The 109,336-nt window shown below is 66.8% G+C and carries 103 protein-coding genes; 59 read left to right on the top strand and 44 right to left on the bottom strand.

Annotated elements, in window-relative coordinates; translation table 11 throughout:
* The first annotated feature begins 152 nt into the window (after window positions 1–152).
* The gene (locus ACSQ3M_RS26240) at window positions 153–605 is read left to right on the top strand and encodes a hypothetical protein (RefSeq protein ID WP_436153021.1); all 453 of its coding nucleotides are present in this window, start codon (window positions 153–155) and stop codon (window positions 603–605) included.
* A gap of 11 nt (window positions 606–616) precedes the next feature.
* Window positions 617–1,849 (top strand): HlyD family secretion protein, encoded by a 1,233-nt coding sequence (locus ACSQ3M_RS26235; RefSeq protein ID WP_436153020.1) that lies wholly within the window; start codon window positions 617–619, stop codon window positions 1,847–1,849.
* 31 nt (window positions 1,850–1,880) lie between these two features.
* On the opposite strand, the gene ACSQ3M_RS26230 is transcribed toward ACSQ3M_RS26235, so the two are convergent.
* On the bottom strand, window positions 1,881–2,567 hold the full coding sequence (locus tag ACSQ3M_RS26230) for a GntR family transcriptional regulator (protein ID WP_436153019.1): 687 nt from the start codon (window positions 2,565–2,567) through the stop codon (window positions 1,881–1,883).
* Window positions 2,568–2,808: 241 nt separating this feature from the next.
* Here ACSQ3M_RS26230 and ACSQ3M_RS26225 point away from each other — a divergent pair, with 241 nt between their 5' ends.
* The 8 genes from ACSQ3M_RS26225 to ACSQ3M_RS26190 all read left to right on the top strand — a co-directional run bounded on the left by ACSQ3M_RS26225 (window position 2,809) and on the right by ACSQ3M_RS26190 (window position 9,359).
* On the top strand, window positions 2,809–3,843 hold the full coding sequence (locus ACSQ3M_RS26225) for a 4-hydroxythreonine-4-phosphate dehydrogenase PdxA (RefSeq protein WP_436153018.1): 1,035 nt from the start codon (window positions 2,809–2,811) through the stop codon (window positions 3,841–3,843).
* 68 nt (window positions 3,844–3,911) lie between these two features.
* On the top strand, window positions 3,912–4,907 hold the full coding sequence (locus tag ACSQ3M_RS26220) for a Bug family tripartite tricarboxylate transporter substrate binding protein (RefSeq protein ID WP_436153017.1): 996 nt from the start codon (window positions 3,912–3,914) through the stop codon (window positions 4,905–4,907).
* Between the two features lie 90 nt (window positions 4,908–4,997).
* The gene (locus tag ACSQ3M_RS26215; protein ID WP_436153016.1) at window positions 4,998–5,486 is read left to right on the top strand and encodes a tripartite tricarboxylate transporter TctB family protein; all 489 of its coding nucleotides are present in this window, start codon (window positions 4,998–5,000) and stop codon (window positions 5,484–5,486) included.
* 136 nt (window positions 5,487–5,622) lie between these two features.
* Window positions 5,623–7,140, top strand: coding sequence for a tripartite tricarboxylate transporter permease (locus ACSQ3M_RS26210; protein WP_436153015.1), 1,518 nt, complete (start codon window positions 5,623–5,625; stop codon window positions 7,138–7,140).
* A 99-nt stretch (window positions 7,141–7,239) separates the two neighbouring features.
* Window positions 7,240–7,434 carry an antitoxin MazE-like protein gene (locus tag ACSQ3M_RS26205; protein WP_436153051.1) on the top strand — a complete coding sequence of 65 codons (195 nt, stop codon included), beginning with the start codon at window positions 7,240–7,242 and terminating at the stop codon, window positions 7,432–7,434.
* The gene (locus ACSQ3M_RS26200) at window positions 7,431–7,766 is read left to right on the top strand and encodes a type II toxin-antitoxin system PemK/MazF family toxin (RefSeq protein ID WP_436153014.1); all 336 of its coding nucleotides are present in this window, start codon (window positions 7,431–7,433) and stop codon (window positions 7,764–7,766) included. Before ACSQ3M_RS26205 ends, ACSQ3M_RS26200 begins: the two co-directional genes overlap by 4 nt.
* A 98-nt stretch (window positions 7,767–7,864) precedes the next feature.
* A complete protein-coding gene (locus ACSQ3M_RS26195; RefSeq protein WP_436153013.1) occupies window positions 7,865–8,401 on the top strand; it encodes an O-acetyl-ADP-ribose deacetylase in 537 nt (178 codons plus the stop codon).
* Between the two features lie 40 nt (window positions 8,402–8,441).
* Entirely contained in the window at window positions 8,442–9,359 is a 918-nt protein-coding gene (locus ACSQ3M_RS26190) for a dihydrodipicolinate synthase family protein (protein WP_436153012.1), read from the top strand.
* 45 nt (window positions 9,360–9,404) lie between these two features.
* On the opposite strand, the gene ACSQ3M_RS26185 is transcribed toward ACSQ3M_RS26190, so the two are convergent.
* Entirely contained in the window at window positions 9,405–9,539 is a 135-nt protein-coding gene (locus tag ACSQ3M_RS26185) for a hypothetical protein (protein WP_436153011.1), read from the bottom strand.
* Window positions 9,540–9,610: 71 nt separating this feature from the next.
* Entirely contained in the window at window positions 9,611–9,964 is a 354-nt protein-coding gene (locus ACSQ3M_RS26180; RefSeq protein ID WP_436153010.1) for a VOC family protein, read from the bottom strand.
* 241 nt (window positions 9,965–10,205) lie between these two features.
* Between ACSQ3M_RS26180 and ACSQ3M_RS26175 the strand changes: the two genes are divergently transcribed.
* Window positions 10,206–11,441 (top strand): MFS transporter, encoded by a 1,236-nt coding sequence (locus ACSQ3M_RS26175; RefSeq protein WP_436153009.1) that lies wholly within the window; start codon window positions 10,206–10,208, stop codon window positions 11,439–11,441.
* A gap of 88 nt (window positions 11,442–11,529) precedes the next feature.
* Window positions 11,530–12,516, top strand: coding sequence for an acrylyl-CoA reductase (NADPH) (gene acuI / locus ACSQ3M_RS26170; RefSeq protein WP_436153008.1), 987 nt, complete (start codon window positions 11,530–11,532; stop codon window positions 12,514–12,516).
* A gap of 3 nt (window positions 12,517–12,519) precedes the next feature.
* Here the strand turns inward: acuI and ACSQ3M_RS26165 are convergent, their stop codons facing one another.
* From ACSQ3M_RS26165 to ACSQ3M_RS26145, 5 genes are all read right to left on the bottom strand, one after another.
* Entirely contained in the window at window positions 12,520–13,494 is a 975-nt protein-coding gene (locus tag ACSQ3M_RS26165; RefSeq protein WP_436153007.1) for a Bug family tripartite tricarboxylate transporter substrate binding protein, read from the bottom strand.
* Window positions 13,495–13,543: 49 nt separating this feature from the next.
* Entirely contained in the window at window positions 13,544–14,935 is a 1,392-nt protein-coding gene (locus ACSQ3M_RS26160) for a hypothetical protein (protein ID WP_436153006.1), read from the bottom strand.
* Window positions 14,932–15,651 (bottom strand): GntR family transcriptional regulator, encoded by a 720-nt coding sequence (locus tag ACSQ3M_RS26155; protein ID WP_436153005.1) that lies wholly within the window; start codon window positions 15,649–15,651, stop codon window positions 14,932–14,934. Before ACSQ3M_RS26155 ends, ACSQ3M_RS26160 begins: the two co-directional genes overlap by 4 nt.
* A 120-nt stretch (window positions 15,652–15,771) precedes the next feature.
* Window positions 15,772–16,680 (bottom strand): LysR family transcriptional regulator, encoded by a 909-nt coding sequence (locus ACSQ3M_RS26150; protein ID WP_436153004.1) that lies wholly within the window; start codon window positions 16,678–16,680, stop codon window positions 15,772–15,774.
* Window positions 16,681–16,761: 81 nt separating this feature from the next.
* The gene (locus ACSQ3M_RS26145; RefSeq protein WP_436153003.1) at window positions 16,762–17,736 is read right to left on the bottom strand and encodes an L-threonylcarbamoyladenylate synthase; all 975 of its coding nucleotides are present in this window, start codon (window positions 17,734–17,736) and stop codon (window positions 16,762–16,764) included.
* A gap of 167 nt (window positions 17,737–17,903) precedes the next feature.
* Here ACSQ3M_RS26145 and ACSQ3M_RS26140 point away from each other — a divergent pair, with 167 nt between their 5' ends.
* Window positions 17,904–19,679, top strand: a complete 1,776-nt coding sequence (locus tag ACSQ3M_RS26140; RefSeq protein ID WP_436153002.1) for an acyl-CoA dehydrogenase — start codon at window positions 17,904–17,906, stop codon at window positions 19,677–19,679.
* Between the two features lie 206 nt (window positions 19,680–19,885).
* On the opposite strand, the gene ACSQ3M_RS26135 is transcribed toward ACSQ3M_RS26140, so the two are convergent.
* Window positions 19,886–20,608: a class I SAM-dependent methyltransferase gene (locus ACSQ3M_RS26135; RefSeq protein WP_436153001.1), complete on the bottom strand. Its 723-nt coding sequence runs from the start codon at window positions 20,606–20,608 to the stop codon at window positions 19,886–19,888.
* A gap of 221 nt (window positions 20,609–20,829) precedes the next feature.
* On the opposite strand from ACSQ3M_RS26135, the gene ACSQ3M_RS26130 reads away from it, so the two are divergent.
* Window positions 20,830–21,678, top strand: a complete 849-nt coding sequence (locus ACSQ3M_RS26130) for an SDR family NAD(P)-dependent oxidoreductase (protein ID WP_436153000.1) — start codon at window positions 20,830–20,832, stop codon at window positions 21,676–21,678.
* 14 nt (window positions 21,679–21,692) lie between these two features.
* Entirely contained in the window at window positions 21,693–22,553 is an 861-nt protein-coding gene (locus ACSQ3M_RS26125; RefSeq protein WP_436152999.1) for an SDR family oxidoreductase, read from the top strand.
* A 128-nt stretch (window positions 22,554–22,681) separates the two neighbouring features.
* On the opposite strand, the gene ACSQ3M_RS26120 is transcribed toward ACSQ3M_RS26125, so the two are convergent.
* Entirely contained in the window at window positions 22,682–25,183 is a 2,502-nt protein-coding gene (locus tag ACSQ3M_RS26120; protein ID WP_436152998.1) for a methyl-accepting chemotaxis protein, read from the bottom strand.
* A gap of 219 nt (window positions 25,184–25,402) precedes the next feature.
* Here ACSQ3M_RS26120 and ACSQ3M_RS26115 point away from each other — a divergent pair, with 219 nt between their 5' ends.
* The 3 genes from ACSQ3M_RS26115 to ACSQ3M_RS26105 all read left to right on the top strand — a co-directional run bounded on the left by ACSQ3M_RS26115 (window position 25,403) and on the right by ACSQ3M_RS26105 (window position 29,768).
* Window positions 25,403–26,392, top strand: a complete 990-nt coding sequence (locus ACSQ3M_RS26115; RefSeq protein ID WP_436152997.1) for a magnesium transporter CorA family protein — start codon at window positions 25,403–25,405, stop codon at window positions 26,390–26,392.
* Window positions 26,393–26,430: 38 nt separating this feature from the next.
* Window positions 26,431–28,209, top strand: coding sequence for an SLC13 family permease (locus ACSQ3M_RS26110; RefSeq protein ID WP_436152996.1), 1,779 nt, complete (start codon window positions 26,431–26,433; stop codon window positions 28,207–28,209).
* A gap of 191 nt (window positions 28,210–28,400) precedes the next feature.
* A complete protein-coding gene (locus ACSQ3M_RS26105; protein WP_436152995.1) occupies window positions 28,401–29,768 on the top strand; it encodes a dicarboxylate/amino acid:cation symporter in 1,368 nt (455 codons plus the stop codon).
* A 10-nt stretch (window positions 29,769–29,778) separates the two neighbouring features.
* On the opposite strand, the gene ACSQ3M_RS26100 is transcribed toward ACSQ3M_RS26105, so the two are convergent.
* Together ACSQ3M_RS26100 and ACSQ3M_RS26095 are read right to left on the bottom strand one after the other, a co-directional pair.
* Window positions 29,779–30,351: a hypothetical protein gene (locus ACSQ3M_RS26100; protein WP_436152994.1), complete on the bottom strand. Its 573-nt coding sequence runs from the start codon at window positions 30,349–30,351 to the stop codon at window positions 29,779–29,781.
* 5 nt (window positions 30,352–30,356) lie between these two features.
* Entirely contained in the window at window positions 30,357–31,400 is a 1,044-nt protein-coding gene (locus tag ACSQ3M_RS26095) for a cysteine synthase A (protein ID WP_436152993.1), read from the bottom strand.
* Window positions 31,401–31,479: 79 nt separating this feature from the next.
* On the opposite strand from ACSQ3M_RS26095, the gene ACSQ3M_RS26090 reads away from it, so the two are divergent.
* Genes ACSQ3M_RS26090 through ACSQ3M_RS26080 form a run of 3 tightly spaced genes read left to right on the top strand, consistent with a single transcriptional unit; the run spans window position 31,480 to window position 34,779 of the window.
* A complete protein-coding gene (locus tag ACSQ3M_RS26090) occupies window positions 31,480–32,739 on the top strand; it encodes a class I SAM-dependent RNA methyltransferase (protein ID WP_436152992.1) in 1,260 nt (419 codons plus the stop codon).
* Window positions 32,740–32,757: 18 nt separating this feature from the next.
* A complete protein-coding gene (locus ACSQ3M_RS26085; protein ID WP_436152991.1) occupies window positions 32,758–34,164 on the top strand; it encodes an FAD-binding oxidoreductase in 1,407 nt (468 codons plus the stop codon).
* A gap of 3 nt (window positions 34,165–34,167) precedes the next feature.
* Window positions 34,168–34,779: a DUF4166 domain-containing protein gene (locus tag ACSQ3M_RS26080; protein WP_436152990.1), complete on the top strand. Its 612-nt coding sequence runs from the start codon at window positions 34,168–34,170 to the stop codon at window positions 34,777–34,779.
* 30 nt (window positions 34,780–34,809) lie between these two features.
* On the opposite strand, the gene ACSQ3M_RS26075 is transcribed toward ACSQ3M_RS26080, so the two are convergent.
* The 3 genes from ACSQ3M_RS26075 to ACSQ3M_RS26065 form a co-directional block, all read right to left on the bottom strand.
* Window positions 34,810–35,955, bottom strand: coding sequence for an AGE family epimerase/isomerase (locus ACSQ3M_RS26075; protein WP_436152989.1), 1,146 nt, complete (start codon window positions 35,953–35,955; stop codon window positions 34,810–34,812).
* 128 nt (window positions 35,956–36,083) lie between these two features.
* Complete coding sequence (locus ACSQ3M_RS26070) at window positions 36,084–37,691, bottom strand: gamma-glutamyltransferase family protein (RefSeq protein WP_436152988.1); 1,608 nt, start codon at window positions 37,689–37,691, stop codon at window positions 36,084–36,086.
* Between the two features lie 62 nt (window positions 37,692–37,753).
* Window positions 37,754–38,512, bottom strand: a complete 759-nt coding sequence (locus ACSQ3M_RS26065; RefSeq protein WP_436152987.1) for an SOS response-associated peptidase — start codon at window positions 38,510–38,512, stop codon at window positions 37,754–37,756.
* A gap of 88 nt (window positions 38,513–38,600) precedes the next feature.
* Between ACSQ3M_RS26065 and ACSQ3M_RS26060 the strand changes: the two genes are divergently transcribed.
* The gene (locus ACSQ3M_RS26060; RefSeq protein ID WP_436152986.1) at window positions 38,601–39,086 is read left to right on the top strand and encodes a hypothetical protein; all 486 of its coding nucleotides are present in this window, start codon (window positions 38,601–38,603) and stop codon (window positions 39,084–39,086) included.
* Here the strand turns inward: ACSQ3M_RS26060 and ACSQ3M_RS26055 are convergent.
* Together ACSQ3M_RS26055 and dxs are read right to left on the bottom strand one after the other, a co-directional pair.
* Window positions 39,083–39,829 carry a TlyA family RNA methyltransferase gene (locus ACSQ3M_RS26055; RefSeq protein WP_436152985.1) on the bottom strand — a complete coding sequence of 249 codons (747 nt, stop codon included), beginning with the start codon at window positions 39,827–39,829 and terminating at the stop codon, window positions 39,083–39,085. The genes ACSQ3M_RS26060 and ACSQ3M_RS26055 overlap by 4 nt on opposite strands.
* 4 nt (window positions 39,830–39,833) lie before the next feature.
* Window positions 39,834–41,744 carry a 1-deoxy-D-xylulose-5-phosphate synthase gene (dxs, locus tag ACSQ3M_RS26050; RefSeq protein WP_436152984.1) on the bottom strand — a complete coding sequence of 637 codons (1,911 nt, stop codon included), beginning with the start codon at window positions 41,742–41,744 and terminating at the stop codon, window positions 39,834–39,836.
* Window positions 41,745–41,897: 153 nt separating this feature from the next.
* Here dxs and ACSQ3M_RS26045 point away from each other — a divergent pair, with 153 nt between their 5' ends.
* The gene (locus tag ACSQ3M_RS26045) at window positions 41,898–43,112 is read left to right on the top strand and encodes an MFS transporter (RefSeq protein WP_436152983.1); all 1,215 of its coding nucleotides are present in this window, start codon (window positions 41,898–41,900) and stop codon (window positions 43,110–43,112) included.
* Window positions 43,113–43,136: 24 nt separating this feature from the next.
* Here the strand turns inward: ACSQ3M_RS26045 and ACSQ3M_RS26040 are convergent, their stop codons facing one another.
* Together ACSQ3M_RS26040 and ACSQ3M_RS26035 are read right to left on the bottom strand one after the other, a co-directional pair.
* Window positions 43,137–44,069: a DMT family transporter gene (locus ACSQ3M_RS26040; protein ID WP_436152982.1), complete on the bottom strand. Its 933-nt coding sequence runs from the start codon at window positions 44,067–44,069 to the stop codon at window positions 43,137–43,139.
* Between the two features lie 10 nt (window positions 44,070–44,079).
* A complete protein-coding gene (locus tag ACSQ3M_RS26035; RefSeq protein WP_436152981.1) occupies window positions 44,080–45,000 on the bottom strand; it encodes a pirin family protein in 921 nt (306 codons plus the stop codon).
* Window positions 45,001–45,115: 115 nt separating this feature from the next.
* Here ACSQ3M_RS26035 and ACSQ3M_RS26030 point away from each other — a divergent pair, with 115 nt between their 5' ends.
* Both ACSQ3M_RS26030 and ACSQ3M_RS26025 read left to right on the top strand, forming a co-directional pair.
* Window positions 45,116–45,784, top strand: coding sequence for a GntR family transcriptional regulator (locus ACSQ3M_RS26030; protein WP_436152980.1), 669 nt, complete (start codon window positions 45,116–45,118; stop codon window positions 45,782–45,784).
* A 165-nt stretch (window positions 45,785–45,949) separates the two neighbouring features.
* A complete protein-coding gene (locus tag ACSQ3M_RS26025) occupies window positions 45,950–46,540 on the top strand; it encodes a biotin transporter BioY (protein WP_436152979.1) in 591 nt (196 codons plus the stop codon).
* A 46-nt stretch (window positions 46,541–46,586) separates the two neighbouring features.
* On the opposite strand, the gene ACSQ3M_RS26020 is transcribed toward ACSQ3M_RS26025, so the two are convergent.
* Window positions 46,587–47,135, bottom strand: coding sequence for an NAD(P)H-dependent oxidoreductase (locus ACSQ3M_RS26020; RefSeq protein WP_436152978.1), 549 nt, complete (start codon window positions 47,133–47,135; stop codon window positions 46,587–46,589).
* A gap of 85 nt (window positions 47,136–47,220) precedes the next feature.
* Here ACSQ3M_RS26020 and ACSQ3M_RS26015 point away from each other — a divergent pair, with 85 nt between their 5' ends.
* A complete protein-coding gene (locus tag ACSQ3M_RS26015) occupies window positions 47,221–48,141 on the top strand; it encodes a LysR family transcriptional regulator (RefSeq protein ID WP_436152977.1) in 921 nt (306 codons plus the stop codon).
* 18 nt (window positions 48,142–48,159) lie between these two features.
* Here ACSQ3M_RS26015 and ACSQ3M_RS26010 read toward each other — a convergent pair whose 3' ends face one another.
* Window positions 48,160–48,417: an exodeoxyribonuclease VII small subunit gene (locus ACSQ3M_RS26010; protein WP_436152976.1), complete on the bottom strand. Its 258-nt coding sequence runs from the start codon at window positions 48,415–48,417 to the stop codon at window positions 48,160–48,162.
* 62 nt (window positions 48,418–48,479) lie between these two features.
* Window positions 48,480–48,944, bottom strand: coding sequence for an Lrp/AsnC family transcriptional regulator (locus ACSQ3M_RS26005; RefSeq protein ID WP_193219601.1), 465 nt, complete (start codon window positions 48,942–48,944; stop codon window positions 48,480–48,482).
* 291 nt (window positions 48,945–49,235) lie between these two features.
* Between ACSQ3M_RS26005 and ACSQ3M_RS26000 the strand changes: the two genes are divergently transcribed.
* Window positions 49,236–49,799, top strand: coding sequence for an acyl-CoA thioesterase (locus tag ACSQ3M_RS26000; protein ID WP_436152975.1), 564 nt, complete (start codon window positions 49,236–49,238; stop codon window positions 49,797–49,799).
* 135 nt (window positions 49,800–49,934) lie between these two features.
* Here ACSQ3M_RS26000 and ACSQ3M_RS25995 read toward each other — a convergent pair whose 3' ends face one another.
* Together ACSQ3M_RS25995 and ACSQ3M_RS25990 are read right to left on the bottom strand one after the other, a co-directional pair.
* Window positions 49,935–53,516 carry a PAS domain-containing hybrid sensor histidine kinase/response regulator gene (locus ACSQ3M_RS25995; RefSeq protein ID WP_436152974.1) on the bottom strand — a complete coding sequence of 1,194 codons (3,582 nt, stop codon included), beginning with the start codon at window positions 53,514–53,516 and terminating at the stop codon, window positions 49,935–49,937.
* A gap of 77 nt (window positions 53,517–53,593) precedes the next feature.
* A complete protein-coding gene (locus ACSQ3M_RS25990) occupies window positions 53,594–53,950 on the bottom strand; it encodes a winged helix-turn-helix transcriptional regulator (protein ID WP_436152973.1) in 357 nt (118 codons plus the stop codon).
* Window positions 53,951–54,046: 96 nt separating this feature from the next.
* Here ACSQ3M_RS25990 and ACSQ3M_RS25985 point away from each other — a divergent pair, with 96 nt between their 5' ends.
* The 5 genes from ACSQ3M_RS25985 (at window position 54,047) to ACSQ3M_RS25965 (ending at window position 59,378) form a co-directional block, all read left to right on the top strand.
* Window positions 54,047–55,060: a zinc-binding alcohol dehydrogenase family protein gene (locus ACSQ3M_RS25985; RefSeq protein WP_436152972.1), complete on the top strand. Its 1,014-nt coding sequence runs from the start codon at window positions 54,047–54,049 to the stop codon at window positions 55,058–55,060.
* A 15-nt stretch (window positions 55,061–55,075) separates the two neighbouring features.
* Complete coding sequence (locus tag ACSQ3M_RS25980; protein WP_436152971.1) at window positions 55,076–56,209, top strand: L-dopachrome tautomerase-related protein; 1,134 nt, start codon at window positions 55,076–55,078, stop codon at window positions 56,207–56,209.
* A gap of 231 nt (window positions 56,210–56,440) precedes the next feature.
* Window positions 56,441–56,863 carry a large conductance mechanosensitive channel protein MscL gene (gene mscL, locus ACSQ3M_RS25975; protein ID WP_436152970.1) on the top strand — a complete coding sequence of 141 codons (423 nt, stop codon included), beginning with the start codon at window positions 56,441–56,443 and terminating at the stop codon, window positions 56,861–56,863.
* Window positions 56,864–57,013: 150 nt separating this feature from the next.
* Window positions 57,014–58,204 carry a pyridoxal phosphate-dependent aminotransferase gene (locus ACSQ3M_RS25970; protein ID WP_436152969.1) on the top strand — a complete coding sequence of 397 codons (1,191 nt, stop codon included), beginning with the start codon at window positions 57,014–57,016 and terminating at the stop codon, window positions 58,202–58,204.
* Between the two features lie 103 nt (window positions 58,205–58,307).
* On the top strand, window positions 58,308–59,378 hold the full coding sequence (locus ACSQ3M_RS25965; RefSeq protein WP_436152968.1) for an AbrB family transcriptional regulator: 1,071 nt from the start codon (window positions 58,308–58,310) through the stop codon (window positions 59,376–59,378).
* Window positions 59,379–59,417: 39 nt separating this feature from the next.
* Here ACSQ3M_RS25965 and ACSQ3M_RS25960 read toward each other — a convergent pair whose 3' ends face one another.
* The 3 genes from ACSQ3M_RS25960 to ACSQ3M_RS25950 form a co-directional block, all read right to left on the bottom strand.
* Complete coding sequence (locus ACSQ3M_RS25960; protein WP_436152967.1) at window positions 59,418–61,007, bottom strand: ABC transporter substrate-binding protein; 1,590 nt, start codon at window positions 61,005–61,007, stop codon at window positions 59,418–59,420.
* A gap of 93 nt (window positions 61,008–61,100) precedes the next feature.
* Entirely contained in the window at window positions 61,101–62,030 is a 930-nt protein-coding gene (locus ACSQ3M_RS25955) for an SMP-30/gluconolactonase/LRE family protein (RefSeq protein ID WP_436152966.1), read from the bottom strand.
* Window positions 62,031–62,235: 205 nt separating this feature from the next.
* A complete protein-coding gene (locus ACSQ3M_RS25950; protein ID WP_436152965.1) occupies window positions 62,236–63,141 on the bottom strand; it encodes a LysR family transcriptional regulator in 906 nt (301 codons plus the stop codon).
* A gap of 161 nt (window positions 63,142–63,302) precedes the next feature.
* On the opposite strand from ACSQ3M_RS25950, the gene ACSQ3M_RS25945 reads away from it, so the two are divergent.
* Genes ACSQ3M_RS25945 through glcF form a run of 4 tightly spaced genes read left to right on the top strand, consistent with a single transcriptional unit; the run spans window position 63,303 to window position 67,929 of the window.
* Window positions 63,303–64,739, top strand: coding sequence for an FAD-binding oxidoreductase (locus tag ACSQ3M_RS25945; protein ID WP_436152964.1), 1,437 nt, complete (start codon window positions 63,303–63,305; stop codon window positions 64,737–64,739).
* Window positions 64,736–65,923 (top strand): FAD-binding protein, encoded by a 1,188-nt coding sequence (locus ACSQ3M_RS25940; protein WP_436152963.1) that lies wholly within the window; start codon window positions 64,736–64,738, stop codon window positions 65,921–65,923. Before ACSQ3M_RS25945 ends, ACSQ3M_RS25940 begins: the two co-directional genes overlap by 4 nt.
* On the top strand, window positions 65,923–66,558 hold the full coding sequence (locus ACSQ3M_RS25935) for a DUF2585 domain-containing protein (RefSeq protein WP_436152962.1): 636 nt from the start codon (window positions 65,923–65,925) through the stop codon (window positions 66,556–66,558). The genes ACSQ3M_RS25940 and ACSQ3M_RS25935 overlap by 1 nt, the downstream gene beginning before the upstream one ends.
* A 3-nt stretch (window positions 66,559–66,561) precedes the next feature.
* On the top strand, window positions 66,562–67,929 hold the full coding sequence (glcF, locus tag ACSQ3M_RS25930) for a glycolate oxidase subunit GlcF (RefSeq protein WP_436152961.1): 1,368 nt from the start codon (window positions 66,562–66,564) through the stop codon (window positions 67,927–67,929).
* Window positions 67,930–68,050: 121 nt separating this feature from the next.
* Here the strand turns inward: glcF and ACSQ3M_RS25925 are convergent, their stop codons facing one another.
* Window positions 68,051–68,752 carry a DUF3053 family protein gene (locus ACSQ3M_RS25925; RefSeq protein ID WP_436152960.1) on the bottom strand — a complete coding sequence of 234 codons (702 nt, stop codon included), beginning with the start codon at window positions 68,750–68,752 and terminating at the stop codon, window positions 68,051–68,053.
* 147 nt (window positions 68,753–68,899) lie between these two features.
* Here ACSQ3M_RS25925 and hisS point away from each other — a divergent pair, with 147 nt between their 5' ends.
* The 4 genes from hisS (at window position 68,900) to ACSQ3M_RS25905 (ending at window position 73,550) form a co-directional block, all read left to right on the top strand.
* A complete protein-coding gene (gene hisS, locus ACSQ3M_RS25920; RefSeq protein ID WP_436152959.1) occupies window positions 68,900–70,441 on the top strand; it encodes a histidine--tRNA ligase in 1,542 nt (513 codons plus the stop codon).
* Between the two features lie 245 nt (window positions 70,442–70,686).
* Entirely contained in the window at window positions 70,687–71,790 is a 1,104-nt protein-coding gene (locus ACSQ3M_RS25915; protein WP_436152958.1) for an ATP phosphoribosyltransferase regulatory subunit, read from the top strand.
* Window positions 71,787–72,776, top strand: coding sequence for an ATP phosphoribosyltransferase (gene hisG / locus ACSQ3M_RS25910; RefSeq protein WP_436152957.1), 990 nt, complete (start codon window positions 71,787–71,789; stop codon window positions 72,774–72,776). Before ACSQ3M_RS25915 ends, hisG begins: the two co-directional genes overlap by 4 nt.
* A gap of 297 nt (window positions 72,777–73,073) precedes the next feature.
* Entirely contained in the window at window positions 73,074–73,550 is a 477-nt protein-coding gene (locus tag ACSQ3M_RS25905) for an META domain-containing protein (RefSeq protein ID WP_436152956.1), read from the top strand.
* A 307-nt stretch (window positions 73,551–73,857) separates the two neighbouring features.
* On the opposite strand, the gene ACSQ3M_RS25900 is transcribed toward ACSQ3M_RS25905, so the two are convergent.
* The 5 genes from ACSQ3M_RS25900 to groES all read right to left on the bottom strand — a co-directional run bounded on the left by ACSQ3M_RS25900 (window position 73,858) and on the right by groES (window position 79,629).
* On the bottom strand, window positions 73,858–75,951 hold the full coding sequence (locus ACSQ3M_RS25900) for an ABC transporter ATP-binding protein/permease (protein WP_436152955.1): 2,094 nt from the start codon (window positions 75,949–75,951) through the stop codon (window positions 73,858–73,860).
* 132 nt (window positions 75,952–76,083) lie between these two features.
* Window positions 76,084–76,467, bottom strand: coding sequence for a DoxX family protein (locus ACSQ3M_RS25895; protein WP_436152954.1), 384 nt, complete (start codon window positions 76,465–76,467; stop codon window positions 76,084–76,086).
* 128 nt (window positions 76,468–76,595) lie between these two features.
* Window positions 76,596–77,513, bottom strand: coding sequence for a phosphate/phosphite/phosphonate ABC transporter substrate-binding protein (gene phnD, locus ACSQ3M_RS25890; RefSeq protein WP_436152953.1), 918 nt, complete (start codon window positions 77,511–77,513; stop codon window positions 76,596–76,598).
* Window positions 77,514–77,661: 148 nt separating this feature from the next.
* Window positions 77,662–79,299: a chaperonin GroEL gene (gene groL / locus ACSQ3M_RS25885; RefSeq protein WP_436152952.1), complete on the bottom strand. Its 1,638-nt coding sequence runs from the start codon at window positions 79,297–79,299 to the stop codon at window positions 77,662–77,664.
* A gap of 42 nt (window positions 79,300–79,341) precedes the next feature.
* Entirely contained in the window at window positions 79,342–79,629 is a 288-nt protein-coding gene (groES, locus tag ACSQ3M_RS25880; RefSeq protein ID WP_436152951.1) for a co-chaperone GroES, read from the bottom strand.
* A 217-nt stretch (window positions 79,630–79,846) separates the two neighbouring features.
* Here groES and ACSQ3M_RS25875 point away from each other — a divergent pair, with 217 nt between their 5' ends.
* From ACSQ3M_RS25875 to ACSQ3M_RS25865, 3 genes are all read left to right on the top strand, one after another.
* Complete coding sequence (locus ACSQ3M_RS25875) at window positions 79,847–80,302, top strand: MarR family winged helix-turn-helix transcriptional regulator (protein ID WP_436152950.1); 456 nt, start codon at window positions 79,847–79,849, stop codon at window positions 80,300–80,302.
* A 74-nt stretch (window positions 80,303–80,376) separates the two neighbouring features.
* A complete protein-coding gene (locus ACSQ3M_RS25870; RefSeq protein ID WP_436152949.1) occupies window positions 80,377–80,862 on the top strand; it encodes a PaaI family thioesterase in 486 nt (161 codons plus the stop codon).
* A gap of 37 nt (window positions 80,863–80,899) precedes the next feature.
* Window positions 80,900–81,319 carry a DUF1801 domain-containing protein gene (locus ACSQ3M_RS25865; RefSeq protein ID WP_436152948.1) on the top strand — a complete coding sequence of 140 codons (420 nt, stop codon included), beginning with the start codon at window positions 80,900–80,902 and terminating at the stop codon, window positions 81,317–81,319.
* A 7-nt stretch (window positions 81,320–81,326) separates the two neighbouring features.
* Here the strand turns inward: ACSQ3M_RS25865 and ACSQ3M_RS25860 are convergent, their stop codons facing one another.
* Window positions 81,327–82,136 (bottom strand): helix-turn-helix domain-containing protein, encoded by an 810-nt coding sequence (locus ACSQ3M_RS25860; RefSeq protein WP_436152947.1) that lies wholly within the window; start codon window positions 82,134–82,136, stop codon window positions 81,327–81,329.
* An 85-nt stretch (window positions 82,137–82,221) separates the two neighbouring features.
* Here ACSQ3M_RS25860 and ACSQ3M_RS25855 point away from each other — a divergent pair, with 85 nt between their 5' ends.
* The gene (locus ACSQ3M_RS25855) at window positions 82,222–82,722 is read left to right on the top strand and encodes a hypothetical protein (RefSeq protein ID WP_436152946.1); all 501 of its coding nucleotides are present in this window, start codon (window positions 82,222–82,224) and stop codon (window positions 82,720–82,722) included.
* A 16-nt stretch (window positions 82,723–82,738) separates the two neighbouring features.
* Window positions 82,739–83,116 carry a VOC family protein gene (locus ACSQ3M_RS25850; RefSeq protein WP_436152945.1) on the top strand — a complete coding sequence of 126 codons (378 nt, stop codon included), beginning with the start codon at window positions 82,739–82,741 and terminating at the stop codon, window positions 83,114–83,116.
* A gap of 15 nt (window positions 83,117–83,131) precedes the next feature.
* On the opposite strand, the gene ACSQ3M_RS25845 is transcribed toward ACSQ3M_RS25850, so the two are convergent.
* From ACSQ3M_RS25845 to ACSQ3M_RS25830, 4 genes are all read right to left on the bottom strand, one after another.
* Entirely contained in the window at window positions 83,132–83,833 is a 702-nt protein-coding gene (locus ACSQ3M_RS25845; protein ID WP_436152944.1) for a DUF930 domain-containing protein, read from the bottom strand.
* A gap of 108 nt (window positions 83,834–83,941) precedes the next feature.
* Complete coding sequence (locus ACSQ3M_RS25840; RefSeq protein ID WP_436152943.1) at window positions 83,942–84,784, bottom strand: DMT family transporter; 843 nt, start codon at window positions 84,782–84,784, stop codon at window positions 83,942–83,944.
* Window positions 84,781–85,281 (bottom strand): N-acetyltransferase family protein, encoded by a 501-nt coding sequence (locus tag ACSQ3M_RS25835; protein WP_436152942.1) that lies wholly within the window; start codon window positions 85,279–85,281, stop codon window positions 84,781–84,783. The genes ACSQ3M_RS25840 and ACSQ3M_RS25835 overlap by 4 nt, the downstream gene beginning before the upstream one ends.
* A gap of 65 nt (window positions 85,282–85,346) precedes the next feature.
* Window positions 85,347–86,111 carry a sulfite exporter TauE/SafE family protein gene (locus ACSQ3M_RS25830; RefSeq protein ID WP_436152941.1) on the bottom strand — a complete coding sequence of 255 codons (765 nt, stop codon included), beginning with the start codon at window positions 86,109–86,111 and terminating at the stop codon, window positions 85,347–85,349.
* 137 nt (window positions 86,112–86,248) lie between these two features.
* Between ACSQ3M_RS25830 and ACSQ3M_RS25825 the strand changes: the two genes are divergently transcribed.
* Window positions 86,249–87,682: a lipopolysaccharide biosynthesis protein gene (locus ACSQ3M_RS25825; protein ID WP_436152940.1), complete on the top strand. Its 1,434-nt coding sequence runs from the start codon at window positions 86,249–86,251 to the stop codon at window positions 87,680–87,682.
* A 203-nt stretch (window positions 87,683–87,885) separates the two neighbouring features.
* A complete protein-coding gene (locus tag ACSQ3M_RS25820; protein ID WP_436152939.1) occupies window positions 87,886–88,698 on the top strand; it encodes a L,D-transpeptidase in 813 nt (270 codons plus the stop codon).
* Between the two features lie 536 nt (window positions 88,699–89,234).
* On the opposite strand, the gene ACSQ3M_RS25815 is transcribed toward ACSQ3M_RS25820, so the two are convergent.
* From ACSQ3M_RS25815 to ACSQ3M_RS25805, 3 genes are all read right to left on the bottom strand, one after another.
* Window positions 89,235–90,029 (bottom strand): DUF2076 domain-containing protein, encoded by a 795-nt coding sequence (locus ACSQ3M_RS25815; RefSeq protein WP_436152938.1) that lies wholly within the window; start codon window positions 90,027–90,029, stop codon window positions 89,235–89,237.
* Between the two features lie 120 nt (window positions 90,030–90,149).
* Window positions 90,150–91,454, bottom strand: coding sequence for a UDP-glucose dehydrogenase family protein (locus tag ACSQ3M_RS25810; RefSeq protein WP_436152937.1), 1,305 nt, complete (start codon window positions 91,452–91,454; stop codon window positions 90,150–90,152).
* Window positions 91,455–91,648: 194 nt separating this feature from the next.
* Window positions 91,649–92,347: a L,D-transpeptidase gene (locus ACSQ3M_RS25805; protein ID WP_436153050.1), complete on the bottom strand. Its 699-nt coding sequence runs from the start codon at window positions 92,345–92,347 to the stop codon at window positions 91,649–91,651.
* A 463-nt stretch (window positions 92,348–92,810) separates the two neighbouring features.
* Here ACSQ3M_RS25805 and ACSQ3M_RS25800 point away from each other — a divergent pair, with 463 nt between their 5' ends.
* Window positions 92,811–94,985: a methyl-accepting chemotaxis protein gene (locus ACSQ3M_RS25800; RefSeq protein WP_436152936.1), complete on the top strand. Its 2,175-nt coding sequence runs from the start codon at window positions 92,811–92,813 to the stop codon at window positions 94,983–94,985.
* A 6-nt stretch (window positions 94,986–94,991) separates the two neighbouring features.
* Here the strand turns inward: ACSQ3M_RS25800 and ACSQ3M_RS25795 are convergent, their stop codons facing one another.
* Both ACSQ3M_RS25795 and ACSQ3M_RS25790 read right to left on the bottom strand, forming a co-directional pair.
* A complete protein-coding gene (locus ACSQ3M_RS25795) occupies window positions 94,992–95,417 on the bottom strand; it encodes a globin domain-containing protein (protein ID WP_436152935.1) in 426 nt (141 codons plus the stop codon).
* Window positions 95,418–95,532: 115 nt separating this feature from the next.
* Complete coding sequence (locus ACSQ3M_RS25790) at window positions 95,533–96,942, bottom strand: MATE family efflux transporter (protein WP_436152934.1); 1,410 nt, start codon at window positions 96,940–96,942, stop codon at window positions 95,533–95,535.
* A gap of 185 nt (window positions 96,943–97,127) precedes the next feature.
* Here ACSQ3M_RS25790 and ACSQ3M_RS25785 point away from each other — a divergent pair, with 185 nt between their 5' ends.
* The 5 genes from ACSQ3M_RS25785 to ACSQ3M_RS25765 all read left to right on the top strand — a co-directional run bounded on the left by ACSQ3M_RS25785 (window position 97,128) and on the right by ACSQ3M_RS25765 (window position 103,554).
* Window positions 97,128–98,357, top strand: coding sequence for a M20 family metallo-hydrolase (locus tag ACSQ3M_RS25785; protein ID WP_436152933.1), 1,230 nt, complete (start codon window positions 97,128–97,130; stop codon window positions 98,355–98,357).
* 14 nt (window positions 98,358–98,371) lie between these two features.
* Window positions 98,372–99,784: an amidase gene (locus tag ACSQ3M_RS25780; RefSeq protein ID WP_436152932.1), complete on the top strand. Its 1,413-nt coding sequence runs from the start codon at window positions 98,372–98,374 to the stop codon at window positions 99,782–99,784.
* Between the two features lie 223 nt (window positions 99,785–100,007).
* A complete protein-coding gene (locus ACSQ3M_RS25775) occupies window positions 100,008–101,606 on the top strand; it encodes an ABC transporter substrate-binding protein (RefSeq protein WP_436152931.1) in 1,599 nt (532 codons plus the stop codon).
* 122 nt (window positions 101,607–101,728) lie between these two features.
* Window positions 101,729–102,670, top strand: a complete 942-nt coding sequence (locus tag ACSQ3M_RS25770) for an ABC transporter permease (protein WP_436152930.1) — start codon at window positions 101,729–101,731, stop codon at window positions 102,668–102,670.
* A 17-nt stretch (window positions 102,671–102,687) separates the two neighbouring features.
* Window positions 102,688–103,554, top strand: a complete 867-nt coding sequence (locus ACSQ3M_RS25765) for an ABC transporter permease (RefSeq protein ID WP_436153049.1) — start codon at window positions 102,688–102,690, stop codon at window positions 103,552–103,554.
* 246 nt (window positions 103,555–103,800) lie between these two features.
* Here ACSQ3M_RS25765 and ACSQ3M_RS25760 read toward each other — a convergent pair whose 3' ends face one another.
* Window positions 103,801–104,100, bottom strand: a complete 300-nt coding sequence (locus ACSQ3M_RS25760; RefSeq protein ID WP_436152929.1) for a DUF718 domain-containing protein — start codon at window positions 104,098–104,100, stop codon at window positions 103,801–103,803.
* A gap of 179 nt (window positions 104,101–104,279) precedes the next feature.
* Between ACSQ3M_RS25760 and ACSQ3M_RS25755 the strand changes: the two genes are divergently transcribed.
* From ACSQ3M_RS25755 to ACSQ3M_RS25730, 6 genes are all read left to right on the top strand, one after another.
* Entirely contained in the window at window positions 104,280–105,212 is a 933-nt protein-coding gene (locus tag ACSQ3M_RS25755) for an N-carbamoyl-D-amino-acid hydrolase (protein ID WP_436152928.1), read from the top strand.
* Between the two features lie 128 nt (window positions 105,213–105,340).
* The gene (locus ACSQ3M_RS25750) at window positions 105,341–105,916 is read left to right on the top strand and encodes a hypothetical protein (RefSeq protein ID WP_436152927.1); all 576 of its coding nucleotides are present in this window, start codon (window positions 105,341–105,343) and stop codon (window positions 105,914–105,916) included.
* A 41-nt stretch (window positions 105,917–105,957) separates the two neighbouring features.
* Window positions 105,958–107,124: an amidohydrolase/deacetylase family metallohydrolase gene (locus tag ACSQ3M_RS25745; protein WP_436152926.1), complete on the top strand. Its 1,167-nt coding sequence runs from the start codon at window positions 105,958–105,960 to the stop codon at window positions 107,122–107,124.
* A gap of 130 nt (window positions 107,125–107,254) precedes the next feature.
* Window positions 107,255–107,779 carry a GNAT family N-acetyltransferase gene (locus ACSQ3M_RS25740; RefSeq protein ID WP_436152925.1) on the top strand — a complete coding sequence of 175 codons (525 nt, stop codon included), beginning with the start codon at window positions 107,255–107,257 and terminating at the stop codon, window positions 107,777–107,779.
* The gene (locus tag ACSQ3M_RS25735) at window positions 107,776–108,234 is read left to right on the top strand and encodes a RidA family protein (RefSeq protein WP_284168871.1); all 459 of its coding nucleotides are present in this window, start codon (window positions 107,776–107,778) and stop codon (window positions 108,232–108,234) included. The genes ACSQ3M_RS25740 and ACSQ3M_RS25735 overlap by 4 nt, the downstream gene beginning before the upstream one ends.
* On the top strand, window positions 108,231–109,310 hold the full coding sequence (locus ACSQ3M_RS25730) for an alanine racemase (RefSeq protein ID WP_436152924.1): 1,080 nt from the start codon (window positions 108,231–108,233) through the stop codon (window positions 109,308–109,310). The genes ACSQ3M_RS25735 and ACSQ3M_RS25730 overlap by 4 nt, the downstream gene beginning before the upstream one ends.
* The last annotated feature ends 26 nt before the right edge of the window (window positions 109,311–109,336 follow it).

Raw genomic sequence — 109,336 nt, 5'->3', positions numbered from 1 at the left:
CGTTTCCCCTCTGTCCGTTTCTTGCCGGCAGCGGAAGCGAGGGGCGCTTGCCTGTCAAGACGGGGTGGTGCCAGCCCGGTTGGACCGAGTTGACTCCCGCATGATTTGCCAGTCACCTCCCGTTAGGTCGTCGATCGATCCGGGGGGATGGCATGGCGGAACAACTTCATCCCGCGGCGCCGCATCACCTGCCGGCGTTCATCACCAGTCCGGGCGGGACGGATTATCTGATGGTCGCCGCGGCGGTCATCCTGGTCGGCGCCGTACTCGGCATCGGCCTGCTCTTCCTGCGCCTGCACACCTTGCCGGAACGCATCGCACACAAGACCCACAAGTTGCAGTTCGAGATCGTTGCCGTGCTCGGTCTGCTCGCACTGTTCACCCATGTGCATCTCTTCTGGGTGATCGGCCTGTTCCTCGCCTTGATCGACATCCCCGATATTCCCGGGATGTTCGGCCGGATGGCGGGCGCGCTCGAGAAGATCGCGGGCATCGCGCCCGGTCATGGCGGGGAGGCCGCTTCGGACGTGGAGCATGGAACCGCTCCGCCCGACGACAAGCCGGTGCAGGTATCGGCCGCGGCCGCGCCGACCGGCCAGCATTGAGGAGGTAGGCGATGCTTGAGCTTCTCGTCTGCGCGCTCTTCACCCTCGTCCCGGACTATCTCTACCGCCGCTACGGCCAGGGCAAACGGCTGGGCAAGGAGATCACGCTCTATTCGGTCTGGTTCGAATTGCGCTGGGGCATCGTCACTTGCGTCATGCTGACGGTCGGCCTGATCACGGTGATCTTCTACAACCATCCTTCGACGAGCAGTGCCACGGTGTTCTTCCGGAGCGTGCCGATCGTGCCGGAGATCAATGGCCGCGTCGCGCAGGTCCATGTCGGTTACAGCGCCAAGGTCGAAAAGGGTGCGCCGATCTTCACGCTCGACAGCAAGAGCCAGGAGGCGGCCGTCGAGGCTGCGCGGCGCAAGATCGCCGAGGTCGATGCGACGCTGGTGGTCGCCAAGGCAGATATCCTGGCCTATGACGGCAAGATTCAGGAGGCGAAGAGCGCGCTGCAGCAGGGGCTCGACGAACTGCAGACCAAGCGCGAGCTGAGGCAGCGCAATGAAAATGTCGTCGCGACCCGCGAGATCGAGCGGCTCGAGAACATCGTGGCCGGCCGCGAGGCCGCGGTTGCGTCTGCGACCGCCTCGCAGGCGGCCGCCCAGACGAAGATCGTGACGCTGCTGCCGGCCGAGCGCGCCAGCGCCGAGGCGGCGTTGGCGCAGGCCGAGGTGGAATTGGGCAAGACCGTGGTGCGGGCCGGCTTCACCGGGCATGTCGAGCAATTCACGTTGCGGGCCGGCGATATCGTCAACCCGTTCATGCGTCCGGCCGGGACCATTATTCCGGCAGAGGCGGGCCGGGTCGGATTGCAGGCCGGCTTCGGCCAGATCGAGGCGCAGGTGATCAAGGTCGGCATGGTCGCCGAGGCCACGTGCGTCTCGAAGCCGTGGACGGTGATCCCGATGGTGGTGACCGGCGTGCAGGACTTCATCGCCGCCGGCCAGCTCCGCAGCGGCGAGCAGTTGATCGACGCGCAGCAGGTGGTGCGCCCGGGAACGCTTCTGGCCTATCTCGAGCCGCTCTACCCGGACGGGATGGACGGCGTGACGCCGGGCTCGAGCTGCATCGCCAATGCCTATACCAGCAACCACGACGTGATCGCGGCGAAGGACACCGGCACCTTCCGGCGCATCGTCCTGCATGCGGTGGACGCGGTCGGACTGGTGCATGCCTTGCTCCTGCGCATCCAGGCACAGGTGCTGCCGATCAAGACCCTCGTCCTCAGCGGGCATTGAGCCGACGAGGCCCGCCGGCCGCTGCTTTAGTTCACAGCACGTCGCGCACGCGCACCAATGTCGAGTCCATGTGCTTGCCGATGATCACGGCGAGCGCGTCGCCGTCGCGCTTCAGCAGGGCCTCGATCATCTCCTCGTGCTCGGCCACGGCGCCGGCCCATTTCTCCGGGCCTTCATTGCCGATGAAGCGCAGGCGCTTGATCCGGGCCTGGAGCGTGCCGTGCATCTCGACCAGCACGGCGTTGCCTGAAGCGGCGACGATGGCGCTGTGGATCGCCTGGTTGAGCTTGAAATAGTCGAGTCGGTTACGGACCCGGTAGAGTTCCATCATCTCGTCGTGCAGCGCCTTGATCGCGGCGATGGTCTCGTCGCTCGCCTGGGCACAGGTCATTCGGCCGCCGAGCTGTTCCAGCGTCTTCAGCACTTCGAGGATCTGCAGCAGATCGTGCGCCGAGAACTTGCGGACGACCGCGCCCTTCGCCGGCTGGATCTCGACGAGGCCTTCGCTCGCCAGGGTCTTGATCGCCTCGCGCAGCGGCGTGCGCGAGACGCCGAGCTGCGCGCCGACCGCGCCTTCATTGATACGCTGTCCGGGCGCGAGCCTGCCCTCGATGATCATGTCGCGCAGCCGCTCGAGCACCTCTTCGTGCAAGGTGCGCCGCGTGATGCGCGGATAGGCGTCCTGCGCGTCGCTCGACATGCGGGCCTCGTTCGTCATCGCGGCTCTCCCTTGTACCTGTACGGCATGGCGCTTTCGCGCTGTCAACGCGACCGGCCCGGCCGAGGTGCGGCCTTGCGTACTGGGCGTGGCCTCGCCTGTGGACAGGTGAAGCCATTGCCGGACTCGCGGCAGAGTAGTGCAGTTAAGTTATGCTGCATACAGCATACTTGCTTTCACGGCGGCCCCCATGATAGGCCGGAGCCAAGCAACCGGCTGCGGCCGGCCTCGGGAGGACGAGATGGATATCAAGGCGCAGGCTTCCTTGCCGGTGATCGCGGTCGCCATGGGCGACCCCTCCGGCATCAGCCCCGAACTCACCGCCCGCATCCTGGCGGAGTCCGATCTGAGCAATGCTGCCCGCTACATCGTCTTCGGTGATCTGCGCCTGTTCCAGCTCGGTGCCGACGACGCCGAGCTGAAGCCTGATCTGCACGTCGTGGGCGAGGGCGATGCCCTGCCGACCGATACCGGCAAGCCGGTCTTCGTCGACCTCAAGAACCATGATCCGGCCGACCTCCAGCGCGGCAAGGCGACGCTCGCCGGCGGCAAGGCTGCGACCGACAATTTCCGCCGCGCTCTGCGTCTTGCTGCGTCCGGCAAGGCCGATGCGGTGTTCTTCACGCCGTTCAACAAGGCGGCGATGCGCTTCGCCTATCCCGGCTATGACGACGAGATTCGTTTCGTGCGCGACGCGATTGCGTTCGAAGGGCCGGCCAGCGAGTTCAACGTGCTCGATAAGCTCTGGAACGCCCGCGTCACCTCGCACATTCCGCTTTCCGAGGTCGCGCAGAACATCACCCAGGAGCGCATCCTGCGCGCCCTCGATCTGGCCGATCGGAACCTGCGGGCCGCCGGCTTCAACCCGCCGCGGATCGCGGTGGCCGGCATCAACCCTCATGCCGGCGACGGTGGCAATTTCGGCCGCGACGAGATCGAGACGATCGAGCCGGCCGTGAAGGCGGCGAAGGCCAAGGGCTATACGGTCGAGGGACCGTTCCCGTCGGATACGGTGTTCCTGCGTGCCAAGAACGGCGATTTCGACGCCGTGCTGACCATGTATCACGACCAGGGCCAGATCGCGATGAAGCTGATGGGCTTCGACCGCGGCGTCACCCTGATCGGCGGCTTCCCGTTCCCGATCTGCACGCCGGCCCACGGCACCGCCTACGAGATCGCCGGCAAGGGCATCGCCAATCTCGGCGCGACCCGCGCGGCGCTTTCGCTCGCGATCAAGATGGCGAGCGAGGGCAAGGCGGCGCGCAAGGCCGCCTGAGTCATACCCCGGTATAGCGGCCGCGAAGAGCCGCACCTCATTTCAACGATTATCCAGGGAGAAACAGCATGAAACGTTTCTGTATTGCAGCGGGCGCTGCCCTTGCCTCCGTCATTGCCGCGGTGGTTCCGGCCGCAGCCTGGCAGCCGACCAAGTCGGTCGAGTTCGTCGTGACCTCGGGCCCCGGCGGCGGCACCGATAACTTCGCCCGCATCGTCCAGTCGATCATCGCCAAGCACAAGCTGATCGAACAGCCGGTCGTCGTGCTCAACAAGGGCGGCGGCAGCGGCGCCGAGGGCTACATCTATGGCAAGGGTGCCAAGGGCGATCCCCACAAGGTCGTCTTCGGCACCAACAACGCCTACCTGCTGCCCTATGTCGCCAAGCTCGGCTACAAGTTGTCGGACCTGACGCCGGTCTCGGCGCTAGCGCTCGACGAGTTCCTGATCTGGGTGAAGGGCGACGCGCCCTTCAACGACGCCAAGGCCTATATCGAGGCGGCCAAGGCCAAGCCCGGCAGCTTCAAGATGGCCGGCAGCCAGTCGAAGGACACCGATCAGACGCTGACCGCGATGATCCAGGAGGCGACCGGCGCCAAGTGGATCTACGTGCCCTTCCAGGGCGGTGGCGCGGCCGCGACCCAGCTCGCCGGCGGCCATGTCGACTCCAACACCAACAACCCGAACGAGAACATCGGCCAGTGGAAGGCCGGCCAGGTGAAGCCGCTCTGCGTCTTCTCGCCGGTGCGCCTCGCCAAGAGCGATCCGATCCATGACGGCAAGGGCTGGGGCGACATCCCGACCTGCAAGGAAGCGGGCCTGCCGCTCGAAGCCTTCCAGATGCCGCGCACCGTCTGGCTGCCGGCCGAGGTTCCCGCCGACGCCGTCGCCTTCTATGCCGACGTGATGGAGAAGGTCAGCAAGACGCCGGAATGGGCCGAGTTCATCGCCCGCACCGCGCAGACCGCCCGCTTCATGAAGGGCAAGGAACTCACCGACTTCGTCGCCAAGGACGAGGCGGCCAACGCCAAGGTCTTCAAGAACGAAGGCTGGGTCATAAACTGACCTCGGCACTTCACGCATGGATCATCCCGGGCGGGCGCAGCTCGACCCGGGATGATCGTTCGGAACACCGTTAGCATTCGGGAGGCGCCGATGATCAGCCGTTTCCAGGCCGAGATCGCGACAGCGCTGGCGACGCTCGCCTTCGGCCTCGTGATCGTCAACGGCGCCCGCGAATTCGGCCTTGGCTGGGATTCCTCTGGCCCGCAGCCCGGCGCTTTCCCGTTCTATTGCGGCCTGCTGATCGCGCTCGCCAGCCTCGGCACGATCGCAACCACGATCGGCCGGCGGATGGGCGGTTCAGCCGCGCTCGCCGGCATCATCCTCGACAAGGAGCAGGGCAAGCGCGTCCTCTCCTTCTTCGTGCCGATGCTCGCCTTCGTCGTGCTCAGCGTGACGCTCGGCATGTATGTCGCGATGCTGCTCTACCTTGTCTTCGCGATGCGCTTCCAGGGCCGCTATGGCTGGCTGCCGTCGCTGGTGACGGCGGTAGGCACTGCTGCCTTCTTCTATCTAGGCCTCGAGAAATTCGCCCAGGTCGGCCTGCTCAAGGGGCCGGTCGAAGCGATGCTCGGCCTCTAGAGCAGGATGCGAAAAAGTGGGAACCGGTTTTTCGCAGAGATCCTGCTCTAAACTCTTAGAATCGATCACGTTTTATGATTTTGGATCGATCCGATCCAAAATCATCGTGATCTAGACCAGCGAGCCGGAGCCCTCCATGGAAAACTTCGCTTCGCTTCTCCACGGCTTCGAGGTCGCGCTGACGGCCCATCACATCGCGCTGATGTTCGCTGGCGTGCTGCTCGGTATCCTGGTCGGCGTGCTGCCGGGCCTGGGCGCTCCGAACGGCGTCTCGCTGATGCTGCCGTTGACTTTCAGCATGGACCCGGTCTCGGCGATCATCCTTTTGACCTCGCTCTATTGGGGCGCGCTGTTCGGCGGCTCGACCACCTCGATCCTGTTCAACATCCCGGGCGAGCCCTCCTCGGTCGCCACCACCTTCGACGGCCATCCGATGGCCAAGCAGGGCAGGGCGACGGAAGCGCTTTCCTTCGCCTTCCTCTCGGCCGGCATCGGCGCTATGGCCGGCGTCATCCTGATCACGCTGCTCTCGGGCTGGGTTGCGCGCTTTGCGCTGAAATTCTCCTCGCCGGAGTACTTCGCGGTCTATTTCATGACCTTCGCCAGCTTCGTCGGGCTCGGCGGCGCCTCGCCGCTGAAGACGATCGTCTCGATGGCGATGGGTTTCGCCTTCGCTACGATCGGCATGGATTCTGTCTCGGGCAATGTCCGCCTGACCTATGAGTTCGACGTGCTGCTCGCCGGCGTCAGCTTCCTGATCGCGGTGATCGGCCTGTTCGGCCTCGGCGAACTCCTGCAGACGATGGAGGAGGGGCTGCGCTTCGACGGGGTGAAGGCGAAGGTCCGTCCGCGCGACGTGCTCGCCACCGCGCTGAAGCTGCCGCGCTACTGGCTCGCTTTGCTGCGCTCCAGCATCATCGGCATCTGGATGGGCATCACGCCGGGTGGGCCGACGGCCGCTTCCTTCATGAGCTACGCCATGGCCAAGCGCTCCTCGCGCAATCCGGAGAAGTTCGGCAAGGGCGAGCCGGAAGGCGTGATCTCGCCCGAGACCGCCGACCACGCCGCCGGCTCCGCCGCCATGCTGCCGATGCTTGCACTCGGCATTCCGGGCTCCGCCACCGCCGCCGTGATGATGGGCGGACTGATGATCTGGGGGCTCAACCCCGGCCCGATGCTGTTCGTCGAGCGGCCCGATTTCGTCTGGGGCCTGATCGCATCGATGTATCTCGGCAATGTCGTCGCCGTCATCGTCGTGCTCGCGACCGTGCCGCTCTTCGCCTCGATCCTGCGCATCCCGTTCTCGATCATCGGTCCGGTGATCGTCGTGGTCTGCTTCATCGGCGCCTATACCGTCGGCAACAAGCAGTTCGACATCTGGCTGGCGCTCGCCTTCGGCATCGTCGGCTATCTCTTCAAGAAGCTCGACTACCCGATCGCACCGCTGGTGCTGGCCATGGTCATCGGCGACAAGGCCGAGGACGCCTTCCGCCAGTCGATGATCTTCAGCCAGGGCTCGCTCTCGATCTTCTGGTCGAACCCGCTGGTGGCGAGCCTCATGGCGATCGGCCTCGCGCTGCTGCTCTTCCCGCTGATCGGCTCGACCCGGCGCGGCATCCGCAAGCTCGTGACCGCGCGCGCGGCGAAGGCGTGACGGCGGCGGCATGGCTGGCGATCTTGCCGTCAAGCTCGTAACGCGTTACGCTTTCGGATCGTCACCGGAGGTATCGCCGTGGCAGCGGTCGCAGAGCGGATGCGCGACATGCGTCGTAGACGACGAGAACGAGGCTTGCGCGAGGTGCGTCTGCTTGTTTCGGACGCGCGGTCGCCAACGGTCCGCGCGCGGATCGCTCGACAGGTCGCGAGGCTCGACCCTTCCGTGGAGGAAGAGGCCCTGCGCTGGATCGAATCTGTATCCGAGTTCGATAACACGGCGAGCGACGATTGAGTCTGAGCCGCGGCGATGTCGTGATCGTTGCGGCTGCCGGCGATTACGGCAAGCCGCGTCCGGCGGTCGTGATCCAGACGGATGCAATCCCGGCCGCGCATCCTTCCGTGGTGGTCTGTCAGATGACGTCGACCTTGGTCGATGCTTCGGACCTTCGCGTCACGATCGAGCCATCGGCGGACAATGGCTTGCGCGAGCGCTCGCAGGTGATGATCGACAAGCCGGTCACGCTTATGCGCAGCCGAATATCCGGCTCCATCGGACGTTTGAGTGTCGCCGAGATGGCGCGCGTGACGGCAGGGCTAGCCTTCGTGATCGGTGTCGCCGACTAGTGGGTCATGCGAAGCAAGGCCGATGGCCATCAATCGCCGCTGCGCTCGTATCGTCGGCATGGCGGAGCGATCCGACACCAGCAGAAGGACAGCCAGCCATGACCACTGCCGGCAGACTTCAGGCCATCCAGGCCGACATCACGACGCTGGCGGTCGATGCCATCGTCAATGCGGCCAACAACTCGCTCCTGGGCGGGGGCGCCGTCGACGGCGCGATCCATCGCGCCGCGGGTCCCGAGCTCCTGCAGGAATGCCGCAAGCTCGGCGGCTGCCAGACCGGCGACGCCAAGCTGACCCAGGGCTATCGCCTTCCGGCGCGCTTCGTCATCCACACGGTCGGGCCGGTCTGGCAGGGCGGCGGGCAGAGCGAGGCGGAACTGCTGGCGTCCTGCTATCGCCGCTCCCTGGCGGTCGCGGCTGGAGCGGGCGTTCGCAGTATCGCTTTCCCGAGCATCAGCACCGGTGTCTATGGCTACCCGATCGCGGCTGCGGCGAAGATCGCCGTGGCGACGGTCGCTGCCACCCTGAAGAACGGGGCCGCTTTCGACGCGATCACTCTCTGCTGCTTCTCGCCCGAGGACCTCGCCATCTACCAGCGCGAGCTCGCCGAGGCCGGCGATCCGCAGGCGCAGTAGCTCCCACTCTCTTCCAGCCACGAACAACCGAGGCCTTGCCATGACCGAACCCTACAAGGGCATCATCCCGATCGCGCCGACGATCTTCCACGAGAATGGCGACGTCGACCATGACGGCAATCGTCGGGTCATGGACCTGATGGTCGACCAGGGTGTCGACGGCATCTGCATCCTCGCCAATTTCTCCGAGCAGTTCCTGCTGACCGACGCCGAGCGCGACGAGGTCATGCGGCTCTCGATCGAGCAGGTTGCGGGCCGGGTGCCGGTCTGCGTCACCACCTCGCATTTCTCGACGCGCATCGCGGCGCAGCGCGCCAAGGCCGCGGCTGACGCCGGCGCCAAGATGCTGATGATGATGCCGCCCTATCACGGCGCACTGCTCAAGGCCGACGAGCAGGGCATGATCGAGCACTTCAAGATCGTCGCCGACGCCTGCGGCATCCCGATCATCCTGCAGGACGCGCCACTCTCGGGCGTGACCATGACCGTGCCCTTCATGATCAGGCTCAACAAGGAGGTGCCGCTCGTCCGCTACTTCAAGATCGAGGTGCCGGGCACGGCGGGCAAGCTGCGCTCCCTGATCGAGGCGGGCGGCGACGCCATCGTCGGCCCGTTCGACGGCGAGGAGGCGATCACGCTGATGGCCGATCTCGACGCCGGCGCCACCGGCACGATGACATCAGCGATGATTCCGGACCTGATCAAGCCGATCCTCGCCGCCCATGCTGCCGGCGATCGCAGAGAGGCGGCGGCGCTCTATGCCCGCGTCCTGCCGATCATCAACTACGAGAACCGGCAATGCGGCCTGCGCTCTGCCAAGGCGGTGATGAAGGCGGGCGGGGTGATCAAATCGGACGCCGTCCGCCATCCGCTGACGCCGCTGCATCCGAAGACGCGCGAAGGCCTGCTCGAGCTCGCGCGCGAACTCGACCCGTTGGCCTTGCGCTGGGGGAAATAGCGCAGGCTCTTGCGCTGCCCGCCCTGAGGGGCGGCCGGCGCTGGCTCAGTAGGCTCCGATGCCGCCGGATGGCGGCGGCATGTTGCCCCGTCGATCTTTGGTGATGAACTCCGGCGATACCAGGAGCACCCGGGACAGCCATGAGGAATAGGCCGATAGCAACTGCATGACGGCACGCATAGGTAGCCTCCACATTTGCAGAGACAACCTTAGCAGAAAAATCGGTCCGTTGCCGGCAAATTCCGATGCGTTCAGACCTTCGACCAGACTGCCAGCTCGTAGCCGTCGGGATCGACGAAATGGAAGCGTCGGCCGCCGGGGAAGTCGAAGATGGGCTTGACGATCCGGCCGCCTGCCGCCTCGATGCTCTTCTGCATGGCTCCGAGATCGTCGGCATAGAGAATGACCAATGGCCCGCCGGGGCTCACCGTGCCGATCGTGGTGAAGCCGCCCTCCAGCCGGCCATCGGCGAAGGCGCAGTATTCCGGGCCGTAATCGGTCATCGTCCAGCCGAAGGCTTTTTCGTAGAAATCGCGGGCGCGCGGGATGTCGGTGACGACGAACTCGACATAGTCGATGCGGCTGTCATTGCTCGATGTAGGCATGATGTCGTTCCCTGCGATCTCTTGGTTTGTGCGAGCTCGTATGACACAGGCGCGGTCGGCGCGTGGCGGCAGGGATCGTCAGCTCGCGCTCCAGATTCACCTGGTTGAGGCGTAGCCGCGCCCTCATGTGGACGGAAAGCTTCATGCAATCCCGTGATGCGCAACGTAACGAAATCGCGTTGGTATGCTTGGCTTGCACGCCCTATCGTGCAGACACACGATTCCTGCTCCGGAGCCCGTCATGTCCGCCACCGCCAAGCGCGGCTACGCGCCGGAGATCATTGTCGCCGCCGGCTGCCTGATCGCGTTGATCAGCTTCGGACCGCGCGCGAGTGCCGGCCTGTTCCAGATCCCGATGACATCCGAGTTCGGCTGGGGCCGCGACACGTTCAGCCTGGCGCTGGCGATCCAGAACCTGCTCTGGGGCCTCGGGGCGCCCTTCGCCGGCGCGATCGCCGATCGCTTCGGCATGGTGCGGGTGCTCTGCGTCGGCGCACTGCTCTATGCCGCCGGCCTGGTGACGATGTCCTATGCCTCGACTCCGCTGCAGCTTCATCTCGGCGCCGGCGTGCTGATCGGCTTCGGCCTCTCGGCCTGCTCCTTCAATCTGGTCCTTGCCGCTTTCGGCAAGCTCCTGCCGGAGCAATGGCGCCCGCTCGCCTTCGGTGCCGGCACCGCGGCCGGCTCCTTCGGCCAGTTCCTCTTCCCGCCGATCGGCAGCATCCTGATCGAGACGCTGGGCTGGCAGCAAGCGCTGATCGTCTTCGCCTTCACCTTGCTGCCCGTGCTGCCGCTCTCGGTGATGCTGGCGATGCGCGGCACGAAGCAGCCTGCGGCTGCGCCGGGTGCGGTCGCCGTGCCCGGCCAGAGTATCGCGCAGGCGCTGGCCGAGGCCTTCAAGCATCGCTCCTACGTCCTGCTCGTGCTGGGGTTCTTCACCTGCGGCTTCCAACTCGCCTTCATCACCGTGCACATGCCGGCCTATCTCAAGGACACCGGCCTGCCGGCCTGGGTCGGCGGCTGGACGCTGGCTGCGATCGGCCTCGCCAACGCGGTCGGCTCGCTCGGCTCCGGCTGGCTGACGTCGCGCATGCCCAAGCGCCATCTGCTCGCCTGGATCTATCTCGGCCGGGCGGTCGCCATCGCCATCTTCATCCTCTTGCCGCCGAGCCCGATGACCGCGATCGCCTTCGGCATCGTCATCGGCGTGTTCTGGCTCTCGACGGTGCCGCCGACTTCGGCGCTGGTGATGCTGATGTTCGGCACCAAATACATGGCGATGCTCTACGGCTTCGCCTTCTTCTCGCACCAGGTCGGCGGTTTCCTGGGCGTGCTGCTTGGCGGCATCCTCTACGAGCAGTTCGGCTCCTATAATATCGTCTGGTGGCTCTCGGTCGCGCTCGGCGTCGCCTCGGCTCTGATCAACCTGCCGATCGTCGAGAAACCGGTCGCGCGCGCCGTGCCGCAGCCAGCCTGACCAAAGACGCACGGCCGCGGCGCTTGCGGGCGGCGGCCGGGCGCGCCACTCCTAGAGGCCTGTTCGATGGCTTTTCGGGAGTGAGTTCATGTCGACCTTCAAGGCCCTGATCGCCAGCAAGGGCGAAGCCGGCACCAGCGTCGCCTTCAGCGAGTTCGCCGAGGCGGACCTGATGGAAGGCGACGTCACCGTCCGCGTCACCCATTCGACGCTGAACTACAAGGACGGGCTCGCCATCACCGGCCGCGCCCCGGTGGTGCGCCGCTGGCCGATGATCCCCGGCATCGATTTCGCCGGCCGCGTCGAGACGTCCGAGCATCCCGGTTTCAAGCCCGGCGACCTCGTCATCCTCAATGGCTGGGGCACCGGCGAGACCCATCTCGGCGCCTATGCCCAGAAGAGCCGGGTCAAGGGCGACTGGCTGGTACCGCTGCCGGATGGGATGACGCCAGCCGAGGCGATGGCGATCGGCACCGCCGGCTATACCGCCATGCTGAGCCTGCTTGCGCTGGAGCGTTACGACGTGAAGCCCGCCGACGGACCGGTCGTCGTCACCGGCGCGGCCGGCGGCGTCGGCTCGGTCGCGACCGCGCTGCTCGCCAAGGCGGGCTGGCACGTGATCGCCTCGACCGGAAGGCCGGAGGAGGCGGACTATCTGAAGGGCCTGGGCGCGGCCGAGATCATCGACCGGAACGAACTCTCCGCTCCCGGCCGCCCACTCGGCAAGGAGCGCTGGATCGCCGGCGTCGACGCCGTCGGCTCGCACACGCTCGCCAATGTGCTGTCGATGACGAAATATGGCGGGGCAGTCGCCGCCTGCGGCCTGGCGCAGGGCATGGACCTGCCGGCCTCGGTCGCGCCCTTTATCCTGCGCAGCGTCGCATTGCTCGGCATTGATTCAGTGATGTGCCCGAAGCCGCGCCGGCTCGAAGCGTGGCAGCGCCTCGCCAGCGATCTCGACCGCGACAAACTCGCGGCGATGACAACGACGATCCCGCTGGAGGATGTCGTCGAGACCGGCCGCGCGCTGCTCGACGGCAAGGTCCGCGGCCGGGTCGTGGTCGAGATCGGCTGACCTCTACTCGATCCTGATCTGCGCCTTCTCCACGACCGGCTCCCACTTCTTGATCTCGGCCTCGATAAAGGCGCGGAAGGCATCTGGTGTCATGCCGAGTCCGATGATCTTCTGCGCCGCCAGCCGGTCGCGGATCTCCGGGGTTTCGAGAATGCCGCGGACATCGCGCGAGACCTTCTCGACGATCTCCTTCGGCGTGCCGGCCGGCGCCGCCAGGCCATGCCAGGCGGTGACGTCGAAGCCGGGCAGGAACTCGCTCAGTGCCGGCAGGTCGGGCATGAAGCTCGCCCGCTCTGGAATCGAGGTCGCGAGCGCCCGGAGCTTGCCGGCCTCGACATAGGGCCAGGCCACGGCGGCGCCGTCGAGTGCGACGTCGAGCTGTCCGCTGAGCAGGTCGACCATCATCGGCCCGGAACCGCGATAGGGGACATGGGTCAGCTTGGTTCCGGTTGTCTGCTGGAACAGTTCCATGCCGACATGCAGCGAGGTGCCGACTCCGGAGGAACCGAAGTTCAGAGCGTTCGGCTTCTGCTTCAGCAGTGCGATGAACTCCGGCACGGTCTTGGCCGGCACTTTGTCGGGATTGACGACGAGGACGTTGGGCGTGATCGCCAGCTGGCTGACCGGAGCAAAATCCCGCAGCGGATCATAGGCGAGCCGCTCCTTGTAGAGCCACTTGTTCATGCCGTGGCTGCTGGCGTTGATCAGGCCGAGCGTGTAGCCGTCGGGCCTGGCGCGGGCGAGCGCGGCGACACCGATATTGCTGCCGCCGCCGCCGATGTTCTCGATGACGACGCCTTGCTTCCACAGCACCTGGAGACGTTCGGCGACGGCGCGCGCGACGAGGTCGGAGGCGCCGCCGGCGGCGAAGGGCACGATGATCTTGACCGGGCCGGTCGGATAGGGCGCCTGCGCGGCGGCCGCGGCGCAGGATGCGAGAAGAGCGATGGCGGTGATGACCGCCTTGAACGGCTTCATGATTGTCCTCCCTCTGTTCCGCCGCTCTCCCGAAGCCGGCGGCTGATCGTCAGTCACCCTCCCGCCAGATCGCGCCGAGCCGCGCGATCTTCTCGTCGGAGAGGTAGCCGTAGCGGTTGAGATGTAAGTTGCGGCAGGGCGTCCCGAGCACGGCACGGAACCGGCGCTCGACATCATCAGGCGGGCCATAGCCATGCGCGATCACCGAGAGGCGCGAACGTTGGATCTGGCCGCCCCCGATCTCGACGGTCCGGCGCAACGCGGCGTCATCGGCCGGATGCGGCTCGTGCGGCTCTGGGTAGCGCAACGCGTCGAGGCAAGTGGCCCCGCCATTGAGACCGAGCCAGCGATGAAACTCGGTGAAGATTGCATCTGCATCTACACCGGTGACAGCAGCCAGCCGCTCGACATAGCCACGTTCGATCATCGGCCAATGCATCGTGTAGTGCTTGATCGCGATCTCGTCGGCGACGCCGTCGACCGCCGCAAAGTCGAAGCCGGAGAGCCGGTTGAGCGGAGGCGGGAAGGCCTGCATCACCACGCCGACCCGGCCGTAGGAGACTTCCCTCACGATAGCGGTCAGTGCGCCGACATAGTCGGTGACGATGGCGCTGCGAAAGGCGAGTAGATCGGCCGCCCAACCGGCCGGCCGCAGCATGGCGTCGATCGCAGCGGCCTTTGTGGCCATCTGCTTTCGCGCCTTGCGGAGCCCTTCCAGCGCCCGCGCCCGGATCGCCTCGACATCATGGCCGAGTTCCTGTCCGCGCTTCACCGCCGGCGGACTGAAGTCGAAGAGCAGGCTGTCGAGCGCATAGGGCGGATATTCCGGCCAGTCGAAGCGCAGCGCATCGCAATCCGGATAGTTCGCCAGCAGGTCGGCGACGAGGGCGCGCATATAGGCCCGCAGGCCCTCGCTGGCGAGGCTGACATTGGCGTCGACGCGATTGCGGACCGGCGTTCCGAACACGGTCAGCGGTTCGTCTGTGCCGGCGTCGGGGCGCTGTTGCACGCGCAGCGCCGGCGGCGCTGCAGCCATGACCTGGAGCTGGGTCGTCATGCCGGCGCGCTTGGCCCTGCTCAGCATCTGCGCGACGATGTGGCCTTCGCGATGCGTCAGCGCGTCCGGCTCCGGCGGGGCATAGGGCGTATCGCGGTAGAAGCGCGGATTCGGGATGAAACTCGGTGCCGTTCGCATCCACAGGGCGGTATCGCCCCAGAGCGGCCGATCGAGCGTGCGGGCAAGGCCCGCGCCGGCGTCGGCCGGTGGCTCGCGCATGCCCAGCCGCTCGGCGCAGCGCTCGGCGACGGACGGCATCGTGCAGAACACGTCGCAACCGAGGCGCTCGACGATGTTCTCAAGGACGGAGTCGACACCTTCGGACTGGGCGTAGTCGGGCATCACCGTGATACCCAGCGAGCGCTTCGGGGCAGGCGTCATCATGGCGTGCGCACGAAGGGGTGGGCGTGGCCGGCGAGCCGTTCGAGGAAGATGCCGTTGGCCTCGATATGGACGTGCATCGCGGCGTGGGCCGCATAGGGATCGCCCCGCTCGATCGCGCCGAGAATGGCGCGGTGCTTGGCGAGCGCGTCGCCGAGCGCGCCACGCTGGGCGACCATCAGATGATGGACGCGCTCGAGCTGCGCCCGCGCCCGATCGACACTCATCCACATCTGATCAAGGCCCTGATGGGCGAACAAGGCACGATGGAAGCGCTCATCGCACTGATAGGCGTAGGCAGCATCGCCGGCCGCGACCGCTTCGGCATGGTCGGCGAGGGCCCGGCTCATCTCCGCGATCAGCGCCGGGGCGCGATTGGCGGCAGCCTGCGAGACGGCTTCGCCTTCGAGCAGCCGGCGGATCAGAATGGCCTCGCCGATCAGCTTTGGCTCGATCAGCGAGACGAAGGTGCCGAGATTGGGGAAGACGTCGAGCAGCCTCTCCTCGGCCAGCCGGGCGAAGGCCTCGCGCACCGGCGTGCGGCTGACGGCATAGGCCGTGCCGACGTCTCCCTCTGAGAGGGCGCTGCCGGGTGCAATGGCCAGCGTGACGATCGCGGCGCGCAGGGCGCGATAGACCTGCTCCGGCGCGCGCATCGTCCGGTCGATGGCAGCGGCTGGAAGGGCAGTAGGCTGATGATTGCGGGCGAGGCGGGGCATGGCGCTTTCTCTAACCAGAGTACCGGTATACAGGCTTTTGAAGCGACGCAAGAATTGACGACATCCGTCGCCTGCGATGGGAAAGGGTATCTGGGAGGTGCGGGTTTGGCGCGGGGCGCGCTACTCCGTGCCTTCGAGCAACGCCTTGCGCTTGGCCAGCTCGCCACCGACGAAGTCCATGAAGGCGCGGACCCGCGGCGCGTGCCTGATGTCGGGATGGGTCAGGATCCACAGGCCGGTCGAGAAGTCCGGGTCCGGCGGCAGCAATCGCACCAGCCCCGGCCGCTGGTCGGCGATGAAGCAGGGCAAGGGGCCGATCCCCATTCCCAGCTCCACTGCTTCCGTCAACCCAAGGACGGCCGAGGAGCGCAGTGCAATCCGGTCCGCCGGGACATGGTCGCGGACATAACGGGCCGCCTTGACGTAACCGAGAGGGTCACCGAGCGCGACCCAATCGCGCCGGAAGAACAGTTTCGGATCGGCGATCTCGGCATCCGTCGCCGGCGCGTCGGCGCGGGCGTAGACGGCCCAGTTGAGGTTGCCGAGGCGCCGGCCGACCAGCGTCTCGCCCGGTGAATCGCTGGCCCGGATGGCAACGTCGGCGTCACGGCGCGACAGGTTGAGCGTCTGGCTCGCCATGACGACATCGAGCCGGATCAGCGGGTGTGCCGCCCGGAACGCTGCGAAGATCGGCAGCAGCGTATGCAGATAGAGCGTGTCCGTGGTGGTGACGCGCAACTCGCCGGAGGGAGCAAGGTCGCGCCCCGCGAGCCGGCGCCCGAAGGCGGTGACGTCGTCATCGATGCGCGAGGCGAGCGTGGTCATCTCCTCGCCGGCCGAGGTCGCGACATAGCCGGTCTTGCGTCGCTCGAAGAGGGCGTGGCCGACCTGCTCCTCGATCTGCCCGAGCCGGCGGAACACGGTCGAATGATTGACGCCGAGCGCGGCGGCCGCACCCGTCAGCCCGCCGGCGTCGGCGATCGCTTTGATCAGGCGGAAATCATCCCAGGCGAGCTTGGACGTCGACAACGGGCACTCTCCGGCCATTTCGCGCGCCAGCATTGCCAGATCTTGCGGAATTGCAAGCGGATGCAGGCGATCCCGCTGGCTTCAGCGCGGGGCGGCGGCGCGCTTCAGCCGGTCGTTGATCGCCTCGCCGAGCCCATGCACCGGGATTGGCGCGACCGCGATCGTCTTCGGGCCGCGATCGTCGAGCTGGCGCAGGGCGGCGAAGAGATGGGCGGCCGCTTCGGTCAGGTCGCCTGCCGGGCTGAGGTTGAAGGCAAGCGCGGGCAGGCTGCCGTTCGGCTCCGGCCCGAAGCCGAGCCAAGCTTCGCCCGGTCGCGGTGCTTCCGCATCAAGCCTCACGGCGGCCTGCGGCGCGTAGTGCGAGGCGAGCAGGCCGGGCGCGAGCGGAGCCGAGCCGCCTTCCTCGACGATGACGAGGGTTTGCCCGATCGCCGCCTCAAGCGCCGCGCGCGGCACACCGCCGGGCCGCAGCAGGCGCGGAGCGCCGCCGAGGCAGGCGACGATGCTGGACTCGACCCCGACCTCCGTCGGCCCGGCATCGAGCACGGCGTCGATGCGGCCGTCGAGGTCGGCGAGCACGTGGTCGGCTTGCGTTGGGCTGACCCGTCCCGAGCGATTGGCCGAGGGCGCCGCGATCGGCCGGCCGGCGGCTTGCAGCACGGCGCGTGCGACCGGATGCGACGGCACCCTGAGCGCGACGCTGTCGAGGCCGGCGCGGGCGAGGCTGCAGACCGTGCAGGCGCTCGACGCTGGCACGACCAAAGTGAGGGGCCCCGGCCAGAACGCCTTGGCCAGCGCCAGAGCCGGAGCATCGAACAGACCCTGACGCCGCGCTGCGTCCACGTCCGGCAGATGCGAGATCAGCGGATTGAAGCTCGGGCGTTCCTTGGCGGCGTAGATCGAGGCGACGGCCCGGTCGTCGCTGGCGTCGGCGGCGAGCCCGTAGACTGTCTCGGTCGGCAGCGCGACCAGCTTGCCGGCTCGCAGCAACTCCGCGGCCACGGCGATGCCGGCCGCGTCGGCGGAAAGGCGCTGGGTCTGGCGAGGTCCGGTCACGGCTGCTCTTGAAAGTTCATATGTAAACTATAACAATGCCGACGCGGCATGCGCGAAGACGCGCCGGCTGGCGCGTGGCGGCGGGCATAGTTCGTCGCTAACATCGCCGTCAAACGCAACGAGCAGAATGCCCGACGGAAATGCACGGGCGCCGAGGGAGGTAAGCGATGTCGTACCGTGCTCCGGTCGAGGATATCCTGGCGACGATGCGCCATGTCGCCGGGCTCGACGCCCTGATCGCCGAGGGCCTTGCGCCGGAACTCGCTGATGGCGTCACCGAGGCGGTGCTTGAGGAAGCCGCGAGGTTCGCCGGCGACGTGCTCGCTCCCCTGAATATCGTCGGCGACCGGCACGGCTCCAAGCTCAAGGACGGCGTCGTCGTCACGCCACCGGGCTGGAAGGAAGCCTATCACGCCTGGGCTAAAGGCGGTTGGAATGCGCTTCCGGGGCCGGAAGCCTATGGCGGCCAGGCCCTGCCGGTTTTGGTGCAATCGGCCTGCACCGAAATGTGGAATTCGGCCGCCTTCGCCTTCGCGCTCGGCCCGCTGCTGACGGTTGGCGCGATCGAGGCGCTGCACGCCCATGGCTCCGACTATCTCAAGGAAACCTATCTCGCCAAGCTCGTCTCTGGCGAGTGGATGGGCACGATGAACCTGACCGAGCCGCAGGCCGGCTCGGACCTCAACGCCCTGCGCTCCAAGGCGGAGCGCGCCGGCGATGGCACCTATCGCATCAGCGGCCAGAAGATCTTCATCACCTATGGCGATCACGAGATGACGGACAACATCGTCCATCTCGTCCTCGCCCGCCTGCCCGATGCCCCTTCCGGCACGCGCGGCATCTCGCTCTTCCTCGTGCCGAAATACCTCGTCAACGCCGACGGCTCGCTCGGCGCGCGCAATGATGTCCGCTGCACCGGCGTCGAGCATAAGCTCGGCATCCACGCCTCGCCGACCTGCGCGATGAGCTATGGCGACGAGGGCGGCGCGATCGGCTGGCTGATCGGCGAGGAGAATCGCGGCCTCGCCTGCATGTTCACGATGATGAACAATGCCCGCCTCAACGTTGCGGTGCAGGGTGTCGCCATCGCCGAGCGCGCCTACCAGCAGGCGCTTTCCTTCGCGCAGGAGCGCAAGCAGGGCACCGCGCTCGATGCGCCGAAGGGTGCGCCGATGAGCCCGATCATCGTCCACCCCGACATTCGCCGCATGCTGATGGAGATGCGCGCCAAGACGCAGGCCGCGCGCACACTCTCGCTGCTGCTTGCCGCCTTGCTCGACCGTTCGCAGCGCGAGACCGACGAGACCAAGCGCAAGGCCGCAGCCGAACGGGCGGCGATCATCACGCCCGTCGCCAAGGCCTATGCCACCGATATCGGTGTCGAGGTCGCCTCCACCGGTGTCCAGGTCCATGGCGGCATGGGCTATGTCGAGGAGACCGGGGCGGCCCAGCATCTGCGCGACGCCCGCATCGCCACGATCTATGAGGGTACCAACGGCATCCAGGCGATCGACCTCGTGCTGCGCAAGCTGCCGCTTTCCAATGGCGACGCGGTCAAGGCGCTGATCGGCGAGATGCGCGGCGTCGTTGCCGAGGTGCGCGAGGCCAACACGCCCGGCTTCGGCCACAGTGCGGCGCGGCTCGGTGCGGCGGTCGACTCGCTCGAGCGCGCCACCGAATGGATGCTGGCGACCATGGGCATCGATCAGGCGAGCGTGCTCGCCGGCGCGACGCCCTATCTCAAGCTCTTCGCGCTCGCCCAGGGCGGTACCGGCCTCGCGAAGAAAGCGCTGGCGATGCGGGGCGAGGATCAGGGCGCCGCGGCGCTCGCCACCGCCCGCTTCTATGCCGAGCACCATGTCGGTGAAGCCACCGCGCTGGAGCTCGCCGTGACGGAGGGCGCCGGCGCCGTCGAGGATTCGGCTGCGGTCTTCGCGGCGTGAATGCGCTCCAGCCAGCGATGGCAGAGGGGGCAACCGCGAGGAACCCTTCTCCCGAGTGGGAGAAGGGCAGGGATGAGGGCCTGCCCTTACCTAAGAAGGCGCAGCGGCGCCGCATCGTTCCAACAATCAACGGCGGTCCCTCACCCCTACCCCTCTCCCATCCGGGAGAGGGGATCCCGCGCTCCGCCGTCACGGACAGCGCCTCGTCAGGCAGTCGCTGCCTTTCTGACTCGCATGTGCAGGAACAGCGGCGCGACATAGGTGTCGGCGAGATAGGGCACGGCCTTGGCCGTCTCAGCATCGACGCCCGGCTCGTGCATGTGCTCGATCCGGAAGCCGGTGGCGACCAGCAGGTTGACCCAGTCGCTGAGCGTGCGGTGGAAGCGCGGCACCCGGAACGGCTCGACCTTGGCCTTCTCCTCGGTCGGCGCCGCGCCGAAGCGCCAGCTCTCGATCTCGCCATTGGTGACGCGGAAATACTCGCGCACCTCGATGCCGAGCACGGTGCCAGCCTCGTCGCGCATCACCTTGCGGCCCGGCGTCGCGAAGCAGGGATGCAGGATCGAGAACTGCAGGAAGCCGCCGGGCTTCAGTACGCGGCTGGCCTCGGCGAAGGGCAGGGCCATGCCGTCGGCGAGGCGATAGGCGATGCCGAGCGGGTTTACAGCCTCGGCTTCCTGCGCGTGGCGGATGAAGGTCGGGGCGATGTCGATCGCGGTGATGTGCGCGCCTGCCTCGGCGAGCTTGCGCGTATTCGAGCCTTCGCCGCAGCCGATGTCGAGACCGGCCAAGCCGGTGACGTCAGGCAGGTTGGCCAGGAAGGCCGGGGTGTTCTGGGCGTCCCGGTAAAGGTCGTAGCCGGCCCGCGCGTGCCGGGTCCAGGTTTCGGCATTGGCCTCCCAGCAGGCCGCGACGTCGCTCGCTTCCATGATCGTCCTCGCCGTTCGGGGGAGGGGGCTTCTAGCTCAGCTTGTCTTCGCGGGAAACCTCATCGTCATTCCGGGGCTTCGCGAAGCGAAGAGCCCGGAACCCAGAACCGATGCGGCTTCGGACAGTGGCGATCGGCAGTCACGCTTTCACGACAATCCTCATCGGTTCTGGGTTCCGGGCTCAGGCCTGCGGCCTGCCCCGGAAAGACGGGGTGGTTCCGATGACCCCCGGTCCGATCGCCGGCAAGGTCTGCCTCGTCGCGGGCGCCTCGCGTGGGCTTGGACGCGGCATCGCCCGGGCGCTCGGCCAGGGCGGCGCGAGCGTGATCGTCACCGGTCGCTCCAGCGAGGCCGGGCCGCGCACCGACCAGCGCTCGGAAACCTTCGAGGACACGGCTCGCGAGGTCGAGGCGGCGGGTGGCCGTGGCGAGCCTTATCGCTGCGACCACACCAATGAGCGCGAGGTCGACCAGCTCGTCGCCTGGTCGCTGCGCCGTTTCGGCCGGCTCGATTGCGTCGTCGACGCGGTCTGGGGCGGCAATGAGGGCTATGATGGCGAGCGCTATCCGGACGGCTCAGCCTTCGGCGCCCCGTTCTGGCGCCGACCCGTCGCGCGGCTCGGCCAGAGCTTCGAGAGCGGCGTCTATGCGCAGTTGCTGCTGGCCCGCGCTGTCGCTCCTGCGATGGTGCAGATGCGCCAGGGCCTGATCGTCACGGTCAGCTTCGACACCGCCGGCGGCTATCTTGGCGATGTCTTCTACGACCTCGCTAAGGCGGCGATGAACCGGCTGACGCTGGCGATGGCGCAGGAGCTTTCGCCCTATGGTGTCACGGCGCTCGGCCTGTCGCCCGGCCATGTCCTGACCGAACGGGTGCGCGACGCCGGCATGGCTGCCGAGACCACCGAGACGCCGCTCTATGCCGGCCGGGCGGTCGCTGCGCTCGCTGCAGACCCGGATGTCGCCCGCCACGCCGGACAGATGCTGCATGCCGCCGATCTGGCGCGCACCTACGGTTTCACCGATGCGGACGGCACGCAGCCGGACCGGTTCAGCTTGCAGAATTCATGAGGAAGGAGACCAGCATGTCGCTCAAGGGCAAGACGCTCTTCATCACCGGCGGATCGCGCGGCATCGGGCTCGCCATCGCGATCAAGGCAGCGCGCGACGGCGCCAATGTCACCATCGCCGCCAAGACGGCCGAGCCGCATCCCAAGCTCGAAGGCACGATCTACACCGCCGCCGCCGAGATCGAGGCGGCCGGCGGCAAGTGCCTGCCACTGATGGTCGACGTCCGTGACGAGGCGAGCGTCGCGGAGGCGATCGCGAAGACGGCGCAGACCTTCGGCGGTATCGACATCGTCGTGAACAATGCGAGCGCGATCTCGCTGAGCAACACGCAGATGACCGATATGAAGCGCTACGATCTGATGCACCAGATCAACACGCGCGGCACCTTCATGGTCTCGAAATACGCCATTCCCCATCTGGAGAAGGCTGAGAACCCGCACATCCTGATGCTGTCGCCGCCGCTCGATATGAAGATGCGCTGGTTCGCGCCGCATTTGGCCTACACCATGGCGAAATACGGCATGAGCATGTGCGTGCTCGGCCTTGCCGGCGAGCTTGCGCCGAAAGGTATCGCCGTCAACGCGCTCTGGCCGCGGACGACGATCGCGACAGCTGCCGTCCAGAACCTTCTCGGCGGCGACAAGATGGTGCAGGCGAGCCGCACTCCGGAGATGATCGCCGACGCGGCCTGGATGGTCTTCAACAAGCCGTCGCGCAGTTTCTCGGGCAACTTCCTGATCGACGACAGCTTCATGGCTGGCGAGGGCGTGACCGACTTCACGCCCTACCGCGTCGACCCGTCAGTGCCGCTGATGCCCGACTTCTTCGTACCCGAGGAGATGACGCCGCCGCAGGGGGTAAAGGGCGGCGTCTGAGCCTCGATCACGTTATCTGCATTTGGACGGAACCGTCCAAATGCAGATAACGTGATCGATTCTAATAGTTTAGAGCATGCTTTACGCGAAAAACCGTTGCCACTTTTTCGCAGCATGCTCTAGCGAGCTCAGAACTCCTCCCACTCGCGCTCCCGCGCCGCGCCGCCCGCGACCTTGCGGGCGGGCATAGGAGCGCTGTGGGCGGCGGAAGGCTGCGCCTTCCGCGCCGGCGCGCGCGGAGCAGAGCGCGTTTCCGACATCGCGGCTGCGGCGAGGTTGCGCAGGCGTTCCGGCTCGCTGCTGGCCCCGGCATCGCTGCCCGCGATGCGGAAGGCCGCGACGAGCCGATCCAGGCTGTGGATCTGATCGGCGAGAGAGGCTGCGGACGCCGCGCTTTCCTCGGCGAGGGCGGCATTCTGCTGGGTCATCTCGTCCATGTGGGCGACGGTCTGACTCATCTCGTCGATGCCGTTGGCCTGCTCGCCGGCTGCCGCCGAAATCTCGACGACGGTCGCAGCGACCTGCCTGGAGGCCGAGACGATCTTGTCGAGAACTGTGCCGGCGGAGCGGACCAGCTTGACCCCTTCCTCGATCTCGATGGTCGAGGACTGGATCAAGGTCGTGATGTCCTTCGACGCCTCGGCAGAGCGCTGCGCCAACGTCCGGACCTCCGAGGCCACCACGGCGAAGCCCTTGCCGGCATCGCCGGCGCGGGCTGCTTCGACGGCGGCGTTCAGTGCCAGCAGATTGGTCTGGAAGGCGATGCCGTCGATGACGGAGGTAATGTCGGTGATCTTGCGCGAGGCGGCCTCGATCCGCTCCATCGCCTCGACGGCGTTCTGCACGATCGTGCCGCCTTGCTGGGCCACATTGGTGGCCTCATCGGAGGCCGATGCCGCAACCTTCGAGGAGCCAGCGCTCGCCTTGACGGAGGCTGCGAGCTCCTCGGTGGTGGCCGCGGTCTCCTCGAGCGAAGCTGCCTGCTCCTCGGTCCGCTTGGCGAGATCGTCGGCGCCCGCCTTGATTTCGCGGGCCGAGGCCGAGACCTGTGAGGTCGTCGCCTGGATGCCGCCGATCGTCTCCGAGAGCCGCTCGACCGTCTCGTTGACCGAGTGCTTCAGCTCGGCGAAGCGGCCCTGATAATCGGTCGCGATCCTGCGGGTCAGATCGCCCTGCGAGACTGATGCCAGGATGTCGGCGAACTCCGTGGTCGCGCCATCGACGACGGCGTTGATCTGGTTGATGCCGTTGACCAGCTGTTGCATCTGCGCGTCGGCGTTCTCCAGTTGCAACCGCGCGCTGAAATCGCCAGCCGCTGCTGCGGCGACGACCGTCCCGACATCGTTGACGACGGCGATCATGGACTCCGTCCGTGCAGCCCGCTCGGCTGCAGCGGCGCGCTCCTGCGCCTCGAGGGCCTGGACGCGCAGCCCGTTCTCCTTGAACACAAGGACGGCGGCAGCCATCCCGCCGATCTCGTCATTGCGGCCGCTGTCGATGATCTCGGTCGAGAAATCACCTTGCGCCAATTGCTTCATCGAGGCGGTCAGCGAGGTGATCGGGCGCGTCACGCGGCTCTGGACCAGCCAGAGCCCGACGAGAGCCAGCACGAGCGCGGCCGAGAGGACGAGGCCGTACATGACGAGCGAGCGCATCGCTGCCGCCGCCTTCGCGTCGGCGGCATCCGACACGACATCGATGGCGCGGCTTGCCACGGCGCCGACGGTTTCGGAGGCGGCGACGATCTGGTCGCGCCATTGGTCGGGGTTGATCGAAGGCTTGCGCCCGCCGGTCGCATTGGCGACCAGATCGGCCCGCGTCGCCTTGAAGGTGCCGCCGAAATAGGTGTTCTCAGCGGTCGCGAGCGCGTCCTTCAGCGCCTGGGGCGCAGTCGCCTGGGCGATGAGCTGTTTCACCACGCCCCATGCGAACTCCATGCGCGCGTCGTTGACGATGACCGCGTTGCTTTCCTTGGCGTCCAGCGGCCGGTCCTGGGCGACGGCGTTGTTGAGGATGATCGTCGATGATCCGCTGAGCGAGCGCGCTGCCCAGGCCATCGAGCGGATGGATGTGAGGCTGGCGAAGTTGGCGTCGAGAACGAGGATGCGTTCTTCGAGCGTCGTCGATGCACTCTCGAGCGCCGTCAGGAACTTGCCGGTCTGGGCCATGCTGGTCCCGACCAGCTCCTTCTCCCGCGACTCCACCGGGAGTTTCCAGTTGGCGTCGATCTTCGCCCGCAACGGTTTGAGCGCCGCGACATGGCTGTCGATCTCGTTCGATACGGTTGCTGCAGTGCTGTAGCCGTTCTTTTGCACGATCGCCTGCGCCGTGGCGATCGCATCGTCGAGCCGCTTGCGCCGCGTCAGCACGTCCTCGATCATCCCGCCATTCTTGTCGGTGGGCATCGTCATCGCGCTGGCGCCGTTGCCGCGTTCGTAACGGAGATTCTGGAGCGCGGCGAAATAGGCCTTGTTCAGATCGGCGAGAACCGAGACCTCGACGGCCGTGTTGTAGCGCGTCCAGGCCTGCCAGAGCGATTGCGTCGAGAGCGTTACGATCGCCGCGCTGGCAAGACCGAGGACGGTCAGGAGCATGGTCTTGATGCTGAGGTTTTTCGCGGCGTTGAGCATGGCAAACTCGGAAGAGAAACTGATCTGATCGGTGTCTCATCCTGCGATTTATTTTATGCTAACCAAGCTGCCGTGCCGGGGACGTCCTTGCCAGGGCAAGTGAATACCGCGTCGGGATCAAGCATCACCCGGGGCGTGTCATCGGTTTGACACTGCAGGGCGTTTGGAGTTGGTGCAGTGCAAATCGCGCCTCGGGCGCCTGATTCCGGATGACCGGCCATGCTCCTGATCCACGGCATTTGCCAGACGCACGGCGACAAGCTCGCCCATCGAACCCTGGCCGTCGATGAGGAGATTCCACCGGGCTCGATCTGGATCGACCTCTTCAATCCGACATCGGCCGAGGACGCCAAGGTCGAGCAGCATCTCGGCATCTCGATCCCGACCCGTGAGGAGATGCACGATCTCGAGCCCTCGGAGACGATCTATGCCGAGGATGGCGCGCATTACATGACGCTGCGCGTCATCTGCCAGTCGGACACGAATGTCCCCCGCCTCGCCGACGTCACCTTCATCCTGACCGAGAAGGCGCTGGTCACGGTGCGCTATGACGAGCCCGGTGCCTTCAACATCTTCATGAGCCGCGTCACCAAGCCCGGCGGCTGCGAGCTCGAGCCGGCCGGCGTCATCGAGGGGTTGATCGAGGCGATTGTCGATCGCGCCGCCGAGGTGCTGCGCGGGGTCGGCGACCGCATCGACCTGCGCTCGCGCCAGATCTTCGACGGCAACAGCGCCAGCGTCGAGCAGGGCCGCGTCTATCAGGCCGTGGTGCGCAAGATCGGCCAGTACGAGCACATCATCTCGAATGTGCGCGAGAGCATGGTCTCGGTCGAGCGGGTGCTGCTCTACCTTTCGGCCAACTTCAAGCGCACCAAGAAGGCGGCGAGCGGTTTCACGCCGGAATGGCGGGCCGCGATCCGCGACGTCCAGGCGATCGAGGAGCACGCCACCTTCCTGTCGAACAAGCTGCAGTTCATGCTGAACGCGACGCTCGGCCTGGTCAGCATCGAGCAGAACAAGATCATCAAGCTGTTCTCGGTCGTCGCCGTGGTCTTCATGCCACCGACGCTCGTCGCCTCGATCTACGGCATGAACTTCGAGAAGATGCCCGAGTTGAAGTGGGAACTCGGCTATCCGATGTCGCTCGTGATCATGGTGGTCGCGGCGATCCTGCCCTACCTCTTCTTTCGCTGGAAGAAGTGGCTCTGACCTCGCCGGGGCGACCCGGCTTCCGCTAGCCTGCCCGGATGACGCTGCCACAGATTCTGTCCTGCTCCCTGGTCGCCGCGATGATGGTGGCCTTCGTCTGGGGCAAGCTGCGCTATGACGTGGTCGCCCTGTTGGCACTGCTCGCCGGCGTCATGCTTGGCGTCGTCCCGGCCAAGGAGGCCTTCAAGGGCTTTTCCGACGACATCGTCATCATTGTCGCCAGCGCCCTGATCGTCAGCGCCGCAGTGGCGCGCTCCGGCCTGGTCGAGACCGCGCTCGCCCGCATCGCGCCGGCGCTACGCTCGACGCAGGCGCAGGTCGCTGTCCTCGTCTTCGTCGTCGCCGCCATGTCGGCGATCATCAAGAACATCGGCGCGCTCGCGATGATGCTGCCGATCGCCTACCAACTCGCCCGCAAGGACGGGAAGTCGCCCTCGGTCTTCCTGATGCCGATGGCCTTCGCCTCGCTGCTCGGCGGCATCGTCACGCTGGTCGGCACCTCGCCGAATGTCATCGTCGCCCGCGTCAGGCAGGAGCTCGGTGGCGAGCCCTTCGCCATGTTCGACTTCACGCCGGTCGGCATCGGCATTGCGGTCATCGGCTGCGCTTTCCTCAGCGTCGCCTACCGGCTGCTGCCGAAGGATCGCCAGGGCTCGCGCTCGCTCGACCAGGCTGTCGACATCAAGGACTACGTCACCGAGGCGCGCCTGCCCGAGAAGGGGCCGCTCACCGGCAAGACGGTCGCCGATCTCAGGAGACCGGGCGATGGCGAGGTCGAGGTCGTCGCGATCCTGCGCGATGGCGAGCGCCGCCGTGCCCCGCTCCCCGATGCCAGCCTGCGCGCCGGCGATATCCTGCTGCTACGCGGCGAGCCAAAGGCGCTGGAGCGGGTCATCGCGGCGGGCGAGCTCGAGCTTGCCGGCCAGCATCGCTCGACGCAGCGCGAGGGCTCGCTCGATCCGGCCCGCACCGGCGAGGCGATCGTCACGCAGGGCTCGCTGCTCGAAGGCATCAGCGCCGCCGAGATCGATCTGCACGCGCGCTTCCACATCAACCTGCTCGGCATCAGCCGCGCCGGCGAGCGCTTCACCGAGCGGCTGCGCGATATCCGCCTGCGCCCCGGCGACGTCGTCTTGCTGCAAGGCGACGAGGACCTGCTGCCGGAGCGCCTGCGCGAGCTCGGCCTGCTGCCGCTGGCGGCGCGCAGCCTTCAGCTCGGCAGCACCCGCCGCCGCCTCGTCACCGGGACGATCGTCGCCGCGACGGTGATCGTTGTCGCGCTCGGGCTGTTGCCGGTGGCGATCGCCTTCTTTGCCGCTGCGGTGCTCCTGCTGGTGACGCGTGCGCTGACGCTGCGCGATGCCTATGATTCGGTCGAGGCGCCGATCCTGATCATGCTGGCGGCACTGATCCCGGTCAGCGACAGCCTGCGGGTCACAGGCGCGACCGATGTCTTCGCCGGCTTGCTGGCGCAGGTCGGCGCTGGCCTGCCGGGCTGGGGTGCGGTCGGGCTGATGCTCGTCGCCGCCATGGCGGTGACACCCTTCCTCAACAACGCCGCGACCGTGCTGGTGATGGCGCCGATCGGCGCCGGCTTCGCCAAGACGCTGGGCTATAATCCCGACGCCTTCCTGATGGCGGTCGCGATCGGCGCGGCCTGCGACTTCCTCACCCCGATCGGCCACCAGTGCAACACGCTGGTGATGGGCCCGGGCGGCTATCGCTTCGGCGACTATGCCAGGCTCGGCGCGCCATTGTCGCTGCTGGTGATCCTGCTCGCGGTGCCGTTGATCCTCTGGGTCTGGCCGCTACGCTGAACACGAAGCGTTCGTCAGTGGCTGATCCAGCCCGAGAGAAAAGAATTCATGCCGGGCCATTCCGACGGAGAATGTTTCCACTGGCAGGATGGCTCAGAATGGAAGTATTCGGCTTCCCGCCAACTGCCGAGATGCCTATATATGCGGCAGATATTTTCGAGCCGCGCTGCGGTGATTGACGAGACCTTGCCATGACCACGACGACCTCCCGAGCCGGCGCGGCGACTGCCGGCGCCAAGCCGTTCTATGCGAGCTTCGGTTTCCAGGTTCTGGCCGCCATGGTGATCGGGCTCGTGCTCGGCTGGGTCGCGCGCAATATCGGGCCGGATGCGGCCGGGCAGCCGAATGGGCTGACGACCACGCTCGCGACGGTCGGCTCGATCTTCGTGCAATTGCTGCAGGCCCTGGTGCCGCCCCTGATCTTCACGGCGATCGTCGCCTCGATCAGCAATCTCAGGCAGCTCTCCAACGCGGCGGCACTGGTCTGGCAGACGCTGCTCTGGTTCGCGCTGACCGCCTTCATCGCCGTGCTGATCGGCATCGCACTCGGCCTCATCATCCAGCCCGGCATCAATTCGGGCGTGCTCGCCGCCAGCGCCAAGGCGCCCGGATCGGTCGGCTCCTGGCTCGACTTCCTGAAGGGGCTCGTGCCCGCCAACGTCTTCGGCCTGCAGGCCTCGACCCGGATCGATGGCGGGGCGGCGACCACCCGGCTCGGCTTCAACGTGCTCCAGCTGCTCGTCATCTCGATCGTTATCGGCGTCGCGGCGCTGAAGGTCGGCGAGCGCGCCAACAGCTTCCTCGCCTTCAACGAATCTTTGCTGGCGATCGTCCGCAAGATCCTGTGGTGGGTGATCCGGCTGACGCCGATCGGCACCATCGGCCTGCTCGGCAATGCCGTGGCGCAATATGGCTGGCAGACCCTGCAGCAGCTCTCCTGGTATGCGTTCGCGATCTATCTCGGCCTCGCCATCGTGCTGCTGATCGTCTACCCGGCCCTGCTCGTCCTGCACGGGCTCTCGCCGCTGCGCTTCTTCGCCGGCGCCTGGCCGGCGATCCAGCTCGCCTTCGTCTCGCGCTCCTCGGTCGGCACCTTGCCGGTGACCGAGGCCGTGACCGAGAAGAGCCTGGGCGTGCCCAGGGAATATGCCGCCTTCGCCGTGCCGCTCGGCGCGACCACCAAGATGGATGGCTGCGCGGCGATCTACCCGGCGATCTCGGCGATCTTCGTGGCGCAGTTCTACGGCGTCCCGCTCGGCCTGCAGGAATATGTGCTGATCGCCTTCGTCTCGGTCATCGGCTCGGCTGCGACCGCCGGGCTCACCGGCGCGACGGTGATGCTGACGCTGACGCTGTCGACGCTCGGCCTGCCGCTCGCCGGCGTCGGCCTGCTGCTCGCCATCGATCCGATCCTCGACATGGGCCGCACGGCCGTGAATGTCGCCGGCCAGGCGCTGGTGCCGACCATCGTCGCCAAGCGGCAAGGCATGCTCGATCAGGCGCAGTACGACCGCGCCGGCGACATCGAGGCGATTGACGCCGGCGCCCAAACCGCCTGAGGCGGACTCATCAGCGCGGCGGAAGCTTCGAGAGCAGGGCCTCGCCGCGCGGTGACAACCGGTAGCCGACTTCAAGGCTTTCGGTCAGGCCGAGAGCCTTGAGCTTGCGCACATCCTGCTTGAACGGGAGCATCTCGCGCCCGAGCAGCTCGGCGAGTTCGGCGGCGCGTCGCTCGGGATAAGCCGCGATCAGTGCGAGCGTGGCGTGCGTCCAAGGCTGGCGCGCATCGAGCCGGGTGAGGCGCTGGACCAGCTGCTCCGCTTCGGCGTCCGTCAGGTCATCAGCTTCGCGCAAGGCTGCGCGCGGATCGGGGCCGGCCAAACGAACGCGGACGCGATAGAGCTCGCCGTCGCGGCCAGCCAACGCAGCGAGCGCATCGTCGAGTGAGCCAAAGCCGGCGGCTTTTGCTACGGCGTCATCGATGTCAGCTTCGGAGATCAGCTCGACCGCGTCGATGGCGAGCTGACCGATCGCTGTCAGCAGCGTGCCGCCGCTCTTGACGCTCGGCCGACGCCAGCGCCGCAGGACAATGGTGATGTTGCCCCCGGCGATGCCCTCAAGCGTGCGCCGGTCGAGCAGCACGGCGTTTAGGCCATCACCTTGGCCAGCACATCCTTCAGCCCGCCATCGCGCTCCAGCCAGCCGGGCACCGGCAGGTTCTTCGAGCGCAGGAATTCCGGATTGAACAGCTTCGACTGATAGCGCGTGCCGTAGTCGCAGAGGATGGTCACGATGGTGTGGCCGGGCCCCATCTCCTTCGCCAGCCGGATCGCGCCGGCGACATTGATGCCGGAGGAGCCGCCGAGGCAGAGGCCCTCTTCCTCCAGCAGCTGGAAGCAGAGCGGGATCGCCTCTTCGTCCGGAATCTGGAAGGCGACGTCGATCGGCGCGCCTTCGATGTTTTTGGTGATCCGGCCCTGACCGATGCCCTCGGTGATCGAGGACCCCTCGGCCTTGAGCTCGCCGGTGGTGTAATAGGCGTAGAGCGCCGCGCCCATCGGGTCGGCGAGGGCGATGCGGATCTTCGGATTGAAGCCCTTGAGCGCGATCGCGACGCCGGCGAGCGTGCCGCCGGTGCCGACGGCGCTGACGAAGCCGTCGACCTTGCCGTCGGTCTGCTGCCAGATCTCCGGGCCGGTCGTCTCGATATGGCCCTGGCGATTGGCGACATTATCGAACTGGTTGGCCCAGATCGCGCCGTTGGTCTCCGTCTTTGCCAGCTCCTCGGCGAGGCGGCCGGAGACCTTCACATAGTTGTTCGGGTTGACGTAGCCGACGGCCGGGACCTCGACCAGGGTCGCGCCGGCGAGCCGCAGCATGTCCTTCTTTTCCTGGCTCTGCGTCTCCGGGATGACGATCACGCTGCGATAGCCGAGCGCATTGCCGACCAGCGCGAGGCCAATGCCGGTATTGCCGGCCGTGCCCTCGACGATGACGCCGCCTGGCTTGAGCGCGCCGCTCTTTTCGGCGTCGCGGATGATGGCGAGCGCGGCTCGGTCCTTGACCGATTGGCCGGGGTTCATGAACTCGGCCTTGCCGAGGATCTCGCAGCCGGTTTCCTGCGATGCTCGCTTCAACTTGATCAGGGGGGTGTTGCCGATCGCTTCGACGACGCCGTTGCGGATAGTCATATTAGACAGCTCCAGCCATTTCCCTGCTTGCCGTCACCTGATAGGCCAAACCTTCCTGCAGGTCATCAGTATCGAAACCATGTCCGCCCTCGCCATGAATGAAACGCTCACGATCGCGCGGCTCGGCCAGCGCGGCGACGGCGTCGCCGATACGGCGGAGGGCCAGGTCTTCGTGCCCTTCGCCCTTCCGGGCGAAAGCGTGCGGGCCGTGCGCGACGGCGATCGGGCGCAAGTCGTCGAGATTCTCGCGCCATCGGCATCGCGCATCGCTGCGATCTGCCCGCTCTTCACCCGCTGTGGCGGCTGTGCCGCGCAGCATATGGGCGAAGGCCTCTATGCCGAATGGAAGCGCCAGCAGGTGGTGACGGCGCTGTCCCGTGCCGGGCTGGAAACGCAGGTCGCGGCACTGGTCGATGCCCATGGCGCCGGCCGCAGGCGCGTCACCTTCCATGCGAGGCGCGACGCTGACGGCATGCGCGTCGGCTTCATGGCGGCGAAGAGCCATGACCTGATCGAGGTCGAGGCCTGCCCGGTGCTGGCCCTTGGCTTGGCGCGGGCGCCCGCCGTGGCGCAACTCCTTGCCAACCGCCTGCGCTCCTCGAACAAGCCGCTCGATATCCAGCTCACCGCCTCGCAGGCCGGGCTCGATGTCGACATCCGTGGCCACGGACCGGCCGGCGATTCCTTACGCCGGCAACTCACCGAAGCAGCCGAGCGGCTCGACCTGGCGCGACTAGCCATGCATGGCGAGGTCATCGTCGAGCGGCGCGCGCCCTTCCAGCTGATGGGCAAGGCCTCGGTGACACCGGCGCCCGGCGGCTTCCTGCAGGCGACGGCAGAGGGCGAAGCAACCCTGTCGCGCCTTGTGCTCGATGCGATCCCGAAGGCGAAGCGCGTCGCCGATCTGTTCGCCGGCTGCGGCCCGTTCAGCGTCCGGCTTGCCGAGAAAGCGCAGGTTTCGGCCTTCGAGAGCGACAAGGCGGCAATCCAGGCGCTAAGCCGGGCCGCCAATCATACGCAGGGCTTGAAGCAGGTCGCAGTCGAAGCGCGCGACCTCTTCCGTCGCCCGCTGCTCGAGCATGAGCTCAACGCGTTCGACGCCGTCGTGCTCGACCCGCCGCGGGCGGGCGCCGAGGCACAAGCCAAGCGGCTCGCGGCCTCGAAGGTGCCAGTGGTGGCCTATGTCTCCTGCGATGTCGGCAGCTTTGCCCGCGACGCGGCGCTTTTGGTCGCAGGCGGCTATGCGCTGGAGCGCGTGACGCCGGTCGACCAGTTCCGCTATTCCGCCCACATCGAACTCGTCGGCGTCTTCCGCAAGGCTGCCGGCAGCCGCAGATAAGATCGCCTTGGAGGCAGGATGAGCGCGCCCGTTATCGAAGCTCTGGCCGGCATCGTCGGCGCGAAGAATGTGATCACCGACGCCGATGCGATGGTGCCCTATCTCAAGGAGCCGCGCGGTCTCTTCCACGGCAAGGCGCAGGCCGTAGTCCGGCCGGGCTCCGTCGCCGAGGTTTCTGCCCTGATGAAGTGGGCGAGCGAGACCGGCGCGACGGTCGTGCCGCAAGGCGGCAATACCGGCATGGTCGGTGGCCAGGTCCCGGTCGCTGAGGGCCGGGAGATCATCCTGTCGCTGCAGCGGCTCGACAAGATCCGCTCGGTCGATGTCGACGGCGACACCATGACCGTCGAGGCCGGTGTCATCTTGCAGAAGGCGCAGGAGGCGGCCGAGGCGGCCGGGCGGCTCTTCCCGCTCTCGCTTGCCTCGGAAGGCTCCTGCACGGTCGGCGGCAATCTCTCGAGCAATGCCGGCGGCACCGCCGTGATCGCCTATGGCAATGCCCGCGAGCTTTGCCTCGGCCTCGAGGTCGTCCTCGCCGACGGGCGCGTCTGGAACGGCCTGCGCCAATTGCGCAAGGACAACACAGGCTACGACCTCAAGAACCTCTTCATCGGCTCGGAAGGCACGCTCGGCATCATCACTGCCGCCGTGCTGAAGCTCTTCCCATTGCCGATGGCGCGCGCCACCGCCTTCCTCGCCGTGCCTGATCCGGAAGCCGCGCTGTCCCTGCTCAACAAGGCCAAGGCCAGCGCCGGCGGCACGCTCACCACCTTCGAGATCATGCCGCGCATCGGCCTCGACTTCGTCGTCCGGCACGCCAGCGGCGCCCGCGACCCGCTCTCGGAGCCCTCACCCTGGTATGTGCTGATGGAGGTCTCGGCGCAGGCCGAGGCCGGACTGAGCGAGGCGGTTGAGGCCTTCCTCGGCGAAGCCTTGGAAGAGGGGCTCGTCACCGACGCCGTGCTCGCCGGCTCGCTCGGCCAGCGCGCCGATCTCTGGAAGCTGCGCGAGATGCTCTCCGAGGTGCAGACCCATGAGGGCGGCTCGATCAAGCACGACATCTCCGTGCCGCTCCATGCCATGCCCGAATTCCTGAAGCGGGCCACCGCCAGGGTCGAGGCGATGGTGTCGGGTTGCCGGCCGGTGCCGTTCGGCCATCTCGGCGACGGCAACATCCATTTCAACGTCAGCCAGCCGGTCGGCGCCGACAAGGCCGCCTATCTTGCCGGCTGGAGCGCGATGAACGAGGCGGTGCACGCCATCGTCACCGAACTCAAGGGCTCGATCTCGGCCGAGCACGGCATCGGCCGCCTCAAGCGCTCGCTCCTGCCTGGCGTCAAGGACCCGGTCGAACTCGACCTGATGCGCACGGTGAAGGCGGCGCTCGATCCCAAGGGCGTGCTCAATCCCGGATCGGTGCTGTAGCGCATGAGCGAGCGCCGGCCGGTCTTCCAGGAGGTGCTCGGCGAGGACTGGGCGAAGCTCGGCGAGGTCATCCGGCGCCATTACTTCCTGCGCTCGTTCAGCGACGACTACATCTGCGTCAAGGGCGTGATGCACGAGGTCGAGCACAGCGCCTTTGCCAGATTGCTGCTGCCCTTCGCCCGGATCGTCGGAGCGCTGGTGCCCTATCGCGGCCGCGACGTGCCGATCGAGGTGCACTACACCGCCCGACCAGAAGACGGGACGCTGCACTGGGACCGGGTGTTCCATTTCGCCGGGCGCAAGCCGTTCCATTTCCGCTCGCGCATGCAGCAGACGGGCCCGAACCAGGTCATCGAGTTCGTCCGCTTCGGCGTCGGCATGCGCCTCAGGGTCACGGCGGAGGAGGGCGCGCTGGTGTTCCGCGACGAAGGCTATGTCTGGCGGCTCTTCGGCTACGACTTGCCGTTGCCCGTCGGGCTTCTCCTCGGCACGGGCTATATCGAGGAGCGGCCGATCGATGATCGCAGCTTCAGCATGCGGATGACGCTGAAGCATCCGCTCTTCGGCGAGCTCTTCCGCTACAGCGGCGTGTTTGCGGTTCCGGAGGAGGCGTGACCACGGGCGAGGCCGCTGGTCGCTGAGCCGCTACAGGGCCATATCGCCCTTGGTGACGCGGCAGACCTCGGCGAGCGCCAGCACCAGATGGTAGAGCACCCGGACCGGGACCCGATCGCTCATCGGCCGCCCCTGGTTATCGAGCTGGTTGACCCATAGCGCGTTCCTGGCGTCGATAAAGTGCCGGAAGAGCAGTTCCAGATGCTGTTCGAGCCGTGCCGCGGCATCGTCATCGCCCTCGAATTCGATCCTTGCGACGAGCGCCTTCAGATACTCGGTCTGCGGCCAGAGCAGGGCGGCGCCGTTCAGCACGCGGCCTGTCGGATCGACTTCGTTCACGACGAGCCGCGATGGATTGACCGAGGCGTCGACCTGAGCCTCCCCGAATGCATGGAGCTTTCGCGCCGTCTCGCGAGCGTCGCCCGAACCGGTCAGCCGCTCGTGGTGATAGAGCAGCCAGGTCCATTCGAAATGGTGGCCGGGTTCCCTGATCAGCCCGCGTGGGCCGGGGAACGTTGCCCAATCCTCGCCGAAGAACTCGCCGAGCGTGCCATTGGCATCCAGCATCCGCTCCCGCATCAGGCGTACGAGCCGGCCGGCCGTCGCCAGCCAGCGCGGGTCGGGCGATGCCGCTGCGAGCGCGTGGCAGGCCTCGAGCAGGTGCATATGCGGGTTCTGGCGCCGCGGCTGCGTGCCCAGCGTATCCTCACGGAAGCCGCCGGCCGGATGCGCCAGCTCGCCGTCGAGGAAGTCCATCACCTCGCCAGCGATCGCCAGCGCGTCCGTCTCGCCGGTCGCCTTGGCGAACCAGCCGAGCGCGAACAGGACGAAGGCGAGATCGTAGAAGTCGGACCTCCCGTCCACCGCCTCTCCGCGCGTTGTACAGGAATGGCTGAAGCGTCCGTCGGCGCGCTGGCAGGCGCCGGTCAGGAAGGCGAAGCCGTGCCGCGCCGCCGCCAATGCCTCGGGCACGCCGAGCAAATGCGCGTGGCTGAAGACATAGGTCAGCCGGGCCGTGACCAGGGTCGTGCGCAGATCGCTGGTCTCGGGCGTTCCGTCCGGGCCGAGATACTCGACGAAGCCGGGCCGCGCCGGGTCGAAGGCGCGGTCGATCCAGCCCGGCAGCAATGTGTTCGTCAGCCAGAACTGTAGATCGTCTGGTGCGGGGCTCGACATGCTTTAGATCCTCGGAGCCGCGTGCGAGGCGTGCTCGATCAAGCGCGGCGCCGGGCAGATTCCAACAGTTTGTCGCGATTTCAGGTCGTGCTTGAAGTCGAAATCACGCTGGTCAGGGCGGTGGGCTCTCAGGGTGTCGCCACATAGCCGTCCCGGCGCGGGTCGCAGGCGCCCGTCAGCCGGCCTGTGGCCGGATCGCGCGCAACCGCCTGCATGCCGCCGACACGCATCGTCCAGCCGGTATCGAAGGGCACGATCGCATGGCCGCGCCCGGCCAGCGCCGCAATCGTCGCTGGTGCAAGCCGATCCTCGACCTCGATCGCGCGGCCATCCCAGAGCCGGGCGCGCGGCGCCTCGATCGCGTCCTGCAGCGGAAGGCCGAAATCGACGTGCTGGACCATGGCCTGCACCTGGGTCTGCAGGATGCCGTAGCTGCCGGGCGTGCCGAGTGCGAGCACCGGCGCACCATCTTTGGTCGAGAGGGTGGGGGACATGCACATCGGCAGTTCCGAACCGGGCAGCGAGCGGTTCGGGCTGCCGGGCTGCACGTCGGCCCAGTACAGGAAGTTGTTGAGGCAAAGTCCCGTGCCGGGCACCACGACGCCGCTGCCGAAGGGGCTGCCGATGCTCTGCGTCACGCAGATCAGGTTGCCGTCGCGGTCGGCGATCGAGAAGGAGGTGGTGTGGCCGGGGTCCTCGCCTGCTGGCGCCTGCGGCATCCATTGCTCGGTCGGGCCGTCGATCGGCTTGCCGTCGCGGACCTGTGCCCGCAGCCGCTCGACGAAAGGCTCGGACAGGATCTCGGCGAGCTTCTCGGGCCCCGGATTATTGTGGGCGATCCGGATGCCGGCGGCGAGGCGGATGGCACGGTAGACGATGTCGAGATGCTCGATGCCGTTGCGCTCCAGCTTGCTGAGGTCGAAGCCGTCGAGGATGCGCAGGGTCAGCAGGAACTGGAAGCCTTCGCAGGCCGGCGGCGGCAGATGCACCTGCCGGTCGCGATAGGCGATGGCGAGCGGCTCGCGCCAATTGGGTGAGACCTTGGCGAGGTCGGCCATGGTCAGCGTGCCGCCCTGCGCCTTGAGATGGGCCGTGATCGTCTCGCCGAGTGGCCCCTGATAGAGATGGCCCGGCCCTTTGACGGCGATATCGCGCAGGGTCGCCGCCAGCTCCGGCTGGTGCAGGATCTGGCCGAGCGCGACGCTTGTCCCTCCCTCGCGCAGGTAATTCCGCGCCCAATGTTCGTAGAGCTCGGGCCGCTCGCGCAGCAGCGGCGCCTGCTCGTTGAACTCCACCACGCCGAACTCGGCGATCGGGAAGCCGTCCTCGGCGAGCGCGATCGCCGGCGCGAAGATCTCTCCGAGCGAGAGGCGGCCATAGGCACGGTTGAGCTCGCACCAGCCGGCGAGATTGCCGGGCGGGGCCACCGCGAGCGCGCCGCGCTCGAGATCGGAACGCTGGCTGAAGCGCTCGATCGGGAAGCTCTCGGGCACGCGGGGCACGAAATCGAGCACCCGTACGCGCTTCTCGGCCGCGACCCACATCGTCGCCGAGCCCATGCCGGCGAGGCTCGACATGAACGGCTCGACCACATTGAGCGCCGCCGCGACCGCGCCGACTGCGTCGAAGACGTTGCCGCCCTGGGCGAGGATGCGGGCACCGGCCTGCGCCGCCAGCGGATGCGCGGCGGTGACCATGCCGTGCAGGGAGCTCATCGTCGGGCGGCGGCCATCCATATCGGGCGTTTCCTCTGTTGGTCTCGTTCGAGACGAGAGTACGCACGCTGTCGGGGGCTGCGCTAGAACAGGCTGCCCTGTGCATCGTCCGGGCTGCCCCGACGGGAACGCATGACGGGCTTGGCGGGAGGCGCTGGCGCCAAGGCCGGATCGAAGGCTTCCTGCACCTCCGGCCCGTCATTGGCGACCTTGTTCACTGCCGGTCCGAGCCGGAGCATCTCCAGGAGATCGTCGGGTGGCGGCTGCAGCAGCGCTTGCAGATCGGCCGGCCCGGCCGCCGGATCGAGCCAGGTGTCGAAAGCTTCGGGCGGCACGATGACGGGTGAGCGGTGGTGGATCGCCGCCATCTGCCCGTTCGCCGAACCGGTGACCATCGCGACCGTGTCGATCTCGGAACCATCCGGGCTGTGCCAGGTCTCCCACAAGGCCGCGAAGGCGAAGAAGCCCTGATCGGGCTTCCGGAAGAGGTAGGGCCGGTTCTCCTGCTGCCGGCCCTCGCCGAGGCGATGCCATTCGTAGAAGCCATCAGCCGGCATCAGGCAGCGCCGGCGGATGAAGGCGGCGCGGAAGGACGGTTTCTCGCGGGCGCTCTCGCCGCGGACATTGATGACCAAAGGAAAGGTTTTGGGATCCTTGACCCAGCCCGGGATGAAACCCCAGCGCATCAGGATGAACTGGCGCCGGCCCTCGTCGAGGCGCACCACCGGCACCGGTTGCGTCGGCGCGATGTTGTAGCGCGGCGGGAAATTCGGCTGCTCGCGATAGGCGAAGGCCTCGCGCATCGCCTCTGGCGGTAAGGTAATGGCATAGCGACCACACATCGCCCGATCAGTTCCGTCTTATCGTGACCGGATCAAGACTTTGTTTGCTGTTGGCACAGCATAGTCGCGCCGCTTCCGGGGCCTCTTCATGTCTGCTACCGCGACCGAGACATCACCGACCGCGGCGGGCGGCATCACACCGCAACTCTCGACCGACTATCTCAACCGCCACAGCGAAGCGCTGATGCTGCTGGAGATGGTGCCGCTCGACCGCGAGATCGTCGGCGATCTCAAGGCCTGGCGCGCGCTTGGCTATGTCGAGCATTTCGCGATCTCCCCGTTGCGCTGTGCTGGCGAGGCCATGGCCGCCTATCGCGCGCTGGATCGGCGCGAGGCGGAAGGTTTCGAGCAGCTCTGCGCCGCTATGGACCGCCTGGTCTATACCGCTACGGCGTTGCTTGATGAGATGCCGACCGAGGAGGATCCGGCACTGATCGTCGATGTCGCCAGCCTGTCGTTGCGCCGCCTGATCGCGCGCGCCACCGCCTTCATCAACGCCAATGGTCGAGGCCAAGCCGCCTATATCGATGCCGGTGCCGTGCAGGCCGACATCGATACGCTGATGGCGAGCTAGACGCTCCGCACGCCTCCGAGCAGGAATTCGCGGTTGCCGTCGCCGCCCTCGATCGGCGAGGGGATGAGCCCGCTGATGGCGAAGCCGAGGCCGCTGACCACGTCCGCGATCTCCGCGCAGATCTGCTGCTGAAGCGCCTCGTCGCGCAGCACGCCTTTCTTCAGCGCCGAGCGCTTGGTCTCGAATTGCGGCTTCACCAGTGCGATCAGCCGGGCTTGCGGCGCCAGCAGCTTAGCCACCGCCGGCAGCACCAGCTTCAGCGAGATGAAGCTGACGTCGATCACGGCGAGCGCCGGCGCCTGCGTGAACAGGCCGGGATCGAGCGTGCGGATGTCCTGGCTCTCCAGGCTGGTCAGACGGGGGTGCCCGTGCAGGCTCTCATGCAATTGCGCTTGGCCGACATCGATGCCGTAGACATGCGCTGCCCCGCGCCGGAGCAGCACATCGCTGAAGCCGCCGGTCGAGGCGCCGACATCGAGACAAATTAGCCCTGCCGCATCGAAGCCGAAGGCGTCGAGCGCGGCGGCGAGCTTCACCCCGCCGCGCGAAACGTAAGGGTGCGCCGCCTGCGCCTCGATCGTCGCCTTCGCGAGCACCGTCTCCGAGGCCTTGCGCAGCACGACGCCATCGGCGCTGACGAGGCCGGCGGCGATGGCAGCCTGCGCCCGCGCACGGCTCTCGAACAGGCCGCGCTCAAGCAGCAGCAGGTCGGCGCGGACCCGGCGCGGCAGGCCCGCGGTCATGGGCTCAAGCGCGCCGCGCGGCGCTGGCCGGGCCGAGCGCGGTCTCGACGGTGCGCACGATCCCGGCGGCGTCGAGACCGGCCTGCGCATACATCGCCTCGGGCTTGTTGTGCTCCTGGAAGATGTCGGGCAGCGTCAGGCTGCGGATCTTCAGGCCGCGGTCGAGTGCGCCTTCACGCGCCAGCAATTGCAGCACATGGCTGCCGAAGCCGCCGACCGAGCCTTCCTCGACGGTGACCAGCACCTCATGCTCGCGGGCGAGGCGCAGGATCAGCTCCTCGTCGAGCGGCTTGGCGAAGCGGGCATCGGCGACGGTGGTCGAGAGTCCGCGCTGGCCGAGCTGCTCGGCGGCCGTGAGGCACTCTGCCAGCCGCGTGCCGAGCGAGAGCAGTGCGACCTGCGTGCCCTGCTTGACGATGCGCCCCTTGCCGATTTCGAGCGGCACGCCGTGCTGGGGCATCTCGACGCCGACGCCCTCGCCACGCGGATAGCGGAAGGCGATCGGCCCGTCGTCATAGGCGGCCGCAGTTGCGACCATATGGGTCAGCTCGGCCTCGTCGGCCGCCGCCATCACCACCATGTCGGGCAGGCAGGCGAGATAAGCTATGTCGAAGGCGCCGGCATGGGTCGCCCCGTCGGCTCCGACAAGGCCGGCCCGGTCGAGCGCGAAGCGGACCGGCAGTTTCTGGATCGCGACGTCGTGCACGATCTGGTCGTAGGCGCGCTGCAGGAAGGTCGAGTAGATCGCGCAGAACGGCTTGAAGCCTTCGGTCGCCAGGCCCGCCGCAAAGGTCACCGCGTGCTGCTCGGCGATGCCGACATCGAAGGTCCGGCCCGGGAATTCCTTGCCGAAGGCATCGAGCCCGGTGCCGGACGGCATGGCGGCGGTGACCGCCACGATCTTCTCGTCCTCGCGCGCCGCCTTGATCAGGGCGTTGGCGAAGACATTGGTGTAGCTCGGCGCATTCGCCGGCGCCTTGGCCTGCAGGCCGGTGACCGGGTCGAACTTGACCACGCCATGGTATTTGTCGGCGCTGGCCTCGGCCGGGGCGTAGCCCTTGCCCTTCTGCGTCACGACATGGACGAGAATCGGCCCCGTCTCGGCGTCGCGAACATTGCGCAGCACCGGCAGCAGATGGTCGAGGTTGTGCCCGTCGATCGGCCCGACATAGTAGAAGCCGAGCTCCTCGAAGAGGGTGCCGCCGGTCCAGAAGCCGCGGGCATATTCTTCGGTCCGCTTCGCCTTCTCATGGAAGAAGCGCGGCAGCTTTTCGGCCAGGTATTTGGCGACCTCGCGCAGCGAGCGATAGGTCCGGCCCGAGACCAGTCGGGCGAGATAGGCCGACATCGCGCCGACCGGCGGGGCGATCGACATGTCGTTGTCGTTGAGGATGACGATCAGCCGCGAGCCCGTCGCGCCGGCATTGTTCATCGCCTCATAGGCCATGCCGGCCGACATCGCGCCGTCGCCGATCACGGCGATGACGTTGTTGGCCTTGCCCGCCAGATCGCGCCCGACCGCCATGCCGAGGCCGGCCGAGATCGAGGTCGAGGAATGGGCGGCGCCGAACGGGTCGTATTCGCTCTCCGCGCGCCTGGTGAAACCCGAGAGCCCGCCGGGCTGGCGCAGGGTGCGGATTTCGGCGCGGCGGCCGGTCAGGATCTTGTGCGGATAGGCCTGGTGGCCGACATCCCAGATCAGCCGGTCCTGCGGCGTGTCGAAGACATGATGCAGCGCGACGGTGAGCTCGACCACGCCGAGCCCGGCACCGAGATGGCCGCCGGTGACCGAGACAGCATCGATCGTCTCGGCCCGGAGCTCGTCGGCGAGCTGGCGCAATTGCGCATCGTCGAGCCGGCGCAAGGCAGCCGGATCAGGTACCTGGTCGAGGAGAGGCGTGTGGGGGCGAGGCAAGGGCTGGCCGAAGCTTGCTGGATCGTGCCTTCGAAATAGTCTTTCGCGGCGGTGCTGGCAAACCGGCTTGTCGTCGCAGCCGGGCAGGAAACGGGTGGGAGCAAGCGGCCTGATCTGGAAAATCAGGGTCATCCTCATCGCTGGACGCTTCCCATGACCTCGCCTTTCTTCATCGCCCTGCTGCTCGCGGGCGTCACTGCGCAGTTCGCCGACAAGCTCGCGCTCGACACCATCACGCTCGCTGCGACGCAAGCGGGTGCGACACCACGCTTCGTTGGGTTGCTTGTCGCCGCGCAATCGGCCGCCTGGCTGCTGATCTCGCTGCCGGCCGGCGTGCTCGCCGACCGCATGGCGCCGCGCACGCTGATCCTCGCAGGCGGTGCCTTGATGGCGTTGGGATCGAGCCTCGGTGCTGTCCTGCTCGCCAGTGGCGCAATTGGCCCTGCGCTGGCGCTCTCGACCTTCATCGCGGCGGCGGGGCCGGTCACCATCGCGCTCTCGATCTTCGTGCTGATGCCGCAGGCCGTGACGCTCGCCGAATTGCCGCGGGCCAATAGCCGGCTCGAGCTCGGCCGCGCCGCCCTCAGCCTGATCGCGCCGCTGATCGCCGGCTGGGCGGTGGCGCGGGCCTCGGGCTGGCTTGGCCTCGGGCTTTGTGCCGCCTGCGGCGTCGTCGTGATCATGGCCGCCGCCCGCCTGCCGGCCGAGCGGCCGCCGGCGCAGCCGCGCCAGCCCTTGCATCGCGCCATCGCGGAGGGCGGCGCCTTCGTCGCACGCCATCCTTATCTCAGGCCGATCGCGCTCTGCGCCATCGGCTGGAACCTCGCCTTCTTCGCCTTCATGGCGCTGCTCGCACCCTATGCGCTGCGTGTGCTGACGCTCGATCCGGCGACGGTCGGTCTGGCCTCGTCCGTGTATGGCGCCGGCGCCATTGCCGCGGCGCTATCCGGCGCCTGGCTGATCGCGCGCCTGCCGACCGGGTTCTTGCTCGTCTTCGGTCCGGCGGTCTCGCTCTTCGGGGCAACTGCGCTGGCGCTTGCGCCACCTGCGCTCGGCTGGCCGGCGCTGGCACTCGCCTTCTTCCTGTTCGGCTTCGGCCCGATCCTCTGGTTCATCACCCAGACGACCTTGCGCCAGGCGGTGACGCCGCAGCCGCTGCTCGGCCGCGTCAGCGCGACGATCACCACCGCCATGTACGGCATGCGTCCGTTGGGGGCGCTCGCCGGCGGCCTCGCCGGCGAATGGTTCGGCGTCGAGACGGCGATGTGGCTGCCGGTTGTCCTGTTCGCGTTGTCGACGCTGGCGATCCTGGCCTCGCAGATGCCGCGGCTGAAGGTCATGCCGACGGCGGAGCTGAGCCCGGGCTAAGCGGCCGCAGGCGGGCTGCCAGCTTCAACGAGCTGGCGACCGAGCCGGCCGCGTGGCCAGCAGGACGCCGGCGACGATGAATGCGATCGAGATTCCTTCCGCCACTGTCGGAACCTCGCCGAGGAAGACGATGGCGAGAAGCGAGGCGACGACCGGCACGAGCGCGATCATTGCAGCGGCGGCGGCAGGGCCCAGCAGAGCGACCGCGCGATTGAAGCTGACCAATGCGACGATGCTCATCAGCACGCCCTGATAGAAGCCCTGGACCGCGATCTCGGCTCTTGGCGCCTGCGCCAGGCGGCCGATGTCGAGGACGGCATAGAGGGGAACGAAAATCACGCCGGACCAGAAACAGATTAGTGCGGCCGACTGCATCGGCGTCAGGCCGCTGCCGCGCAGGAGCAGTGTATAGCCGGCCCACATCGCCGCCGCGAGTGCCAGAAACCCGAGCCCGAGCAGGCTCGGCGCGCCCTGGCCGCCGGTCGCGGTCAGGATGAAGCCGCAGAGCCCGGCGGCGATGGCGGCGTAGCCGAAGAGCCTGATCTTGCCGGGAGGCTGGCGCAGCAGCAGCCAGCCCAGCAATCCGGCGAAGACCGGCATCAGCGTCGGCGTCACCGAGGCCGCGCGTCCGGCCGAGGTCATCTGCACGCCGAGCGCGACCAGGGCCGCGAAGGGCGCGCCCCATAGAACGCTGAAGACGAAGCCGTTGCGCCAGGCCCGGGGCGGCAGATCGCGCAGCAGCACCGGCGCCAGCAGGATCGCGCCGATGCCATAGCGCAGCGCGGTCAGGTCCCAGACATTGAGGATGCGGGTGACGCTGAAGCGCGTGACCACGAACCAGCCGGCGAAGATCGCGACCGTCAATGTCGCCCAGAGAAAGCCGGCGAGCAGCTTCCGCGACGGGCGAGCTCCATCCAGCGCTGCGGGGCGCCCGCGAGGCAGGTCTTCAGGAGGCATGTCGGTGAGCTCAGCGCTCCGGCAGCGGGATGAACTCTTCCTCGTCGCCGGGCACGGTATCGAAGCGGCCGGTCTTCCACTCCTGCTTGGCCTGGTCGATCCGCTCCTTCGAGGACGACACGAAGTTCCACCAGATATGGCGCGGGCCGTCCATCGGCTCGCCGCCGATCAGCATCAATCGGCTCTGGTCGACCGCGAGGATCGAGATCCGGTCGCCCGGCTTGAAGATCAGTAGCTGGCCGGCGCCGAATTCGTCACCGGCGATGTCGATCTTGCCGGTGACGATGTAGACGGCGCGCTCGTGATAGTCAGGATCGAGCGGCAGGATCGCGCCCGGAGCCAGCACGGCCTCGGCATAGAGCGTGTCCCAGGGGAATTTCACCGGCGAGGTCTGGCCGAAGGCCGAGCCCATGATCAGGCTGACGCGCTTTCCCTCGCCGACGATGCGCGGCAGCTCGGGCGCGGCATGGTGGATGAATTCCGGCGCGACCTCCTCATGCGTCTTCGGCAGCGCGAGCCAGGTCTGGATGCCATAGAGCTTCGGCGCCTTCAGCCGCTCTTCCGGCGCGGTGCGCTCGGAATGGACGATGCCGCGCCCGGCCGTCATCAGGTTTACCGCGCCGGGCCGGATCGGCAGGGCGGTGCCGAGCGAATCGCGGTGCATGATCTCGCCGTCGAAGAGGTAGGTCACGGTGGACAACCCGATATGCGGGTGCGGGCGCACATCGATGCCCTCGCCGAGCAGAAACTCGGCCGGGCCCATCTGGTCGAAGAAGATGAAGGGGCCGACCATCTTGCGCCCGATCGAGGGCAAAGCGCGGCGGACCGAGAAGCCGCCGAGATCATGCGCGCGCGGCACGATGACCTGCTCGAGCGCCTCGCAGGAGCGGGTGTCGCCCGCGATCGGATCGTGGTCGGGCAGCTGCGACATGGCGATGTCCTCTCCTGTGAGCCCGGGAAGACTGGCCCCGGACGCCGTGGACGACAAGGGTACAACCGGCCGCACCGGGCTCGACGCGGCTCGCCGAAGAAATTATCGATAATTCATGGCCAGCGAGAAATCCGAGACCCTTCCAGTCCGCATCAGCCGCGTCCTCGCCGAACGGATCATCTCCGGGCAGCTCGAGCCGGGCGCAAGGCTGCGGCAGGACCATGTCGCGGCCGAGTTCGGCGCCAGCCATGTCCCGGTACGCGAAGCCTTCCAGCGGCTGGAGGCGCAGGGGCTCGCCGTCAGCGAGCCACGCCGCGGCGTGCGCGTCGCCGCCTTCGACCTGCGCGAGGTCCGCGAAGTCGCCGAAATGCGCGCGGCGCTGGAGGTGCTCGCCTTGCGCCATGCCGGCCCGCATCTGACGCGCGCCATCCTCGACGAGGCCGAGGAGGCGACTCGCGCCGGCGACAATTCGCCCGATGTCCGCGCCTGGGAGGAGGCGAATCGGCGCTTTCACCGTTTGATCGTCACGCCTTGCGCCATGCCGCGCCTGCTGGCGGCGATCGATGATCTCCATGCTGCCAGCGCCCGCTTCCTGTTCTCGGCCTGGCGCTCTGACTGGGAAGCGCGCACCGACCATGACCACCGCGCCATCCTCGCAGCGCTGCGAATTGGCCAGGTCGACGAGGCCGCGGCGATCCTCGCCCGCCATGTCCAGTGGATCGGCTCCAAGCCGGTGCGTACCGCCGCTGGCGGAACCCGCGACGTCTTCACGATCCAGGGCTGACGCCGAGGCCAGAGCCGTCGGCGGGCCTGGCTGCAGCCCATCTGTGCATTTTCGCGCGTGGGACAGCCACGCGCTGCTGACTTGCAATCCGATCGGTCTTATGGATTCTAAGATAGATCGACTTGCTAAATTATCTATAATTCTGGAATCGATGGAGACGAACCCATGAGCGACCTCAGCTACGCCGCGCCAGCCCGCTTCAGCCCACTCGATCTGCAGGCGCGTCCGGCTCTCGTCCAGCTTGGGGCCGTCGTTCTCGGCACGCTGGCCCTGGCGATCGCCTCGCAGATCAGCGTGCCGATGCTGCCGGTGCCGATGACCATGCAGACGCTGGCGGTGATCCTGATCGGCGCGCTCTACGGCTGGCGGCTCGGCGCTCTCACCATCCTCGCCTGGCTCGGGGAGGCAGCGCTCGGCTTGCCGGTACTCGCCAATGGTAGTGGCGGTCTCGTGCCCTTCATGGGCCCGACTGCGGGCTATCTCGCCTCCTTCCCGTTCGTCGCGGTGCTGGTCGGCTGGCTCGCAGAGCGCGGCTGGAACGGCAGTCGGCCGGCCTTGGCCTTCGCGTCGATGCTGCTTGGACACGCGCTCTGCCTGCTGTTCGGCGGCCTCTGGCTCGCCACGTTGATCGGACCGGAGAAGGCGATGCTTGCCGGTGTCGTGCCCTTCCTGCTCGGCACGCTGGTGAAGTCGGGACTTGGTGCAGCGATCCTGATGGCGCTCGTGCGCCGCACCAACAAAGCCGAACAGGCTTGAATCGGAGCGGGCCGGCGTCTCGGCGCCGGCCTATCCACGAACAGCGTCAGGCGGCCTGCCGGGTTTCGAGATGGGCGAGCCGCGCGGCGTAATGGTCGGCAGCCGCCTCCAGCGCCTCGGCATCGGCCCGGCGCACGTCATAGACCAGGAACGGCTCCTGCCAGGCGAGGGCGCAGCGATGTGCCGTCGCCTGCAGCGGTTTCAGCAGGTCGCGCAGCGAGAACAGATTGGCCCCGCTCGGCATATAGGCCTCGGGGACGTTGCCGGCTGTCGCGGCGATCAGGAGGGGGCGGCCGGCGAGCTTTGCGCCCTCCGCGGCGTAGTGGATGTAGAACATCCGGGTCAGCACCGCGTCCTGCCAGGCCTTGAGCAGTGGCGGCGTCGAATACCATTGCACCGGGAACTGCAGGACGATGCGCTCGGCGGCGAGCAGCCGCGCGACCTCCACATCGCCATCGATGCACCCGTCCGGATAGAGCGCCTGCATGTCGACGACGGTCGTGCCGGGCCGGCTGCCGGCAGCTTCCGCTAGCGCCTTGTTGGCGCGCGAGCTCTGATAATCGGGGTGGAAGAGCAGGATGAGCGTCTGCGTCATGGCGATCTCCTTGGGTTCGACAGGAGGATGCGGCGCGCTCAGAAATTACTCCAATGGATGATCGATATATCGTATTATCGATCTCATGAATTTGCGAGGGGTCGATCTCAACCTGCTCGTCGTGCTCGACGCCCTGCTCGACGAGGCGCATGTCTCGCGCGCTGCCGAGCGGATCGGCCTGTCGCAGCCGGCCGCCTCCAGTGCGCTCGAACGCTGCCGGCACCTCTTCGGCGACCCGCTGCTGCTGCGGGGCAGGGGCCGGATGCGGCTGACCGCGAAGGCGCAGGCGCTGCAGCAGCCGCTGCGTGACATCCTGGCCCAGGTGGCCGCGCTGCTCGATGCGCCGGAGCCGGACCTCGCGAGCCTGAAGCAGACTGTCAGGGTGATGACGGCCGAGCTGCCGCCGGCCCTGGTTACCGGCCGGGTCTATGAGCATCTGATGCGCACTGCGCCGGGCCTGACGCTCGCCATCCTGCCCTGGCAGGGCGCGCAGGCGACGCTGGAAGCGCTGGCGCAGGGGCGGGCCGATCTCGCCATCTCGGTCTTCCCGACGATCGACGCTGATTTCACCCGCCGTGAATTACTGCGCGAGCGCTATGTCGTCGCGATGCGGCAGGATCATCCGGCGCGGGTCGGTTTCGATCTCGACCGCTGGCTCGCCTTCCCGCATGTGCTGGTCTCCGGCCGCGGCGAGACTTATGGCCCGCTCGACGAGGCGCTCGCCCGGCTGGGTCGCAAGCGCCATATCGGCCTGGTCGTGCCGAGCTTCCTCAGCGTGCCGCCCTTGCTGTTGACCTCGGATCTGATCGCGCTCTTGCCGAGCCGGACCTTGCCGCCCGAGGAAGCCGATCGCTTCGCCACTTTCGAGCCGCCGGTCGCAGTCGAAGGCTTCCCGCTGCATCTCGCCTGGCATCGGCGCAGCGAGGCCGATCCAGCAGTCCAGCATGTCGCGCGCCTGATCGAGACCGTCCTCGGCGAAGCGGCTGCGATCAGTCAACCGGCCTAATCATGGTTGGACCGCCCGCTAGTTCCCGACGTCGAGCGGCTGGGTGCCGGTCGGCTTGCCGTCGGCGCCGAGCGTGATCTTCTCGATGCGGGCTTCGGCCTGCTTCAGCAGCGCGTCGCAGCGCGCCTTCAGCGCCTCGCCGCGGGTGTAGATGTCGATCGATTCTTCCAGCGCCACATCGCCGCGCTCGAGCTTGGCGACGATGCCCTCGAGCTCCTTCAGGGCCGCCTCGAAGGGCAGCCCGGCGACATCGGCATTGGTCTTGGCGTCGGTCACGGGCGCGAATCCTGTTGGCGGCCCGTTATCGGCTCTGGTCCCTTTCGCCGCAACCCCGTGCCTCACATCGGCAGGGCCGAGGTCTTCTTGATCGTGCGCAGCGTCAGCGTCGACTGCACCCGGGTGACGCCCGGCAATTGCGTGATGATATCGGTGTGGATGCGCTCGAAATCGGCGCTGTCGCGGTAGATCACCCGCATAAGATAATCGTGCGCGCCGGCGAGCAGATGGCATTCGAGGATCTCGGGCAGGTCCTGCACCGCCTTCTCGAAGCTCTCCAGCGAGGCGCGGCCCTGCTGGTCGAGCGTGACGAAGACGAAGGCGGTGCCGGGGAAGCCGGCGATGCGCTCGTCGAGCATCATCACATAGCCGCGGATCAGCCCGCTCTCCTCGAGCTGGCGCACGCGGCGCAGGCAGGCCGAGGGCGAGAGGTGCACCTTGTCGGCGAGATCGGAATTGGTGATCCGGCCATCCTTCTGGAGGATGCGCAGGATCGTCTTGTCGCGGGAATCGAGTTCGATCTGCATCGCTGGAGCGTCGTCCCGTGGGCCGGTGCCGTCTGGCGCGGTCGCCGGAAAGCGCAGATGTTTCTGCGCAAAAAGCGCGCTTGGCAAGCATGATCTTGCGCGCACTCCCGCATTACCCGCATGGCGGCGCTGTCATGGCGTCTCGCGCCGCAGGATCGTGCAGCGCAACATTCGGATTATTCCAGTCGAGATCGAGGCACACGAGCCTTGCTCTACAAGGCGACCGCCAAGTGGGTCTGGCCGCCTGCGCAAAAACGTTTACAACTAAACTATTCTCTCCGGGACGCCGTCATGAATCTCTGGTTCCGCCTCATCTGGCTGCTGCTGACGCGGCCCTTCCAGCCGAAGCTGAAGCCGCCCTTCGAGGCCTCGATCCTGCCCTTCCGGGTCTGGCCGCATGATCTCGACACCAGCCTGCACATGAACAATGCCCGCTACTGGGGGCTGATGGACCTCGGCCGGGCCGATCTGATGCTGCGTAGCGGTCTCTGGCGCGCGATCCTGCGCCATGGCTGGGTGCCGGTGGTCAATTGCGGCACGATCCGCTTCCGCCGCGAGGTCCGCCTGTTCCGCGCGCTCAAACTGGAGACGCGCCTGCTGTGCTGGGGCGAGAGCTGGGTCGTGATGCAGCATCGCATCCTGACGGCCGGCCGCGACGGCCAGGAGATCGTCGCTGCGGTCGCGCTGGTGCGCGCCGCGCTCTACGACCGCAAGGGCCGGGCCTATGTGCCGGCCGCCCGCCTTTTTGCCGAGATGGGCGTCGTGGTGGAAAGCCCGGAGCCCAGCCCCGAGGTCGCGGCCTTCCTTGCGGCCGAGGAGGCGTTGCGGCAGGCCGGCGCGGCCGGAGAGGCGTAGTGCGGGTGGCGTTCCGCGCGCGTCATTCTCGGGCGGAGCGAAGCGCAGACCCGAGAATCTCAGGACGATAAAGCGCCGACCGGAGCCTCATCCGGCCGGAGATGCTCGGGTCAGGCCCGAGCATGACGCGGTTCCCTACTCCGCCGCCAGCCGGGTCGCGCGCCATTGCGCCAGCAGCGCCCGCAGGGCGCCGGGCTTCAGCGGCTTGTTCAGCACGTGGATATCGAGCGTTCCCGCTTCCTCGCGTACCTCCGGTGAGCGGTCCGCCGTCAGGAGAATCGCCGGCAGCCCGCCGACCTGCTGCCGCAGGGCCGAGATCACAGCGATGCCGTTCTCGCCATGGTCGAGATGGTAGTCGGCGATCAGCACATCCGGAGCGCCATTGGCGGCGATGAGCGCGGAGGCTTCCTCCAACCCGCGCGCGGTCTCGACCTTGCAGCCCCAGCCGCCGAGCAGGAGCCGCATACCGTCGAGGATGGTGGGCTCGTTGTCGATGGCGAGCAGCTTGAGGCCGGCGAGCTGGCTGCTGGACGGCGTGTTGCGCGCGGCTGCATTCGTCGCCATCGCCGGCAGCGGCGCGGCCCGCGGTACCAGGATCGAGAACCGCGTGCCACGTCCCGGTGTCGAGGCGAGCGCGAGCTTGTGGTCGAGCGTGCGCGCGATCCGCTCGACGATCGAGAGTCCAAGACCCAGCCCTCGCGCGACCTTGGCGCCTTGGTCGAGGCGCTGGAACTCGCGGAACACGGTCTTCTGCTTGCTCGCGGGGATGCCGAGCCCGGTGTCGAGCACCTCGATCGCGATCTGCCCGCCGCGCTGGCGGCAGCCGACCAGCACCTTGCCGTTCGGGGTGTACTTGATCGCGTTCGAAACCAGGTTCTGCAGCAGGCGACGCAGCAGGCGCCGGTCCGAGCGGACGGTCACCGACGTCGCCGAGAAGACGAGTTTCAGCCCTTTTTCCTGGGCGCTCGGCTCGAATTCGCGCTGCAATTGGCGCATCAGTTCGTCGACGCGGAAGGCGCTGATCTCGGGCTTGAGCGCGCCACCGTCGAGCCGTGAGATCTCGAGCAGCGCGGTCAGGATCTCCTCGACGGCGTCGAGCGAGGCGTCGATGTTCTCGGCGAGGTCGGGCTGTGTGCCGGCACGGTCGCGTTCGACCAGAGCGGAGGCGTAAAGCCGTGCGGCGTTCAGGGGCTGCAAAATATCGTGGCTGGCGGCGGCGAGGAAGCGTGTCTTCGAGGCGTTGGCGTCGTCAGCCTCGGCTTTGGCGCGCTGCAATTCGGTGTTGACGTGCCTGATCTCCTCGGTGCGCTCGGCGACGCGTTTTTCCAGCGTCTCGTTGGTGCGCTCGAGCTCCTCCTCGGCGGCGACCGAGACGGTGATGTCGGTATAGGTGGTGACGATGCCGCCATCGGGCAGCGGGTTCGAGCGGATCTCGATGACATTCTTCGAGGGATAGAGCCTGAGCCGGACCGGCTCGCGGTCGTTGATGAAGCTCTCCAGCCGCGCCGCCATCAGCTCGTCCTGCGGCCCTACGCCATAGGCGCCGCGCTGCGCATTATAGCGCACGATCTCGTCGAGCCCGGTGCCGAAGCGCACCAGCGAGGGCGGCAGGTCGTAGAGCTGGATGAAGGCCTTGTTCCAGGCCAGCAGGCGAAGGTCACGGTCGAGCACGGTGATGCCCTGGCCGGCATGGTCGAGGCCGTTCTGCAGGATGTCGCGATTGTACTGCAGGGCTGCCGAGGCGTCGTCGAGCAGCTTGAAGGCGGCTTCGGTCGAGAGATTGCGCCGCTTCAGCAGCAGCGAGAGCACGAGGCGTGACGAGGCGGCGCCGATCGCGGAGGAGAGCAGGTGCTCGCCGAAGCGCAGCGTGTGGATATCGGCCTCACGGGTGCCGTTCAGCACCTCGCCGCGCGAATGGGCAAAGCCCTCGAAGGCGCGCTGCGTCCGCTCCTGGCCGAGATAGCGGCCGATCGTCGACTGCAATTCAGCCTCGGTGACGCTTGAGCGCCAGAGCGAGAAGGACTGAGCCATGGTCGCGCTGTCCGACTCGACGAAGGCGTTGGCCTGCAGACGCTCCATCGCGCTCGCCGGGCGAATGAACGAGAAGCCGACATAGCAAGCGAGGTTGATGCCGAGGCTCCAGAGCACGCCATGGGGCAGCGGCGGCAGTGACGACAGGCCAAACAGCGCCTCCGGCCGCAGCGCGGTGATGCCGAGCGGTCCGTATGCGACGATCTCCGCCCAGTAGCCGCCGGGCAGCGCCAGGCTCGGGATCAGAAGCGTGTAGAGCCAGGTCAGCAGGCCGGCGGACAGGCCGGCGGCAGCGCCGAGTGCTGTGCCGCGCCGCCAGATCAGCCCACCGAAGAAGGCCGGCGCGATCTGGGCGGTGGCGGCGAAGGAGAGCAGGCCGATCGAGACCAGTGCCGCCTCGCCCGCAGCCCGGTAGTAGGCGTAGCCGAGCAGGATGACGACGACGATGGCGCCGCGCCTTATGTGCACCACCTGCGAGCCGAGGTCACCGCCGGTCGGACCGCTGCGGCCTTTGCGTTCGATCAGCGCGGCCGCGCGCTCGGGGTCGACGCTGACGCCGCGCCCACGCAGCAGCAAAGGCGTGACGAGATGGTTCGAGATCATGATCGCGAGTGCGACCGAGGCGACGATGACCATCGCCGTGCCCGCCGAAAGCCCGCCGATGAAGACGAAAAGGGCAATGAAGCCCGCCTGCTTCTCCAGCGGCAGCAGCAGCACGGTCATGTCGCGATCGATGCCCGAGCCCGGCAGGAGAACTTCGCCGGCCGCCGCCAGCGGCAGCACGAACAGGTTGATCAGCACGAGGTAGAGCGGGAACATCCAGGCGGCGCGGCGCACGTCCCGGACATCGCGGTTCTCGACGATCGCCATGTGGAACTGCCGCGCCAGCAGCAGCGCGGCGCAGGAGGACAAGGCGGTCAGCGTCAGGAACATCGGCCAGCTCGACGTCCGGTCCCAGATCGGCGGTTTGTCCGCAGCCGCAGCCGCCCGTGCCGCCTGGGCGAAGAGGTCACCGGCCCCGTCGAACAGGCCGTAGACGACGAAGACGCCGAGAGCCAGGAAAGCGACGAGCTTGACCAGCGACTCGGCCGCGATCGCCAGCACCAGCCCGTCCTGGTGCTCGGTCGCGTCGATATGGCGGGTGCCGAAGGCGCAGGCGAAGCCGGCGAGCACCAGGGCGACCAGGAAGGCGAGGTCGCTCAGGATCGGGATGTCGGTCATCGGCGGCGGTCCGCCAGCGGCGGCGAAGAACACCGAGAGCGAATTCGCCACCGCCTTCAATTGCAGGGCGATATAGGGCAGGGCGCCGACCACTGCGACGATGCAGACCAGCGCCGCGACGCGCTCGCTCTTGCCGTAGCGTGCGCCGACGAAGTCGGCGATCGAGGTGATGTTCTGTGATTTGGCGATGCTGACGATGCGCGCGACGAAGCGGTGTCCCAGCCCGATCACCAGGGCCGGGCCGACATAGATGCCGAGAAAGTCGAAGCCCGCCCGGTTGGCGAAGCCGACCGAGCCGTAGAAGGTCCAGGAGGTGCAGTAGACCCCGAGCGCCAGCGCATAGATCGTCGTGCGCGCCCGCCCGGTCATCAGGCGGCGTCCGGTGGTGTCCGCGAGATGGGCGATCGCGAACAGAACGCAGAGATAGCCGAGCGCGCTCAGGACGACGGACCAGGCCGGTAGCATCGCGCCTCCTTGCAATGGCGATCGCCGGCAAACCTATCGCCGCTGCGCCATTGCCGCCATCGGTCTTTAGGCCGGTTTCAGGCTGCTGCCGGGACCTGTGCCAGCCGCTCCAGCCGCTGCTGCCCCCACGCATGCATGGCGCGGACGATCTCCTCGAGCGAGCGGCCTTCCTGCGTCAGGGCGTAGTCCACCCGCGGCGGGACCTGCGCATAGACCGTGCGGGTGACGAGCCCGCACTCCTCGAGCTCGCGCAATTGCCGGGTGAGCATGCGCTGCGTCGCGCTCGGCAGCTTCCGGCGGATCTCGTTGAAGCGCAGCGTGCCGGAGAGCAGATGGTAGACGATCACGCCCTTCCACTTGCCGTCGATCAGATCGAGCGTCACTTCGACCGGGCAGCCGGCAGCGCAGTCATAGCGCTTCTTCGTCTTCAGCATCCGACAGTATCCATTTTGATACTACTGGTCCGTTTTGTGCGTATTGCAGCCTAGGAGCATAACCGTATTTCTTGGCCTTCAACAGGAGATTATCCGATGAAGGCCGTTGGCTACCGCGCATCCCATCCGATCGGGCATCCCGAGGCGCTGCTCGATCTCACGCTCGAGAAACCGGTCGCGGCCGGCCGCGATCTTCTGGTCAGGGTCGAGGCGGTCTCGGTCAACCCGGTCGACACCAAGATCCGCCTGCGCTCGCAGCCGGAGGCTGGCGGCGTGAAGATTCTCGGCTGGGATGCCGCGGGAACCGTCGAGGCGGTCGGCCCCGACGCCACATTGTTCAAGCCAGGCGACGAGGTCTTCTACGCCGGCGCGATCGGCCGCTCAGGCACGAATGCCGAATATCATCTGGTCGACGAGCGCATCGTCGGACGCCGGCCGGCTTCGCTCTCGGTCGCAGAGGCGGCGGCAATGCCTTTGACGGCGATCACTGCCTGGGAGGCACTGTTCGACCGGCTCGATATCCGCAAGCCGGTTCCGGGGGCGGCGAACGCGCTCCTCATCATCGGCGGTGCTGGCGGCGTCGGTTCGATCGCGATCCAGCTCGCCAAACAGCTTAGCGACGGCACGGTGATCGCGACTGCCTCGCGTCCGGAAACGCAGGCCTGGGTCAGGGAACTCGGCGCCGACCATGTCGTCGACCACACCAGGCCGCTGGCCGCTCAGGTCGCCGCGCTCGGGATCGGTGCGCCGGCTTTCGTCTTCTCGACCACCCAGACCGATCGGCATTTCGACGAGATCGTCGAATTGATCGCGCCGCAGGGCCGCTTCGGCCTGATCGACGATCCCGAGCCGATCGACGTGATGAAGCTGAAGCGCAAGAGCGTCTCGCTGCATTGGGAGCTGATGTTCACGCGCTCGCTGTTCGGCACCGACGACATGATCGCGCAGCATGATCTGCTGAACGAGGTCAGCGCCATGGTCGACGCCGGCAAGCTCAAGACCACGCTCGGCGAGCATTTCGGCAGGATCGATGCCGCCAATCTCAAGCGCGCCCACGCCTTGCTCGAAAGCGGCAAGGCCAAGGGCAAGATCGTTCTCGAAGGCTTCTGAAAGGGGAGGGAAACCATGCGTACAGTTCTGAAAATCGCGATCGCAGCCGGCCTTCTCGCGGCGTCTCAAGCCGCGCGAGCTCAGCAATCCGCGCAGCCGGTCAAGGCCGAAATCTTCGCCGAACTGCCGCAAGCGGTCGGCAACATCACCTTCACGCCCGACAGGCGCGTGATCTTCAGCCATCATCCGTTCTTCGCGCCGGACATCCGCGTCGCCGAGCTCAACCCGGACCGCAAGTCGTTCAAGCCGTTCCCGGATGCGAGCTGGAGCACGCCGCGGCCGGGCACGGACCGCTATCTCGACAGCGTGCTCGGCCTGCGTGGCGACGAGAACGGCATCATCTGGCTGATGGACATGGGGCAGCGCACGCCCCTGACGCCGAAGCTCGTCGGCTGGGACGCCAAGCGCAACCGGCTGCACCGCATCTACTATATCCCGGCGCCGGCCTCCCTGCCGGAATCGCAGCACAACGACTTCGTCGTCGACCTGAAGAACCGCAAGTTCTACATCGCCGACGAAGGCATCGGGCCGGGCGGTGATGGCAGCAAGGCGGCATTGGTCGTGGTCGACATGGACACCGGCGTGGCGCGCCGCGTGCTCCAGGGCCATGCCAGCACCTTGCCGGAAAACCGGCCGATCACGGTCGAAGGCAAGGACCTGACCGTGCCCGGCAGGGACGGCAAACCCGTCGTGATCAAGGTCGGCGCCGACGGCATCGCGGCGGACAAGGAATTCCGCTGGCTCTATTACGCGCCGCTCAGCGGCACGAGCGTCTACCGCCTACACATCGCCGATCTGATCGACGAGAAGCTGAGCGATGCCGAGCTCGGCGGAAAGGTCGAGCTCTATGCCGCCAAGCCGAACAATGGCGGCTTCTCGCTCGACGCCAAGGGCAATCTCTACCTGACCGAGGTGGAGGCGAAGGCGGTCGGCGTCATTCCCGCCGAGGGCCGGCAGTATCGGCGCTTCGCCATCAACGAGGCGATGCATTGGCCCGACGGCGTCAGCTATTCGCCCGATGGTTTCATGTATGTCTCGGCCGCGCAGCTCGCGCAGGCCGCGCTGTTCAACGACGGCAAGGGTTTGAACAAGGCGCCCTATTACATCTTCCGCTTCAAGCCTCTGGCGCCCGGCAGGATCGGCCACTGACCGAAGGCGGCGCTGCGGCAGTGAGTGGAATCTCTGCCGCGGCGTTCGTCGTCATCTCGACTTCGCATTCTGGATGATCGGAGCCTGAAACCGGCGTTTTACCGGTGAAAGGTCGAGAAAAGTGCTGGGAAAACGGTTTCCCCCGCCACCTGCGATGTTCTAGCCTGCATACGGGGGCGGCATTGCGTAGCGTGATGCCGAAGACTGGCCAGGCATTCGGAAAGGCGCGCTATGTTCAAGGAATTCAAGGAATTTGCCCTGAAGGGCAATGTCGTCGATCTCGCCATCGGCGTGATCATCGGCGCGGCTTTCGGCAAGATCGTCGAATCGCTGGTCGGTGACATCATCATGCCGATGATCGGCGCGATCGGCAGCGTCGACTTCTCCAATTACTTCATTGGCCTCAACAGCGCTGTCACCTCGCCGGTCCTCGTCGATGCGAAGAAGCAGGGCGCCGTGCTCGCCTATGGCAGCTTCCTCACCATCGCGGTCAACTTCATGATCATCGCCTTCGTGCTGTTCATGGTCGTCAAGGCGATCAACCGGCTGAAGCGCAAGGAGGCCGCTGCTGCTGCTCCGGCTGAGCCGCCGGCCCCGGCGCAGGATGTCGTCCTGCTCGGCGAGATCCGCGACCTGCTGAAGCAGAAGGCCTGACGGCTTTCGCAGGGCGCGCCGAAAGCTGCGCGCCCTGCGATCCATCACCGCGACCGATCGGGTCGATCTCGTCAATTCATGCCGCCGCGGCGCGATCTGCGTTAGATTGGCTTGCATGTTTCTTGCGACAGATCGCCCGAAGGATCGCCTATGAACATGCACGCACCGGCCGGCACCAGCCTGATCGCCGATTTGCGCCCCGAGGCGCGCAATGCGCCCGAGAGCGGCATCGTCGAGGTCGTCAACCACGGCCGGCTCAAGCCCGGGCTGATTCCGCTCTGGGTCGGCGAAGGTGATCTCGCGACGCCCGAGTTCATCGTCCGCGCCGCCAACAAGTCGCTGGCCGATGGCGAGACCTTCTACACTTGGCAGCGCGGTATTCCGGAGCTGCGCGAGGCGCTGGCGCGCTATCACACCGCGCTCTATGGCCGCCCCTTCGCCATGGACCGCTTCTACGTCACCGGCTCCGGCATGCAGTCCGTTCAGATCGCGGTCCGGCTGATCGCCGGCATCGGCGACGAGCTGATCATCCCGACCCCGGCCTGGCCGAATTTCGCCGCCGCCATGGGCATCGCCGGCGCCAATCCGGTCTGCGTGCCGATGGAGTTCAAGGATGGGCGCTTCACGCTCGACCTTGAGAAGCTGGAAGCGGCGATCTCGCCGCGCACCCGCGCCTTCGTCATCAACTCGCCGGCCAACCCGACCGGCTGGACCGCGACGCGCGATGAGCTCGCTGCGATCCTCGCCATCGCCCGCAAATACGGCATCTGGATCATCGCCGACGAGATCTATGCCCGCTTCGTCTATGACGGCTCAGCCCGCGCCGCCTCCTTCCACGACGTGATGGAGCAGGAGGACCGCGTCCTCTTCGTGCAGACCTTCTCGAAGAACTGGGCGATGACCGGCTGGCGCGTCGGCTGGATCGAGGTGCCGCCGGCCTTCGGCCAGATCGTCGAGAACCTGATCCAGTACTCGACCTCCGGCTCGCCGGTCTTCGTCCAGCGCGCGGCGATCGCGGCACTGGAGGAGGGCGAGCCCTTCGTCGCCGAGCAGATCGCGCGCGCCACCGAAGGCCGCCGCATCATCGCCGAGGGGCTGAAGGCGACGAACCGCGTGACGCTGCAGGCCCCGGACGGCGCCTTCTACCAGTTCTTCGCCGTCGACGGCCGCACCGATTCGCGCGCGCTGGCGCTCGAACTGGTCGACACGGCCAATGTCGGCCTGGCGCCCGGAACCGCCTTCGGCCCGGGCGGCGAGATGGGCCTTCGGCTCTGCTTTGCCCGCAAGGCTTCGGATCTCGTCGAGACGGTGGCGCGGCTGCAGAAGGCCCTGGCCGGCTGACATCGCCTGCGGTCATGCCCCGCTTGCGCTCCCGGCGTTTGACCTGAGGACTGGCGGCCGTCATTGATGCGGCGCTGCGCCCCGACGGCGCATCGCGAGCATCATGCCTGTCCCGAGCTACGTCCCCTACCATCTGCGCACCTTGTCGCGTGAAGCGGCGGTGATCGCTTGCGCGGCGATCGGCGGCACGATCTTCGCCTTGCTCGATGTCCCGGCGGCCTGGCTCTCGGGCTCGATGCTGCTCGTCTCCATTCTCGGTATCACCCGGCCGCTGCCCGATCTGCGCCGCCCCTGGTTCGATTCGACCATGGTGATGTCCGGCGCGCTGATCGGCTCGGCCGCGACGCCCGAGGCGCTCGCCGCGACGGCGCGCTATCCCGGTTCGCTGCTCGTGCTCGTCGTCGGCCTCGTCGCGATCATGCTGGCGACCGGCGCCTATCTGCGCTTCGTCGCGCGCTGGAGCTGGATCGACTCGTTGCTGGCGGCCGCGCCCGGGGCGCTCTCGGCCGTGATCTCGGTGGCGCAGGACAAGGGCGCCAATATCGGCCGCATCGCCGCGATCCAGCTCTTCCGTATCCTCGTCCTGGTCGCGGTCCTGCCCAGCATCATGAAGCTGAGCAGCGACGGCCCGCTCGCCTTGCCGCCGCCAGTTGTGATCGCGAGCGTCAGCGACATGGCGCTGCTGCTCGGCAGCGGGCTGGTCACCGGGCTGATCTTCGAGAAGATCGGCGTCACGGCCCCCTTCATCCTCGGCGCGACCCTGGCGAGCGCCGTACTGCACGGCACCGGCCTCGTCCACGGCACCATGCCGCCGGAGATCGCGATCGCGGTGATGGTCATGCTCGGCGCCGCCATGGGCGGACGCGTCTCGAACCTGAAGCGCAACGAGATCGCCGCGCTTTTCCCGCTCGCGATCGGCGGCTTCGTCGTCTCGATGGTCGTCGCCTTCGCCTTTGCCTGGCCGGCGGCCTGGCTCGCCGGCGTGCCTTATGCCAGCGCCATGGCGGCCTTCGCGCCGGGCGGGCTCGAGGCCATGGCGATGCTCGCCTTCGCCATGGGGCTCGACCCGCTCTATGTCGGCGCGCACCATCTGGTGCGCTTCATGCTGCTCGGGTTCGCCATGCCCTTTCTCGTCGGGCGGCTGAAGTCCGAAAAGCCGCCCGCGCCGCAGTAACAGTCCCGGGGCCTGCCATGGCCGGCCCCGGGGCTAGGATCAGTCCAGGCCGATCGTGGTCAGGTCCTGGAACCAGTGCTGGGCCAGCACGAACTTTTTGATCTTCGGCGAAAGCACATGCGGGTTGGTGTCGTGCACCACCCACACCAGAACCGCGTCGTCGACGATCTGCGCATGCGCCTTGGCCAGCAGCTCGTCCTGCCGGGCGACGTCGAAGGTCTTCATAGCCTCGTCGAGAAGCCCGTCGACCGCGGGGCTTGCGTAGACGCCCCAGTTCACGCCGACCGGAGCGGCCTGGTTCGAGTGGAAGAACCGGATGATCGCATAGAGCGGATCAGAGGTGACATAGGCGATGTTGTTGGAGCTGATGCCGGCGTTGATCTCGTCCTTCGCGCCCTTGCGCCAGTGGGTGTAGAGCAGTTCGAGCTCGACCACCTTGAAGTCGATCTCGATACCGACCTCTTTCAGGTTCTGCTGGATGAACTCGTTCATTGGCAGCGACAGCATCTGGCCGGTGCCGCCCTGCGCGATCACAAAGGTCGCCTTCAGCGGTTTGGCGGGCGAATAGCCGGCCTCCGCCAGCAGCTTCTTCGCAGCTTCCGGATCGTACCTGATTTCGAAGCCGGGCTTGCCGAACCACGGGCTCGCCGGATCGACCTGGCCGACGGCAGGCTTGGCGAGGCCGTTCATCAGCTCGACCACGCCCTTGCGGTCGATCGCCAGGTTCATCGCCTTGCGCAGGCGAACATCGGTCCAGGGCGAGCCGGGAAGCACGCTGAGATGATAGTTCCAGACATGCGGCGTGACGTTCTCGACGATGCGCATGCCGGCCCGCTTGAGCTGCGGCACAGTGTCGGGAGCCGGCGTCTCGATCAGGTCGACCTGGCCGGCGATCAGCGCATTGGTCCGCGCCAGCACCTCCGGCATCGGCACGAGCACCAGCTTGTCGACCTTGGCCAGCCGGTTCTTGTTCCAGTAATCCGCGTTCTTGCTGAGTTCGGCGAGTTCGCGCGGCACCAGCCTGGTCAGTCTGAACGGGCCGGTGCCGGAGGGCTCGCGGGCGAACTTGTCCCAGTCGCGGCCGAGCTTCTCGTATTGCGTCGGGCTCGACACCAGGAACCAGAGCATCTGGTAGGGGAAAAAGGAGTCGACCGCTTTGGTCGTGATCTCGACCGTCTTCGTATCGACCTTGCGCCAGCTCGCGACCGAGGGCAGGCGGGGCTTGACCTGCGCCGCCTGGCGCCGGTCGTAGTGCGCCGCCTTCTCGTCGAGCACCTTGTCCAGATTCCAGACCACGGCGTCGGCGTCGAAGGCGCTGCCATCATGGAACCTCACGCCCTCGCGCAGCGTGAACAGCCACTTCTTCGGATCGGCAGGATCGACCCTCCAGCCCGTGGAGAGCCCCGGAACCAGCTTGCCGGGCCGGTCGCCGATATCCATCTCCCAGGCGACCAGCGGGTCGTAGAGCGTATAGCCCGTGAATTTATAGGCGCCCGCGCCGCGATCTGGCTGGCCAGAGGTCAGCGGTATGTCCGCCATCGAGATGCCATAGCGGACGACCGTCTCGGCCAACGCCGGACTGGTCAGGAAAAAGGCGATGAGGGCGGACCCCGCCAAGCGTTTGAGCATTGCGCGCACCAGTGTGAGGAATGGTGCGGGCACTTCGGCAAAAGTCGTGCCATCCGGAACCTTCGGCTGGGCGGCTTACACCCTCGTCAGCGCTCAGTCCGCGCCGTTGGTGTGCGTCATCAGCGCATAGAGTGAGGTCGTGCCGCAGATGAATAGCCGGTTCCGCTTCGGCCCGCCGAAGCAGAGATTGGCGACGACCTCGGGCACCAGCACCTTGCCGATCAGCGTGCCGTCCGGGTCGTAGACATGGACGCCGTCGGCGGCGCTGCTCCAGAGCCGGCCGGCGACGTCGAAGCGGAAGCCGTCGAACAGCCCGCTGGTGCAGGTAGCGAAGACCGAGGAGGCGCCGAGTGTCTTGCCGTCGCCGGTCACCGCGACCTTGCGGATATGGCGCGGCCCGTTCTGCGGATCATGGCTCGCGCCGGTGTCGGCGATGTAGAGCGCACTCTCATCGGGCGAGAAGGCAAGGCCGTTCGGCTTGACGAAATCACCGGCGGCGATGCTCACCTCACCGCTTTGCGGATCGATGCGGTAGACATTGCAGCGCCCGATCTCGCTATCGGCCTTGTCGCCCTCATAGTCGGTCAGGATGCCGTAGTCGGGGTCGGTGAACCAGATCGAGCCGTCCGACTTCACCACGACGTCGTTCGGCGAGTTCAGCCGCTTGCCCTGGTAGTGGCTCGCCAGCACGGTGACGGAGCCGTCATGCTCGGTCCGCGTCACCTGGCGCCCGCCATGCTCGCAGGTCACGAGCCGACCCTGCCTATCGACGGTGTTGCCGTTCGAATTGCGCGCCGGCTGGCGGAAGACGCCGACCTGGCCGGTGAGCGCGTCGAAGCGCAGCATCCGGTCGTTGGGGATGTCGGACCAGACCAGCGTCTGATGCGCCGGGAACCAGGCCGGCCCTTCCGACCAGCGCGCCCCGGTCCAGAGCCGCTCCATCCGGGCCGAGCCGGGCACGATCCGATGGAAGCGCGGGTCGAGTACCTCGACGCGAAAACCCTCGATGAAACCGAATGTCATGCCTGTCCTCCGTGGTTGGGAGGGAGGATCGGCGATTGGAAAGGCAGAGGCAATCGCGTGAGACACAAGGGGAGCATGTCCGGGCGTCATTCTCGGGCGGAGCGAAGCGCAGACCCGAGAATCTCGTGACGAGAAGGCGCCGATCGGGCCTCTTCCGGCCTGAGATGCTCGGGTCTTCGCCCGAGCATGACACCAACTTTAAACTCTACAGCACCAACCCCTCGTCCCAATACGGCGTCGCCCCATACAACTCCGCCAGATAATCTACGAAGGCGCGTACCTTCTGCTCCATGTGCCGGCGGCTCGGATAGACCGCATAGACCGCGACGCGCTTGCCGACCGAATAGTCCGGCAGCACCCTGACGAGCGCTCCTGATTTCAGCTCCGGCCCGACATCCCAGGTCGAGCGCAACGCGATGCCGACACCGGCGAGCAGCGCCTCGCGGACCACCTCGCTCGAATTGGTCCGCAGCGGCCCGTTGATCCGGACCGAAACCTGACCTTCCGGCCCGTCGAGGCGCCACTGGTCGGCATTGTGAGCGACAAGCGTATGGCGCGACAGGTCCTCGATGGTCTCAGGGGTGCCATTGGCCGCGAGGTAGCCGGGTGTCGCGCAGAGGACGCGATGGTTCGGCGCCAGCCGCTTCGCGACCAGACTGGAATCGCGCAGGTCGGCGATCCGTATCGCCAGATCGAATCCCTCCGCGATGATGTCGACGAAGGCATCGCTCAGGATCAGCTCGACATTCACCGCCGGGTTGGCGTCGAGGAAGGGTTTCAGATGCGGTGCGACATGCATCCGCCCGAATGAGGTCGGGGCCGAGACGCGCAAGGTGCCGCGCGCCTGGCCGGCGCCGCTGGCGACCCAGGCCTCGGCTTCCTCGATCGAGCCGAGGATCGAGACGACCCGCTCATAGAATCCCTGGCCGGCCTCGGTCAGCGAAAGCTGGCGCGTGGTGCGCTGGAGCAGGCGCACGCCGAGCCGGTCTTCCAGGCGGCGGATACGCTTGGAGATGACGGCCGGTGAGAGGTTGAGCTCGCGGGCGGCGGCAGACATGCTCCTAGCCGTGACGACATGGGCGAAGACGTCGAGGTCGCCAAACCGATCCATGCGCCCACCATCTTTTCCGTTTTGGAAATAATCATGCACGTTACTCGCGCTGCGCCGCATGTGGAAGTATTCTAGAGTCGCATCGGACTCGTTCGGTGCGTGTGCGCAATGACGGCGCCTGGTGGCTCCGAAGGCGAGGGAAGGCGAGTGGAGGATTTGCTATGAGTGCGATCGCCTTTCCGGTCCCCGATGCCGGCATCCTCGCCCGCCGCGACGCCATCATCGCCGGCCTCGCCGGGCTGGTCGCACCCGATGCGCTGATCACCTCGGAAGACGAACGGCGGCCCTATGAGACCGATGCGCTGACTGCCTATCGCCGCATGCCGCTCGCCGTCGTGCTGCCCTCGACCACGCAGGAGGTCGCGGCCGTGCTGCGCTATTGCGGCGAGCAGGGCGTGCCGGTGGTGCCGCGCGGCGCCGGCACCTCGCTCGCCGGCGGCGCGATCCCGCAGGAGGACGCCGTGGTGATCGGCGTCTCCAAGATGAACCGCATCCTCGAGATCGACTACGCCAACCGCACCGCCAGGGTTGAAGCCGGCGTCACCAACCTCGCCGTCACCGGCGCCGTCTCGGCCGACGGCTTCTTCTACGCGCCCGACCCGTCCTCGCAGCTCGCCTGCTCGATCGGCGGCAATATCGGCATGAACTCCGGCGGCGCGCATTGCCTGAAATACGGCGTCACCACCAACAATGTGCTCGGCGTCACCCTGGTCATGCTCGACGGCAGCATCGTCGAGATCGGCGGCGGCCATCTCGATGCGCCGGGTTACGATCTGCTCGGCCTGATCGTCGGCTCGGAGGGGCAGCTCGGCATCGTCACCGAAGCGACGGTGCGCATCCTGCGCCAGGCCGAGGGCGCACGCCCGGTCCTGTTCGGCTTCCCGACCAGCGTCGAGGCCGGCGCTGCCGTCGCCGCGATCATCGGCGCCGGCATCATCCCGGTGGCGATGGAGTTCATGGACAAGCCGGCGATCGAGATCTGCGAGGCGTTCGCCCATGCCGGCTACCCGATGGATTGCGGCGCGCTGCTGATCATCGAGGTCGAGGGTTCGGAGGCCGAGATGGACGCCCAGCTCGCCCGCATCGTCGCGATCGCCAGGGAGCATGGCGTCGGCACGGTCAAGGAGAGCAAGTCGGCGATGGAGACGGCGGCGATCTGGAAGGGCCGCAAATCCGCCTTCGGCGCGACCGGCCGCATCGCCGACTATATCTGCATGGACGGCACCATCCCGACCGGGCAACTGCCCTTCGTGCTCGAGCGCATGGACGAGATCATCAAGGGCTATGGCCTGCGTGTCGCCAATGTCTTCCATGCCGGCGACGGCAATCTCCACCCGCTGATCCTCTACAACTGCAACGATCCGGTCGAGGCGCAGAAGGCCGAGGATGCCGGCAACGATATCCTCAAGCTCTGCGTCGAGGTCGGCGGCTGCCTGACCGGCGAGCATGGCGTCGGCATCGAGAAGCGCGACCTGATGACCGTCCAGTTCAACGAGGCCGACCTGCACCAGCAGCAGCGGGTGAGGGCGGTGTTCGATCCGCGCTGGCTGATGAATCCGGCCAAGGTGTTTCCGCTCGAAGGCCGGGTCGCCGCTTGATGCTCCACACTCCCACCACAGAGGCGCAGGCCTGCGCCGTCGTCGCCTCAATCGTCGAGGCGCGCGTTCCGCTCGCCATTCGCGGCGGCGGCACGCGCACCGGCCTCGGCCGACCGGACAATGCCGTCAGCACCATCTCCAGCTCCGGGCTCAACGGCATCACGCTCTACGAGCCGGCCGAAATGGTGATCGGCGCCAAAGCCGGCACGCCGCTGAAATTGATCGAGGAGACGCTGGCCGCGCGCGGCCAGATGCTGCCCTTCGAGCCGATGGATCATCGCGCTCTGCTCGGGACGGAGGGCGAGCCGACGATTGGCGCCATCGCGGCCGGTAACATCTCCGGCCCGCGCCGGATCAATGCCGGCGCCGCCCGCGATTCACTGATCGGCATCAAGCTGATCAATGGCCGCGGCGAGCTGGTGAAGTCGGGCGGACGGGTGATGAAAAACGTCACCGGTCTCGACCTGGTGAAGCTCGTCGCCGGCAGCTTCGGCACGCTCGGCTTCCTGACCGAGGTGACCTTCCGCGTCCTGCCGCGGCCGGAGCGCGTCGCAACATTGATCTGGGAGGGCCTCTCGGACGAGGCGGCGGTGGCGCTGCTCTCAGGTGCGCTCGGCTCGCCCTTCGAGCCCATGGCCGCGGCGCATCTGCCGGCCGGGATAGGCGCTGAGGAGCCGCGTACCCTGCTCAGGCTGGAGAATGTCTCGGCCTCGATCAGCTATCGTGCCGCCGAGCTCGCCCGCCTGCTGAAGGCCCATGGCCGGCCCGGGCTGGTCGAAGGCCGCGCTTCGGAGGCGCTCTGGCGCGAGGTGCGCGATGCCTCCTTCTTCGCCGGTACGCAGGAGGCCGTCTGGCGGCTCTCGCTCGCGCCGACCAATGGGCCGAGAGCGACCGCCGCGATCGCGCGCACGGTGCCGGGCGCCCACTGGTTCTACGATTGGGGCGGCGGTCTCATCTGGCTTGCCGTGCCGGCGGACGGTGATGCCGGTGCTGCCGCGATCCGCGCTGCGCTGAAGCCGCTCGGCGGCCATGCCACTTTGGTGCGGGCGCCCGATGCGGTGCGGGCGGTGGTTCCCGTCTTCGAGCCGCTCTCCGAGCCGCTGATGCGGGTGACGGCCGGTATCAAGAAAAGCTTCGACCCGGAGGGCGTGTTCGAGCCCGGCCGAATGTATGCGGGGATCTGATGGCGTTCGCTGAACCGCTTTCCTCCGGCGCGCCCTCGGCGCGCGCGAACTGGGCGCCCGGTCGCCTTAGCCCCGTCACCATCGCCGTGCTGGCGGTGCTGCTGACGGCCGGCGCCGCCGCGATCCTGCTCTGGATGGGCCGCGAGCCGATCTGCAAATGCGGGACGATCAAGCTCTGGCAGGGCACGGTGATGTCCTCCGAGAACTCCCAGCACATTGCCGACTGGTACACCTTCTCGCACATCATCCACGGTTTCCTGTTCTACGGCCTGTTCTGGCTGATCCGGCGCGTCACCGGCCTGCCGATCTCCGTCGGCCTCGCGCTGCTGCTCGCCATCGTGCTGGAAAGCGCCTGGGAGATCACCGAGAACACTGACGCGGTGATCAATCACTACCGCACGGCCACGATCTCGCTCGACTATTACGGCGACAGCGTCCTGAACTCGGTCAGCGACATCCTCGCCATGGCCCTGGGCTTCCTGTTCGCCCGGTTTGCGCCGGTCTGGATCACGGTGGCGGGCGCGCTGGCGATGGAGCTGTTCGTCGGCTGGCTGATCCGCGACAATCTCACCCTCAACGTCATCATGCTGCTCTGGCCGATGGACTGGATCAAAGCCTGGCAGGGCGGAGCCTGAGCGATGCAGACCAATTTCACGCCCGAACTCCTCGCCTCCGACCCGCGCCTGCCGGTCTCCGAGAAGATCCTGCGCACCTGCGTGCATTGCGGCTTCTGCACCGCGACCTGCCCGACCTATCTCTTGCTCGGCGACGAGCTCGATTCCCCACGCGGGCGCATCTACCAGATCAAGGACATGCTCGAGAGCGGCCGGCCGGCGAGCCCCGACGTGGTCAAGCATGTCGACCGCTGCCTCTCCTGCCTGTCCTGCATGACGACCTGCCCCTCAGGCGTGCACTACATGCACCTGGTCGACCATGCCCGCGCCTATATCGAAGAGACCTATGAGCGGCCCGTCGCCGACCGGACGCTGCGGGCCATTCTCTCGGCGATCCTGCCCTATCCAGGCCGCTTCCGCCTCGCCATGCTGGCGGCGCGCCTCGGCAAGCCGCTGGCCGGGGCACTCGGCCTGCTGCCCGTCATCGGCGCGCGGCTGAAGGCGATGCTGGCGCTGGCGCCCTGGAGCCTGCCCGACCGCTCGGCGATGGAGGGACCAGCGTCCTTCCCGGCCGAAGGCGAACGGCGCAAGCGCGTCGCCATGCTCTCGGGCTGCGCCCAGCCGGTGCTCGATCCCGGCATCAACGAAGCGACGATCCGCCTGCTCACCCGCCACGGCGTCGAGGTGGTACTGCCCAAGGGCGAAGGCTGCTGCGGCGCGCTCGTCCACCATATGGGCCGCGAGCATGACGCGCTCGCCTTCGCCCGCGCCAATATCGACGCCTGGATGGCCGAGGTCGAAGGCGAGGGGCTGGACGCGATCCTGATCACGGCGTCGGGCTGCGGCACCACGATCAAGGATTACGGCTTCATGCTCCGCGACGACGAGGCCTACGCCGCGAAGGCGGCGAAGGTCTCCGCATTCGCCAAGGACGTGACCGAATTCGTCGAGACGCTGGAGATCGCGCCAGTCCGCAGCTTCGACCTCACCGTCGCCTATCACTCGGCCTGCTCCATGCAGCATGGCCAGCAGCTCAAGGACGGGCCGAAGCGCCTGCTGACGCGTGCCGGCTTTCGCGTGAAAGAGGTGCCGGAAGGCCACATCTGCTGCGGCTCGGCCGGCGTCTACAACATCCTCCAGCCGGAGATCGCCGGGCAATTGCGCGAGCGCAAGGTCGGCAACATCCAGCGCACGAAGCCGGACCTCGTCGCCACCGGCAATATCGGTTGCATCACCCAGATCGCGAAGGGCTTCGCCGACCGCGGCGCGACGACGCCGATCCTGCACACCGCCGAATTGCTCGATTGGGCGACCGGCGGACCGTTGCCTGCGAGGCTGGCGAAGGCGGGGATCGGGGAGGCGGTTCCGGCCGGAGTCGTCGCGGCGGAATGACCATGCGCGTCATGCTCGGGCTTGCCCCGAGCATCTCAGGCCGGAAGAGGCTCCAGTCGGCGCCTGCTGGTCCTGAGATTCTCGGGTCTGCGCTTCGCTGCGCCCGAGAATGACGCTGCCGTCAATTCCCGTAGACCATCTGCCTGACTCTCTGCTGCGCCGCGGTCATCGCCGATTGCTTGGTGTTCATCGCGGTGATCGCCGCCTGCACCCTGTTGCGCAGCGCCGTGTTGCGTATGTCGACCTGCGAGCCGCTCACCCGGATCGCCGCCTTGTTGGCCTCGATCAGTTCGGCCAACGCCAGGATCGCGGCGAAGGTCTCATCCGTCACCGGGAAGACCTCGCGGACTGTCGCCGCAGGCTCCGTCACCAGCTTCTGGTAGGCGCTCGCATAGACCTTGGCGAGATCCTCCGGCTGCTTGAGCGCGGCGCGCTCGCTATCAGCGGCGGCGAGCGCGGCGTCTAACGCCTGGCGCATCTGGCTGAAGCCTGCGCGAACCGCAGCGATCTCGCTCTTGCGCGCGACGATGTCCTCGATCGAGCGCGGCGCGGCCTTGGCGGTCGCCTCCTGCATCGGCTTGCCCACCGTCGTGTTCATCCGTTCGTGGAAGCGCAGGATCACGGCATAGTGGCCGGCATAGTCGCCGAAGGATTTCTGCTTCTCGGCATCGGGCCGCGGCAGCCGCACACCCTGGCGCGCCAGGATGTCCGTCTGCAGGAAGCCGATGAAGGCCTTGCGCTGATCCGGCTCGCTCGGCCCGCAGGCGGCGAGCAGCAACGTCGCGAACAGGCAGGCCAGCAGGCTACGTAGTCCGACCCGCATCATCCATCCCTTGCGCCGCGGCCGGAGACTAGTGCGCGATTGTGGCCGCGGCTAGCCGGATTGCGGCCACTGCGCTTGCTCCTCGCGCCGCAGCGGGCTAACCCGCCTCCAGACACGATCATATCTCAACTCGAGTTTAAAAATCCCATGTCCGCCCCTGCCAAGCTGAAGGCCCGCCAGCCGCGTGGTTTCGTCGACCGCGGCCCGGCCGATGTCGCCGCCACCGAGCGCATGCTCGGCGTGATCCGCGAGAGCTTCTCGCTCTACGGCTTCGATCCGGTCGAGACGCCTTTCGTCGAATACACCGACGCGCTCGGCAAGTTCCTGCCGGACCAGGACCGGCCGAATGAGGGCGTCTTCTCCTTCCAGGACGATGACGAGCAGTGGCTCTCGCTGCGCTATGATCTGACGGCGCCGCTCGCCCGCTATGTCGCCGAGAATTTCGATGCGCTGCCGAAGCCTTATCGCAGCTATCGCGCCGGCTACGTCTTCCGCAACGAGAAGCCGGGCCCGGGGCGCTTCCGCCAGTTCATGCAGTTCGACGCCGATATCGTCGGCTCTGGCTCGGTCGCCGCCGATGCCGAGATCTGCATGCTTGCCGCCGACACGATGGAGAAGCTCGGCATCAAGCGCGGCGACTATGTCGTCAAGGTCAACAACCGCAAGGTGCTCGACGGCGTGATGGAGGCGATCGGCCTCGGCGGTGAGGAGAATGCCGGCCGCCGGCTGACGGTGCTTCGGGCGATCGACAAGCTCGACAAGTTCGGGCCGGAGGGCGTGCGGCTCCTGCTCGGCGAGGGGCGCAAGGACGAGAGCGGGGATTTCACCAAGGGCGCGGGGCTCGAGTCCTTGCAGTCCGATTATATTCTAGCTGTTGTCCAACATGAGCCGGGCATCGCAGTTGCCGGTAATGAAGCGGGGCAGGCTCGGGAGTGGAGCGCCAATATTAAGCGCAACGCGCTGACCGAAGAGGGTTTTGGCGAACTCGATGAAATTCAGAAGCTTGTTCGCGCCGGCGGTTATGGGGCAGATCGGATCAAGATCGACCCCTCCGTCGTCCGCGGCCTCGAATACTATACCGGCCCGGTCTACGAGGTGGAGCTGACCTTCCCGGTCACCAATGAGGACGGCCAGGTCGTGCGCTTCGGCTCGGTTGCCGGCGGCGGGCGCTACGATGGCTTGGTCGGTCGCTTCCGGCCCGAGCCCGTGCCGGCGACCGGCTTCTCGATCGGCGTCTCCAGGCTCTATTCGGCGCTGAAGGCGGTGAAATCGCCGATCGTCGATCAGAAGAACGAATTGCCGCTCGTCGTCGTCACCGCGATGGACAACAAGTCGCCGGAGTTTATGCCGGGCTATCAGGCTTTCGTCGCGCAGCTCCGGCAGGCGACGGCCGAGGACGGCAAACCGCTCTGCCGCGCCGATCTCTATCTTGGCTCGTCCGGCTTCAACGCCCAGATGAAATATGCCGATCGCCGCGGCGCTACCTGCGCCGTGATCCAAGGCTCGTCGGAGCGCGAGGCCGGCACAGTCGTGATCAAGGACCTGATCCTCGGCGCCGAGCTCGCCGCCGCGGGCCGCGACGTCAAGGACTCCGCCGAGCACAAGGAGCGGCAGGCGCAGGCGCAGTTCTCGGTGCCGGCCGGCGAGCTGGTCGAGGGTGTGAAGAGGGTGCTGGCGCGACACGCCTAAGGCGCGGGGAACCCTTCTCCCGGATGGGAGAAGGGCAGGGATGAGGGCCTGCCGTCGCAAGCTGAAGCACCGGCGGTCCCTCATCCGGCCCTCCGGGCCACCTTCTCCCATCCGGGAGAAGGGAAGAAGGCGTCGCGGTCCCGGCGCCCTTCACGATTCCCGCTAACCCAATTCCCTAAAAACCATCGAAAATCGTAGCGGGTCCTGCTAGGACGGCGCCGCAACAGGGTGTCCAAGTGCCGGCCATGCGCTCAAAGCTCGAGACCGTGATCGCGCCGTTCGAGCGCGAGGGCTACCGGCGTGCCGAACCGGCGATCCTGCAGCCGGTCGAGCCCTTCCTCGATCTCTCGGGCGAGGACATCCGCCGCCGCATCTTCCTGACCCAGGACGATGACGGGCGCGAATGGTGCCTGCGGCCCGAATACACCATCCCTGTCGCGCTGGCCCATATCGCCGCCCATGCCACCGAGCCAGCGTCCTATGCCTATGCCGGCCCGGTCTTCCGCATGCGCGTCGGCGAGCCCAACGAGTTCGCGCAGGCGGGCCTGGAATCCTTCGGCCGGACCGATTTCGCCGCCGCCGATGCCGAGATCATGGCGCTCACCGTCGAATCTGCCGCGTCGCTCGGCCTGAGCCGGCCGCGCCTGCTGATGGGCGATGTCGCGCTCTTGACCGGGCTGCTCGACCGGCTCGGCGTGCCGCAGGCGGCCCGCCGCCGGCTGATGCGTGCGGTTGCGCAAGGCAAGGGCGCCGATGCGGTCGCCGCGCTCGAACCGCCGGTCAATGAGGTCGAGCACGCCCATGCCGGACTGCTCAAGGCGCTCGAAGGCCAGGATCCAAAGGCGGCGCGCGCCTTCGTCGAGGACGTGCTCTCGATCGCCGGCATCTCGACCGTCGGCGGCCGCTCGGCCGGCGACATCGCCGAGCGCTTCCTGGCGCGGGCGGCCGAGCGCGACAATCCGGTCAATGCCGAGGCGAGCGGCCTGATCGCGCATGCGCTGGCGATCGGCGGCGACCCCGACGGCGCTTCCGCAGCCTGGCGCAAGCTCGCCGGCGAGTCCGGGCTCGACCTTGCCGCCGCACTCGACGCCTTCGACGAGCGCACCGGCTTCCTTGCCGCGCGCGGCGTCGACGTCGCCAACATCTCCTTCTCGGCCGGCTTCGCCCGCAATCTCGACTACTACACCGGCTTCATCTTCGAGCTGCACGACCCGGCCCGGCCGGACCTGAAGCCGATCGCCGGCGGCGGCCGTTATGATGGCGTGCTCCAGCGCCTCGGCGCGCCGGCGCCGGTGCCGGCGGTGGGCGCCTCGCTCTGGCTCGACCGCCTCGCGGGAGGCAAGGCATGAGCGGGGCAGTGACAAACGAACAACCGCTGGTCCTAGCCGTACCCTCCAAGGGCAGGCTCCAGGAGAACGCCACCGCCTTCTTCGGCCGCGCTGGCCTGTCTTTCGTGCAGGCGCGCGGACAGCGTGAATATCGCGGGCAGATCGCCGGGCTCGGCGGTGCCGAGGTCGCCTATCTCTCGGCCTCCGAGATCGTCGCCCAGCTTTCCTCCGGCGCCGCCCATCTCGGCATCACCGGCGAGGATCTGGTGCGCGAGCAGGTCGCCGATGCCGATGCGAGCATGGTGATGCTGGCGCCGCTCGGCTTCGGCCAGGCCAATGTCGTCGTCGCCGTGCCGCAGGCCTGGATCGACGTCCGCACCATGGCCGATCTCGACGATGTCGCGGCGAGCATGCGCGCCCGCAACGGCCGCAAGCTGCGCGTCGCCACAAAATACGTGAACCTGACCCGGCGCTTCTTCGCCAATCACGGCCTCGCCGATTACCGTATCGTCGAGAGCCTGGGCGCGACCGAAGGTGCGCCGGCTGCCGGCACCGCCGAGATCGTCGTCGATATCACCACCACCGGCGCGACGCTCTCTGCGAATGCGCTGAAGGTGCTCGATGACGGCGTGATCCTGGCGTCCGAGGCCAATCTCGTCGCCTCGGTGCGCGCGCCCTGGAGCAAGCAGGCGCGGGATGCCGCCGCCGCCATCCTGTCGCGTATCGCGGCCGAGGAGGAGGCGCGTTCGCTGCGCGAGGTCCGTGCCGTGCTCAATGCCGTTTCGCCGCAGCGGCTCGGCGAGATCGCGCATCGGCTCGGCGCGCGCCTGCCCTTCGGCGCGGCCGGCAGCGCCGGCGTCGTCACGCTGCATTGTCCGCGCAAGGCGGTGTTCCCGCTGGTCGAGGAATTGAGCAAGGCCGGTGCCGACGACATCACCGTGCGGACGCTCGATTATGTCTTCCGCCGCTCCAATCCCTTGATCGAACGGCTGCTGGCGCGGATCTGACGCGCCGGATTCCCGACGCAATGTCCGGGTAATTCGCTTGGGCGAAGCGATTTCGGTGCAAGTCGTACCAAAAGCGGTGCGATCGAGACTTGCGCTCGCCACCGCGATCGGTGCAGTGGAAAGCGTCGGTTCTCCGAGAGCCGGATGATTTCAGTTGGAATCGCCTTGCGTTTCCAACTGAAATCTGAATCCGTCTCTCATCAGAGAGTTAGAGCAGGATTGATGCGAAAAACCGGTTCCCACTTTTTCGCATCCTGCTCTGGCGCTCTTTCCAATCGGGGTCTGGACAAGTTGAATATGCAGTCGCGCCTTGGCCTCGTGGCCGCTCTCGCTCTCTCCCTGTCCCCCGTCCTGGTCGGCGACGCGCTCGCCCAAGGACGCCAGCGGCCGTCGCAGATTCCGCAGCAAGGGCAGGACGCTCCGCCGCCGCGGCAGCAGGAGAAGAACTTCCCGTTCGACGCGTCCTGGACCGCGAACCAGATGAATGGCAAGCCGATCACCGGTTACCGCGCGACGCTGAAGGTCGATTCCAATCTGCGCGGCACGGGCTTTGCCGGCTGCAACACCTTCTCCGCCTCAGCCTATCCGCTGCGCCAGCAAGGCTTCGCCGTCGGGCCGATCGCCGTGACCAAGATGGCCTGCGACAAGGGCGCCTCGGATTTCGAACGTGGCTATCTGCTGGCGTTGCGCAGTGCCCAGAAATGGGACCTGGTCGAGGGACGGCTCGTCATCAAGACGGGTGCCGGCGAGATCCGCTTCGACCGCGGGATTTGACGGGCGAGATTTCCACGTCATTCCGGGGTAGGCCGGCAGCTTGAGCCGGGAGGCTCAATGGCCACGATGCTGTTCCAGCTCGTCATGCTCGCCCCTGTGTGGCGAGCATCCACGTCTTGAACACCGCGTTCGACCCGTAACGTGAAGACGTGGATGGTCGGGACAAGCCCGACCATGACGATAGAGCGTCGCACGACCCCTCACCCTAACCCTCTCCCGCATCGAAGTCGGCTGTTGCCGACTTCGGCACTTTTTTGCCGATCTCGGGCTTGCCCGAGATCGGTGGGAGAGGGGACAGTCGCGCTGATCAGCCCGCCTCGGCCATGGCCTTCGCCTTGGGGCTGAACGTTCCATCGGCGTTCTTCTCCATCGCGACCAGCCCGTCATGCATGGCGCGCAGCGTCGAGCGGTGGCCGATCGAGACCACGCTGGTCTGCGGCAGCTCGCGCCGGATCACCGCGTAGATCTCGCCCTCGAGCTGCTCGTCGAGCGAGGCGGTCGCCTCGTCGAGGAAGAGCCAGTCGGGCTTGGCCAGCAGCGCTCGCGCGATCTGCAGCCGCTGCTGCTCGCCGCCAGAGAGGCGCTGGCCCCAGAGATCGACCTCGTCGAGCCGGTCGGTGAGATGGCCGAGCTTGACCTTTTCCATCGCGGCGCGGATGTCGTCGTCGCTGAAGGCGTCCTGCTCGGCCGGATAGGCCAGCGCCGCCCGCAAGCTGCCCTGCGGCAGATAGGGCCGCTGCGGCAGCAGCAGCATGCGCGTATTTTCCGGCGTCGCGACCTTGCCTTGGCCGAACGGCCAGATTCCGGCCAGCGCCCGGAACAGCGTCGACTTGCCCGAGCCTGACGGGCCGACCACCAGCGTCGACTGCCCGGCCGGAAGGGTCAGGCCGGAGGCCTTCACGATCGGCTGGCCGTTCGGCAAGGTGAGCGTCAGCTCGTCGACCCTGGTGTCCTTGCCTGGCTGGTCGGTGATGTCGATCGCGGCACCTTCGCCGCCCTGGGCTTCGGCCTGGGCGATCGCGGCCTCGAAGGTCGTCAGGCGGTTGATCGAGGCGAGGTAGGAGGCGATGGACTGGTAGCTGTTGATGAAGAAGGACATCGCCGTCTCGACCCGGCCGAAGGCCGAGGCAACCTGCGTCAGCACGCCGAAGGCGATCTGGCCAGCGAAGTAGTACGGCGCCAGCAGCACGTAGGGGATGACGACATTGGCCTGGTTGTAGGACAAGGTGAAGGTCGTCAGCTTCAGCTTGCGCCAGAGCAGGTTATAGAAATTGTCGACGATGCCGCCGAAGGTCTCGCCGAGATGGCGACGCTCCGCCGTCTCGCCGCGCATCAGGGCGATCTGCTCGGAATATTCGCGCAAGCGGGCGAGTGCGAAGCGGAAGTTCGCCTCGCGCCGCTCCTGCTCGAATTCCAGCGCGATCAGCGGTTTGCCGATCAGATGGGTGACCCAGGTCGCGATGGCTGCATAGATCAGCGTCGCCCAGAAGATGAAGCCGGGGATGACGATGTCGGTGCCGGGCACCGTGATGGCGACGGGAATCGACCACAGCACGATCGAGAACGAAACCAGCGTCGAGACCTGGGTGATCAGCGTCAGCGAGAAGCTGTAGGTCTGGTTCAGGAAGGAGCGGGTGTCCTCGGAGATGCGCTGGTCGGGGTTGTCGGCGGTGCCCGCGAGCGAGATCCGGTAGTGGTTGCCGTTACCCAGCCAGCGCTTGTTGTACTCGGCTGCCATCCATTCGCGCCAGCGGATCAGCAGCACCGATTGCGCGACCACCTCGATCAGATAGCTGATCACCGAGATCGCCGCCCAGACGCAAAAGACGTTGACGAGTTGCTCCCAGAAGACCGGCGCGTTCTTCTCCTGCAGGGCGTTGTTGAAATCGCGGTAGAAGAAATTGATGCGCAGCGAGATGCCGACCTGCGCCTGGTTGAGCACGATCAGGAAGACGACGAGCGCGACCGCGAAGGTGCCGAGCCGCATGCGATAGCGGCCGAACGGCCCGAGATTGGCGATCTGCGGCTCGGAGGATTCAAAATAGGGCGAGGCGATGCGGGCGATACGCTGCACCACCGGCACGAACGAGACCAGATAGATCAGGATGCCGAAGACGGCGACCGTCGTGCCGAGGCTGGTCGGCGGGGCAGCCGCCTGCCAGGCGCTGGGCCAGAGTCCGAGCTGAGCCAGCAGCGCGCCTGCGCCAAAGATCACATACTCCGTGCCGAAGATGCCGGAAAAGATCTTCAGGAAAAACGGGATCGTGGTGGAACGGAAGGTCGCGAAGGCGAGGAGGACGCCGACCACACCGAGCCCGATGACGCCGGCGCTGCCGCTTTGCTGGCCGACCACGAGCGCGATCACGGCGAGCGCGGCGATGGCGAAACTCAACAGGCGCATGGCGTCGTCCTTGTCGGGGAATCAGCGCGGGAGCTGCGCTGCTTAGGAGAGAGCGTTGTAGATCAGCCCTGCGCACAAAAAAGGCCCGGCTCAAGACCGGGCCGCGCTTTTTCAGCGTTTTGTGATCTGTCTTCAGTCCTTGTCGACCGAGTAGGCGCCGGCGCCAGCTGTGAACAGCACGAGGAAGCCACCGGCGACCGCGAGGTTCTTCATGAACAGCAATTGCTGCATCGGCTGTGCCCAGTTCATATGGAACAGCACGGTCGCGGCGATGGTGAAGGCGAACAGGGCGAGCGCGGCGAGGCGGGTCTTGTAGCCGACGACGATCATCAGGCCGCCGATCAGTTCGACGGCGATCACCAGCGGCAGCAGAATCCCGGGAACGCCGGCGGAGCCCATATAGGCTTGCGTTCCGGCATAGCCGTTGATCTTGGACCAGCCGCCGAGGACGAACATCAGGGCGAGCAGGATGCGACCGACGAGCTTGGCGGCGTCGGTCAGGGCAGGGTTGTTCATGAAGGGACCCCCGAAAGCGTGGGCGCGGCAGGATGCCGCACCCGTCGCGAACTAAGGCTTACAACCAAAGTCGATGCAAGCCTGCGGAGCCTCTTCCTTGTGCAAAGCGCGCAATTGCCAAGTTCGGCTCAACCACCCGGCTTCTGCTTGCGACGCGCCTCCAGCTCCTCGGTCACGGCGATGACGTCGAGATAGTCTTCATGTTTCGCTGGCGCATAGCGCGAGACTTGGCCGTCGGTGAAGGCTTTGAAGACGTCGGGGGCCTCGTCCTTCATCGCCATCATTGCCGCGACAAACGCGTCCTTGAGCCCTTGCGGCAGGTTGGCGCGTGTCGAGAACGGGCTCGCCGGAATGAGCGGTGAGGTCCAGATCACCCGTGTCGCGCCGGCCGGGATCATCCCGCGCAGCGCCAGTCGCTGCACCACGCCGGAATTCTCGTTGACCTGGTAGGTCGCGACGCCGTCGAACTGGCCGCGGACCAGCGCGAGCACCGAATTGTCGTGACCGCCTGAGAAGACCGTCCCACTGAAATGCGCCTGCGGATCAAAGCCCTGCTTGCGCAGGAAATAGGCGGGAAAGGCGTAGCCGGAGGTCGAATTCGGATCGGCGAACGCGAAGCTCTTGCCCTTGAGGTCGGCGACCGTGCGATAGGGGCTGTCGGCGCGCACGACCACGACCGAGTAATAGCCTTCCTGGCCGTTGTTATCGACATCGCGGAACAGCGGCTGGAGCTTGTCGCCGAGCACGCGCCGGCCGAGTGAGTACACCGCTGGTCCGAAGCGCGAGAACTCGAGCTGGTCGGCGCGCATCGCCTCGACCAAGCCGGCATAGTCGCTGACCCGGTAGATCTTCACCGGGACGCCGAGCCTCTTCGCCAGATAGTCGACCATCGGCTGGTTGCGGGCGATCGCCGCCGCCTCATTCTCCGCCGAGGAGACGCCGAAGCGGATTTCCCGGATGCTCTGACGCCAGTCATCCTGCTGGGCAAGGGTAGGCGAAGCGGCGACCGTACCAAGTCCGGCAAGCAGCAGGCGGCGCGTGAGCATGGTGGGAACTCCGGCGAGAAAGCCGAACTCTGCCCAGCGCCTGAGTCAGGGCGTTTACGGAGCGATGTCGTTTGCAAGACGCGCCGGCAAACGGAAAAAGGCCCGGCTTGCGCCGGGCCTTCCATTCTTGTCGAGACTGAGGGCTGGATCAGAAGTCCATGCCGCCCATGCCGCCGCCGCCCATCTGGGGCATCGGGGAGTCCTTCTTCGGCGCCTCGGCGATCATCGCCTCGGTGGTGATCAGCAGGCCGGCGATCGAAGCCGCGTCCTGGATCGCCGTACGCACGACCTTGGTCGGGTCGATGATGCCCATCTTGACCAGATCGCCGTATTCGCCGGTCTGGGCGTTGTAGCCGTAGGCGTAGTCCTTCGACTCGAGCAGCTTGCCGACCACGACCGCGCCGTCATCGCCGGCGTTGTCGACGATCTGCTTGGCCGGGGACGTGATCGCCTTGCGGACGATCTCGACGCCGGTCTTCTGGTCGTCGTTCTGGGTCTTGATCGCCTTGACGGTCTGGAGCGCGCGCAGGAGAGCGACGCCGCCACCCGGCAGGATGCCTTCTTCGACGGCCGCGCGGGTCGCGTTCAGGGCGTCGTCGACGCGGTCCTTCTTCTCCTTGACCTCGACCTCGGTCGCGCCGCCGACGCGGATGACCGCGACGCCGCCGGCGAGCTTGGCCAGACGCTCCTGGAGCTTCTCACGGTCGTAGTCCGAGGAAGTCTCCTCGATCTGCGCCTTGATCTGCGAAACGCGGCCCTCGATGTCCTTCTTCTTGCCGGCGCCGTCGATGATCGTGGTGTTCTCCTTCTCGATGCGCACCTTCTTGGCGCGGCCGAGCATGTTGAGCGTCACGGTCTCGAGCTTGATGCCGAGGTCTTCCGAGATCATCTGGCCGGCGGTCAGGATCGAGATGTCCTCGAGCATGGCCTTGCGGCGATCACCGAAGCCCGGAGCCTTGACGGCCGCGACCTTGAGGCCGCCACGGAGCTTGTTGACGACGAGCGTGGCGAGAGCCTCGCCCTCGACGTCCTCGGCGATGATCAGCAGCGGCTTGCCGGTCTGCACGACGGCCTCGAGGATCGGCAGCATCGCCTGGAGCGACGACAGCTTCTTCTCGAAGATGAGGATGTAGGGGTCCTCGAGCTCGGCGACCATCTTCTCGGCGTTGGTGATGAAGTAGGGCGAGAGATAGCCACGGTCGAACTGCATGCCCTCGACGACGTCGAGCTCGGTCTCGGCGGTCTTGGCTTCCTCGACGGTGATGACACCCTCGTTGCCGACCTTCTGCATCGCGGTCGCGATCATCTTGCCGACCGACTCATCGCCGTTCGCCGAGATGGTGCCGACCTGCGCGACTTCCGCGTTCGAGGTGACCTTCTTCGAGTTCTTCTTCAGGTCAGCGACGATGGCCTCGACGGCGAGATCGATGCCGCGCTTCAGGTCCATCGGGTTCATGCCGGCGGCGACCGACTTCAGGCCTTCGCGCATGATCGCAGCGGCGAGAACCGTCGCGGTCGTGGTGCCGTCACCGGCTGCGTCGTTCTGCTTCGAGGCCACTTCGCGCACCATCTGGGCGCCCATGTTCTCGAACTTGTCGGCGAGCTCGATCTCCTTGGCGACGGTGACGCCGTCCTTGGTGATGCGCGGGGCGCCGAACGACTTCTCGATCACGACGTTGCGGCCCTTGGGACCGAGCGTGACCTTGACGGCGTTGTTCAGGATCTCGACGCCGCGCAGCATCTTGTCGCGGGCATCGGTGGAAAAGCGGACTTCTTTGGCAGCCATGAGACTACTCCTGATTGAGGGCTTGAAGGGTCGTCAGGCTGTTCAGCCGATGACGCCCATGATGTCGGATTCCTTCATGATCAGGAGATCCTGGCCGTCGATCTTGACTTCGGTGCCGCTCCACTTGCCGAAGAGGACGCGATCGCCCTTCTTGACATCGAGGGGAACCAGCTTGCCGGCTTCGTCGCGGGCGCCGGGGCCGACGGAGACGATTTCGCCCTCTTGGGGCTTTTCCTTGGCGGTATCGGGGATGATGATGCCACCCTTGGTCTTCTCTTCGCCATCAAGGCGACGGACCACAACGCGGTCATGCAGCGGACGGAACTTCATGGTTCAGTCTTCCTCTCGGTCGTATTCTGGACGGGCGCGAGTCTGGCCCGTGAAAGGGGTCTGTTAGCAGTCTCACCAAGTGAGTGCTAACGGACGTCGCGGAGATAGGCCTGAGGCCTGCAGGAGTCAAGGAATCCGCTGTGCGAAAGGTGAACGCGGCCACCGGTCGCCGATCTGCGCTGCTGCGGCGGCACGTTAAACCGGCTATCGTGGCGAGATGACGACGCTAACGCCCGATCTTCACCTCGACGACATCGCCCGCTCCTGTGTCGTGCTGCATGTCCGGATGACGGCGCGGGCCGTGACCCGCGCCTATGACGAGGCGATGCGGCCGAGCGGCCTCAAGATCACCCAGTTCGTGCTGCTCTCGGCGCTCTCGACCGGCGCCTGGCGCTCTGTCACCGAACTCGCCGACCGCTTCGCGCTGGAGCGCACCTCGCTGACGCGCAATTTGCAGCTGCTTGCTGCCGAGAAGCTGATCGAGCCCGTCGACTGCAAGGGCCGTGCGCTGACCTATGCGGTCACAGAAAAGGGCCGCGCCGCGATCGAGGCGGCGATCCCCTATTGGCGCGCGGCGCAGGACAGGATCGAAGGCGGGCTCGGCCAGCAGCGCTGGAGCGAGACGCGCGACAGCCTGAAAGCGATCAGGCGGGCGGCTCGGCAGGCCAGCTGAGCCGAACTGGCGCGCTTGACCTCAATCCAACTCCATCTCTATCGTGCATCTACACGATATAGATGGAGTCGGATATGTCCCGAGAGATCGGTGTCGTCAGCCGCGATGTTCTGCTCGCGGAGGACGGCGTGTCCTTCCTGCGCGGGATGATCGAGGGACGCCATCCCGGCCCGCCCTTCGCCGATGCGATGGATTTCGACATCGCTGAAGTCGAGGAGGGCAGGGCGGTCTTTGTCGGCAAGCCCTCGCCGCGCTTCTTCAATCCGCTCGGCACGATCCATGGTGGCTGGACGGCGACGATCCTCGATTCCGCTATGGCCTGCGCCGTGCATTCGACGCTGCGGGCCGGCGAGGGTTACACGACGCTGGAGATGAAGCTGAACTATGTCCGCCCGGTCATGCCCGGCAACGGCCCGGTACGCTGCGAGGGCAGGCTGATTCACCGCGGCGGCTCGGTCGCCACGAGCGAGGGCAGGTTGGTCGATGCGCAAGGCAAGCTGTTGGCGCACGGGACCGAGACCTGCATGATCTTCGGCGCTAAGGTGGGCGCAGGGCGCTGAACGGCCGGCCGCACCTGCCTCTGAACAGGAGCGGTTCTTGACGTTCGCGCCATTCGCCGACGAGGCCGTCGAGGCGAAATTCCGGTCTCTGCCGGAGCCGCTTCGGCCGCCCATGCTGCGCCTGCGCCAGACGATCCTCGCTGTTGCGGCCGCGAATCCCGACATCGGGCCGCTGACTGAGACGCTGAAATGGGGCGAGCTTGCCTGGCTGCCCAAGCGGCCGAGGACAGGAACGACCGTGCGCGCGGGCGCACTGAAGGGCTCACTGACGCATTACGCGCTCTATGTTCATTGCCAGACGAGCCTGATCGAGACGTTCAGGCGCCACTATCCCGGGCAATTCAGCTATGAGGGCAATCGGGCGCTGATCTTCGTTGCCGGGAGCGAGCCGCCGGCCGAGCCACTGGCCCACTGCATCGCGCTCGCCCTGACCTATCACCGTTGGGCAAGGCGCTGAGCGCCGCTCAGGCTCTGCGATAGTCGCTCGGGTTCGCACCCATCACCCGCTTGAAGCGTCGGTTGAAGGTCGAGAGATCGCCGAAGCCGCAGTCGAAGGCGATGCCGGCGACCGGCAAGTCGGTCCGGCGCAGCAGCAATGCCGCCCGGTGCAGGCGGGTGCGCAGCACATATTGATGCGGCGTCATCCCGACCAGCGCCCGGAAGGTGCGCAGGAAATGATAGGGGCTCATCGTCGCCTGCCCAGCCAGCGCATCGAGCGAGAGCGCCTCTTCGCAATGCGCTTCGATATGGCGCAGCGCATTGGTGATCCGGCGCTGGTCGCGGGCGCTCGGCGTATCGGTTCCAGGTTCAGTCCCCGATAATACGCTAGCCACCGTACCGGCGAGGCGCATCGCGGTCTCCTCAAGCCTGTCGGGATCATCAGCAACGGCTTCCGCTTCGGCCAGGAGGCCGGCCAGTGCGGGGAGGGGCGGGAGATGTGCCAGCCTGAAATCGCTGCGCCGGGCGCCGGGCACGGCCGCGATGATGCCTTCAAGATAGGCCGGCTCGAACTGGAAGGCGAGGCAGCGGTCGCCGGCCGCATGCTCATGCCCGCATTCGAAGCAGGCGCCGCGATTGCCGAGCAGCAGCGAGCCCGGCGCCAGCACAGCGCTGCCTTGCGATGAGCGATATCGGAAGGAGCCGCTGCGGACGATGGCGATGCAGTGATGCGGGTGCTCTTCCTCGAAGGCGCGGTCCTTCGGTCCGGCGGTGCAGACGATGTCACTGACGCGCCAGCCGGGGCCCGATGCCAGAAGATGAGTGGTCGCGGTCATGCTGGCGAGTTTAGCAGTTTTTCCCAAGCAAGGCCCGGCGCTTCGGGTCTAGCTGGCGCCAAGTTGATCAAGACGGAGCCCGATCATGACAGCAGCGCCATCGACGCTGGCCGATGTCCTCATCGCTGACGGGCCGGCGCCCGAATATGCGGAGAAGCTCGCCCTCTACGGCCAGTTTGTCGGCGCCTGGACCATGGAGGCGGTGATCCATACCGAGGACGGTCAGCGCAATGAGGCGAAGGGCGAAATCCGCTTCGGCTGGGTGCTCGGTGGGCGCGCCGTGCAGGATGTCTGGAGCCTGCCCGGCTTCTTCCACGGCACGACGCTGCGCATCTACGACCCCGGCCAGGACGCCTGGCACATCCGCTGGAACGACCCGGTCAAGCAATACTACACGCACCAGATCGGCCGTGCCGATGGCCGGGACATCGTCCAGCACGGCAAGCTCGATGACGGCACTGCGATCCGCTGGCGCTTCACCGAGATCACGCCGGACTCGTTTCATTGGATCGGCGACCACTCGCGCGACGGTGGAACTACCTGGAAGGTCCAGGCCGATTTCCGGGCGAAACGCATCGAAATCTGAAAGGGAGACGAAAGCCATGTTCGATCACATCTCAATCGGCGTTCGCGAGATCGCCCGCACGAAACGCTTCTATGACGGAGCGCTCGGCGCGCTCGGCTATGACTGCCTCAGTGCGGATGAAGGCTCGCTCGGCTATGGCAAGGGGGGCGTCGGCCTCTGGATCGGCGTGGTCTCGGCGCCAGTGCCGCCGGATCGCGACTCCAATTTGCATTTCTGCTTCGTCGCGCCGACGCGCCAGAGCGTCGATGCCTTCCATGCCGCGGCGCTGGCGGCGGGTGGCACCGACAATGGCAAGCCGGGCCTGCGCGAGTCATATGGCCCCGACTACTACGCCGCCTTCGTCGTCGATCCCGACGGCTACCGGCTCGAGGCCTATTGCAGCAAGCCGGTCTGAGGCGATCGCAACAGATTAATGCTCGGGCGGCAGATCATGTGCCGCCCATTCGCTGCGCGGGATCGCCTCGCCGACGCGGAACTGGAAGCCGGCGACCTTGCCAGTCGCCGTCATCTCGCAGCGGAATCGCAAGCCGTACCATTGCTTGCGGCTGCGGAAGGCGGCTCCTTCCGCTTCCAGCGCGGTCCTGGATGCTTTCGTGCCGGCCATTGCAAAAGCCACGACGCGGTCGGGCTCGAACTCGGCCTTCCAGGCATGGATCTGGCTCATCGCCTCGAGATTGCAGAGCTGCTCGATGCGCTCGGCGGCTTCGAGCGTCTTCAGCGCCTCGCGCGTCCCGCGGCTCCGGGGACTGGCCAGCACGCTCTCGGAATGCAACGTCCGGGCGGTGATCATAGCCGGCGGCTCGGCCAGGGGTGGGACGGGCGGGGCGGTCAGTTTGTCCGGAGGTGGTGTGATGGGGACCGCTTGCGGGGGTGGCACGATCTCGGTTGTCGGTGGAGGGGCGGGTACCTGCACCGGGGGCGGCGGTGGTGAAACCGGCGTCAGCGCCTCCGGGCCGACCAGCTCGACCTCGATGCTCGCCTCGCTGACCGGAACGAAGCCGCTGAAGGCGCGGACGGCGAGCAGGGCGCCAAGCAGGGCAAGATGCAGGCAGAGCGCGACGGCGAGGCCAGGTTCGCGAAGGACGCGAACAGCGGGGCCGGGGCGCTGCATGCCCTGATCAATCGCCGTTGGTGCGGAAGGAGGGCATGAGCGGCGGGCGCTTCCCGTGAGGCGTTCCGTGCAGAAGTCCGACCAAGCAGGCGATTTTGCGGCGGGGGCTCAGCGCCGGCTGACGGCGAAGGCGCCCGCGACGATCAGCACCGCGCCGGCAAAGGTGGTCCAGAGTGGTACTTCACCGAAGACGGACCAGCCGAGCAGGCTGGCCCAGACCAGCGCCGTATATTCGATCGGCGCCAGCCGGGAGGCGGGGGCGCGAGCAAAGGCCGAAGTCAGCGAGAGGTGCCCGGCGACGCCGAGCGCACCGGCGCCGAGATAGGCGAGCAGATCGCCGCCGCTCATCGGCATGAAGACGAAATAGGCCGGCCAGGCCAGGCACAGCGCCGGCCCGGCATTCTGGAACAGCACGATGATCGCCGGGTGCTCTTTCACCGCGATCCGCCGTAGCAGGATCAGGTTGAAGGCATAGGAGACCGCGGAGAACAGCGCCGCGGCGACGCCGAGCTCGGCGCCGGTGACGCCGCCCTGCAAGCGCGGCCAGACCATCACCAGCATGCCGGCGAGGCCAAAGCCGAGCGCCTGCAGGATGCGTCCGTCGAGCCGTTCCTTCAGGATCAGGGCGCCAAGCAAAGCGACGAAGACCGGCGCGAGGAAGGACAGCGTCAGCGCCTCGGCTAGCGGCAGCACCGAGACCGAATAAAAGAAGCTGCCGGCGGTCAGGATCACCACCGGCACGCGTAACGAATTGCCGATCAGGCTGGCTCGCGTCGGAAAGGCGGGGCGCATGAAGGCGAGCACCACGAGCGCGCATAGGCCGCCCATGGCAAAGCGCATGAACAGCGCCAGCAGGAACGGATGCTGCTGCATCTGCGCCTTGATGACCGCATCCATCGCGGTGAGCAGCGCGATGCCGAACGCGGCCCGCAGCGCCGTGTTGGCGTTCATGGCCGCGCCGCAGTGAGCGGCTTGCGGAAATGGTATTCCCAGGTGGAGGAGATGTCGGCGAGGTAGCGCTCGCCCGGCCAGCGCACGAAGCCGAGTTTCTCGTAGAAGCGATGGCCGCGGGCGAATTTGCTGTCCGACCACAGCATCATCTCGCCGTAACCGCCGGCCTCGGCGAAAGCAAGAGTCTGCGCAAACAGAGCTTGCGCCAGGCCGCTGCCGCGCTGGCTCGGGTCGGCATAGACCTTGAACAACTCGACCGCATTCTGGTCGGGCACCGGCACGACGGCGATCGAACCAACGATGCGGCCATCCGGCCCATCCGCGACCCAGTGCCTGCCGCCCTTCTGCGCATAATAGCTGGCCGGGCGGCGCAGCTCGGGGAATTCCGACCAGTCGAAGAAACAGTTCGGATATTCGGCGAAAGTCGCGGCGATCAAGGCGGCAAGCGGCTCCGAATCGGCGTCGGTGGCGTCGCGAAGGGCGGGCAAAGCGGTCATGACGGATCGCTTAGGGCCAATGCGGTACGTTGCAAAGATGGGCCGCTCGCGCTCCTGCCATGCTGCTATCGCAGCAATGCCAGCGCGGCGTCTGCCGTCAGCTTCAACGCCGCCACCGCCAGCAGCAGATAGCAGGCGAAGAACAGCCGCTTCTGATCGAGCCGGTTATGCAGCCAGCGGCCGATCCAGACACCGATCGGCGCGGCCGGCAGCAGCACAAGCGCCGCCCAGAGCGCCTGTGGCTGCTTTAAGCCCAGGGCCAGATAGGGCGGCAGCTTCAGGAGGTTGCCGAGCATGAAGAAGGCGATGGTCGTGCCGACGAAGGCGGTCTTGGAGAGCCCGCGCGCCAACAGGTACATGGCGACGGGTGGCCCCCCAGCATGGGCGACAAAGGTGGTGAAGCCCGAGGCCGTGCCGGCCAGCAGTGCCAATGGCGGCGAGACGGGCAGCTGGCCGGGAGGCGCGACACGCCCGCGCAGGAACCAATGGCCCGTGAAGGCGAGGGTGATGAGCCCGATGGTCAGCGTCACCACGCGCGCATCGACGATGAGGAAGACCGCATAGCCGATCGCGATGCCGGTGATCAGGCCGGGTATCAGCCAGGCGAGATCCGGCTTCGACCAGGTCGAGGCGCCGAAGCTGCCGATTGCGACAAGGTCCATCGCCGCGACCAGCAGCGCCACCATGATCGCGGCCTGCAGGGGATCGACCACCAGCGCCAGCAGCGGAATACCGAGGATGGCGAGCCCGCCGCCGAAGGCACCCTTGCCGATGCCCATGAGCAGGGTCGTGGTCCAGCCGACGAGATAGAACAGCGGATCGCCTGGCATCGGCTCAGCCTGCCGCGATGGCGGAGAGCGAGAGCTGGTCGGCTTCCGCCTGGATATCTGCGGTTTGGCGATTGGGCGGAATCAGCGCAGTCATGCATCGCCGGTCCCGAGCTGGTCTGCCCCTTCGCGATGGCGTCATGACCGTTCTGCTGCCCTTCGTGATCAATGCCGGGCTGAACTTCGCCCTCGGGCTGCTCATCGCCTATTTCCTCGGCCCCGCCGAATTCGGCCGCTATGCCATCGGCGCGGCGATCATCGTCGTGCTCAACACCGCGCTGCTCGACTGGATCAGGCTGTCGACCGTCCGTTTCTACTCGCAGAAGAGCCGGGAGGAACAGCCGCAGATCAGGGCGACCCTCGATGTGCTGAGCGCAGGCATGACCATCGCGCTCACCGGGTTGCTCGTCGCTGCGGTCGTCGCTGGGGTCGATTTCGGCCTGCCGGCCATGCTGGTTGCGGCGTCGGTGCTGGGCGGCATCTGTGCCGGCCTGTTCGACTATCACGGCGCGATCGCCCGGGCCCGCTTCCTCGATGCGGCCTATGCCCGCCTGGTCATCGTCAAGAATGTGCTGGCGCTGGTCCTGATGGTCGGCGGCGCCTGGTGGACGCGCGACCCGACGATCGTGATGTTCGGCGGCGTTATCAGCGTGATGGCGGCCTTGCTTGCCGTGCGCCGGTCGCTTGCCGACGCGCCGCTCGTCTGGTCGGCGGCACGGCGCGATCTCGCGCTCGATTTTGCACGCTATGCGCTGCCGCTCGTCGGCGCCAACGCGATCTATTCGCTGATCCCGCTGCTCAACCGCTCGCTGCTCGCCGATGCCTATGGCTTTGCCGAGGCCGGCTATTTCTCGCTCGCCGCCGATATGGGCCTGCGCCTGTTCGGTACGCTCGCCGCGACGCTCGAGATCGTCATGCTGCGCGAGGTGCTTCGGCTCGACGAGGCCAAGGGTCGCCGGGCAGCGCAAAAGCGCATCGCCGAGAATCTCGTGATCGTAACGATGGTGGCGCTGCCGGTGGCGGCCGGCCTCTTCCTCGTGCTGCCGGCTTTCGAGAAGCTGCTCGTGCCGGCGGCGTTCCACGGCCGCTTCGCCGCCTACATGCTGTTGCTGCTGCCGGGTTTCTTCGCGCTTACGATCTTCGTCGGTGGGCTTTATCCGGTCTTCCTGCTCGGCAAGCGCACCGGCATGGTGACCCTGGCCGCTTGCACGGGGCTGGCCGCCAATCTCGCGATCGTCTTCGGCGCCGGCGCCGCCGGGCCGGAGCGGTTCGCGCTTGGCCAGACGGTGAGCTTCCTGATCGTTCTCGTCATCACCGGCTGGGTCGCCTTGCGAACCTTGCCGGTCCTGCCGAAATTGCGGGACATCGGCCTCATCATTGCAGCGGTCGCGGTCATGGTGGCGGCGGTCTGGCCGCTTTCCGGACGCTTGCCGCCCTTGCCTGAGCTGCTGCTGCAGGGCGCGCTTGGCGTCGCCATCTATGGCGGGCTGATGCTGGCCTTCGACGTGGCGCGCTGCCGGACGTTGTTGCGGCTGTGGCTCGCGCTGCGCAAGAGCCGGATCCGATCAGGCTGATTCCACCCGATCGGTGAATCCGTCTCTCGCTATAGCGGTTAGCGTGAACGGAGCATTTACCGCGTTTGCTCGCGGATCGCTAAGGTTAATCGCCGGAATTGCAGCGATTAAGCCAGTTTCCGGACGAGCAGAGTCAACGATTCACCGTTCATTTCAACACATCGCCTCACGCTTCTCGCCTGTCATGTTGAGAGAGTTGCGTCATGCGTCCGCTCTATGTCGTTCCCCTCGTCGTCCTCGGCGGCGCCTTGCAGCTGTCGGGGCAGGCCAGCGCCCAGACCTATTGGCGTCCGGCCGATCCGATGGTCACGAGCTCCACGGCCCGCGGCCAGTATGGCGGTGGCTTCATCGAGATGCTGATGACCGGCCAGGACCCCAGCTATGGCCGTGGCGGCGCCGTCTACAACCGGCCGCAACGCGGCGCCTATGGCCAGCAGCCGGCGATGCGCCGCCTTTCCGATTATGAGGCACCGGTTCCGATCCAGGGTGATCCGATGGAACCGCGCCGGGAGCGTCGCTCCGCTGCGCTCGGTGAGCCGATGCCGGCCGAGCGGCCGATCGCCCGCACCCTCGATCCGCGCTTTCAGAAGCAGGAAGTCGCCTATGATGGCCCGCACAAGGCGGGCACCATCATCATCGACACGCCGCGCCGTTTCCTCTTCCTGGTCCAGCCCGGCGGGCGCGCCCTGCGCTACGGCATCGGCGTTGGCCGTCCTGGCTTCGAATGGGCCGGGATGAAGGCTGTGACGCGCAAAGCCGAATGGCCGAGCTGGACGCCGCCGGCCGAGATGCTGAAGCGCCGGCCCGATCTGCCGCGCTTCATGGCCGGCGGCCCCGAGAATCCGATGGGCGCGCGCGCCATGTATCTCGGCTCGACCCTCTATCGCATCCACGGCACCAACGAGCCGAACACAATCGGCCAGGCCGTCTCCTCGGGCTGCATCCGCATGAACAACGAGGATGTGGTCGACCTCTATGAGCGCGTGCGCGTCGGCGCCAAGGTCCTTGTGATCTGAGAGTTCTTGAGAATTGCCTAGTCTTCATCCTTCGAGACGGTCCTTACGGGCCTTCTCAGGATGAGGGTTGGATCTATCCAACGGACTCTTAGACTATCCCGGTTAGCCTTATTCCGTTGTCGCCCGATCGCTCATGGCGCATAAAAAAGCTGGTGGAGTGTGTCGAATGGGGCGGGTTATCACTCGTATATGGTGCCTCGGTTTGGGGTTATGGTGGCTATACTCCGCTATTGTCGGTTTCCTTTTTGCTCACGGGGAGCGCTCGTTCTTCTGGTATATCGTTTACGTTCTTGCACCCGGTGGAACGGGGATAACTCTAGTTTCTTTTGTTCTTTTCGGCACTCGACCTTCAGGCTTTGCAACCAGTACTGATGATTCTGAGGTCACCAAAAATCATACACAACACCCCTGAATGATCGTTCCTGACGATCCGATTGAAACATTCGCCACGTCGGCCACCTTGATTGTTATATCTCAATAAAAAAGACCCGCCTGTCGCCAGGCGGGCCTCGTCGTTTCAACGGGCTGGGCGGCACTCAGGCCCAGTCGTCGTCCCCGCCGCCCGAGCTGTCATCATAGCTGCCATCGTCATAGCTGGCATCCTGATAGGTCGGCTCCGGCTGGGCCTGCTGTGGCTCGGCCGCGGGCTGCTGGTCGGCTGCCGTCTGGGTATCCTTGGCCGTATCGCTGTTCTGCGGGGCGTCCTTGTTTGCCGCGGTGCTCGCTTCGGCCGGCTTGGCCTCGCTCGCCGCGCTCTTGTTGCCGCCGCCGAGCGCGTTCATCAGCATGTTGCCGGCGACCATGCCGCCGGCGACGCCGGCCGCCGTCGTCAGCGCGCTCGCCATGAAGCCGCCGCCGCCTCGGGCTGGAGGCTGCTGTGCCGCCTGGTTCTGCCCGGGGCCGGGCGCCCCGCCCATACCTTGCTGAGGCGCCATGCCCTGAGCGCCCGGTTGGCTGCCCCAGGGCGGCGAGGCCGGCTGCGGTTGGCCGCGCTGCGGGAAGGACGGCACCGAGCCGCTGCGGGCCGGCTGGCTCGAGCCGCCACCGAAGATGCCCGACAGGAAGCCACCGGATTGCTGGGCCGGGGCGGGAGCGGGCGGCTGGTTGCGCAATTGCTCGACTTCGGCCTGCAACTGCTCGATCTGGCCCTGCATGCTGGTGAGCGCCTGCTCCTGCACATAGACCGACTGCGCCATCGCATAGACGGCATAAGGCTGCTCGCGGAGGCGGTCAGCGATGAACCGTTCAGCCTCGGGGTCGCGGGGCTGGTTGGCCGCCTGACGTAGGCGGTCGAAAATCCCGGCGATCACGTCGCGTTCTTGCGGCGTCATCGTCATCTCCTCTCAATGTTGGACAAGGCGGTCGCCCTGTCGCATCGAAAGGTGGTGACGGCTTATGACGCTATCAAGGCGGTGGCCAAATCCGACACTTGCGGCACGAAAGCAGGCGCTTCAGGCGTTGCCGACGTTGACGTAGGTAAAGCCGCGCTCGTGCATCTCGCCGGAGCGGTAGATGTTGCGCAGGTCGACCACGACGGGGTGTCGCATTGCCGCCTTGACGCGGTCGAGATCGAGCGCGCGGAAGGCGTTCCACTCGGTCACGATCACCAGCGCGTCGGCCCCGTCGAGACAGGAATAGGCGTCGGGCGCGTAGGTGATCTCCGGCATCAGCGCCTTGGCGCTCGCCATCGCCTCGGGATCGTAGGCGATGACCTCGGCGCCGGCGTCGAGCAGCGCCGTCACGATCGACAGCGACGGCGCCTCGCGCATGTCGTCGGTGTTGGGCTTGAAGGCGAGGCCGAGCACGGCGATGCGCTTGGCCCTGACCGAGCCGCCACAGGCGGCGATCACCTTGCGCGCCATCGCCCGCTTGCGCTGGTCGTTGACCGCGACCACCGTCTCGACGAGGCGCAAGGGGCTTTCCATGTCCTGCGCCGTCTTGATCAACGCGAGCGTATCCTTCGGGAAGCAGGAGCCGCCATAGCCCGGCCCGGCATGCAGGAACTTGCCGCCGATGCGGTTGTCGAGGCCGATGCCACGCGCCACCTCCTGGACATTGGCACCGACCCGCTCGCACAGATCGGCGATCTCGTTGATGAAGGTGATCTTGGTCGCGAGGAACGCGTTGCCGGCGTATTTGATCAGCTCCGAGGTCCGCCGCGTGGTGAACAGCAGCGGCGCGGCGTTGAGATAGAGCGGCCGGTAGATATCTTCCATCACCTTGCGGGCGCGGTCGTCCTCGGTCCCGATCACGATGCGGTCGGGCCGTTTGAAATCCGCGATCGCGGCACCCTCGCGCAGGAATTCCGGGTTGGAGACGACGGCGAAGTCGGCGTCCGGCCGGGCCTCGCGCATGATCCGCTCGACCTCGTCGCCGGTGCCGACCGGCACGGTCGACTTGGTGACGACGACGGTGAAGCCCTCGATCGCCGCGACGACGTCGCGCGCCGCCTGGTGCACATAGGAGAGGTCGGCATGGCCATCGCCGCGGCGCGACGGCGTGCCGACCGCGATGAAAACGGCGTCGGCCGCCGCGACCGGTCCGGCGAGCTCGGTGGTGAAGGAGAGTCGCCCGGCGCGGACATTGCTGGCGACGAGGTCGTCGAGGCCGGGTTCGAAGATCGGAATCTCGCCGCGCTTCAGGGCCGCGATCTTGCCGGCATCGGTATCGACGCAGGTCACCTCATGGCCGAAATCGGCGAAGCAGGCTCCAGAGACCAGGCCGACATAGCCTGAGCCGATCATCGTCACGCGCATCTGGCGTTCTCACCATCTGTCCGGCGGCCTGCCGGCCAGCAGGGCGTATCGCAAAACTGCGCCGAGGCAAATCGCTGCCGTGCGCACAGGCCCTCCAGGCGATATGGCGATGGTGGGTAACGCCGCCGTGACATATGGCCGAAGGCGGCTGCAAATGCCGCCTTCGGGGTAGGCCAGGTGGGTGGGGCTCGACCTTAGATGTCGTCCGGCGGAAGCGGAGCGTCGGTCTCGTCGAGCTGCGGCTCGGAAATCGGATTGCGATTCAGCACGACCACGGTGGTGCCGGTCGGCACGCGGCTGTGCAGGTCGATGATGTCCTGGTTGAACAGGCGGATGCAGCCGGAGGAAACGGCTTTGCCGATCGACCATGGCTCCGTGGTACCGTGGATCCGGTAGAGCGTGTCGCGGTTGCCCTGGTAAAGGTAGAGCGCGCGCGCGCCGAGCGGGTTCTCGACCCCGCCCGCCATGCCGGCGGCCCAAGGCTTGTTCCGTTCCGGCTCGCGGGCGATCATGGCGGCGGTCGGCGTCCAGCGCGGCCATTCCGCCTTGCGGGCGACGGTGGCGCGGCCGCGCCAGGACATTCCCTGCTTGCCTACGCCGATGCCGTAGCGGATGGCGCGGCCGTTCTCGCGCACCAGGTAGAGATAGCGGGCCGAGGTATCGACAATGATCGTGCCTGGCGCTTCCGGGGTCCGGTAGTTGACCTCCTGGCGCAGGAAACGCGTGTCGACCTCGTCGATGTCGGTCGCCGGCAGCGGATGCTTCTCGTCCGGCCGCTCCTCATACATCGATAGGAAGGCGGCGTTCTGGTGACCCGGCGACCGGACTTCGTAGGGCTGCTGCGGGCCGGTGACGCAACCGGCCAGGCCGACAGGAACGAAGGCCGAGGCCATCGTCAGGAAGCGGCGGCGGGAACAGGTGGCGGAGGCGTCAGGCTGGGGGGAGGACATAACTCGGCTCTTCGTGGGTCAGCTGGCAGCGGAAACATGCGAATTGCCGACAAGTTCCAATGAGTTCTTGTCGGTCGACCCCCTCCACTTCACGGCCCCGCATGGCGCCGGGGTGAAGAGAATGCGGCGAAATGATGGCGGGCGCAAAGCGTGGCTGGAATGTCACAGCCCGATATGCCGCCACTGCATGTCGCGCGAGTCTCGCTTCATACGTGTATCTGCCCAGATATGCAGCGAAGAGATGAGGTATCGCTGCGTTTTTCATCAGTCTTCGAACGAATGTAAGGCGCCTTAAAGTGGCTTTAACCATTACTGGCAAAGCTTTCTAAGCCCTCTCGGCTTCGGTGCCTGGTCATGCCGAAAGTTTAAGTGCCGCACCTCTTCGTGCGGAAGCACGAGCGAAAACATGAAATCGATCCGCTTCAAGGTGCTGGCGATGTTGGGGATCGTTGCCGCGGGCGCGATCCTCGCTGCGGTCTTGAGTCTCTACGCCTTGTCGCGCTCCAGCGATCTCAACGCGCGCTCCGATGTCCAGGGCGAAATCGCGCTGGTGACCGAACGGATCAATACGCAGGTCTTCGCCGTGGTGATGGATTCCCGCGGCATCTATATGTCGAAGGATGCCAGGGACGCGGAAGCTTTCGCCAAGCCCAAGGAGGCGCGCTTTCCGGGGATGCGCAAGCTCGCCGCCGATCTCGTCGCGCTGGTGCCGGCGCAGGAGCGCGAGACCGCGCTCAAGCTGCAGAAATCGGTCGAGGAGTTCATCGCGTTCCGCAGCGAGACGATCCGGCTCGGCCGGGAAGTCTCGACCGCCGCCGCCAACCAGCAGGGCAATAACGACCTGAACCGCGCCAATCGCAAGGCTTTGAACGATCAGCTCGTCGCTTTCGGCAAGCGCAATGAGGAAGTTGGGAGCAGGCTTGCGGCCGAGGCTGCCGACTTCACGCGTCAGATCCAGTGGATCCTGCCTGTGGTGCTGTTCTCGACGCTCATCGCCTCGATCGCGGCGGCGGTGCTGTTTGCGCAGCGCTCGATCACCCGTCCGCTGCTCGATCTCGGGGCCAGCATGAGCCGTCTCACGGCCGGCGAGACTGACATCACGGTCCCGCATACCAAACGGCGGGACGAGCTCGGCGACATGGCGCGGGCGGTTGCCGTGCTGCGCCAGAGCACGGAACAGGTTGCCCTGTTGCAGGAACAGGAGCGTGCCGCTTCGGCGGCGCGGATCCGCTCGGCCGATGCGATGGCGTCGGTCGTCTCGGATGTCGGGGAGGTTGTCGCGGCCGCTGCCGCCGGCGATTTCTCGGCGAGGCTTCAGATCGAAGATGCCGATGAGCAGATGCAGAAGCTGGTCGCCGGCATCAATGAGATCAACGCGGTGGTCGATTCGGCCACGACTGAGTTCGTCGAGGTATTGCGCGCGCTGGCGACGGGGGACCTCACGCGGCAGGTGCCGACGGCCTACCATGGCCGCTTTGCGGAACTGAAGGACGCAGTCAACGAGACGATCGAGCGGCTCGCCACGACGGTTAGGACGATCCAGTTGACCTCGGCCGATGTCGGCATGGCAGCGCGCGAGATCAACATGGGCGCGGACGACCTGTCGAAGCGCACCGAGGAGCAGGCCTCGTCGCTGGAAGAGACAGCGGCAACGACCGAAGAGCTGGCAGCCTCGGTGAAGGCTTCGGCGCAAGGCGCGCGCCAGGCGGCGGCGATCGCCGAGGAAGCGATGAAGGCGGCGCAGGATGGCGGCGCCATCGCCGGCGAGGCGGTCGCGGCCATGGCCCGGATCGAGCAGGCCTCGAAGAAGATCTCCGACATCATCCGGGTGATCGACGACATCGCCTTCCAGACCAATCTTCTGGCGCTCAACGCAGCGGTCGAGGCCGCCCGCGCCGGCGATGCCGGCAAGGGCTTTGCCGTCGTCGCCAGCGAGGTCCGCACGCTGGCGCAGCGCTCCAGCGAGGCGGCCAAGGACATTTCCGGGCTGATCTCCTCCTCGAACAGCGAGGTCGAGACCGGCGTCAAGCTGGTGCGCCAGGCCGGCGATTCGCTGGAGAAGATCCTGTCAGCCTCGCAGAAGGTCACCGGTACGATCCAGGAGATCTCGGCGGCGTCGGCCGAGCAGGCCCATGGCATCGACGAGATGAGCCAGGCGGTCGCCCATCTCGACGAGATGACCCAGGCCAATGCGGCGCTGGCCGAACAGAGCGCCGCCTCGGCCGGGGCGCTGTCGGGCCGCATCGGCGAGCTCAACACGCTGGTGGCGAGCTTCCGGACGGACACCGGCACAGGCTTGGCCGCGCCGGTCGCTGCAGCCCTGCCGAGCTTGCGCTCGGCCGCCGCCGCTCCAGCGCGGCGTCCGCCGGCACGCGTCGCAGCCGCGCCGCGCCAGCCCGCACCCGCCATTCACACTGGCGGCCATGGCTCCGAGCCGGAGCGGCTGCGCCAGCTCGCAGAGGCCGCCTTCGCTCAGAGCAAGGCCGCGCCGCCGCGCCGCGAGCCCGCCCCAGCTGCAGCCGCGCCTGCACGCAAAGCTGCCAATGGCCGCGCCGGCGATGATGGCTGGGAAGAGTTCTAGGAAGCGCTAGGCCGAACGTCGGCTGGGCGTTTCGGCAGCCAACATTGTCTTCGCCATCTGGCCGTAGAGCTCGGTCCAGGCTGCCCTTGTCTGTGTGGTGAAATCGGCCCCCAGCGACGTCTCCAGGGTCCAGAGCAGGGCGCTGCCGACAGCCTCGTAATGCTCCGGTCGGACGCCGTAGGTGCGATGGCGCTCGCCCAGTCGCGCGAGCAGGACATTGAGGCCGCCGGGATCGTTGAGCATCGCGAGCGCGACCATCAGCGTTTCCATCAGCTTGGCCGCTTGGGCCTGGATATCATCCGTCTTGAAGAGCGCCCGTGTGCTGGGCGCGGTGGTGAATAGCCGCTCATAGAACAGGCATGCCGTCTCGATCTTGCGCCGATGCAGCTGCGCAAAGCTCGACCGGACTAGCGCAATATCCTGCGGCGTCACGACCTTCTCCCCTTCAGCGTTGCAGCATGAGGGAACGTTCCCGAGATTCTCCGCCAATTCACGTGGAAGTGCAACTCAGAGTTAGCGGACTCTTGCAAATAGGAAGCCGTTAAATCTAGGAGGCTTGCGTGCTGACTATCTTGGTCAGACCGAGCCGCTCGCGGGCGAACCAGCGCGCCAGCATCAGCACGGCGACGATTGCAAGGCCGGTCGCAAGCCCGATCCAGATGCCGACGCCGGCGAGTGGTGTGAGGAAGCCGAGCGCGGCCGAGAGCGGCAGGCCGATCCCCCAATAACCGAGGCCGGCGAACAGCATCGGCACGCGCGTGTCGCGCAGGCCGCGCAGGATCGAGACGCCGACCACCTGAACGCCGTCGACGATCTGAAAGATCGCCGCATAGAACAGGAACAGCATGGCGAGTTGCGCCACCTCGGCAGCGCGCGGCTTGCTGGCGTCGAGGAACGGCACGACCAGCCAATGCGGGATCAGAAGCATCAGCAGGGCGGTGAAGCACATGAACGCTGTGGCGAGCACGAGCGCCGTCGCGCCGGCTCGGGCGATGCCCTCGCTGTCGCCGGCGCCGAAGGCGCGCCCGACCCTGACTGTTCCGGCCTGGCCAATGCCCATCGGCACCATGAAGCACAGCGAGGCGATCTGGATCGCGATCGCATGGGCGGCGAGCGAAGTCGGGCCGAGCAGTCCCATCAGGAAGGCGGCGCCGTTGAAGATCCACACCTCGAAGCCGACCGTGGTGCCGATCGGCAGGCCCATCCGCCAGAAGGCGCGGTAGCGGCTCCAGTCCGGCCGCCAGAACCGGCCAAACAGATGATAACGCCGGAAGCGCCGGTCGAGCGAGACCACCATGGCGAGGCCGGCGAACATCAGGGTCGAGGCCAGCGCCGTCGCCATGCCGGAGCCGGGCAAGCCGAGCGCCGGAAAGCCGAGGCGCCCGAACATCAGCACCCAGTTGGCGAAGGCATTGAAGACGACCGCGAAGAGCACGGTCACGAAGACCCAGAACGGCCGCTGCAGAGCCGCCAGGAAGCCGCGCAGGACGAGGTAGCAATAGAAGGGCAGGAGACCCCATTGCAGCGTGTGCAGATAGGAGGCGGCGGCTGCAGCCAGCGCTGGGTCCTGGCCCATCGCCTTGAGGATCGTCTCGGCCTGCCAGAGGCAGAGCCACATCGGCCCGGCCATGGTCGCCGCCACCCAGAACCCCTGGCGCACGGTGCGACGCACGTCGCGAACCGAGTGCCGGTTCCGCCCAAGCTCGATCGCGACCATCGGTGCGACCGCCGCCATCACGCCGATGCCGAAGATCAGGAAGGCCATGTAGAGATTGGAGGCGAGCGCGCCGGCCGCCAGCGCATCCGGCCCGAGCTGGCCCATCATCACGACATCGGTCGCAGTCATCGCCGTCTGCGCGACATTGGTCAGGACCATCGGCCAGCTCAGCGCCAGCATGGCCTTGACCTCGGCGAGCCAGGGGCTCGTCGACCGATAGGGAAGGGCGATCTGCGACATCGCTGCCTTTTATCTGGGCAGATTGCTCCTTCACAGCCCTTGTTGCGCCGGGGCGAGCCGCGCCCTGCGCGGGGCGCGCTGCCGGTCCGCGCGGCAACGCCAATTCTGCCTCTTGCGCGTGCGGCCCGGTTCCTGCCTGCTGCGCATCTCGACCAAACCATGCCTGCCTGCGGAGAGCCGACAAGATGAGCACCAACCTGCGGATCGATGGGGAGCGCCTGGTATCGCGACTGGCGGCCCTGTCCAGGATCGGGGCGACGCCGGAGGGCGGCTGTCGGCGGCTGGCGCTGACCGACGAGGACAAGCAGGGCCGCGACTGGCTGGTTGGCGAACTGAAAGCACTTGGCCTCGACGTCCGCGTCGATGCGATCGGCAACATCGTCGGCATCCTGAAAGGCCAGCAGGACGGGCCGGCGGTGATCATGGGCTCGCATATCGACACGGTCGGCACTGGCGGGCGCTTCGACGGCGCGCTCGGCGTCATCGGCGGCGTCGAGGTGCTGGCGGCGCTGCGCGATGCCGGGCTGACTCCCAAGCGTGACATGGCGGTGATCGCATTCACCAACGAGGAGGGCGCGCGCTTCCATCCCGACATGCTCGGCTCCTATGTCTGGGCCGGCGGCATGAGCGTCGATGCCGCTCATGCCGAGCTCGACGCCGATGGTGCCGTGCTCGGGACCGAGTTGAAGCGCATCGGCTATCATGGCGCGGAGCCGCCGGGCTTCCTGCCGGCGCATGCCTATCTCGAGCTTCATATCGAGCAGGGCCCGGTGCTGGAGAGCGAAGGCGGCGGGCTTGGCGCCGTCACCGGCATCCAGGCGATCTGCTGGCTCGAGCTGACCTTGACCGGGCGGCCGAGCCATGCCGGCACGACGCCGATGCGCTACCGCAAGGATCCCGGCCTTGCCGCGGCGCGGATCAATATCTTCGCCAACGAGCTGACCAAGACGATCCCGGGCCAGCTCGCCAATTCCGGCGTGGTCCGCGTCCGGCCCGGCAACGTCAACGTCGTGCCGGAAACCGTGGTGATGACGCTCGACCTGCGCAATCCGCTGGACGCACCACTGGCCGAGGCCGAGGCGGCAGTGCGGAAATTCTGCGCCGAATTGTCGGCGCGCGACGACATCGCGATCAGCTTCCGTGACCTCGCCCGCTTCCCGGCGACGCCCTTCGCCGAGGAGCTGATCGCCAGCGTCGAGGCGAGTGCCGCCGAGTTCGGGCTGCCGATCCGCCGGATGATCTCGGGCGCCGGCCACGATGCGCAGATGATGTCGCGCCTCTGCCCGACGGCAATGGTCTTCATCCCCTCGATCGGCGGGCTCTCGCACAATCCGGCCGAACTCAGCAGCGACGACGACATGGTCGCCGGCGCCAATATCCTGCTCAGCGCCGCCTGGCGCGCCGCCAACGCCTGACGGGGATCTTGTCGATGACCGCTATCGCTTCACTGTCCGCCACCGAGCTCGGCGGCCTCTACGCCGCGCGCGAACTCTCTCCGGTCGAGGTTGCCAAGGACGCGCTCGCCCGCATCGACCGTTTCGAGCCCGAGGTGAATGCTTTCGTCGTCCGCGACGAGAGCGTGACGATCGCCATGGCGCAGGCCGCCGAGGCGCGCTGGTTGAAGGGCGAGGCGCTCGGTCCGCTCGACGGCGTGCCCGTGACGATCAAGGACAATCTCGGCGTTGCCGGCTGGCCGATGCGGCGCGGCTCGGCCGTGGCTTCCGACGCGCCGTATCAGCAGGACGCGCCGGCAACGGCGCGGCTGCGTGAGGCGGGCTGCGTCTTCCTCGGCAAGACGACCATGCCGGAATATGGCTGGAAGGGCGTCGGCGATTCGCCGTTCTCCGGCATCACCCGCAATCCCTGGGATATCTCGACCGGCCCGGGCGGCTCCTCTTCGGGAGCGGCCGTTGCCGCGGCGCTCAACCTCGGCTGCATCCATCTCGGCACCGATGGCGCCGGCTCAGTGCGCATTCCCGCTGCCTTTTGCGGCGTCTTCGGCCTGAAGCCGACCTATGGCCGCGTGCCGGCCTGGCCCGCCTCGGTCATGGGCTTCCTCGCCCATCTCGGCCCGCTGACCCGCACCGTGCGCGATTCCGCCCTCGCGATGAATGCGATCGGCCGTCCCGATGCGCGCGACATGACGGCCTTCAAGGACATGCCGCCTGATTTCACGGCAGAGCTGGATCGCGGTGTGCGCGGCCTGCGTATTGCCTGGTCGCCGCGCCTCGGCGGCGACGTTCCGGTCGATCCTGAGATCGCCGCCCTGACGCATGCGGCGGCGCTGACCTTCCGCGAGCTAGGCGCCACCGTCGAGGAGGTCGATCCCGGCTTCGACGATCCGAGCGCGACGCTGATGACGCTGTGGGCGGCCGGTGCGGCGCTGGCGCTGCGCAGCGCCGACGCTGCGACGCGGGCGCAAATGGACCCCGGCCTGGTCGCGGTTGCTGAAATGGGCGAACGAATCGATGGCGCGGCCTATGTCGATGCCCTCCTCAACCAGCGCAACGCGCTCGCCTACCAGATGGCGCAGTTCCACGAGCGCTTCGATCTCCTGCTGACGCCGACGCTGCCGTTGCCGGCCTTCGCGGTCGGCCGCAATACGCCCGAGCACGGCGCTTACGGCGAGGATTGGACGTGCTGGACGCCCCTCACTTACCCGTTCAACATCACCCAGCAGCCGGCCGCCTCGGTGCCGTGCGGACTGACCTCGGCCGGCTTGCCTGCCGGGTTGCAGATCGTCGGGGCTTTCGGACACGATGCACTGGTGATGCAGGCGGCTGCGGCTTTTGAGGCAGCGCGGCCTTTCGCTCGCGTGGACGCTCCGATCAAATCGATTTAGTTTGCCGGGCGCAATTTTCTGCACCAGTCGGAAGGCTCCGCGCGTCATTTGTTTGCAAACGATGTCGTGAGCCGCAAACCAGTTCCGTCTGGCACGAACCCTGCAGGGTCAATTCTTGTCGTAGCGACCCGTCAAGCGTGTTGTCAGGTGCGGATTTTTCTGCCCACACTCTAGGCAAGGTCGCCCGATCAGAGGCCGCCGCCGCTTCAGGGGAGAGTACAAGATGGACCGCAGGAATTTTCTGAAGACCGCTGCCGGGACTGGCGTTCTGGCAGCAACCGGCGGTCTCGCCATGCCGGCGCTCTCGCAAGGCGCCGCCGCCAAGACCTTGCGCTTCGTGCCGCAGGCCAATCTCGCCAATTTCGACCCGATCTGGGGAACGCAATACGTCGTCCGCAATGCCGCGGCTCTGGTCTGGGACACGCTCTACGGCATCGATTCGAAGTTCAAGCCGCAACGCCAGATGGTCGAGGGCGAGGAGGTCTCCTCCGACGGGCTGACCTGGACCTTCAAGCTGCGCTCCGGCCTCAAATTCCACGACGGCACGCCGGTGCTCGCCAAGGACGTGGTGCAGAGCCTCAAGCGCTGGCAGGCCCGCGATCCGATGGGCCTGATGATCAAGGCGATCGAGAACGAGCTCAGCGCCGTCGATGACCGCACCTGGAAATGGCAGCTGAAGCAGCCCTTCCCGAAGATGCTGCTGGCGCTCGCCAAGAACAACGCGCCGTGCTCCTTCATCATGCCCGAGCGCATCGCCAAGACCGACCCGTTCACGCAGATCACCGAGTATGTCGGCTCCGGGCCGATGAAGTTCGCCCGCAGTGAATGGGTGCCGGGCGCCAAGGCCGTCTTCGAGAAGTTCGCCGATTACGTGCCGCGCTCCGAACCGGCCGATTGGCTCGCCGGCGGCAAGAAGATGCTGATCGATCGGATCGAGTGGGTGATCATCCCCGATGCCGCGACCGCAGCGGCAGCGCTGCAGAGCGGCGAGGTCGACTGGTGGGAAACCCCGCTCTCCGATCTCGTGCCGGTCCTCAAGGCTCACAAGGACATCAACGTCGATATCGGTGATCCGCTCGGCAATATCGGCGCCTTCCGCATGAACCACCTGCACCCGCCCTTCAACAACCTGAAGGTGCGCCAGGCGGTGCTGACGGCGATGAATCAGGAAGATTTCATGCGCTCGATCGTCGGCGACGACGACAAGCTCTGGAAGCCGCTGCCCGGCTTCTTCACCCCCGGCACGCCGCTCTACACCGAAGCCGGCGGTGACATGCTGAAGATGAAGAATGTCGCAGCCGCCAAGAAGCTCATCGCCGAGTCCGGCTATAATGGCGAGCCGGTGGTCTGCGTCGTCGCGCAGGACATGTCGGCGACCAAGTCGATGGGCGACGTCACCGCCGAACTGCTGAAGAGCATCGGCCTGAAGGTCGATTTCGTCGCCACCGACTGGGGCACGGTCGGCGCGAGGCGTGCCCAGAAGACCCCGCCGGGCCAGGGCGGTTGGAGCATGTTCCACACCTGGCACGCCGGCGCGGACTGCATCAACCCGTCCTCCTACACCGCGATCCGCGCCAACGGCGACAAGGCCTGGTTCGGCTGGCCGGACGTGCCGGCGGTCGAGGCCGAGGTCACCAACTGGTTCAATGCCAAGGATCAGGCCGAGGAGAAGGCGGCGATGGACCGTCTCAACAAGGCCGCCGTCGAGAATGTCGTCTATGCGCCGACCGGCTTCTATCTCGGCTATCAGGCCTGGCGGAAGAACGTCACCGGCGTGACCAGCGGCCCGCTGCCCTTCTTCTGGAACGTCGCGAAGGGCTGAGACCAGAGCAAGCCTTGCGTCCCGGCTTTTTTGCCGGGGCGCGGCCCAGATCACGCCCGCCGGGCCTTTCGGGATCGCGATCCCGGTCGGCTCGGCGCCAGCAGCGGCAACTCAGGATTTCGATGCTCGCATTCATCATCAGACGCATCATCACGACGATCCCCGTCATGGCTTTCGTGGCGCTGTTCGTTTTCTCGCTTCTCTATATCGCGCCGGGTGATCCGGCGGCCGTGATCGCCGGTGACCAGGCCTCGCCCGCCGATGTCGAGCGTATCCGCCAGAGCCTTGGGCTCGACCGGCCCTATCTCGTCCGCTTCGGCGAATGGTTCTTCCGGGTGTTGCAGGGTGATCTCGGCACCTCGATCTTCACCTCGCTGCCGGTGACGCAATTGATCGCCCAGCGCATCGAGCCCACGCTGTCGCTGATGGTGCTGACCCTGATCTTCGCAGTTTCGGTCGCGGTCCCAATGGGCGTTGTCGCGGCCTGGAAGGCCGGCACCTGGGTTGATCGTGCGGTCGTCGGCTTCGCGGTGTTCGGCTTCTCGGTCCCGGTCTTCGTGATCGGCTACCTGCTCGCCTATGTTTTCGCGCTCAAGCTCGATTGGGTACCGGTGCAGGGCTACACGCCGATCGCGCAGGGCATCTGGCCCTGGTTCAAGAACCTGATCCTGCCGTCGATCACGCTCGGCACGGTCTATATCGCGCTGATCGCCCGCATCACCCGCGCGACCATGCTCGAAGTCCTGCAGCAGGACTATATCCGCACCGCCCGTTCCAAGGGGCTGGCGCAGAACCACGTCCTCTTCCTGCATGCGCTCAAGAATGCCGCGGTACCGGTCATCACCATCATCGGCATCGGTGTCGCGCTGCTGATCGGCGGCGCGGTCGTCACCGAGAGCGTCTTCGCCATTCCGGGCCTCGGCCGGCTCACGCTGGATGCGATCCTGCGGCGCGATTATCCGGTCATCCAGGGCGTCGTGCTGATCTTCTCCTTCGTCTACGTGCTGGTGAACCTGGCCGTCGACCTGATCTACACCCTCGTCGATCCGAGGATACGCTATTGACCGCTCCAGCTGCTCCACTGCCCCTGGCGGATGAAATCGGCGCGGACGCCACGCCGCGCAAGCGCTCCTATCTGCGCAAGCACCCGTCGGTCACCATCGGCGGCTTCCTCCTGCTGCTGATGATCTTCATCGCGGTGTTCGCGCCGTTGCTCTTTACGGTCGACCCGACTGCGATCGCCACCTCCAGGCGCACGCGTGTGCCGTCCGAATTGTACTGGTTCGGCACCGACATGCTCGGCCGCGACATCTATTCGCGCGTCGTCTACGGCGCGCGCGTCTCGCTGATCGTCGGCTTCTCGGTCGCGATCCTGTCCTCGGTCATCGGCCTGGCGATCGGGCTCTTTTCCGGCTTCGTGCGCTGGGCCGACGGCATCGTCATGCGCGTCATCGACGGCATGATGTCGATTCCGCCGATCCTGCTCGCCATCGCATTGATGGCGCTGACGCGCGGCTCGGTCGGCAACGTCATCCTTGCCATCACCGTCGCCGAGATCCCGCGTGTCGCCCGCCTGGTGCGCAGCGTCGTCCTCAGCCTGCGCGAGCAGCCCTATGTCGAGGCGGCGATCTCGAACGGCGCGAGTGTGCCGCGCATCATCTGGAAGCACATCCTGCCCAACACGATCGCGCCGATGACGGTGCAGGCGACCTATATCTGCGCCAGTGCCATGATCATCGAGGCGATCCTGTCCTTCATCGGCGCCGGCGTGCCGCCTGCGACCCCGTCCTGGGGCAACATCATGGCCGAGGGCAGGGCGCTCTGGCAGGTCAGGCCGCACATCGTCTTCTTCCCGGCCCTGTTCCTGTCGATCACCGTGCTCGCGGTGAACCTGCTCGGCGACGGCCTGCGCGACTCGCTCGATCCGCGGCTGGCCAAGGGCATCTGAGGACGGTTCGGCATCATGTCATGCCACGGACGGGAGAACCCCTCCCCCTTGTGGGGAGGGGAAGGGGTGGGGGTCGCAAAGCCGGAGCGATCGGCAGACACTCATCGCGCTGCAGTTGCTGCCAGCCCTTTTCTCCTGCCGGTCACCAAGTGGCACCACCCCCATCCCCAACCCTTCCCCACAAGGGGGAAGGGAGGAGCCCGGGCGATCAGCTTTGAGCAAAGAGACTGTGCTGTCGGCTGGGGGCTAGGCGCGAAGGTCGAGGACGACATCTCCGGACACCGCGTCGGTGACGCCGCGGCCGTCGCCGAGATCCTCGAGCGTGTCCCGGAAGCTGTTGAGCGTCGCGATCATCTGGTCGCGGGCGCCCTTCAGCGCGGCGAGGTCGGACCATTCGCCGATCAGGCAATAGGAATGGTCGCCGGTCTTGATGATGTGGCCCTTCTCAAGACCGGGCCAACGGGCCTTGCCCCCGCGATGAGCGTCGAGAAACTCGTCCTCACGTCCGGACTTGATGCGGAAGCGGACGACGTTGAACGTGGTCATGGCTTTGGTCCGAAGCTCGGTGCTGCCTCGGCAGCCACGGCCGGCGGTTCCAGACCGAGCCCAGAGGGAACGTCCGACGGTATTGTGGCGATCTCCTCCCCGCAATGGCGCACAAGGGTACCGGCGTGCGTTTCCGGCAGTATCCTTGAGTCACGACCAAGCACAGCAGGAGCCTTCCCATGCCTCGCATTCTGACAGTCGGCGCAGCCCAACTCGGGCCGATCCAGCGCGAGGAGAGCCGCAGCTCGGCGGTCGCACGCATGATCGAGCTGATGCGCCAGGCCAAATCGAATGGCTGCGATCTCGTCGTCTATCCGGAGGCGGCGCTGACAGCCTTCTTCCCGCATTGGTGGATGGAGGACGAGGCCGAGATCGACAGCTATTTCGAGAGCGCCATGCCCTCGAACGAGACAGCGCCGCTCTTCGCTGAAGCCGAGCGGCTCGGGATCGGCTTCCATCTCGGCTATACCGAACTCGCCCATGAGGACGGCCGCAAGCGCCGCTTCAACACCGCGATCCTCGTCGACAAATCAGGCCAGATCGTCGGCAAGTATCGCAAGATCCATCTGCCCGGCCATCCCGAGCATCGGCCGGATGCCCCGTTCCAGAACCTCGAGAAGCGCTATTTCGAGACCGGCAATCTTGGTTGGCCGGTCTGGGAGACCATGGGCGGCCGGCTCGGCATGATGATCTGCAATGATCGGCGCTGGCCGGAGAGCTATCGCGTCATGGGTCTGCAGGGCGTCGAGATGGTCCTGCTCGGCTACAACACGCCCAAGCACAACCCGCCGGCTCCGGCCCACGACCGGCTCGGCAATTTCCACAACCAGCTCGTGATGCAGGCCGGCGCATACCAGAACGCGACCTGGGTGGTCGGCGTCGCCAAGGCCGGGCTTGAAGCCGGCGTCGACCAGATCGGCGGCTCCTGCATCATCGCCCCGACCGGCGAGGTGGTGGCGCAGGCGGTGACGGAAGGTGACGAGCTCGTCGTCGCGCGCTGCGATCTCGACCTCGGCAACAGCTACCGGAATTCGACCTTCAACTTCGCCAAGCACCGCGAGCCTCAAGCCTACGGCATGATCGTCGAACGCAAGGGCGTGGTGATCGCGTGAATCCCGCTGGCGCATGCGCCACATTCCCCGGGCGCGGTCGAGAACCGGCTCTGACGCTGCCAAGGGCTCCCCGATGTCGCGTCCGCTCGCCAAGCCGACGGATGCGGCGACTCGACAGGAGCGATGACATGTCCCCCGATCCCCTGAACAAGGACTGCTTCTTCCCGCCCAAGCTGGCCCACCACGATGCAACCGCGCGCGGGATCGCGGGCGGTCCGCAGAATGGCGGCATGTCGCATGTCCAGCGCATCCATCTCAGCGTCGGGCAGTACTATTTCCGTTTCTGCGACTCGGCCCGCTTCGCTGCCGATCCGACGCGCGCTGCGGCGGGCCCCTGGTGGGCCGAGTACGACGTCTTTCTCAAGGTGAAGCAGGCGGCGCGGCGCCAGGGCACGATCCAGCGCTATGCCAACATGGCGGGCTCGTCGCGGCTCGCTTATGCCGCCAAGCTCTATTTCGCCATTCCCTATGAATGGGGCGATTGCGGCTCGCTGGTCATCGCCCGGCTGGAGGATCGCCTCGACGCCTTCAAGGGACGCGGCCTGCCCGCCTACCTGAGTGGCGCTGACCCGCGCGACGGCGGCGCGAAGTACATTCCCATGCAGGACCCGACCATTTCGCAGCTCTATATTCCCGAGCTGCATAACCACTTCGCCAAAGCCTTCGCTATTATCCAGAAGGGCGCTACGGCCAGCTTCGCCTGAATGCGAAGCGTCCGCCCGCCCGGTTTCCCCGAGGAGCTGTCATGACTCACGATCTCATCCTGAAGGGCGGCAGGGTCATCGACCCTTCGCAGAAGCATGACGGCGTCATCGACGTCGCCTTCACCGACGGGAAGGTCTCGGGCTTCGGCAAGGATCTGAAGGGGGCCAAGGAGGTCCGCGACGTCTCCGGCTACATCGTCACGCCCGGGCTGATCGACCTGCACACCCATGTCTACTGGGGCGGCACCTCGCTCGGCATCGATGCCGACGAGTTCTGCCGCGCCTCGGGCGTCACCACCTCGGTCGACACCGGTTCGGCCGGCCCCGGCAACTGGCCGGGCTTTCGCAAGCATGTGATCGAGAAGAGCCAGGCGCGCATCCTCGCCTATCTCCACGTCTCGCATGCCGGCATCTACGGCTTCGACCACCGCGTCATGGTCGGCGAGAGCGGCGATCTCCGGTTGATGAACCCGATCGATTGCGTCGAGGTCGCCGACAAGAACCGCGACCTGATCGTCGGCATCAAGGTCCGCGTCGGCCTGCATGCGTCGGGCACGTCCGGCACCGTGCCGCTCAACATCGCGCTGCAGGTCGCCAACGAGGTCGGCATGCCGCTGATGTGCCATATCGACCATCCGCCGCCGTCCTATGAGGAGGTGATCGGCATGCTCCGCCCGGGCGACGTGCTGACCCATGCCTTCCGCCCGTTCCCGAATGCGCCAGCGACCGCGCAGGGCACGGTGAAGCCCGAGGTGCTCGCCGCCCGCAAGCGCGGCGTCATCTTCGACATCGGTCACGGCAAGGGCTCGTTCTCGTTCAAGACGACGCGCGCCATGCTCGCCAACGGCTTCGAGCCGGACGTGATCTCCTCCGACGTGCACAAGCTCTGCATCGATGGCCCGGCCTATGACCAGGTCACCACCATGTCGAAGTTCCTCTGCATGGGCATGAGCCTGAACAATGTCGTTGCCGCCTCGACCGTGAACGCCGCGATCGCGCTGAAGCGAATGGAGTACGGCTCGCTCAAGGTCGGCTCGCTCGGCGACGCGACGATCCTGACCGTCAAGGAAGGCAAGTTCGACTATGTCGACGTGGTCGGCGAGCACCTGATCGGCGACAGGAAGATCGTCTCCGAGGGCGTCGTGCTGAAGGGCGCCTGGTGGCATCCCAAGCGCAGCAACAAATTCCGAAAGGTCGAGGCGGCGTAAGGTACAGGCGTCATTCTCGGGCGTAGCGAAGCGCAGACCCGAGAATCTCAGGACGAGAGGGCGCCAAATTGGAGCCTCTTTCGGCCTGGGATGCTCGGGTCAAGCCCGAGCATGACGTGTAATCGCTCTCATGATGACACCATCACCATCCTGGCGCGCCATGGCGCCCGCCGACCTGCCCGCCGTGATAGCGGTCGCGGCTGAGGTGCATCCGAATTATCCGGAAGGCGAGGCGGTCTACGTCGAGCGACTCACCCTCCATCCAGCCGGTTGCCTCGTGCTGGAAAGCAGGGAGGGCATCGGAGGCTATGTGCTGAGCCATCCCTGGCGGCTTGGGCAGGTGCCGGAGCTCGACAGCCTGCTCGGGGCGGTGCCGCCGGATGCCGACGCCTATTACATCCACGATCTCGCTCTGCTGCCAAGCGCGCGTGGCGGTGGCGCCGCTTCCGCCTGCGTCGACAGGCTGGCGGTGCACGCCCACGCGTCAGGCTTCACCCGGATGGCGCTGGTCGCAGTCGGCAACTCGGCCGGCTTCTGGCGGCGCCACGGGTTTCATGAGGCGCATGACGAAGCCCTTGCCCGCAAGCTTGCGAGCTATGACGATGCGGCCCGCTACATGGTCCGCGATCTCGACCACGATTGGAGAACAGCATGAGTGCCGAAGACAAGCTCAAGGAGCTGGGGCTGACCCTGCCCGACGTCCCGACCCCGGTCGCGACCTATGTCAGCTTCAAGCGCGTCGGCGAGTTCATCTACCTCTCCGGTCAGGGCCCCAAGCGCGCCGACGGCACTTATCCGACCGGCAAGGTTGGCGCCGGCGTCTCGATCGAGGAGGCCTATGAGCACGCCAAGCAGACCGGGCTCGGCCTGCTGGCGGCGATGAAGAAGGCGGCCGGTTCGCTCGACAAGATCGAGGTGGTGAAGCTGCTCGGCATGGTCAACGCCGCGCCCGACTTTTCCCAGCACCCCAAGGTCATCAATGGCTGCTCAGACCTGTTCGTCGCCGTGCTCGGCGACAATGGCCGCCACGCCCGCTCAGCCGTCGGCATGGGCTCGCTGCCCAACAATATGACGGTCGAGATCGAAGTCATCGTCCGGGTGCTGCCGTGACCACTGCGCTCGCTGAAGAGATTGCCCGCGTTTACGGCACGCCGGCCGTCGTCATCGACCTCGACAAGGTCGAGGCCAATATCGCCAGGCTCCAGGCCGCCTGCGACGCCGCCGGCGTCGCCAACCGCCCGCACATCAAGACCCACAAATCGCCCGAGCTGGCGCGGCTCCAGGTCGCCGCCGGGGCGCGTGGCATCACCTGCCAGAAGCTCGGCGAGGCCGAGGTCATGGCCGATGGCGGCATCGACGACATCCTGATCAGCTACAACATCCTTGGTGAGGAGAAGCTGGGACGCCTTGGCGCGCTCCAGCGCCGCGTCCGCATGATCGTCGCCGCCGACAATCCCGTCACGATCTCAGGCCTGCCCAAGGCCGCCGAGATCGCCGGGCGCAATCTGGAGGTCGTGGTCGAGTGCGATACCGGCCGCAAGCGCGCCGGCGTCGAGACTCCGGGCGAGGCGGTCGAACTCGCCAGGCAGATCGCCGCGTCCAAGGGCCTGACCTTCGCCGGCTTCCTGATGTACCCGCCGGAGACCGGCTGGCCGGCAACGCAGGATTTCCTCGACACCGCCAATGCCGGACTGCGCGAGGCCGGTCTCGAAGCCGGCATCATCTCGACCGGCGGCTCACCCAACATCCCGAACATCGGTAAGCTCAAGGGCTCGACCGAGCATCGCTCCGGCACCTCGATCTTCAACGACCGCATGCAGATCGCGGCCGGGGTGGCGGAGCTGGAGGACTGCGCGCTGACCGTCTACGCGACGGTCGTCAGCCGAGCGGGAGCGGAGCGCGGCATCCTCGATTCCGGCTCGAAGACGCTGACCAGCGACAAGGGCAATCTCGACGGCCACGGCTATATCCTCGAATACCCGCTGGCCCGGATCGCGCAGTTTGCCGAGGAGCACGGCTTCCTCGACCTCTCCGGCAGCAATGAGCGGCCCAATGTCGGCGAGGTCGTGCGGGTGGTGCCGAACCATGTCTGCGTCGTCGTCAACATGGTCGACCGGCTGGTGACGGTGCGCGGCGACAAGCTCATCGGCGAGCTGCCGGTGGCAGCGCGCGGCAAGCTGACCTGAACTGTTAGGCGGAACGGCTCTGAAGA

This window comes from Allobosea sp. LjRoot90, assembly GCF_964254315.1.
In the GTDB taxonomy this organism is placed as follows: domain Bacteria; phylum Pseudomonadota; class Alphaproteobacteria; order Rhizobiales; family Beijerinckiaceae; genus Allobosea.
The sequence above is the reverse complement of the archived record's forward strand: the minus strand, read 5'-3'. Positions and strand labels throughout refer to the sequence as shown.

What these genes read in the sequence shown, in the direction of transcription:
- ACSQ3M_RS26065 (WP_436152987.1), bottom strand. Translation starts at nt 38,512, where the DNA reads ATGTGTGGTCGCTATGCCATTACCTTACCGCCAGAGGCGATGCGCGAG.
- ACSQ3M_RS25805 (WP_436153050.1), bottom strand. Translation starts at nt 92,347, where the DNA reads ATGGCCTCGGCCTTCGTTCCTGTCGGCCTGGCCGGTTGCGTCACCGGC.
- ACSQ3M_RS25855 (WP_436152946.1), top strand. Translation starts at nt 82,222, where the DNA reads ATGACAGCAGCGCCATCGACGCTGGCCGATGTCCTCATCGCTGACGGG.
- hisS (WP_436152959.1), top strand. Translation starts at nt 68,900, where the DNA reads ATGTCCGCCCCTGCCAAGCTGAAGGCCCGCCAGCCGCGTGGTTTCGTC.
- phnD (WP_436152953.1), bottom strand. Translation starts at nt 77,513, where the DNA reads ATGCTCACGCGCCGCCTGCTGCTTGCCGGACTTGGTACGGTCGCCGCT.
- ACSQ3M_RS25770 (WP_436152930.1), top strand. Translation starts at nt 101,729, where the DNA reads ATGCTCGCATTCATCATCAGACGCATCATCACGACGATCCCCGTCATG.
- ACSQ3M_RS25915 (WP_436152958.1), top strand. Translation starts at nt 70,687, where the DNA reads ATGCGCTCAAAGCTCGAGACCGTGATCGCGCCGTTCGAGCGCGAGGGC.
- ACSQ3M_RS25850 (WP_436152945.1), top strand. Translation starts at nt 82,739, where the DNA reads ATGTTCGATCACATCTCAATCGGCGTTCGCGAGATCGCCCGCACGAAA.
- ACSQ3M_RS25970 (WP_436152969.1), top strand. Translation starts at nt 57,014, where the DNA reads ATGAACATGCACGCACCGGCCGGCACCAGCCTGATCGCCGATTTGCGC.
- ACSQ3M_RS26155 (WP_436153005.1), bottom strand. Translation starts at nt 15,651, where the DNA reads ATGCCCCGCCTCGCCCGCAATCATCAGCCTACTGCCCTTCCAGCCGCT.
- ACSQ3M_RS26175 (WP_436153009.1), top strand. Translation starts at nt 10,206, where the DNA reads ATGTCCGCCACCGCCAAGCGCGGCTACGCGCCGGAGATCATTGTCGCC.
- ACSQ3M_RS25835 (WP_436152942.1), bottom strand. Translation starts at nt 85,281, where the DNA reads ATGACCGCTTTGCCCGCCCTTCGCGACGCCACCGACGCCGATTCGGAG.
- groL (WP_436152952.1), bottom strand. Translation starts at nt 79,299, where the DNA reads ATGGCTGCCAAAGAAGTCCGCTTTTCCACCGATGCCCGCGACAAGATG.
- ACSQ3M_RS25900 (WP_436152955.1), bottom strand. Translation starts at nt 75,951, where the DNA reads ATGCGCCTGTTGAGTTTCGCCATCGCCGCGCTCGCCGTGATCGCGCTC.
- ACSQ3M_RS25745 (WP_436152926.1), top strand. Translation starts at nt 105,958, where the DNA reads ATGACTCACGATCTCATCCTGAAGGGCGGCAGGGTCATCGACCCTTCG.
- ACSQ3M_RS26080 (WP_436152990.1), top strand. Translation starts at nt 34,168, where the DNA reads ATGAGCGAGCGCCGGCCGGTCTTCCAGGAGGTGCTCGGCGAGGACTGG.
- ACSQ3M_RS25945 (WP_436152964.1), top strand. Translation starts at nt 63,303, where the DNA reads ATGAGTGCGATCGCCTTTCCGGTCCCCGATGCCGGCATCCTCGCCCGC.
- ACSQ3M_RS26225 (WP_436153018.1), top strand. Translation starts at nt 2,809, where the DNA reads ATGGATATCAAGGCGCAGGCTTCCTTGCCGGTGATCGCGGTCGCCATG.
- ACSQ3M_RS25830 (WP_436152941.1), bottom strand. Translation starts at nt 86,111, where the DNA reads ATGCCAGGCGATCCGCTGTTCTATCTCGTCGGCTGGACCACGACCCTG.
- ACSQ3M_RS25965 (WP_436152968.1), top strand. Translation starts at nt 58,308, where the DNA reads ATGCCTGTCCCGAGCTACGTCCCCTACCATCTGCGCACCTTGTCGCGT.
- ACSQ3M_RS25740 (WP_436152925.1), top strand. Translation starts at nt 107,255, where the DNA reads ATGATGACACCATCACCATCCTGGCGCGCCATGGCGCCCGCCGACCTG.
- ACSQ3M_RS26070 (WP_436152988.1), bottom strand. Translation starts at nt 37,691, where the DNA reads ATGGATGGCCGCCGCCCGACGATGAGCTCCCTGCACGGCATGGTCACC.
- ACSQ3M_RS26220 (WP_436153017.1), top strand. Translation starts at nt 3,912, where the DNA reads ATGAAACGTTTCTGTATTGCAGCGGGCGCTGCCCTTGCCTCCGTCATT.
- ACSQ3M_RS26030 (WP_436152980.1), top strand. Translation starts at nt 45,116, where the DNA reads ATGGCCAGCGAGAAATCCGAGACCCTTCCAGTCCGCATCAGCCGCGTC.
- mscL (WP_436152970.1), top strand. Translation starts at nt 56,441, where the DNA reads ATGTTCAAGGAATTCAAGGAATTTGCCCTGAAGGGCAATGTCGTCGAT.
- ACSQ3M_RS26045 (WP_436152983.1), top strand. Translation starts at nt 41,898, where the DNA reads ATGACCTCGCCTTTCTTCATCGCCCTGCTGCTCGCGGGCGTCACTGCG.
- ACSQ3M_RS26000 (WP_436152975.1), top strand. Translation starts at nt 49,236, where the DNA reads ATGAATCTCTGGTTCCGCCTCATCTGGCTGCTGCTGACGCGGCCCTTC.
- ACSQ3M_RS26095 (WP_436152993.1), bottom strand. Translation starts at nt 31,400, where the DNA reads ATGACTATCCGCAACGGCGTCGTCGAAGCGATCGGCAACACCCCCCTG.
- ACSQ3M_RS25895 (WP_436152954.1), bottom strand. Translation starts at nt 76,467, where the DNA reads ATGAACAACCCTGCCCTGACCGACGCCGCCAAGCTCGTCGGTCGCATC.
- ACSQ3M_RS26110 (WP_436152996.1), top strand. Translation starts at nt 26,431, where the DNA reads ATGACGCTGCCACAGATTCTGTCCTGCTCCCTGGTCGCCGCGATGATG.
- ACSQ3M_RS26090 (WP_436152992.1), top strand. Translation starts at nt 31,480, where the DNA reads ATGTCCGCCCTCGCCATGAATGAAACGCTCACGATCGCGCGGCTCGGC.
- ACSQ3M_RS25820 (WP_436152939.1), top strand. Translation starts at nt 87,886, where the DNA reads ATGCGTCCGCTCTATGTCGTTCCCCTCGTCGTCCTCGGCGGCGCCTTG.
- ACSQ3M_RS26195 (WP_436153013.1), top strand. Translation starts at nt 7,865, where the DNA reads ATGACCACTGCCGGCAGACTTCAGGCCATCCAGGCCGACATCACGACG.
- ACSQ3M_RS25925 (WP_436152960.1), bottom strand. Translation starts at nt 68,752, where the DNA reads ATGCGGGTCGGACTACGTAGCCTGCTGGCCTGCCTGTTCGCGACGTTG.
- ACSQ3M_RS25985 (WP_436152972.1), top strand. Translation starts at nt 54,047, where the DNA reads ATGAAGGCCGTTGGCTACCGCGCATCCCATCCGATCGGGCATCCCGAG.
- ACSQ3M_RS25870 (WP_436152949.1), top strand. Translation starts at nt 80,377, where the DNA reads ATGTCCCGAGAGATCGGTGTCGTCAGCCGCGATGTTCTGCTCGCGGAG.
- ACSQ3M_RS25935 (WP_436152962.1), top strand. Translation starts at nt 65,923, where the DNA reads ATGGCGTTCGCTGAACCGCTTTCCTCCGGCGCGCCCTCGGCGCGCGCG.
- ACSQ3M_RS26180 (WP_436153010.1), bottom strand. Translation starts at nt 9,964, where the DNA reads ATGCCTACATCGAGCAATGACAGCCGCATCGACTATGTCGAGTTCGTC.
- ACSQ3M_RS26130 (WP_436153000.1), top strand. Translation starts at nt 20,830, where the DNA reads ATGACCCCCGGTCCGATCGCCGGCAAGGTCTGCCTCGTCGCGGGCGCC.
- ACSQ3M_RS26240 (WP_436153021.1), top strand. Translation starts at nt 153, where the DNA reads ATGGCGGAACAACTTCATCCCGCGGCGCCGCATCACCTGCCGGCGTTC.
- ACSQ3M_RS25875 (WP_436152950.1), top strand. Translation starts at nt 79,847, where the DNA reads ATGACGACGCTAACGCCCGATCTTCACCTCGACGACATCGCCCGCTCC.
- ACSQ3M_RS25815 (WP_436152938.1), bottom strand. Translation starts at nt 90,029, where the DNA reads ATGACGCCGCAAGAACGCGACGTGATCGCCGGGATTTTCGACCGCCTA.
- ACSQ3M_RS26215 (WP_436153016.1), top strand. Translation starts at nt 4,998, where the DNA reads ATGATCAGCCGTTTCCAGGCCGAGATCGCGACAGCGCTGGCGACGCTC.
- ACSQ3M_RS25755 (WP_436152928.1), top strand. Translation starts at nt 104,280, where the DNA reads ATGCCTCGCATTCTGACAGTCGGCGCAGCCCAACTCGGGCCGATCCAG.
- ACSQ3M_RS26085 (WP_436152991.1), top strand. Translation starts at nt 32,758, where the DNA reads ATGAGCGCGCCCGTTATCGAAGCTCTGGCCGGCATCGTCGGCGCGAAG.
- ACSQ3M_RS26015 (WP_436152977.1), top strand. Translation starts at nt 47,221, where the DNA reads ATGAATTTGCGAGGGGTCGATCTCAACCTGCTCGTCGTGCTCGACGCC.
- ACSQ3M_RS26125 (WP_436152999.1), top strand. Translation starts at nt 21,693, where the DNA reads ATGTCGCTCAAGGGCAAGACGCTCTTCATCACCGGCGGATCGCGCGGC.
- ACSQ3M_RS26190 (WP_436153012.1), top strand. Translation starts at nt 8,442, where the DNA reads ATGACCGAACCCTACAAGGGCATCATCCCGATCGCGCCGACGATCTTC.
- ACSQ3M_RS25785 (WP_436152933.1), top strand. Translation starts at nt 97,128, where the DNA reads ATGAGCACCAACCTGCGGATCGATGGGGAGCGCCTGGTATCGCGACTG.
- ACSQ3M_RS26210 (WP_436153015.1), top strand. Translation starts at nt 5,623, where the DNA reads ATGGAAAACTTCGCTTCGCTTCTCCACGGCTTCGAGGTCGCGCTGACG.
- ACSQ3M_RS26185 (WP_436153011.1), bottom strand. Translation starts at nt 9,539, where the DNA reads ATGCGTGCCGTCATGCAGTTGCTATCGGCCTATTCCTCATGGCTGTCC.
- ACSQ3M_RS26205 (WP_436153051.1), top strand. Translation starts at nt 7,240, where the DNA reads ATGCGCGACATGCGTCGTAGACGACGAGAACGAGGCTTGCGCGAGGTG.
- ACSQ3M_RS25990 (WP_436152973.1), bottom strand. Translation starts at nt 53,950, where the DNA reads ATGCTGAAGACGAAGAAGCGCTATGACTGCGCTGCCGGCTGCCCGGTC.
- ACSQ3M_RS25950 (WP_436152965.1), bottom strand. Translation starts at nt 63,141, where the DNA reads ATGGATCGGTTTGGCGACCTCGACGTCTTCGCCCATGTCGTCACGGCT.
- ACSQ3M_RS26115 (WP_436152997.1), top strand. Translation starts at nt 25,403, where the DNA reads ATGCTCCTGATCCACGGCATTTGCCAGACGCACGGCGACAAGCTCGCC.
- ACSQ3M_RS25840 (WP_436152943.1), bottom strand. Translation starts at nt 84,784, where the DNA reads ATGAACGCCAACACGGCGCTGCGGGCCGCGTTCGGCATCGCGCTGCTC.
- ACSQ3M_RS26165 (WP_436153007.1), bottom strand. Translation starts at nt 13,494, where the DNA reads ATGAAGCCGTTCAAGGCGGTCATCACCGCCATCGCTCTTCTCGCATCC.
- ACSQ3M_RS26140 (WP_436153002.1), top strand. Translation starts at nt 17,904, where the DNA reads ATGTCGTACCGTGCTCCGGTCGAGGATATCCTGGCGACGATGCGCCAT.
- ACSQ3M_RS25860 (WP_436152947.1), bottom strand. Translation starts at nt 82,136, where the DNA reads ATGACCGCGACCACTCATCTTCTGGCATCGGGCCCCGGCTGGCGCGTC.
- ACSQ3M_RS25845 (WP_436152944.1), bottom strand. Translation starts at nt 83,833, where the DNA reads ATGCAGCGCCCCGGCCCCGCTGTTCGCGTCCTTCGCGAACCTGGCCTC.
- ACSQ3M_RS25750 (WP_436152927.1), top strand. Translation starts at nt 105,341, where the DNA reads ATGTCCCCCGATCCCCTGAACAAGGACTGCTTCTTCCCGCCCAAGCTG.
- ACSQ3M_RS26040 (WP_436152982.1), bottom strand. Translation starts at nt 44,069, where the DNA reads ATGCCTCCTGAAGACCTGCCTCGCGGGCGCCCCGCAGCGCTGGATGGA.
- ACSQ3M_RS25760 (WP_436152929.1), bottom strand. Translation starts at nt 104,100, where the DNA reads ATGACCACGTTCAACGTCGTCCGCTTCCGCATCAAGTCCGGACGTGAG.
- ACSQ3M_RS26230 (WP_436153019.1), bottom strand. Translation starts at nt 2,567, where the DNA reads ATGACGAACGAGGCCCGCATGTCGAGCGACGCGCAGGACGCCTATCCG.
- ACSQ3M_RS26135 (WP_436153001.1), bottom strand. Translation starts at nt 20,608, where the DNA reads ATGGAAGCGAGCGACGTCGCGGCCTGCTGGGAGGCCAATGCCGAAACC.
- ACSQ3M_RS25735 (WP_284168871.1), top strand. Translation starts at nt 107,776, where the DNA reads ATGAGTGCCGAAGACAAGCTCAAGGAGCTGGGGCTGACCCTGCCCGAC.
- ACSQ3M_RS26025 (WP_436152979.1), top strand. Translation starts at nt 45,950, where the DNA reads ATGAGCGACCTCAGCTACGCCGCGCCAGCCCGCTTCAGCCCACTCGAT.
- ACSQ3M_RS26075 (WP_436152989.1), bottom strand. Translation starts at nt 35,955, where the DNA reads ATGTCGAGCCCCGCACCAGACGATCTACAGTTCTGGCTGACGAACACA.
- ACSQ3M_RS25955 (WP_436152966.1), bottom strand. Translation starts at nt 62,030, where the DNA reads ATGACATTCGGTTTCATCGAGGGTTTTCGCGTCGAGGTACTCGACCCG.
- ACSQ3M_RS26035 (WP_436152981.1), bottom strand. Translation starts at nt 45,000, where the DNA reads ATGTCGCAGCTGCCCGACCACGATCCGATCGCGGGCGACACCCGCTCC.
- glcF (WP_436152961.1), top strand. Translation starts at nt 66,562, where the DNA reads ATGCAGACCAATTTCACGCCCGAACTCCTCGCCTCCGACCCGCGCCTG.
- ACSQ3M_RS26235 (WP_436153020.1), top strand. Translation starts at nt 617, where the DNA reads ATGCTTGAGCTTCTCGTCTGCGCGCTCTTCACCCTCGTCCCGGACTAT.
- ACSQ3M_RS25960 (WP_436152967.1), bottom strand. Translation starts at nt 61,007, where the DNA reads ATGCTCAAACGCTTGGCGGGGTCCGCCCTCATCGCCTTTTTCCTGACC.
- ACSQ3M_RS25810 (WP_436152937.1), bottom strand. Translation starts at nt 91,454, where the DNA reads ATGCGCGTGACGATGATCGGCTCAGGCTATGTCGGCCTGGTCTCTGGA.
- ACSQ3M_RS26005 (WP_193219601.1), bottom strand. Translation starts at nt 48,944, where the DNA reads ATGCAGATCGAACTCGATTCCCGCGACAAGACGATCCTGCGCATCCTC.
- ACSQ3M_RS26160 (WP_436153006.1), bottom strand. Translation starts at nt 14,935, where the DNA reads ATGATGACGCCTGCCCCGAAGCGCTCGCTGGGTATCACGGTGATGCCC.
- ACSQ3M_RS25775 (WP_436152931.1), top strand. Translation starts at nt 100,008, where the DNA reads ATGGACCGCAGGAATTTTCTGAAGACCGCTGCCGGGACTGGCGTTCTG.
- ACSQ3M_RS25800 (WP_436152936.1), top strand. Translation starts at nt 92,811, where the DNA reads ATGAAATCGATCCGCTTCAAGGTGCTGGCGATGTTGGGGATCGTTGCC.
- ACSQ3M_RS25995 (WP_436152974.1), bottom strand. Translation starts at nt 53,516, where the DNA reads ATGCTACCGGCCTGGTCCGTCGTCCTGAGCGCGCTCGGCTATCTCTGC.
- ACSQ3M_RS25790 (WP_436152934.1), bottom strand. Translation starts at nt 96,942, where the DNA reads ATGTCGCAGATCGCCCTTCCCTATCGGTCGACGAGCCCCTGGCTCGCC.
- groES (WP_436152951.1), bottom strand. Translation starts at nt 79,629, where the DNA reads ATGAAGTTCCGTCCGCTGCATGACCGCGTTGTGGTCCGTCGCCTTGAT.
- ACSQ3M_RS26120 (WP_436152998.1), bottom strand. Translation starts at nt 25,183, where the DNA reads ATGCTCAACGCCGCGAAAAACCTCAGCATCAAGACCATGCTCCTGACC.
- ACSQ3M_RS26055 (WP_436152985.1), bottom strand. Translation starts at nt 39,829, where the DNA reads ATGACCGCGGGCCTGCCGCGCCGGGTCCGCGCCGACCTGCTGCTGCTT.
- ACSQ3M_RS26105 (WP_436152995.1), top strand. Translation starts at nt 28,401, where the DNA reads ATGACCACGACGACCTCCCGAGCCGGCGCGGCGACTGCCGGCGCCAAG.
- hisG (WP_436152957.1), top strand. Translation starts at nt 71,787, where the DNA reads ATGAGCGGGGCAGTGACAAACGAACAACCGCTGGTCCTAGCCGTACCC.
- ACSQ3M_RS26020 (WP_436152978.1), bottom strand. Translation starts at nt 47,135, where the DNA reads ATGACGCAGACGCTCATCCTGCTCTTCCACCCCGATTATCAGAGCTCG.
- ACSQ3M_RS26060 (WP_436152986.1), top strand. Translation starts at nt 38,601, where the DNA reads ATGTCTGCTACCGCGACCGAGACATCACCGACCGCGGCGGGCGGCATC.
- ACSQ3M_RS25780 (WP_436152932.1), top strand. Translation starts at nt 98,372, where the DNA reads ATGACCGCTATCGCTTCACTGTCCGCCACCGAGCTCGGCGGCCTCTAC.
- acuI (WP_436153008.1), top strand. Translation starts at nt 11,530, where the DNA reads ATGTCGACCTTCAAGGCCCTGATCGCCAGCAAGGGCGAAGCCGGCACC.
- ACSQ3M_RS25980 (WP_436152971.1), top strand. Translation starts at nt 55,076, where the DNA reads ATGCGTACAGTTCTGAAAATCGCGATCGCAGCCGGCCTTCTCGCGGCG.
- ACSQ3M_RS25905 (WP_436152956.1), top strand. Translation starts at nt 73,074, where the DNA reads ATGCAGTCGCGCCTTGGCCTCGTGGCCGCTCTCGCTCTCTCCCTGTCC.
- ACSQ3M_RS25825 (WP_436152940.1), top strand. Translation starts at nt 86,249, where the DNA reads ATGACCGTTCTGCTGCCCTTCGTGATCAATGCCGGGCTGAACTTCGCC.